The sequence below is a fragment of the Larsenimonas rhizosphaerae genome, assembly GCF_023700005.1.
Lineage (GTDB): Bacteria > Pseudomonadota > Gammaproteobacteria > Pseudomonadales > Halomonadaceae > Larsenimonas > Larsenimonas rhizosphaerae.
In genome coordinates this window covers 1,000,052-1,114,795 of sequence record NZ_JAMLJK010000001.1, presented here as the reverse complement: position 1 = coordinate 1,114,795, position 114,744 = coordinate 1,000,052, and the positions used below count along the sequence as shown (strand labels likewise).

At 57.7% G+C, this 114,744-nt stretch carries 101 protein-coding genes, 10 tRNA genes and 1 pseudogene (2 of these 112 only partly in view); 45 read left to right on the top strand and 67 right to left on the bottom strand.

The window, feature by feature from the left end:
- The 7 genes from NAT21_RS05045 to NAT21_RS05015 all read left to right on the top strand — a co-directional run.
- On the top strand, positions 1–81 hold the 3' portion of the coding sequence (locus NAT21_RS05045; RefSeq protein WP_250936202.1) for a tripartite tricarboxylate transporter TctB family protein. It extends 396 nt beyond the left edge of the window; only the last 81 of its 477 coding nucleotides appear in the window; its start codon lies beyond the left edge, outside the window; it ends in the stop codon at positions 79–81.
- Between the two features lie 48 nt (positions 82–129).
- Entirely contained in the window at positions 130–1,635 is a 1,506-nt protein-coding gene (locus NAT21_RS05040; RefSeq protein ID WP_250936200.1) for a tripartite tricarboxylate transporter permease, read from the top strand.
- Positions 1,632–2,444: an amidohydrolase family protein gene (locus tag NAT21_RS05035; protein WP_250936198.1), complete on the top strand. Its 813-nt coding sequence runs from the start codon at positions 1,632–1,634 to the stop codon at positions 2,442–2,444. The genes NAT21_RS05040 and NAT21_RS05035 overlap by 4 nt, the downstream gene beginning before the upstream one ends.
- 429 nt (positions 2,445–2,873) lie before the next feature.
- Positions 2,874–3,860 carry a TRAP transporter substrate-binding protein DctP gene (gene dctP, locus NAT21_RS05030; protein WP_250936196.1) on the top strand — a complete coding sequence of 329 codons (987 nt, stop codon included), beginning with the start codon at positions 2,874–2,876 and terminating at the stop codon, positions 3,858–3,860.
- Between the two features lie 14 nt (positions 3,861–3,874).
- On the top strand, positions 3,875–4,399 hold the full coding sequence (locus NAT21_RS05025; RefSeq protein WP_250936194.1) for a TRAP transporter small permease: 525 nt from the start codon (positions 3,875–3,877) through the stop codon (positions 4,397–4,399).
- Positions 4,399–5,694: a TRAP transporter large permease gene (locus NAT21_RS05020; RefSeq protein WP_250936192.1), complete on the top strand. Its 1,296-nt coding sequence runs from the start codon at positions 4,399–4,401 to the stop codon at positions 5,692–5,694. The genes NAT21_RS05025 and NAT21_RS05020 overlap by 1 nt, the downstream gene beginning before the upstream one ends.
- A 3-nt stretch (positions 5,695–5,697) precedes the next feature.
- Positions 5,698–6,633: an SMP-30/gluconolactonase/LRE family protein gene (locus tag NAT21_RS05015; protein WP_250936190.1), complete on the top strand. Its 936-nt coding sequence runs from the start codon at positions 5,698–5,700 to the stop codon at positions 6,631–6,633.
- 92 nt (positions 6,634–6,725) lie between these two features.
- Here NAT21_RS05015 and NAT21_RS05010 read toward each other — a convergent pair whose 3' ends face one another.
- Together NAT21_RS05010 and NAT21_RS05005 are read right to left on the bottom strand one after the other, a co-directional pair.
- Positions 6,726–7,805 carry an ATP-binding protein gene (locus tag NAT21_RS05010; RefSeq protein ID WP_250936188.1) on the bottom strand — a complete coding sequence of 360 codons (1,080 nt, stop codon included), beginning with the start codon at positions 7,803–7,805 and terminating at the stop codon, positions 6,726–6,728.
- Entirely contained in the window at positions 7,802–8,527 is a 726-nt protein-coding gene (locus tag NAT21_RS05005) for a response regulator (protein WP_250936186.1), read from the bottom strand. Before NAT21_RS05005 ends, NAT21_RS05010 begins: the two co-directional genes overlap by 4 nt.
- A 155-nt stretch (positions 8,528–8,682) precedes the next feature.
- Here NAT21_RS05005 and NAT21_RS05000 point away from each other — a divergent pair, with 155 nt between their 5' ends.
- From NAT21_RS05000 to NAT21_RS04985, 4 genes are all read left to right on the top strand, one after another.
- On the top strand, positions 8,683–9,843 hold the full coding sequence (locus tag NAT21_RS05000) for an efflux RND transporter periplasmic adaptor subunit (protein ID WP_250936184.1): 1,161 nt from the start codon (positions 8,683–8,685) through the stop codon (positions 9,841–9,843).
- 16 nt (positions 9,844–9,859) lie between these two features.
- On the top strand, positions 9,860–12,985 hold the full coding sequence (locus NAT21_RS04995; protein ID WP_250936182.1) for a multidrug efflux RND transporter permease subunit: 3,126 nt from the start codon (positions 9,860–9,862) through the stop codon (positions 12,983–12,985).
- Positions 12,986–13,030: 45 nt separating this feature from the next.
- Complete coding sequence (locus tag NAT21_RS04990) at positions 13,031–14,539, top strand: MFS transporter (RefSeq protein WP_250936180.1); 1,509 nt, start codon at positions 13,031–13,033, stop codon at positions 14,537–14,539.
- A 625-nt stretch (positions 14,540–15,164) separates the two neighbouring features.
- Positions 15,165–15,902: a hypothetical protein gene (locus tag NAT21_RS04985; protein ID WP_250936177.1), complete on the top strand. Its 738-nt coding sequence runs from the start codon at positions 15,165–15,167 to the stop codon at positions 15,900–15,902.
- 55 nt (positions 15,903–15,957) lie between these two features.
- Here the strand turns inward: NAT21_RS04985 and NAT21_RS04980 are convergent.
- Positions 15,958–16,030: transfer RNA gene (locus NAT21_RS04980), tRNA-Thr, on the bottom strand.
- A gap of 148 nt (positions 16,031–16,178) precedes the next feature.
- Here NAT21_RS04980 and NAT21_RS04975 point away from each other — a divergent pair.
- A pseudogene (locus NAT21_RS04975) lies at positions 16,179–16,700 on the top strand (helicase-related protein); the annotation flags it as partial.
- A 65-nt stretch (positions 16,701–16,765) separates the two neighbouring features.
- On the opposite strand, the gene NAT21_RS04970 reads toward NAT21_RS04975, so the two are convergent.
- From NAT21_RS04970 to NAT21_RS04960, 3 genes are all read right to left on the bottom strand, one after another.
- The gene (locus NAT21_RS04970) at positions 16,766–18,058 is read right to left on the bottom strand and encodes an McrC family protein (RefSeq protein WP_250936176.1); all 1,293 of its coding nucleotides are present in this window, start codon (positions 18,056–18,058) and stop codon (positions 16,766–16,768) included.
- Complete coding sequence (locus NAT21_RS04965; RefSeq protein ID WP_250936175.1) at positions 18,055–19,911, bottom strand: McrB family protein; 1,857 nt, start codon at positions 19,909–19,911, stop codon at positions 18,055–18,057. Before NAT21_RS04965 ends, NAT21_RS04970 begins: the two co-directional genes overlap by 4 nt.
- Before the next feature lie 541 nt (positions 19,912–20,452).
- Positions 20,453–20,529 (bottom strand) — tRNA-Ile (locus NAT21_RS04960).
- Positions 20,530–20,605: 76 nt separating this feature from the next.
- Between NAT21_RS04960 and NAT21_RS04955 the strand changes: the two genes are divergently transcribed.
- Positions 20,606–21,187 carry a hypothetical protein gene (locus NAT21_RS04955; RefSeq protein ID WP_250936174.1) on the top strand — a complete coding sequence of 194 codons (582 nt, stop codon included), beginning with the start codon at positions 20,606–20,608 and terminating at the stop codon, positions 21,185–21,187.
- Between the two features lie 88 nt (positions 21,188–21,275).
- Here NAT21_RS04955 and dkgB read toward each other — a convergent pair whose 3' ends face one another.
- Positions 21,276–22,076, bottom strand: a complete 801-nt coding sequence (dkgB, locus tag NAT21_RS04950; protein WP_250936173.1) for a 2,5-didehydrogluconate reductase DkgB — start codon at positions 22,074–22,076, stop codon at positions 21,276–21,278.
- A 180-nt stretch (positions 22,077–22,256) separates the two neighbouring features.
- On the opposite strand from dkgB, the gene lpxO reads away from it, so the two are divergent.
- The 7 genes from lpxO to NAT21_RS04915 all read left to right on the top strand — a co-directional run bounded on the left by lpxO (position 22,257) and on the right by NAT21_RS04915 (position 29,477).
- The gene (gene lpxO, locus NAT21_RS04945) at positions 22,257–23,150 is read left to right on the top strand and encodes a lipid A hydroxylase LpxO (protein ID WP_250936172.1); all 894 of its coding nucleotides are present in this window, start codon (positions 22,257–22,259) and stop codon (positions 23,148–23,150) included.
- Positions 23,151–23,885 (top strand): 4'-phosphopantetheinyl transferase family protein, encoded by a 735-nt coding sequence (locus tag NAT21_RS04940; protein WP_250936171.1) that lies wholly within the window; start codon positions 23,151–23,153, stop codon positions 23,883–23,885.
- 123 nt (positions 23,886–24,008) lie between these two features.
- Complete coding sequence (locus tag NAT21_RS04935) at positions 24,009–24,725, top strand: methylamine utilization protein (RefSeq protein WP_250936170.1); 717 nt, start codon at positions 24,009–24,011, stop codon at positions 24,723–24,725.
- On the top strand, positions 24,722–27,115 hold the full coding sequence (locus NAT21_RS04930; RefSeq protein WP_250936169.1) for a bifunctional diguanylate cyclase/phosphodiesterase: 2,394 nt from the start codon (positions 24,722–24,724) through the stop codon (positions 27,113–27,115). The genes NAT21_RS04935 and NAT21_RS04930 overlap by 4 nt, the downstream gene beginning before the upstream one ends.
- Positions 27,115–27,975 (top strand): DUF3034 family protein, encoded by an 861-nt coding sequence (locus tag NAT21_RS04925; protein ID WP_250936168.1) that lies wholly within the window; start codon positions 27,115–27,117, stop codon positions 27,973–27,975. Before NAT21_RS04930 ends, NAT21_RS04925 begins: the two co-directional genes overlap by 1 nt.
- A gap of 26 nt (positions 27,976–28,001) precedes the next feature.
- Positions 28,002–28,469, top strand: a complete 468-nt coding sequence (locus NAT21_RS04920; RefSeq protein ID WP_250936166.1) for a group I truncated hemoglobin — start codon at positions 28,002–28,004, stop codon at positions 28,467–28,469.
- 123 nt (positions 28,470–28,592) lie between these two features.
- Positions 28,593–29,477 carry an AEC family transporter gene (locus tag NAT21_RS04915; protein ID WP_250936164.1) on the top strand — a complete coding sequence of 295 codons (885 nt, stop codon included), beginning with the start codon at positions 28,593–28,595 and terminating at the stop codon, positions 29,475–29,477.
- Between the two features lie 65 nt (positions 29,478–29,542).
- Here NAT21_RS04915 and NAT21_RS04910 read toward each other — a convergent pair whose 3' ends face one another.
- On the bottom strand, positions 29,543–29,923 hold the full coding sequence (locus NAT21_RS04910; protein WP_250936162.1) for a DUF4168 domain-containing protein: 381 nt from the start codon (positions 29,921–29,923) through the stop codon (positions 29,543–29,545).
- Between the two features lie 239 nt (positions 29,924–30,162).
- Between NAT21_RS04910 and NAT21_RS04905 the strand changes: the two genes are divergently transcribed.
- On the top strand, positions 30,163–30,774 hold the full coding sequence (locus NAT21_RS04905; RefSeq protein WP_250936160.1) for a transglutaminase-like cysteine peptidase: 612 nt from the start codon (positions 30,163–30,165) through the stop codon (positions 30,772–30,774).
- A 40-nt stretch (positions 30,775–30,814) separates the two neighbouring features.
- Here the strand turns inward: NAT21_RS04905 and NAT21_RS04900 are convergent, their stop codons facing one another.
- From NAT21_RS04900 to NAT21_RS04885, 4 genes are all read right to left on the bottom strand, one after another.
- Complete coding sequence (locus tag NAT21_RS04900) at positions 30,815–31,414, bottom strand: HNH endonuclease (RefSeq protein WP_250936158.1); 600 nt, start codon at positions 31,412–31,414, stop codon at positions 30,815–30,817.
- 99 nt (positions 31,415–31,513) lie between these two features.
- A complete protein-coding gene (gene mtgA / locus NAT21_RS04895) occupies positions 31,514–32,230 on the bottom strand; it encodes a monofunctional biosynthetic peptidoglycan transglycosylase (protein WP_250936155.1) in 717 nt (238 codons plus the stop codon).
- Between the two features lie 125 nt (positions 32,231–32,355).
- Positions 32,356–33,201, bottom strand: a complete 846-nt coding sequence (fghA, locus tag NAT21_RS04890) for an S-formylglutathione hydrolase (RefSeq protein ID WP_284732660.1) — start codon at positions 33,199–33,201, stop codon at positions 32,356–32,358.
- Positions 33,202–33,262: 61 nt separating this feature from the next.
- Positions 33,263–34,372, bottom strand: a complete 1,110-nt coding sequence (locus NAT21_RS04885) for an S-(hydroxymethyl)glutathione dehydrogenase/class III alcohol dehydrogenase (RefSeq protein WP_250936152.1) — start codon at positions 34,370–34,372, stop codon at positions 33,263–33,265.
- A gap of 165 nt (positions 34,373–34,537) precedes the next feature.
- On the opposite strand from NAT21_RS04885, the gene NAT21_RS04880 reads away from it, so the two are divergent.
- Complete coding sequence (locus tag NAT21_RS04880; RefSeq protein WP_250936150.1) at positions 34,538–35,449, top strand: LysR family transcriptional regulator; 912 nt, start codon at positions 34,538–34,540, stop codon at positions 35,447–35,449.
- Here the strand turns inward: NAT21_RS04880 and NAT21_RS04875 are convergent.
- The 4 genes from NAT21_RS04875 to rpsU form a co-directional block, all read right to left on the bottom strand.
- A complete protein-coding gene (locus tag NAT21_RS04875) occupies positions 35,446–36,201 on the bottom strand; it encodes a Crp/Fnr family transcriptional regulator (RefSeq protein WP_250936148.1) in 756 nt (251 codons plus the stop codon). The two genes, NAT21_RS04880 and NAT21_RS04875, sit on opposite strands and share 4 nt — an antisense overlap.
- Positions 36,202–36,571: 370 nt before the next feature.
- Positions 36,572–38,443, bottom strand: a complete 1,872-nt coding sequence (gene rpoD, locus NAT21_RS04870; protein WP_250936146.1) for an RNA polymerase sigma factor RpoD — start codon at positions 38,441–38,443, stop codon at positions 36,572–36,574.
- Between the two features lie 184 nt (positions 38,444–38,627).
- The gene (gene dnaG, locus NAT21_RS04865; protein ID WP_250936143.1) at positions 38,628–40,466 is read right to left on the bottom strand and encodes a DNA primase; all 1,839 of its coding nucleotides are present in this window, start codon (positions 40,464–40,466) and stop codon (positions 38,628–38,630) included.
- A gap of 183 nt (positions 40,467–40,649) precedes the next feature.
- Entirely contained in the window at positions 40,650–40,865 is a 216-nt protein-coding gene (gene rpsU / locus NAT21_RS04860; protein ID WP_250936141.1) for a 30S ribosomal protein S21, read from the bottom strand.
- A gap of 230 nt (positions 40,866–41,095) precedes the next feature.
- Between rpsU and tsaD the strand changes: the two genes are divergently transcribed.
- From tsaD to folK, 3 genes are read left to right on the top strand one after another with little or no spacing between them, the layout of a single operon-like run.
- Entirely contained in the window at positions 41,096–42,139 is a 1,044-nt protein-coding gene (gene tsaD / locus NAT21_RS04855) for a tRNA (adenosine(37)-N6)-threonylcarbamoyltransferase complex transferase subunit TsaD (protein WP_250936139.1), read from the top strand.
- Between the two features lies 1 nt (position 42,140).
- Entirely contained in the window at positions 42,141–42,506 is a 366-nt protein-coding gene (gene folB, locus NAT21_RS04850; RefSeq protein ID WP_250936136.1) for a dihydroneopterin aldolase, read from the top strand.
- Positions 42,503–43,039 carry a 2-amino-4-hydroxy-6-hydroxymethyldihydropteridine diphosphokinase gene (gene folK / locus NAT21_RS04845; protein WP_250936134.1) on the top strand — a complete coding sequence of 179 codons (537 nt, stop codon included), beginning with the start codon at positions 42,503–42,505 and terminating at the stop codon, positions 43,037–43,039. The genes folB and folK overlap by 4 nt, the downstream gene beginning before the upstream one ends.
- On the opposite strand, the gene NAT21_RS04840 is transcribed toward folK, so the two are convergent.
- Genes NAT21_RS04840 through NAT21_RS04805 form a run of 8 tightly spaced genes read right to left on the bottom strand, consistent with a single transcriptional unit; the run spans position 43,034 to position 51,354 of the window.
- The gene (locus NAT21_RS04840; RefSeq protein WP_284732659.1) at positions 43,034–44,179 is read right to left on the bottom strand and encodes a tRNA nucleotidyltransferase/poly(A) polymerase-related protein; all 1,146 of its coding nucleotides are present in this window, start codon (positions 44,177–44,179) and stop codon (positions 43,034–43,036) included. The two genes, folK and NAT21_RS04840, sit on opposite strands and share 6 nt — an antisense overlap.
- On the bottom strand, positions 44,176–44,499 hold the full coding sequence (gene glpE / locus NAT21_RS04835; RefSeq protein ID WP_250936132.1) for a thiosulfate sulfurtransferase GlpE: 324 nt from the start codon (positions 44,497–44,499) through the stop codon (positions 44,176–44,178). Before glpE ends, NAT21_RS04840 begins: the two co-directional genes overlap by 4 nt.
- Before the next feature lie 25 nt (positions 44,500–44,524).
- Positions 44,525–45,340 (bottom strand): symmetrical bis(5'-nucleosyl)-tetraphosphatase, encoded by an 816-nt coding sequence (locus NAT21_RS04830; RefSeq protein WP_250936130.1) that lies wholly within the window; start codon positions 45,338–45,340, stop codon positions 44,525–44,527.
- Positions 45,341–45,362: 22 nt separating this feature from the next.
- The gene (gene apaG, locus NAT21_RS04825) at positions 45,363–45,746 is read right to left on the bottom strand and encodes a Co2+/Mg2+ efflux protein ApaG (RefSeq protein ID WP_250936128.1); all 384 of its coding nucleotides are present in this window, start codon (positions 45,744–45,746) and stop codon (positions 45,363–45,365) included.
- On the bottom strand, positions 45,743–46,546 hold the full coding sequence (rsmA, locus tag NAT21_RS04820) for a 16S rRNA (adenine(1518)-N(6)/adenine(1519)-N(6))-dimethyltransferase RsmA (RefSeq protein WP_250936127.1): 804 nt from the start codon (positions 46,544–46,546) through the stop codon (positions 45,743–45,745). The genes apaG and rsmA overlap by 4 nt, the downstream gene beginning before the upstream one ends.
- A gap of 9 nt (positions 46,547–46,555) precedes the next feature.
- Entirely contained in the window at positions 46,556–47,566 is a 1,011-nt protein-coding gene (gene pdxA / locus NAT21_RS04815) for a 4-hydroxythreonine-4-phosphate dehydrogenase PdxA (RefSeq protein WP_250936126.1), read from the bottom strand.
- 7 nt (positions 47,567–47,573) lie between these two features.
- On the bottom strand, positions 47,574–48,872 hold the full coding sequence (locus NAT21_RS04810; RefSeq protein WP_250936125.1) for a peptidylprolyl isomerase: 1,299 nt from the start codon (positions 48,870–48,872) through the stop codon (positions 47,574–47,576).
- 58 nt (positions 48,873–48,930) lie between these two features.
- Positions 48,931–51,354, bottom strand: a complete 2,424-nt coding sequence (locus NAT21_RS04805; protein ID WP_250936124.1) for an LPS-assembly protein LptD — start codon at positions 51,352–51,354, stop codon at positions 48,931–48,933.
- 135 nt (positions 51,355–51,489) lie between these two features.
- Between NAT21_RS04805 and NAT21_RS04800 the strand changes: the two genes are divergently transcribed.
- From NAT21_RS04800 to speD, 4 genes are all read left to right on the top strand, one after another.
- Positions 51,490–52,497, top strand: coding sequence for an aminoglycoside phosphotransferase family protein (locus NAT21_RS04800; RefSeq protein ID WP_250936123.1), 1,008 nt, complete (start codon positions 51,490–51,492; stop codon positions 52,495–52,497).
- The gene (gene murU, locus NAT21_RS04795) at positions 52,494–53,153 is read left to right on the top strand and encodes an N-acetylmuramate alpha-1-phosphate uridylyltransferase MurU (protein WP_250936122.1); all 660 of its coding nucleotides are present in this window, start codon (positions 52,494–52,496) and stop codon (positions 53,151–53,153) included. The genes NAT21_RS04800 and murU overlap by 4 nt, the downstream gene beginning before the upstream one ends.
- An 86-nt stretch (positions 53,154–53,239) precedes the next feature.
- Complete coding sequence (locus NAT21_RS04790) at positions 53,240–53,662, top strand: OsmC family protein (RefSeq protein ID WP_250936121.1); 423 nt, start codon at positions 53,240–53,242, stop codon at positions 53,660–53,662.
- A 127-nt stretch (positions 53,663–53,789) separates the two neighbouring features.
- Entirely contained in the window at positions 53,790–54,587 is a 798-nt protein-coding gene (gene speD / locus NAT21_RS04785; RefSeq protein WP_250936119.1) for an adenosylmethionine decarboxylase, read from the top strand.
- 56 nt (positions 54,588–54,643) lie between these two features.
- On the opposite strand, the gene NAT21_RS04780 is transcribed toward speD, so the two are convergent.
- The 4 genes from NAT21_RS04780 to purD form a co-directional block, all read right to left on the bottom strand.
- Positions 54,644–55,279 carry a demethoxyubiquinone hydroxylase family protein gene (locus NAT21_RS04780; RefSeq protein ID WP_250936117.1) on the bottom strand — a complete coding sequence of 212 codons (636 nt, stop codon included), beginning with the start codon at positions 55,277–55,279 and terminating at the stop codon, positions 54,644–54,646.
- Between the two features lie 161 nt (positions 55,280–55,440).
- The gene (locus NAT21_RS04775) at positions 55,441–55,782 is read right to left on the bottom strand and encodes a histidine triad nucleotide-binding protein (protein ID WP_250936115.1); all 342 of its coding nucleotides are present in this window, start codon (positions 55,780–55,782) and stop codon (positions 55,441–55,443) included.
- 31 nt (positions 55,783–55,813) lie between these two features.
- A complete protein-coding gene (locus NAT21_RS04770; RefSeq protein ID WP_250936113.1) occupies positions 55,814–56,686 on the bottom strand; it encodes a phosphoribulokinase in 873 nt (290 codons plus the stop codon).
- A gap of 102 nt (positions 56,687–56,788) precedes the next feature.
- On the bottom strand, positions 56,789–58,081 hold the full coding sequence (purD, locus tag NAT21_RS04765; protein ID WP_250936111.1) for a phosphoribosylamine--glycine ligase: 1,293 nt from the start codon (positions 58,079–58,081) through the stop codon (positions 56,789–56,791).
- Positions 58,082–58,206: 125 nt separating this feature from the next.
- On the opposite strand from purD, the gene NAT21_RS04760 reads away from it, so the two are divergent.
- On the top strand, positions 58,207–58,935 hold the full coding sequence (locus NAT21_RS04760; RefSeq protein ID WP_250936109.1) for a 16S rRNA (uracil(1498)-N(3))-methyltransferase: 729 nt from the start codon (positions 58,207–58,209) through the stop codon (positions 58,933–58,935).
- A gap of 6 nt (positions 58,936–58,941) precedes the next feature.
- Here the strand turns inward: NAT21_RS04760 and NAT21_RS04755 are convergent, their stop codons facing one another.
- Positions 58,942–59,418 carry an OsmC family protein gene (locus NAT21_RS04755; protein ID WP_250936106.1) on the bottom strand — a complete coding sequence of 159 codons (477 nt, stop codon included), beginning with the start codon at positions 59,416–59,418 and terminating at the stop codon, positions 58,942–58,944.
- Positions 59,419–59,669: 251 nt separating this feature from the next.
- On the opposite strand from NAT21_RS04755, the gene NAT21_RS04750 reads away from it, so the two are divergent.
- From NAT21_RS04750 to NAT21_RS04720, 7 genes are all read left to right on the top strand, one after another.
- Positions 59,670–59,831, top strand: coding sequence for a hypothetical protein (locus NAT21_RS04750; protein WP_250936104.1), 162 nt, complete (start codon positions 59,670–59,672; stop codon positions 59,829–59,831).
- Between the two features lie 108 nt (positions 59,832–59,939).
- Positions 59,940–62,732, top strand: coding sequence for a monovalent cation/H+ antiporter subunit A (locus NAT21_RS04745; RefSeq protein WP_250936103.1), 2,793 nt, complete (start codon positions 59,940–59,942; stop codon positions 62,730–62,732).
- Complete coding sequence (locus tag NAT21_RS04740; RefSeq protein WP_250936102.1) at positions 62,732–63,079, top strand: Na+/H+ antiporter subunit C; 348 nt, start codon at positions 62,732–62,734, stop codon at positions 63,077–63,079. The genes NAT21_RS04745 and NAT21_RS04740 overlap by 1 nt, the downstream gene beginning before the upstream one ends.
- Positions 63,079–64,620, top strand: coding sequence for a monovalent cation/H+ antiporter subunit D (locus NAT21_RS04735; RefSeq protein ID WP_250936101.1), 1,542 nt, complete (start codon positions 63,079–63,081; stop codon positions 64,618–64,620). The genes NAT21_RS04740 and NAT21_RS04735 overlap by 1 nt, the downstream gene beginning before the upstream one ends.
- Entirely contained in the window at positions 64,617–65,114 is a 498-nt protein-coding gene (locus NAT21_RS04730; protein WP_250936100.1) for a Na+/H+ antiporter subunit E, read from the top strand. The genes NAT21_RS04735 and NAT21_RS04730 overlap by 4 nt, the downstream gene beginning before the upstream one ends.
- Positions 65,108–65,377, top strand: coding sequence for a K+/H+ antiporter subunit F (locus tag NAT21_RS04725; protein ID WP_250936099.1), 270 nt, complete (start codon positions 65,108–65,110; stop codon positions 65,375–65,377). The genes NAT21_RS04730 and NAT21_RS04725 overlap by 7 nt, the downstream gene beginning before the upstream one ends.
- Positions 65,378–65,386: 9 nt before the next feature.
- Positions 65,387–65,752 (top strand): Na+/H+ antiporter subunit G, encoded by a 366-nt coding sequence (locus NAT21_RS04720; protein WP_250936098.1) that lies wholly within the window; start codon positions 65,387–65,389, stop codon positions 65,750–65,752.
- A 48-nt stretch (positions 65,753–65,800) separates the two neighbouring features.
- Here NAT21_RS04720 and hemH read toward each other — a convergent pair whose 3' ends face one another.
- The 12 genes from hemH to rnr all read right to left on the bottom strand — a co-directional run bounded on the left by hemH (position 65,801) and on the right by rnr (position 79,680).
- Positions 65,801–66,790, bottom strand: a complete 990-nt coding sequence (gene hemH, locus NAT21_RS04715; protein ID WP_250936097.1) for a ferrochelatase — start codon at positions 66,788–66,790, stop codon at positions 65,801–65,803.
- A 177-nt stretch (positions 66,791–66,967) separates the two neighbouring features.
- The gene (locus tag NAT21_RS04710) at positions 66,968–67,270 is read right to left on the bottom strand and encodes a DUF6482 family protein (RefSeq protein ID WP_250936095.1); all 303 of its coding nucleotides are present in this window, start codon (positions 67,268–67,270) and stop codon (positions 66,968–66,970) included.
- A gap of 112 nt (positions 67,271–67,382) precedes the next feature.
- Entirely contained in the window at positions 67,383–68,303 is a 921-nt protein-coding gene (locus NAT21_RS04705) for a hypothetical protein (protein ID WP_250936093.1), read from the bottom strand.
- Positions 68,304–68,314: 11 nt separating this feature from the next.
- The gene (locus tag NAT21_RS04700) at positions 68,315–72,241 is read right to left on the bottom strand and encodes an amino acid adenylation domain-containing protein (protein ID WP_250936091.1); all 3,927 of its coding nucleotides are present in this window, start codon (positions 72,239–72,241) and stop codon (positions 68,315–68,317) included.
- A gap of 124 nt (positions 72,242–72,365) precedes the next feature.
- The gene (locus tag NAT21_RS04695) at positions 72,366–72,659 is read right to left on the bottom strand and encodes a hypothetical protein (protein WP_250936089.1); all 294 of its coding nucleotides are present in this window, start codon (positions 72,657–72,659) and stop codon (positions 72,366–72,368) included.
- Positions 72,660–72,731: 72 nt separating this feature from the next.
- Complete coding sequence (gene dnaB / locus NAT21_RS04690) at positions 72,732–74,117, bottom strand: replicative DNA helicase (protein WP_250936087.1); 1,386 nt, start codon at positions 74,115–74,117, stop codon at positions 72,732–72,734.
- Positions 74,118–74,251: 134 nt separating this feature from the next.
- On the bottom strand, positions 74,252–74,698 hold the full coding sequence (gene rplI, locus NAT21_RS04685) for a 50S ribosomal protein L9 (protein WP_250936085.1): 447 nt from the start codon (positions 74,696–74,698) through the stop codon (positions 74,252–74,254).
- Between the two features lie 13 nt (positions 74,699–74,711).
- Positions 74,712–75,563, bottom strand: a complete 852-nt coding sequence (locus NAT21_RS04680; protein ID WP_250936083.1) for a hypothetical protein — start codon at positions 75,561–75,563, stop codon at positions 74,712–74,714.
- A 12-nt stretch (positions 75,564–75,575) separates the two neighbouring features.
- Complete coding sequence (gene rpsR, locus NAT21_RS04675) at positions 75,576–75,803, bottom strand: 30S ribosomal protein S18 (protein WP_250936082.1); 228 nt, start codon at positions 75,801–75,803, stop codon at positions 75,576–75,578.
- Between the two features lie 29 nt (positions 75,804–75,832).
- Entirely contained in the window at positions 75,833–76,261 is a 429-nt protein-coding gene (gene rpsF / locus NAT21_RS04670; protein WP_250936081.1) for a 30S ribosomal protein S6, read from the bottom strand.
- Between the two features lie 144 nt (positions 76,262–76,405).
- The gene (rlmB, locus tag NAT21_RS04665; protein WP_434084388.1) at positions 76,406–77,215 is read right to left on the bottom strand and encodes a 23S rRNA (guanosine(2251)-2'-O)-methyltransferase RlmB; all 810 of its coding nucleotides are present in this window, start codon (positions 77,213–77,215) and stop codon (positions 76,406–76,408) included.
- Positions 77,212–79,680, bottom strand: a complete 2,469-nt coding sequence (gene rnr / locus NAT21_RS04660) for a ribonuclease R (RefSeq protein ID WP_250936080.1) — start codon at positions 79,678–79,680, stop codon at positions 77,212–77,214. The genes rlmB and rnr overlap by 4 nt, the downstream gene beginning before the upstream one ends.
- Positions 79,681–79,857: 177 nt before the next feature.
- Here rnr and NAT21_RS04655 point away from each other — a divergent pair.
- The 3 genes from NAT21_RS04655 (at position 79,858) to NAT21_RS04645 (ending at position 80,242) form a co-directional block, all read left to right on the top strand.
- Positions 79,858–79,944: transfer RNA gene (locus NAT21_RS04655), tRNA-Leu, on the top strand.
- Positions 79,945–80,013: 69 nt separating this feature from the next.
- A tRNA-Leu gene (locus tag NAT21_RS04650) sits at positions 80,014–80,100 on the top strand.
- Between the two features lie 55 nt (positions 80,101–80,155).
- Positions 80,156–80,242: transfer RNA gene (locus tag NAT21_RS04645), tRNA-Leu, on the top strand.
- A gap of 213 nt (positions 80,243–80,455) precedes the next feature.
- Here the strand turns inward: NAT21_RS04645 and NAT21_RS04640 are convergent.
- From NAT21_RS04640 to NAT21_RS04620, 5 genes are all read right to left on the bottom strand, one after another.
- Entirely contained in the window at positions 80,456–81,289 is an 834-nt protein-coding gene (locus NAT21_RS04640; RefSeq protein WP_250936079.1) for a DNA/RNA non-specific endonuclease, read from the bottom strand.
- A 158-nt stretch (positions 81,290–81,447) separates the two neighbouring features.
- Entirely contained in the window at positions 81,448–83,010 is a 1,563-nt protein-coding gene (locus tag NAT21_RS04635; protein WP_434084387.1) for a SpoVR family protein, read from the bottom strand.
- A 9-nt stretch (positions 83,011–83,019) separates the two neighbouring features.
- Positions 83,020–84,306, bottom strand: a complete 1,287-nt coding sequence (locus tag NAT21_RS04630; protein WP_250936078.1) for a YeaH/YhbH family protein — start codon at positions 84,304–84,306, stop codon at positions 83,020–83,022.
- An 89-nt stretch (positions 84,307–84,395) separates the two neighbouring features.
- On the bottom strand, positions 84,396–86,318 hold the full coding sequence (locus tag NAT21_RS04625; protein WP_250936077.1) for a PrkA family serine protein kinase: 1,923 nt from the start codon (positions 86,316–86,318) through the stop codon (positions 84,396–84,398).
- 210 nt (positions 86,319–86,528) lie between these two features.
- Positions 86,529–87,614: a threonine aldolase family protein gene (locus NAT21_RS04620; RefSeq protein ID WP_250936075.1), complete on the bottom strand. Its 1,086-nt coding sequence runs from the start codon at positions 87,612–87,614 to the stop codon at positions 86,529–86,531.
- 94 nt (positions 87,615–87,708) lie between these two features.
- Between NAT21_RS04620 and NAT21_RS04615 the strand changes: the two genes are divergently transcribed.
- Positions 87,709–88,602: an alpha/beta fold hydrolase gene (locus NAT21_RS04615; protein ID WP_250936073.1), complete on the top strand. Its 894-nt coding sequence runs from the start codon at positions 87,709–87,711 to the stop codon at positions 88,600–88,602.
- Positions 88,603–88,767: 165 nt separating this feature from the next.
- Here NAT21_RS04615 and NAT21_RS04610 read toward each other — a convergent pair.
- The 6 genes from NAT21_RS04610 to ttcA all read right to left on the bottom strand — a co-directional run bounded on the left by NAT21_RS04610 (position 88,768) and on the right by ttcA (position 90,307).
- Positions 88,768–88,844, bottom strand: a tRNA-Asp gene (locus NAT21_RS04610).
- Between the two features lie 21 nt (positions 88,845–88,865).
- Positions 88,866–88,941: transfer RNA gene (locus NAT21_RS04605), tRNA-Val, on the bottom strand.
- A 26-nt stretch (positions 88,942–88,967) separates the two neighbouring features.
- A tRNA-Asp gene (locus NAT21_RS04600) sits at positions 88,968–89,044 on the bottom strand.
- 29 nt (positions 89,045–89,073) lie between these two features.
- Positions 89,074–89,150: transfer RNA gene (locus tag NAT21_RS04595), tRNA-Asp, on the bottom strand.
- Between the two features lie 30 nt (positions 89,151–89,180).
- Positions 89,181–89,256: transfer RNA gene (locus NAT21_RS04590), tRNA-Val, on the bottom strand.
- Positions 89,257–89,353: 97 nt separating this feature from the next.
- Entirely contained in the window at positions 89,354–90,307 is a 954-nt protein-coding gene (gene ttcA, locus NAT21_RS04585; RefSeq protein ID WP_284732658.1) for a tRNA 2-thiocytidine(32) synthetase TtcA, read from the bottom strand.
- A gap of 195 nt (positions 90,308–90,502) precedes the next feature.
- Here ttcA and NAT21_RS04580 point away from each other — a divergent pair, with 195 nt between their 5' ends.
- On the top strand, positions 90,503–94,441 hold the full coding sequence (locus NAT21_RS04580) for a hybrid sensor histidine kinase/response regulator (RefSeq protein WP_250936070.1): 3,939 nt from the start codon (positions 90,503–90,505) through the stop codon (positions 94,439–94,441).
- Between the two features lie 84 nt (positions 94,442–94,525).
- Here the strand turns inward: NAT21_RS04580 and NAT21_RS04575 are convergent, their stop codons facing one another.
- The 3 genes from NAT21_RS04575 to NAT21_RS04565 all read right to left on the bottom strand — a co-directional run bounded on the left by NAT21_RS04575 (position 94,526) and on the right by NAT21_RS04565 (position 98,114).
- A complete protein-coding gene (locus tag NAT21_RS04575) occupies positions 94,526–95,197 on the bottom strand; it encodes a response regulator (protein WP_250936068.1) in 672 nt (223 codons plus the stop codon).
- A gap of 300 nt (positions 95,198–95,497) precedes the next feature.
- Complete coding sequence (gene acs, locus NAT21_RS04570) at positions 95,498–97,447, bottom strand: acetate--CoA ligase (protein WP_250936066.1); 1,950 nt, start codon at positions 97,445–97,447, stop codon at positions 95,498–95,500.
- Between the two features lie 118 nt (positions 97,448–97,565).
- Positions 97,566–98,114 carry a SprT family zinc-dependent metalloprotease gene (locus NAT21_RS04565; RefSeq protein ID WP_250936063.1) on the bottom strand — a complete coding sequence of 183 codons (549 nt, stop codon included), beginning with the start codon at positions 98,112–98,114 and terminating at the stop codon, positions 97,566–97,568.
- Between the two features lie 66 nt (positions 98,115–98,180).
- On the opposite strand from NAT21_RS04565, the gene NAT21_RS04560 reads away from it, so the two are divergent.
- Positions 98,181–98,849 carry a YecA/YgfB family protein gene (locus NAT21_RS04560; protein ID WP_250936061.1) on the top strand — a complete coding sequence of 223 codons (669 nt, stop codon included), beginning with the start codon at positions 98,181–98,183 and terminating at the stop codon, positions 98,847–98,849.
- 6 nt (positions 98,850–98,855) lie between these two features.
- On the opposite strand, the gene NAT21_RS04555 is transcribed toward NAT21_RS04560, so the two are convergent.
- Positions 98,856–99,983, bottom strand: a complete 1,128-nt coding sequence (locus tag NAT21_RS04555; RefSeq protein WP_250936058.1) for a phospholipase D-like domain-containing protein — start codon at positions 99,981–99,983, stop codon at positions 98,856–98,858.
- 98 nt (positions 99,984–100,081) lie between these two features.
- Between NAT21_RS04555 and plsB the strand changes: the two genes are divergently transcribed.
- Positions 100,082–102,523 (top strand): glycerol-3-phosphate 1-O-acyltransferase PlsB, encoded by a 2,442-nt coding sequence (plsB, locus tag NAT21_RS04550; RefSeq protein WP_250936056.1) that lies wholly within the window; start codon positions 100,082–100,084, stop codon positions 102,521–102,523.
- Here plsB and NAT21_RS04545 read toward each other — a convergent pair.
- From NAT21_RS04545 to ampD, 7 genes are all read right to left on the bottom strand, one after another.
- Positions 102,508–103,221: a class I SAM-dependent methyltransferase gene (locus NAT21_RS04545; RefSeq protein ID WP_284732716.1), complete on the bottom strand. Its 714-nt coding sequence runs from the start codon at positions 103,219–103,221 to the stop codon at positions 102,508–102,510. The genes plsB and NAT21_RS04545 overlap by 16 nt on opposite strands.
- 62 nt (positions 103,222–103,283) lie before the next feature.
- On the bottom strand, positions 103,284–104,081 hold the full coding sequence (locus NAT21_RS04540) for an undecaprenyl-diphosphate phosphatase (RefSeq protein WP_250936054.1): 798 nt from the start codon (positions 104,079–104,081) through the stop codon (positions 103,284–103,286).
- A gap of 20 nt (positions 104,082–104,101) precedes the next feature.
- Positions 104,102–104,794, bottom strand: a complete 693-nt coding sequence (gene tsaB / locus NAT21_RS04535) for a tRNA (adenosine(37)-N6)-threonylcarbamoyltransferase complex dimerization subunit type 1 TsaB (RefSeq protein WP_250936052.1) — start codon at positions 104,792–104,794, stop codon at positions 104,102–104,104.
- Between the two features lie 157 nt (positions 104,795–104,951).
- Positions 104,952–105,608, bottom strand: a complete 657-nt coding sequence (gene adk, locus NAT21_RS04530; protein ID WP_250936050.1) for an adenylate kinase — start codon at positions 105,606–105,608, stop codon at positions 104,952–104,954.
- Between the two features lie 265 nt (positions 105,609–105,873).
- Entirely contained in the window at positions 105,874–107,946 is a 2,073-nt protein-coding gene (aceF, locus tag NAT21_RS04525; protein ID WP_250936048.1) for a dihydrolipoyllysine-residue acetyltransferase, read from the bottom strand.
- 66 nt (positions 107,947–108,012) lie between these two features.
- Positions 108,013–110,691, bottom strand: coding sequence for a pyruvate dehydrogenase (acetyl-transferring), homodimeric type (gene aceE / locus NAT21_RS04520; RefSeq protein ID WP_250936046.1), 2,679 nt, complete (start codon positions 110,689–110,691; stop codon positions 108,013–108,015).
- 358 nt (positions 110,692–111,049) lie between these two features.
- Positions 111,050–111,607, bottom strand: a complete 558-nt coding sequence (gene ampD, locus NAT21_RS04515) for a 1,6-anhydro-N-acetylmuramyl-L-alanine amidase AmpD (RefSeq protein WP_250936044.1) — start codon at positions 111,605–111,607, stop codon at positions 111,050–111,052.
- A gap of 120 nt (positions 111,608–111,727) precedes the next feature.
- Between ampD and nadC the strand changes: the two genes are divergently transcribed.
- A complete protein-coding gene (nadC, locus tag NAT21_RS04510) occupies positions 111,728–112,582 on the top strand; it encodes a carboxylating nicotinate-nucleotide diphosphorylase (protein ID WP_250936042.1) in 855 nt (284 codons plus the stop codon).
- A gap of 19 nt (positions 112,583–112,601) precedes the next feature.
- On the opposite strand, the gene rhtB is transcribed toward nadC, so the two are convergent.
- From rhtB to mtnC, 4 genes are all read right to left on the bottom strand, one after another.
- Positions 112,602–113,225, bottom strand: a complete 624-nt coding sequence (gene rhtB, locus NAT21_RS04505; protein WP_250936040.1) for a homoserine/homoserine lactone efflux protein — start codon at positions 113,223–113,225, stop codon at positions 112,602–112,604.
- A 65-nt stretch (positions 113,226–113,290) separates the two neighbouring features.
- Complete coding sequence (locus NAT21_RS04500; RefSeq protein WP_250936038.1) at positions 113,291–113,779, bottom strand: hypothetical protein; 489 nt, start codon at positions 113,777–113,779, stop codon at positions 113,291–113,293.
- 12 nt (positions 113,780–113,791) lie between these two features.
- Positions 113,792–114,280: a GNAT family N-acetyltransferase gene (locus NAT21_RS04495; RefSeq protein ID WP_284732715.1), complete on the bottom strand. Its 489-nt coding sequence runs from the start codon at positions 114,278–114,280 to the stop codon at positions 113,792–113,794.
- Positions 114,273–114,744, bottom strand: the 3' portion of a protein-coding gene (mtnC, locus tag NAT21_RS04490) for an acireductone synthase (protein WP_250936034.1). It continues 215 nt past the right edge of the window; the window shows 472 of its 687 coding nt (coding positions 216–687); its start codon lies off the right edge, out of view; the stop codon is at positions 114,273–114,275. Before mtnC ends, NAT21_RS04495 begins: the two co-directional genes overlap by 8 nt.

The following is a 114,744-nucleotide window of genomic DNA, read 5'->3' as shown; positions in this document are numbered from 1 at the left end:
TTCAATGTGGCCTTGCCGCTGATCGTCACCATCGCCATTTTCTGGGCTGGACGACATCTTCTCAACCTGCCCCTGCCCTGAGCCTGTCACCACGTTTTCGCGTCCGAGATTTCCCAGGAGATACTTCACATGCTTCTTGATGCCTTCCATGCCCTGCTCGATGTCTGGGTGCTGATTGCCGCCCTGGTGGGGGTGGCCGTCGGCATTGTCATCGGCGCAATTCCCGGTCTGGGCCCGACACTGGCCATTGCCCTGCTGATCCCGGTGACCTTTACCATGTCCCCCATTCCCTCTCTTATCCTGCTTCTGGGGGTGTATCAGGGGGCGATCTTTGGTGGATCGATTTCCGCCATCCTGCTCAACGTTCCCGGCACGCCGTCTTCGGCAGCCACGGCGCTGGATGGCCATCCCATGGCACGGCAGGGCCGTGCCGGGGAAGCACTGCGCATCGCGCTCTATGCCAGTGTGTTCGGCAACATTTTCAGCTGTCTGGTGCTGATCGTGCTGGCCCAGCCGCTGGCCTCGCTGGCGCTCGATTTCGGCCCTGCACAGATGGCGGCGTTGATGACGTTTGCGCTGATCATCATCGTGCTGTTCGGGGGGGGATCGATTCTTGATGCTGCCCTGATGGCACTGATCGGCGTCGCCGCCGGCATTATCGGACTCGATCCCATCGAGGGGCTGCCGCGCTTCACCTTTGGCAGCTTTGCGGCCGAAGACGGCCTGGCGCTGATTCCGGTGCTGATCGGCCTGTTCGCGATGTCCGAAGTACTGCTGCAGGCCTTTGCCGGCAAGCAGAAGACGGCACCGGACACGGACATCGGCCCGGTCTCGGGCAGTGGCACCTCGAATCGCCCGGTCGGGTGGCTGACCCTGTGGAAGATGCGCGCCACGCTAATGGTGTCCTCCATCATCGGCACCCTGGTGGGTATCCTGCCGGGGATCGGCTCAACGGTGCCCGCCTTCGTCAGCTACAACCTGGCCCGCTCCCGTTCACGCGATCCGGCCCGCTTCGGCAAGGGAGAACCGGAGGGCGTGGCCGCCCCGGAGGCCGCCAACAATGCGGTAACCGGTGGCGCGCTGGTGCCCATGCTCTCACTCGGCATTCCCGGCGACGCCGTTACCGCCGTCATCCTGGGAGCGTTCATGCTGCAGGGGCTGACGCCGGGGCCGTTCCTCTTCCAGCAGCACGGTGTTGAGGTCTATGCGATCTTCGAGGCACTGATACTGCTGTCCATTCCCTGTGTGGTGTTCGGGCTGGCCATGTTTCGTGGCGCCGTTCACATCATTAAAATCCGCCCTCGCCATCTGTTCCCGGTCATTGCGATTCTGGCGATATTTGGTGCCTATTCGGTCAACAACAGTCTTTTCGATGTCGCCGTGATGCTGGGTGCCGGGGGGATTGGCTTCGTGCTGCGGCGAGCCGGTTTTCCGCTGCCGCCCCTGCTGATCGGGCTGATCCTCGGGCCACCGCTTGAGCAGAGCCTGCGCCAGGCGCTGCTGACCAGTGCCGGAAGCGCTGATATCTTCCTGCAGTCACCGATCGCCATGGGACTGTTGGCCGTCACGCTGCTGTGCGTTCTGGGTGTAATCATCAGGCGCTATCGCCATACGCACCAGGGAGATGCATCATGACACACACCTCAATGTCGCCCGCCTGTGACTGCCATATCCACGTCTTCGACCGTGACCGCGAGTACACCAAGGCGACCTACCAGCCCCCTCGCAAGGACATCGGCCATTTCATGGAGGAAGCCGCGGTCTCGGACATCCGGCGCGCCGTGCTGATACAGGCTTCCATCGATGGCACCGACAACCACTATCTGCTCGAGACGCTTCGTCAGGCGCGGCTCCCCACCTCGCCGCTTGAGTTGCGTGGCGTGGTCATGATCGATGAGCACACCTCAGGGCTCGAGGCGATGCGCGAAGCTGGCGTACGTGGCATCCGCATTCAGGACCGCACCCGGCTGGGCCAGCACGACCTGGCGCGCCTGCCGGAGCTTGCTGCTCGCGCCGCAGCACTGGACTGGCATGTCGAACTCAATACGGAACCCGAGCGCTACGACGTTTTGGCGGCACTGTTACCGACGCTCCCGGAAGGGCAAACAATCGTCCTGGATCATTTCGGGCACGTGACCCCCGGCCATTCCGATGAACTGACCCGCCTTTGCCGCCTGCTCGACACCGGGCGCGTCTGGATCAAACTTGCCCCCACCCGTGTCAGCCAGCACCCGGGGCGCTATGACGACCTCATCGAGCTGACTCGGCACCTGGCCGAGCGCTACCGCGAGTGTTGCCTCTGGGGAAGTGACTGGCCCCATGTCATGACGCCGTCGCCGATCCCCGGCTCCCTCGACATGATCGAGTTTCTCGAGCGCGCCCTGTCCTCGCCACAGCGCCAGGCCTGTCTGAGAGACAATCCTGAACGGCTTTATCGGTTCTGACCCCTCCCCCTGACCCTGCCTTTCACACCAGCCATCACGATCGACCTCATTGTCCATGAGGTCGATCATTCTGCGGGATTCGCTGATTCAGCTTTTATACATACTGACGTATATCACTCCGATTATTTAATTATTGCCCTCTTTTATTATTTATCGTTAAAGGCGACCAAGGTCTCATCGACAAAACATTTATTTCAAAGATCAGGCATAAAGTTTTCCTGCATATTCAATGCAGAAAAACACGCTTTAGCAATTCCTCGTTTTCATGTTCACTCAACACCCAAAAGCGTGCGGTGTTTATTCACGATTTACCCATGAATATAAATACCCCCTTTTGACAAGGGGTGATGTAAATCACTCCCCTGTTTCAAAAGGCACAAATATCATTTTAATAAAAACGAGCCATCACCCTTGAGAGAGGACGTCCCGATGAAAAAAATCAAGAATACCCTGCTATCCGGATTGGTTGTTCTAAGCACATCAATGGCCGGTAATGTCATGGCCGATAACTGGACGGGGTATACCTATTCCTCCGTGTCCACGACCGCTGCCGTTCAGGGCATGAAACGAATTGCCGACCGGGTCGAGAAGGAAACGGACGATGACCTGTCGATCACGCTTCACCTGGGCAAGACACTGCAAATCTCCTCCAGCGATATCACCCAGGCCACCGGCGATGGCATTGTCGACTTCGCCGCGGACCTGTTCTTTTCGGGCAACGTCCCCATCGCGCGCATTCTCAACCTGCCCCTTTTGATCAACAACGATGAAGAGTGGAACAAGGCCTACGCGGTGATGGAACCGTATCTCAAGAAAGGGTTCGCGGATCAGGGCGTGACCTATCTGGGCAGCTATCGCTACCCGCAGCAGGTCATCTTTACCACCTTCAAAATGGACTCACTGGACGACCTCAAGGATCACAAGGTGCGCGTCACCTCGCCTGAACAGGGTGAATTCGTCGAGGCCTTCGGTGGTTCACCGATCACGCTCTCAGGCTCGGAAGTACCGACGGCGCTGGAGCGTGGCGTCATTGATGGCGTACTGACAGCCAGTGCGGGCGGTGCCAAGAACTGGCACGAATTCCTGCCCTACAACTACCGTCTGCCGGTCAACTACGCCAACAGTGCCATTATCGCCAATACCTCTGCGTATGAAGGCCTCAAGAACAGCACGCGCCAGACACTCGATCGTATCGTGAGTGAGGAAACAGCCCAGATCACTCAGGACTTCCTCGTCGATGAGAAGACACAGGAACAGAAACAGGCAGACGCCGGCATGACGATTGTCGATGCCGACCCGGCTGACATCAAACGCGCCCAGGAAAAGATGGCGCCGTGGTGGCGCGAGTGGGCCAAACAGGCGGGACCGGAGCATGAAAAAGCGCTAGAGGCGGTTCTGAACGCCCTTGGCAAGTAATTCCGGAGCCCTTCATGAGTGATACATCCCCCCATCAGGTCAACGAGCCGGCATCTGCCGGCTCCCTGTTCGACATGATCGCCGCCGGCGTGCGGTTTATCGCGGGACTGGCACTGGTGGTACTGGTATTGATCGTCAGCGCCGAAATCGTCTCGCGCTTTTTCTTCAACCATTCACTGCGCGTCGTCGAAGAGCTGGCAGGGTACCTCGTCGTGGGCCTGACCCTGTTCGGCGCCAGCCTGGCCGTTCGGAAAAACAGTCTGTTTCAGGTCGGTTTCATCTTTGATGCCCTGCCTCAGGCTCTTAAAAAGAGCCTGAACCTGCTTTATATGGCCCTGTCGCTTGCCGTCTGCGGCGTGCTGATCTGGTACACCCTGCAACTGGTTCTGAGCTCCTGGTCACGCGGCAATGTCGCGCCGACATTTTTGATGACGCCGTTATGGATGCCTCAGCTACTGATTCCGCTGGGACTGACCTTTACCGCGATCTTCATCATCGAGCGCGCGATCATCACCCTGCGTCATGGAGGAACTGATTGATGGATGCCCTGATCGCCTTTGGCGTATTACTGGTGTTGATTGTTGGCGGGCTGTGGGTTCAATTCGCCGTCGGCGCGGCAGCGCTGGCCTACCTGTGGCTGATCAAGGGCGTCGCTGGCTGGAAGGCTCTCGGGCTGGTCAGCTGGGGAGCCGCCAACAGCTTCACGCTGGCTGCGATTCCGCTGTTCATTCTGATGGCGGAGATCCTGCTGGCCAGCGGGCTCAGTGCGCGACTCTATAACGGTATCGCCCCCTTCATGCGCCGCCTGCCAGGCGGGTTGCTGCATACCAACATCGTGGGTAGCGGCGTATTTGCCGCCGTCGCCGGCGGCAGTGCGCCAACCGCGGCGGCGATGTCGACCGTGGCATTGCCGGCCCTGTCGGCACGCGGCTATGACCGCCGATTCGTGGCAGGCTCACTGGCGGCCGGCGGCACACTGGGCATTTTGATACCGCCGTCGATCACCATGATCATCTACGCCACCTTTACCGAAACCTCCATCGCCCAGCTGTTCGCCGCCGGTCTGGTGCCCGGTATTCTGCTCGGTGCCTGCTACAGCCTCTTCATCATCGCGCGTGCGCTGGCGAAACCTTCGCTGGTTCCCAAAGATACCCAGCAACGCACGTTTACCGATTACCTGCGCGCCGCCGCGGACGTGCTGCCCTTTACGATCCTGATCGTGTTCATTCTGGGCAGCATCTACGCCGGCATCGCCACCCCGACCGAGGCGGGTGCGCTGGGCGTGGTCGGTGCCGTGGCCATCTCGGCACTGTATCGCCGACTCAATATCACAATGCTCAAGTCGGCACTGTCGCGCACGCTGACCATGAGCGGCAACGTGCTGTTCATCGTGTTCATTTCGATGCTGTTTGCCTACGCCACGGCGCTGTCCGGCGTCGGCGAAGCACTGGTCGACCGCGTTGCCGAGGCAGGTCTGTCGCAGTTTTCGCTGCTTCTGATTCTCGTGGTGGTGTTTGCCATTCTTGGCTGCTTCATGGAAGGCCTTGGCATGATCGCGATCATCGTCCCGGTCATTTTCCCGACCCTGATGGCAATGGGCGTCGATCCGGTCTGGTTTGGCGTGTTCGTGGTCATCCTGGTCGAGCTGGGCCAGCTGACCCCGCCGCTCGGCGTCATCCTGTTCGTGGTGGCCAGCTCCGATGCGGAAACCAGAGTCGAAGACGTGGTCATGGGCGTGCTGCCCTTCTTCGCCATCATTCTGGCGTTTCTCGTGCTGCTCATTGCGATGCCCGACATCGCGCTGTGGCTTCCCCAACTGACTTCCGGAGGTTGACCCGTGGCCTTTCCCCATCCAGACCCGACCCTGATCGAGGCCGAGGTCTTCACGACCCTGCCGGAGGCGCTGCGGCGCCCCGGTACGCCTTCTGACTGGGCAACCAAGAATCGCCGAGGCGCGGCTGTCGACAGCTTCATCGAGGGCCCCTCCTTTGATCTGGACGGGCATCTATGGTTCGTCGACATTCCCTTCGGCCGGATACTTCGCGCCTCACCACAAGGCGACGTTGAACAGATCGCCGAATACGACGGTCAGCCCAACGGCCTCAAGATCGATGCGAAGGGCCGCATCTTCATCGCCGATTTCAAGAACGGCATCCTGCAACTCGATCCGGCAACCGGCAGCATCAGTACGGTGCTGGGCGATGCCGACTCGGAAGGCTTCAAGGGCTGTAATGACCTGCATATCGGCCCGGACGGCGCGATCTATTTCACCGACCAGGGACAGACCGGGCTTCATGACCCCAGTGGGCGTGTCTACCGCTGGACACCCGACGATGGCCGGCTCGAGTGTTTGATCGACCGTGTGCCGAGCCCCAACGGGCTGGTGCTCGATACCAGTGGCCATACGCTCTACGTCGCGGTAACGCGTGCCAACGCGGTATGGCGGCTGCCGCTGTCGCCCAGTCAGCGGGTGGTGAAGGCCGGGCTTTTCCTGCAGTTTTCCGGTGGCCGTGCTGGACCGGATGGTCTGGCACTGACACAGGATAACGGCGTTGTGGTCTGCCAGACCGGCATGGGGCTGGTGTGGGTACATGACGCGCTTGGCGTACCCATCGCGGTGGTCAAGTCACCCAGGGGGCTGGGAACCACCAACTGCGCCTTCGGCGGGCCGGAAAACCGCACGTTATACATCACCGAATCGGATTCCGGCACTATCCTGCGCGCCGAACTGCCCGTCGCCGGTCATCCCATGGCTTCCGGCTGGGGGCGCTGAGGGTATTGGCACATGGAGGGTGGGACTGCCGTTTGCCAGAGCACCCCACGCTCCACCTTTCGTTAAACGAAACGATCGGTAGAGCCGCTGACTCATGCCTGTGAGTCGAAGGAGGCAAGCGGCAAGGTAATGGCAAACGCGCTGCCCCCTCTCGCAGAAGGCTGCCAGGTCGCCTTGCCACCATGTGCCGTTGCAATGGCCCTGACTACAGCAAGCCCCAGCCCACTCCCCCCGCTCTTGCGTGAACGGGAGGGGTCGCCACGACGAAAGGCCTCGAATAGATCCTGGACCTGCGTCATGTCGATGCCGGGGCCGGCATCCTCGACGGCCATATGGCAATGATCACCCGAGCGATAGAGGCGCACGTGTAGCTCGCCCGGCTCGGCATGCTGCAGTGTATTTTCCAGTAATGCCATCAGTGCCTGACGCATCCTTACCGGGTCACACGTCACCTTCAGGCCCGCCTCGAAGTCACGGCGCAAATGAAATCCCCTTGCCGCCAGCGGCTCAGCGAAGGCCTGCAGAACACTGCCAATCTCCCGAGCCAGATCTACTTCGACCGGTTGCAACTCCAGGTGACCGCTGTCATTGAGGCTCAATACTCGCAGATCCTCGATCAGCCGATTGAGACCCTCCACTTGTCGCAGCAGGCCATCGAACAGCTCGGTACTGGGTGTAAATACCCCTTCTGACAGGCCCTGCAGGCGACCACGCAGGATGGTGACTGGCGTGCGCAGCTCATGGGCGATGGCCGCATTCCAGAACTCGCGTTCCCGAGTCATGCTCTGCAGCCGTTCAGCCATGGTATTGAAATCGCGTACCAGCTGCGCTGTTTCGCCCATGGAGCGCTCGTCCATGTGAGCCCGAGCCGTCAGCCTGCCCTGAGCCACTTCACGCAGGCTGTATGCTACCGAGTTCAGCGGGGTAAGCAGGCGTCGCGATAAACGGATGGCCACGAATACTGCCATGCCAAGTGCCGCCAGCGCGGTGCAGACGATCCATGCCAGCTCGACCCGGGACGGTATCCAGCTATTGGAAATACTTCCCGGCAGATAGGTTGTGGCGACGGCATAGAACACGTAGGAGCCAAACACGGAGATGAATATGATGCCCAGCGCCATCACAGCCAGGGACTGGATAATCTGACGACGCAGCCCCGCCGCACGCTTCATGAGTCGCTGCCGAAACGGTAACCCACGCCCCACACGCTGGCCGGAATGCCATGAATGCCAAGGGCATCGAGTTTCCTGCGCAGTTTGCTGACGTGACTGTCCACCGTGCGCTCCTGCGTATCCCCCTCGGGAAGGCACTGCACAAGCAGCTCTGCGCGACTGAACACCCGCCTGGGGGCACGCATCAGACAGGCGAGCAACCTGAACTCCGTCAGGGTCAGATCCAGCATCTGCTGACTGTCACCATCGCGAATACTGGCCTCGTGGCTTTCCAGATCAATCTGGAACAGGCCGACGCGCAGTATTCGAGAGGCGGATGAATCACTCATCAGGGTACGCCGCAGCACGGCTTGAACCCGCGCTACCACTTCGGCCGGATTGAAGGGCTTGACCACGTAGTCATCCGCGCCCAGCCGCAACCCCATCAGCTTGTCGATGTCCTGATCGAGCGCAGTCAGCATGATCACGGGGGTATCGCCGCGGGAACGGATTTCACTGAGTACCTTCCAGCCATCAATACGCGGCATCTGTACATCAAGCAGCAGCAGATCCGGCTTGAGCGACTGATGCATGGCCAGCACAGCCTCACCATCGGCGGCGTGCCGGGTACGCAGCCCGCTGCGTTGTAGATAGGCCCTGAGAATATCGGCGATTTCCTCTTCGTCCTCGGCGATCAGTATCAGTGCCGAAGCAGGAGGCGCATGGCTGATGCGTTCGGACATGGGCAGGCTCGATAAAGGGGGTGTTCAACTTTATCGCACCCTCCATCCTTTCTCCATAAAGCCTCGAATCATTCGCAATGTCCGCCCGCCACACTGCACTGCGATCATTCGGTTATCGCCCAAGGCGATGACCCCTCACGTGAGATGAGAGTGGCATGTGCATCAAACAACATCTGTGGAGCATTCTGCTTGCAGGGCTTGCCGTGCCGTGGCTGGCAGGGTGCGATTCTTCGCCAGACAATACCGGAAGCGACACGTTATCCCCCTTTCCGGTATCGGTGATGACACTGGAGGCCACCGGGCTTTCAGTCACCCAGGACCTTCCCGGACGAGTATCGGCAGTGCGTACTGCCGAGGTGCGCGCTCAGGTTACCGGTATCGTGCAGCAGCGCCTGTTCGAGGAAGGCAGCCATATCGAGGAAGGCAGGACGCTGTTCCAGATCAATCCCGCCACCTTCAAGGCCGAGGTTGATATTGCCGCTGCCGCGTTACAGCGAACCAGAGCCACCCTGGCCCAGACGCAGGTCAAGGCGGGCCGAATGGATGCGCTGAGGCGTACCGACGCGGTCAGCCGCCAGACATACGACGATGCGGCCTCTCTGCGCGACCAGGCCGCCGCCGATGTAGCTCAGGCCAGAGCAACGCTGGCGCGACGCAGGCTCGACCTGCAGTTCGCCAGTGTCGAGGCGCCCATTAGCGGTCGCATCGACCAGACCCTGGTCAACGAGGGGGCGCTGGTATCGCCCACCGATGCCACGCCTTTAGCCCGCATTCAGCAGATCGATCAGGTATACGTCGACGTGCGCCAATCGGCCTCACGGCTGGACACTCTACGCCAGCAGGCCGGCTCGGCATCCCCGGTGCTCGACGTGGAGATCCTTGGCAGCAACGGCACGCCTCTGGACATGCACGGGCGCATGCTGTTTTCCGGCATTCAGGTCGACACCGGTACCGGTGACGTGCTGCTGCGTGTGCTGGTGGACAATCCGCAGCATCGTCTGCTGCCCGGCCTGTACGTACAGGCGCGGGTTCCCCGGGCGCACTACCCCGCGGCGCTGAGCGTGCCGCAGCAGGCGGTGACCCGCACAGCGGGCCAGGCCAGCGTGTGGGTGGTGGATGCTCAGAAGAAGGTACACCCGGTGCCCGTCGAACTCGGTGAACTGGTCGAACGCCGTTATCGGGTGGTGTCCGGCCTCAGCGCCGGGCAACAGGTGGTGATCGAAGGGATCGAGCGTTTGAGCCCTGATGCCCGAGTCGCCACACGTCCGTGGCAGCCCGCCGCCAGCGATGAACCGCTCAGCGCCGTCGCGCGCTGAGTTCGGAGACAATCTCATGCCGCAGTTTTTCATCAACCGCCCGGTCTTTGCGTGGGTCATTGCACTGTTCATCGTGCTGGTCGGCGTCATCGCCATTCCGAAGCTGCCCATCGCCCGCTATCCGTCGGTGGCGCCGCCCTCGGTAACCCTCTACGCCACCTATCCGGGGGCCACCCCGCAGACCCTCAATGACTCGGTGGTAAGCCTGATCGAGCGCGAGCTTTCCGGGGTGAAGAACCTGCTGTATTTCGAATCCTCGGTGGATACCTCGGGCACCGCGCAGATCACCGCCACCTTCAAGCCGGGCACCGATGCCGAACTGGCCCAGGTGGACGTGCAGAACCGCATCAAGGCGGTCGAGCCGCGTCTGCCCCAGGCCGTGCGGCAGAACGGCCTGCAGGTGGAGTCTGCCGCCTCGGGTTTTCTGATGATGGTGGGCATGACCTCCCCCACCGGACAGTTTGATGAGATCGAGCTGAATGACTATTTCGCTCGTAACATCGTTCAGGAATTGCGTCGTATCGAGGGTGTCGGGCGTATACAGATGTTCGGTGCCGAACAGGCCATGCGGGTCTGGGTCGATCCGAACAAGCTGACCGCCTATGGGCTCACCATGAATGACCTGGCCCAGGCCATCGAACAGCAGAACGCTCAGATCGCCCCCGGCCGGGTCGGAGACGAGCCCACCGTGCCGGGCCAGCGCCTGACCATCCCGCTGACCGTGCAGGGACAACTGAGCACGCCGGCGCAATTCGCCGCCATCGTGCTACGGGCCGAGACCGACGGCGCCAGGGTGGTGCTGGGCGACGTGGCGCGGATCGAGCTGGGCGCCCAGTCCTACGCCTTTTCCAATCGGGAGAACGGCGTGGCGGCCACCAGTGCCGCGATCCAGCTCTCTCCCGGAGCCAATGCAGTGCGCACCGCGTCAAGCGTACGGGCGCGGCTGGCCGAACTGGCGCCGAGCCTGCCGACAGGCATGACCTACTCGGTGCCGTTCGACACCGCGCCCTTCGTCAAGGTCTCCATCGAGAAGGTGATCTACACCCTGTTCGAGGCCATGGCGCTGGTGTTTCTGGTGATGCTGCTGTTCCTGCAGAACCTGCGCTACACGCTGATTCCCGCCATCGTCGCGCCCATCGCCCTGCTCGGCACCTTCGCGGTGATGCTGCTGGCAGGCTTCTCGATCAACACACTGACCATGTTCGGCATGGTGCTGGCCATCGGCATCATCGTCGATGATGCCATCGTGGTGGTGGAAAACGTCGAGCGGTTGATGGTGACGCAAGGGCTGTCGCCGAAAGCCGCGACCCTGCAGGCAATGCGGGAAATCACCGGAGCGATCATCGGCATCACCCTGGTGCTGACCGCCGTGTTCATCCCCATGGCCTTCGGCAGCGGCTCGGTAGGGGTAATCTACCAGCAGTTCACCCTGTCGATGGCGGTGTCGATCCTGTTCTCGGCCTTCCTCGCGCTGAGTCTGACGCCCGCGCTGTGCGCCACGCTGCTGCGTCCGGTAAGCGCGGATCACCATGCCAGACGCGGCGTCTTCGGCGCCTTCAACCGTGGCTTTGAGCACCTCACGGCACGTTATGGGGCGCGGGTGATGCGCCTGGTCGGGCGCAGTGGGCGGATGATGCTGGTGTTTGCCGTGCTATGCGCGGTATTGGTCGTCGGCGCCCGACAGCTCCCCTCCTCCTTCCTGCCCGAGGAGGACCAGGGCTACTTCATGACCTCCATCCAGTTGCCCACCGGCGCCACCAGCGAACGCACGCTGGACATGGTCAAGCGTTTCGAGACGCATGTGGCCTCGCGCCCGGCGCTGGACGCCAATCTGGTGGTGCTGGGCTTCAGCTTTGCCGGTTCCGGCCCCAACGCGGCCATGGCCTTCACCATGCTCAAGGACTGGGACCAGCGCCAAGGTGCCACCGCCGCCGAAGAAGCGGCGCTGGCGCAGCAGGCCATGGCGGACAATGTCGAAGGCACGGTGATGAGCCTGATGCCGCCGGCCATCGACGAGCTGGGCACCTCCTCCGGCTTCACCCTGTTCCTGCAGGATCGCGCCAACCGGGGCGAGGACGCACTGCTGGCCGCCCAGGCACAACTGCTGGCACTGGCATCAAAGAGCAAGGTGGTCAGCGATGTCTACCCCGATGGCCTGCCCCCCGGCGAGAGCATCCGTCTGGAGATCGACCGGCAGAAGGCCGAGGCCATGGGTCTCTCCTTCGGTGTTGTCAGCAACACCCTGTCGGCGGCCATGGGCTCGCTGTACGTCAACGACTTTCCCAATGCCGGGCGCATGCAGCAGGTCATCCTGCAGGCCGACGCCACGGCGCGCATGCAGCTGGACGACGTGCTCGGCCTGCGCGTGCGCAATGCCAGTGGCGGCATGGTGGCGCTGCGCGAGGTGGTGACGCCGGTGTGGGGCGAGTCGCCGCAACAGATGATGCGTTTCCAGGGCTATTCCGCCGTGCGTATTACCGGCGGGGCGGCGGCGGGTGTTTCCAGCGGTGCGGCGATGGCCGAAATGGAGCACCTCGCGGCGCAGCTGCCGCAGGGTTTCGCCGTGGCCTGGACCGGACAGTCACTGCAGGAGCGCCAGTCAGCGGCGCAGGCGCCGCGGCTGATGCTGCTCTCGGCACTGGTGGTATTTCTGGTGCTGGCCGCGCTTTACGAGAGCTGGTCGATCCCGCTGTCGGTCATGCTGGTGGTGCCGCTTGGCCTGCTTGGCGCCGTCGCCGCGGTGATGCTGCGCGGCATGCCCAATGACGTGTTTTTCAAGGTAGGAATGATTACCCTCATCGGCCTGTCGGCGAAAAACGCCATTCTGATCATCGAGTTTGCCCGGCAGCTGCACGCTGAAGGGCGACCGCTGATCGACGCGGCGGTGACCGCGGCGCGCCTGCGCCTGCGGCCAATCCTGATGACCTCGCTGGCCTTCACCCTCGGCGTGGTGCCGCTGATGCTGGCCTCCGGTGCCAGCGCCGAGACCCAGCACGCCATCGGCACCGGTGTGTTCGGCGGCATGATCAGCGGTACGTTATTGGCGATATTCTTTGTGCCGGCTTTCTTCGTCTTCGTGATCGGGGTGCAGCAGCGCCTGGTGGCATGGCGCGCTCGCCGCAATGAACGTCGTCGACCCTAGGCACGGCAACATGTGCCCCCCGATACCGGCCAGGAGCTGATGTCCATGTTTTTCGTTATTCCGCGTCGCTGGCTGATGCTACTCGCCGTCATGCTGGCCTTTTTGCCGGTGGTCATCGACATGACCATCCTGCACATCGCCGTGCCATCACTGACCTTGGCGCTGAGTGCCTCCGCCAACGAGGTACTGTGGATCATCGACATTTACCCCCTGTTGATGGCGGGACTGCTGGTCCCCATGGGAACACTCGCCGATCGCATCGGTCATCGGCGGCTTCTGCTGACGGGGCTGGGCATCTTCGGGACTGCGTCGCTACTGGCCGCCCTTGCACCGACCCCCGCCCTGCTGATCGCCGCCCGCGCGCTGCTCGCGCTGGGGGGCTCGATGATCATGCCGTGCGTGCTGGGCATCATTCGGCGCACCTTCGAAGACGAAAGGGAGCGCGCCATGGCGCTGGGGCTCTGGGGCGCGACAGGGGCGGCCGGCGCCGCGCTGGGGCCGCTCATCGGCGGTGCCCTGCTGGAGCATTTCTGGTGGGGGTCGGCCTTTCTGATCAACGTGCCGATCATGCTGGTCGTCATGCCGCTGGTCTATCTTTTGCTGCCACGCACCGAGGAGACGACATCGGGTCAATGGGCGCCCTGGCAGGCGGTACTGCTGATCGCCGGCATGCTCTCGCTGGTCTACGGCATCAAGGCGGCTTTCGGCGCGACACAGCCGCTGTACATGGCGATATCAGTGGCGCTGTCCGGCCTTGTCCTGCTGCTGGCCTTCGTGCGTTTGCAGTTACGCGCCCCGCAGCCCCTGCTCGATCTCTCCCTTTTTTCGCGCCCGGCCATACTGGCCGGCATCATCATGGCCGTGGTCGCGAGTGGCGCACTGGCCGGCGTCGAGCTGACGCTGGCCCAGGAGCTGCAATACGTCATGGACAAAACGCCCCTGCAGGCCGGCATTTTCATGATCCCGATCATGGCCGCGGCAGCGCTGGGCGGCCCGGTCGCCGGCCACCTCTCCCATCTGTGCGGCCTGCACGCGGTCGCCAGCCTGTCACTGGTGATTGCCGCCGCCGCGCTGGCAGGCCTGGCCCTGTCCGATTTCCATCACCCCGGGCTGACGGTGCCGCTGCTGCTGGCGCTTCTCGGGCTGACCCTCAGCATCGGCCTGACGGCCTCGTCCATCGCCATCATGAGTTCGGTAGACGCCAGCAAGGGCGGCGCGGCGGGTTCGATGGAAGCCACGGCCTACGAACTCGGCAGCGGTCTGGGCATCACGCTGTTCGGTGTGTTTCTGTCCAGCGTGTACAGCCATACCATTGTCCTGGCGCTCGACATGACGCCCTCCCAGGCCAGACACGCCGCACGCTCCATCGGTGATACCCATGTGGTCGCGCGTGACCTCGCCGAGCCTCAGGCCAGGGCGCTGATCGAAGCAGGCAAGGCGGCCTTTTCATCCAGCCATTCCATCCTGCTGATGACGGCGGCGGCACTGCTTGCAGCACTTTCCATAGTGGTGGTCTATCTGCTCAGAGAATATTCAACACATCAGGAACACTGACCCGTGCAAGGCGCACCAAAGGCCCGGAACAATGCCGCGCCAAAAGCGGCAGCAGCTCCCGTTCAGGGTTTTCGGGCTGGAGGACTAAAGAAAGTAAACCTCAGCAGGAAAGCCACCAGCAATGCCCTGGTGCGCCTCCGTGGCCATCATGAGGAGCTGACCCACCCCTGCAGATCGTCAGAAAGGAGCTGGTGATCGTCTCCGGCTGGCTGTCCGATCGGGTCGTAAACGATCAATTCTGTACTTGCTGGCGAACGCCCTCGACCGAGGCGTGAACGTTCATATTGCCCACGGCGCGAGCGACCGCGACGGGCAGCACCGGCTGTCGGATACAGCTCTTTAAAGGCCCATCAGAAAACGTGGTGATCCAACTGGCCACGGCGTGCAGGCGTGATGGGGCGAGACATACGGGCGTGAATAGCGCGGTTGGTGAGGTGGCGCAAGGATGGGCTGAATAAACAGTCGTGCGCCGTTCCATGCCAGGTATGGCCGCTGATTAAAAATTGTTCGCCACGCATTCACGGAAGCGGCATCCATATAAAATTTATTCAGCTTCATTCATTCTAAAAAACTAATGGGGTATGGTTGGCCTGACTTCAACACAAACCAAAGTGAACGGCCAAGAATGAATACCGAGAGCAGCGCTCAACAAAAAAACTCAAGACTCCCTTCTAAACTTATAACTGCAATGGGCGCTGTGCTCAGTGCCTGCTGGGCTATTATCACATATATGTTTCCCGACCCTTCCACCCTGAACTGGGGGTTTATCAGCTGGGAAGGGTTTATCTATTTTTGCGCTGCTTTTTTCCTTATGAGCGCCTTTTTTATAGCTTTCATCACTCGCAAGATGCCTCGCCTTGTGAAAAGCACTGTTGGCATTATTCTCGCTCTATCGCTTGCACTTTCCTTTTTTGTTCTTGGCAAGGAATATGCAAAACCTTCCATGGGCTTTGCAAAACAGGACATTATTGAAAACAACACGCCAATGTTTACTGGCGCCCGAGTGGAAATGATCGATGCGTTACGCGTCCGTCTGGTCAACTGTAATATCATCGCGCAGACACCATCCTGCACGCTTGAGCTCACCAGTACCAATGGCGATAGAAAGATAGGATTCAGCTCTCACACTACTTTTTTCGAGCCTAATGGCGGGTCACTTGATCTCGAAAAAATATTTATTGGCAATAAGGAAAGCCGCAGAACTTACGGCATTGAACTTGCCAAGGGGCTTCCCACACAGGTTACTCTTGTTTTTCAGTCAACTCAGAACGACATCGATCACATCCCATCAGTTAAACTGGTAATGCAAGGTCTTGAAAACCGAAACCAGGTGATCAAGTTCAATGATTTAAAGTCTGGCTAATTACTCATCAAAAAAAGCCCGGCGCATATGCGCCGGGCCTTTAAAATCCTGCGGATACCGGTAAGTGGACTCGAACCACCGATCTACGCATTACGAATGCCTTGCTCTGCCAGCTGAGCTATACCGGCGAACCCGGAAATTATTTCAGCCAGTCCTTTTTGCCTTGCCTACTCCCTGTGGCAGAGTAGCGATTCCTTCACTGCTTGAGCGCCTCATGCCCCCTGTGATCGCCACTTTGCTCTTTATGCTCACGGCGCTGGCAAAAGTCGTCTTTATTGCCATGGCGAAAGCAGTCATGCCAACCGCGCAGACCTCAAGCAACGAGTAGCCGAGCGTAAAATCCGACTGATGGTGGCCACCGATGCCGCCTGTGAAGGGCTTAACCTTCAGACTCCAGGCACACTCATCAACGTTGACCCGCTGTGGAACCCAACCAAGCTTGATCAGCGTATCGATCGCATCAAGCGATACGGCCAGAGCCGTGATCGTGTTGATATGCTTAACCTGGTCAATCAGGAAACCGTTGATGAAAAGGTTTATGAGCGTCTCTCGGAGCGCATGCGCGACAAGTTCGACCTTTTTGGTTCACTGCCGGACAACATCAAAGACGAATTGATCGATCAGATCGAGGAACTGGGTGAGCTGATGGATCAGTACATTGAAGCGCAAAAGAAAGAAACCGGTTTCGATATTCGCTACAACGCCACGCTTCGACCCGATGACAAGGACTGGCGAGATTGCTCTAGTGTATTGTCTCAGCGAGATTTCGAAACCATCATGCAGAAGGGATGGGCTTGAAAAACAGTCACTCAGTTAATGGTTATTTCGAACGAGACAGTCGGCAGCTGCGCAAGAATTGTTTCTCAATGCGGAAACTGCCTACGGTTCGATACAGGCAGCCCTGCTGTCTCAGCACCAATCAGGCAATTCCGTTCCAGATCAAAGGGCAACACCCACAGTTTCATTTGTGGTGAAAACTCAAACACTTCAAGCGGTTCGTTAAATACCGTGTGGGCAGGATAGATCAGCACTACGTCACCCTGTCCTTTCAGGTATTTGTGGCCATAGGCAAAAAGCTGATAGAAATCGGCTTGGGAAAGGCCATAGTTTCGATTCCGAGACTCAGCATTTAGACGTTTCCACTTCGTATCCAGCACCCAGCAGCGGTTGCCCTGGCTTAATAGAAGATCAGGACGCAACTGGAAGAAATTTCCTCCTTCATGCCGGCAGAGCCAGGCACTGGCTGCCTGCATTTTCAATCGAGTATCGGATGATTTTGTCCGCTCCAGATAACGAGCGACGTACTGTTCGAACAACTGCTCCATGGGGAAAAGAAGGCTCATGCCGTACTGCTGTCCGGCAACTGCGATCGGCATGGTCTGGTCGAGCATGAGCTGGCACCACGGGCGCACTGCCTGGTAATGTGCCATCAGGCGATCGGTACGCCATGCTCTAAAGTCCTGCCGCGGGTCATGGCTGGCCGGCACTTCGGAAAGCATACCTCGCAACTCATGGGCCAGCCGCCAGCTACTGCTTACCTGAGTCGATTTGCATACCCGTTCCAGTGCGAGTTTGAGCAGGCGATTTTCCGGCCGGTTCGGCCCAAAGAGGTCGTGACGTATCCGGAAATGATGCTGTTTCCCAGGTGGCTGTCGCATCTGTCCCACCACATCAAGCTGGCCACGTAGAAACGGTTGCTCCTCTTCGACACGTCGGTAATCAAAACGCACTCCCCGTTTGACGACATGCTCCAGTGCTTCAAGAAACTGTCGCATGACCCATTCAGAAAGAGGCGCATCAAACAGCTCAAGCGCAGCAGTGCCTACTTCACGCGTTGGCAGGTCAAGCGCTGCCTGAATCATCCGTCGCAAAAGCCGACGGCCTTGTGCAATGTCATCCGTGGATTCAAAGTGCTTTGGCAGGATTTCAAGACAGGTACCGCACGGCGCTTCCAGTACGCCGACATAGTTGTCGAGCCGTAGCCAGCGTCGACCCTCTACCTGAATCAGACTGGCACCGCCCCGCCCGAAGGACTCATTAAGCTGGCAAAGCCAGTCAAACACCGTGACCGAGACATGGGCACGATCCAGACCGGGATTATCTATTGGCTCTGTTGTCAGCCGGGCATATTCCCTTACCGTGATCCGTGTTGTCACGTTACATCAGCCTCAGAAACAGGATCCTGCCCGGTCGCTATCCCCGCACCATGAATAATGCTGGCGTAAGCTGTAAGACGCTCGAACGCGTCGTCATTTAGGCGCCAGGGCAGGTGGTGTGCCGGCAGACTCACTGACTCACCGAATAGCCCGTGCACATTCTGACGAGGTTGATACACAAAGCGGTCTGCGGCCTTCTTGCGGTGATCATTCAACACCCATTGAATGCGTTGCCAGTCTTCAAAAAAATATTCCTGCAGCAGAGGCAATATCTGATGACGAAAGATCAGTGCCAGTCGCGAAAGCTCAGGCTCTTTCTCCAGTGGCATAAAATACGCATGGCCCAGACAGTGCTCCCGATCCAGCAGCACTTCGATTCGCTGATTCAGAATACGGAGCAGTTCACCGATGTTGATACCTCCTACGACGACCTGATCCAGAAGCTCCGGACGCGGCGGCATTTCACGGAACACAAAGCGGCGCCGTAAAGCGATATCCAGCCCCGCCAGTGAGCGGTCAGCAGTATTCATGGTGCCGATCAGGTAGACGTTACCGGGTACGCTAAAGTGCTCTTTTGAGTAAGGCAAAATGACTGAAAGCGCCTCGTTGGCTTCCGCACGCTTGCCTCCTTCAATCAGAGAAATCAGCTCGCCAAATATGCGCGAGACGTTACCGCGGTTGATCTCATCAATAATCAGGACAAATTTTTCCCGCTTGGCCGGATCAGCTGATGGGGCTTGGTAAGGCGGTAGCCCACACTCTTCCTCCAAATATAGAAGCACACCCTTGACGTAAGACGCGTTATAGATATCACCTTTGTCGCCTGTTTCGTAATACTGACGAACCAGCTTTAAATTGGCACGATGCCCCTTTCCAGTTGACTGAGAGCTTTGAGGAAAAGCCTTTAATGTTTCTCCCCCAAAATAGGTGGCGTCAAAGGGGTTGCCCTGAATAGTCTGCATTTTTAGCTGCCCATCATTTGCGGCGGCTTTTTCCTGTAAACGTTTTAACGCTTGATCAAAAGGGTCGTTCGTTTCGGAACGTCCAGAGCTGGCGCGGTCACATAGCCTTTTAAACAAGCCGGGCTCGACATCATATTGAAGCTGCCCTTCTACTTGGGTAGCACGCAGACCTTCGACAAAATCCTCGTAGCTAAAGCTTTGATGAAAGGTCACAAAAGATACCTGTCCCCGCTCTGCCAATTCGTCAAAGCGTAATTTTAGCGCCGCTCGATCACCTTGATGTGCTTCCAGATAGTCGGCATCCAGAATTTCAAGCGCGGCGTTGACAGTGCCATGAGTTTTTCCAGTACCGGGAGGCCCGAAAAGAATTTGATTGAGAGACAAGTGACGATCAGACATTGCAGGAAATTCCTTATAGCGACAATAATCTGCTGGCCAGCGCCCTGAGCGTCCCACCTGCTGCTCATTCCGAAAAGCTGCCGCAAACTCTTCGCTTTCAAAGCGAGTTACCAATGCCTCGTCCAGCGGCTGCCAGCTTTCATCAGCTTCCGAGACGCGTTTGTTCAGCTTTATCAGAAGCTGATCATCCCGCGCATCAACATTTGCCAGTACGGACGCTGTCCCATTCTCCAGATCGTTATTCCGCCCGACACGAACGGGACCTTCGTGAGCCGACTTCACGGTCCACCAGTCCCACCCCTGATGGTGAGTTGCACTGACCAGTCGATCAAACAAGTACTGCTGCGCCTCATCCCGAAGAGCACTCTTCAAACGCGACACGCCCTCAAAAGAGCGCCATAGCTCATCGAAATCGTCCGATAGGGGCATCTTTTCCTCCATGACAAAATATTGCCGTCCCTGAAGCTCACCATGATCATGACTGGCGGCCATGTTTGGCAGGCTCTACTACAAACCCAGATATTTAAGCATTGGCCCAGCTCAAGCTGGCCAAGCTCGGGCACTTAACTGACGAAACAAGATCAAAGCGGGTGTAACATGCCTCTGACAATAGGAGTAATTATTCAATTAGCAAATTCATCGATATCGTTTTAAACCTGCCAAGGAACTTTCCGTAGCTTTGTAGCCCTGACAGCAACTTGAGATACGAGGGCACCTACAGCTTATATGCTTTAAACAGTAAGTGATCCCATAGGGAGCGATACTAGAGAGGAAGCTGAGCCGCCAGCACGAATGGCATTACTCGGCGGATCCGACAACTATTCAAAAACCACACAGAACTGCCGAGAAGATGCCAGAAATGCAAAGAGCGGTATTCACGGCTTGGCCATGGCAATCACTGCACCGAAAGAGGTGTTGAGGGAACCCGAACTACTGGGGAGAAATCAAAATAGAAACGTTTTTCGCCATGCTTCCCAAATATAGAAAGCGTATTTCAGGACAAACAGGATTGGCTGTAACGTATTTATTTTATTGGTGGGCCCAGCAGGACTCGAACCTGCGACCAAGGGATTATGAGTCCCCTGCTCTAACCAACTGAGCTATAGGCCCTTCAGAAAGGATGCGTATCATAACCAATCGTTGTCTGAGAGACTACCCTTCAGGAACATCAATATCCGGAGTTTTTATGTACATCAAATCATTGGGTTGTGGTCTGCTGCTGTTATTGGCGGGCCAGGCGCAGGCTGCGTGGCAATTTGTTCCCGAGGATAGCCAGGCAACGGCAAGGATAACGGATATCACCGATCAGGGAAGCCAGGTGCATACACATCGTCTGTCGAATCTTGAAGGCAGCATCAGTGACAGTGGCGAGCTGGTTATTCCCATTACCCTTAAACAACTGGATGTGGTTCAGAACCTGGGGACCTTGCCGCCCTGGCTTTCCGATATTGGTAAAAAGCGGCTTGCCACGGTGGCAACTCAGGTCGATACCGCATGGCTGAACTCGCTGAACATCGGGCAATCGGCACAGCACACCATTGCCCTGTCACAGGAAGATCAGCGCTATACCCAAACTGATCATGTGGCGCTGACAATCACTCGCACAGGCGCCAACAGGTTTCATGTTCAAACCACGTCACCGGTGCCAATCGATACACAGGCCGTGATGCAGGAACCAAATGCGCAGACAGTGGTGAGCCTGCTGGGGTACCGCAAGCTGGGCGATACCGTTCCCCTGTCACTGGATGCGACGCTGGTTCAGCAATAAACCTGGCGCCTCATTGCGGTAGCAGGACATGAAAAAACGCCCCGGCCATGCAGAATGGCCGGGGCGTTTTGTATCAGGCTACTGGTGTTCACTCATCCCAGGCCGGGGCGAAATCCGGGCTGGCAATGCGCTCGGCGCGGTCAAGCTCGTCGATCCGGGTCATGTCATCAGCTGTCAGCGAGATCCTGATCGCGTCCAGGTTGCTCTTCTGGTGCTTCGGATTAGTCGATGACGGAATCACGGCGATATCGCGCTGGGAAACCCAGGCCAGGGCAATGTCAGCCGGTGTGGCATCATGTTTCTCGGCAATATCCTTCAGGGTGTCATCATCCATGACCTTGCCAACTGCCAATGGCATGTAAGCCGTTACCTTGATGCCCTTCTCCTCACAGAAATCTGCAACCTTTCTATTGGCAAGAAACGGATGTACTTCAATCTGATTGGTAATGACATTTCTGCCGCCGGGCAGGGTCAACATTTTCTCAAGATGTGCCACGGTGAAATTGGATACACCGATATGACGTGTCAGGCCATCTTCCCGTGCCTGATCAAGCTCGCCGATGTAGCTTTCCATCGGCACCTCATCATTGGGTGATGGCCAGTGAATCAGCACCAGATCAAGATAATCCAGCCCGAGCTTTTCAAGGCTTTCCTTGATCGATGCGGTCACTTCACCTTCGCTCAACCGGTCGTGCCATACCTTGGTGGTCACGAACAGCTTTTCACGCGGAATATCGGAATCCTTCAGGGCGCGGCCCACGGCTGCTTCGTTGTCATAGAAGGCTGCCGTGTCGATATGCCGATAGCCTACCTCGAGTGCGGAACGCACGGCGTTGTAGGCATCTTCATCCTTCATGCGGAACGTGCCAAATCCAATGGCTGGAATCATGTGATCAGCTCCTTGATCGTATTCATGTGCACTACAGCCTAGGCGTCCTGCGCCACATTTCAAGCCATTAGTTTGCTAACATACCATGTCATCCATGGAATGGCCGGGGCTGGCATGCGACAATCCGCTTGCCATCCGGCGTCATTACCCTGTTCAACCGAGGCCAATTCAGGAATTTTCATGATCAAGTGGACGATCGTGACGCTCATCGTCGCCAGTATTCTTTACGTACATTTTCGTGGCCGGGTTCGCCACAAGCCATTTCGCCAGTTATCGGATCATTCATCGTTCATGGCGCCGATCAATGCCTTCATGTACCTGTTTTCCCGGGTGCCTGATCAACCCTACCATCGGCTTGAGACCTTTCCCGAGCTGGCTGCGCTGACCGCCGAGTGGGAAGTCATCCGTGATGAAGCAGAGCAGCTCGAACATCACATCAAGGGCTCGTCACAAAAGGATGATGCCGGCTTCAATTCGTTTTTCCGACGGGGCTGGAAGCGGTTTTATCTCAAGTGGTACGGCGAGAGCCATGCATCGGCCAGAGAGCTATGCCCTCGCACCACCGAGATTCTCTCGAATATCCCGGGCGTCAAGGCGGCCATGTTTGCCGAGCTGCCTGCCGGCAGTAAATTGATGAAACACCGCGATCCGTATGCCGGATCACTGCGCTACCATCTGGGCCTTCGCACGCCCAATGATGATCGCTGCCTGATCAATGTCGACGGTCAAACCTATAGCTGGCGCGATGGCGAAGCCGTGATGTTTGATGAAACCTTCATCCATCATGCCGAGAATAAAAGCGATCAGAACCGCCTGATCCTGTTCTGCGACATCGAGCGGCCAATGAAGTACCGCTGGGCAGCAGCAGTCAACCGCTGGTTCAGCCGCCATGTAATGGCCGCGGCGGCCGCGCCCAACGACGACTCCGATGCCACCGGTGGCATCAACCGTGCCTTCAAGTACGTCTACAAGGTGCGCGAACAGGGCAAAAAACTCAAAAAGCGCAACAAGACCCTCTATTACATCGTCAAATGGGCACTGTTTGGTGGTGTCATTATCTGGATTTTGTTCTGAATGCACCTGCCTGATGCCCTCCTGTCACTACCGGAGCCTTCGTTGCTGCCTTCGGCTCTCGCGGATCAGGGCATCTGGGTTACGTGCCGGTTTGATCCGTCTCGGCTGGAAGCAACTTCCTTTGATGATGCCGGTATTACATTGCCCGAGCGTTTGAAACGCGCCGCCCCCAAGCGGCAGACGGAATACCTGGCTGGACGCTGTTGCGTGCGCGAGGCCCTCAGGGCGCTGGGACATTCACCCGCCACGCCCTTTCGGCTGGATAATGCAGAGGACCGGCGGCCCTTGTGGCCACAAGGGGTGGTGGGCACACTGACTCACAGCCCTGATCTCGCCGGTGCCTGGCTGGCACCGGCTGATCAGTGGCAGGCGCTGGGGATGGATGCCGAACATATCATCCCCGCTCCCCGTGCGGCGCGGCTGCAATCGGCCATTCTGACCGCTTCGGAACAGACGTTGCTTGCCGGGCTGGATGCCGAGGCCTTTGCCCACGCCCTGACCCTGGTATTTTCCGTCAAGGAAAGCCTTTACAAGGCACTTTACCCCCTGACGGGCACCCCCTTTTACTTCATGGATGCTCGACTGGTCTCACAGGATGCGAAAGCACGTACCCTGACGCTTGAGCTGCTCAAACCGCTCTCCCGACAGTGGCCGGCAGGCCGCCGTCTCATCTGCCACTGGCAGCCCTGTCACCACCAGATTATTACCTTTGCCGCAATACCCGCCGGGCAGTAACGCCACGGGCACACCCCGCCTGCAGGAACATAAAGAAACGCCTCTCGACGCCGATTAAAACGCTACCGCTCTGGCTGCGTTACTGCGCGTGCCATATTTTTAATGCCCGTTTCGAGAATGTTCATGACATTGACGCCGGCCGTTCGCTTCACTGGATACTGGATCGCTGCCCTGCTGATCCTGATGGCTTTCCGGCCGGTGAATGCCCATGCGTCGGAGCTCGAACTGCGCGTTACCGACCGTGCCAGCGGTCACCCTCTGCAGGAGGTGGTGGTGACCCTGATGCCCGAGTCTCCCGTTGCCCGCCAGCAGGGCGTTCCGACTACTTATGTCATGAGTCAGAAACAGCAACAGTTCGTGCCTCAGGTGCTGGTTATTGCACGTGGCGACAAGGTCAACTTCCCCAATCGTGACACTATTCGCCACCACGTGTACTCCTTCGCCCGAGGCAACAGCTTTGAATTGAAACTGTATCTGGACGAACCTCGTCCGCCGGTTACCTTTGAACACACAGGCCTGGTGACCGTCGGCTGCAACATCCATGATCAGATGCGAGGCTACATTGTTGTAACGGATGCCCCCTGGTTTGCCATGACCGACAGGGAGGGCAGGATCACCCTGTCGGACCTTCCCGAAGGGAAATACACCCTGACGCTCTGGCATGAACAACTGGCTGCCAACAAGCAGACCAGTCAGTCGATGCCCATGGTCGTACAAGGCGCCCGCCAGCATGAAGATATAGCCCTGACACTGGCATCCACCGCGCCCGCCCTGCCCGAGCCTTCAGCGCTCCAGCAGCGGTTCAACCGTGCCTTTGATCAGGCAGGCGAATCAAGGTGAGCTTTCGCAGCCGGCTGACGCTGACCATTCTGGTCCTGCTGATGGTATCGCAGGTGGCCATTCTGGCAGCTGTACTCAATGGCAGTCATCGAGATATCCAGCGCCAGATCAGCGATCACATGGATATTGCCGTGCGCGTCATGGAGCAGACCATCAATCAGCATCGGCAACAAATGCTTGATAGTGCCGAGGTGCTGATTTCGGATTACGGGTTCCGCTCTGCCGTGGCAAGCCAGGACAACCCCACGATTGAAAGCGCCCTGAACAACTACGCCGCACGGATCGGCGCAGATCTGATGACGCTGAACGGCCTGGATGGCCGGCTTCTGGTCAGTACCCGCCCTGAGTTGACGACTCGTGGCGTCTTCCCGTTCACGTCACTATGGCGCAAGGCGCACTACGACGATCGCGGCTCGACCGTCACCATTATCGGCGGCATGCCGTATGTGATCATTTTACTGCCGGTCAAGGCCCCGGATACCATCGGCTGGGTCAGCATGGGCTTTGCCTTTGATACTCCCCTGCTGTCTCGCATCAAAACCATTACCGAACTGGATATATCCCTGCTGGGAGGCACACCGGCAGCCCTGCCACCACTGGTATCGACGCTGTCCCCCGAACAGCAGAAAAGCCTGGACCTCGACCACACGCCCTCATCCAGCCTTGTATCGCTGTTCAGCATCGGCAATGCCCGGCCGGTCAACCGCCAGATCATCCTGGGAGATAGCCCTGATGGCCATCTGACGGCCGTTCTGAGCCACCCGACGAGTTCACTGATGGCACCCTATCTCGCCATGCGCATGCGCTTGATCGTGATCTTCTTCGTCACCCTTGTCAGCGCCACCATGCTGTCACTGCTGACCGCCAATACCGTGGGCCAACCCATCAAGCGGCTGACAGACGTCGCTCGTCGTATCGGAGACGGGGAGCGCATCAAGGCCAGGCCACCTGCCAATGACAAGAGCGACCTGGGGGTGCTTGCCAGCACCCTGCACATGATGCAGGACAAGCTCTCGATGCGAGAAGCCCAGCTGCTGCATCAGTCACGCCAGGACCTGTTGACGGGCCTCCCCAACCGTCAATCCGCCGAGGCTCGCCTCGCCACTCTGACGGAAAAGGGCATGCCCTTTACGTTGAACCGGTTATGCATCAATGAATTCAAGCGCATCAACGATACCTTCGGCCACGTTAACGGGGATCGGGTTCTGATCGAAATCGGCACCCGCCTGCGACAGGCTGTCGGCGATCAGGGGTTTGCCTATCGGATCGGAGGCGATGAATACCTGGTGTTGTATCCAGGCTATAACCATGACACCACCGACCTGCGCCATTTGCATGACGCTCTGGCCAGCCAGCCGGTACTGCAGGATATTTCCCCCATCAACGTCAGTATTTCCATGGGCCAGGTCCACTACCCGACCCACGGGCCGGATGCCGAGGTACTGCTGCGGCGGGCAGATATTGCGCTCAATGATGCCAAGCACAGCGGCAGCCATCTTAAAAGCTATAGCACCGGCATGGATGAGCAGCACCTGCGACGACTGGCCATTCTTCAGGACCTGCGAACGGCCCTGCTCAATGATCGCCTTTATATGGTGTATCAGCCCAAGATAGATCTTCGCAGTGGCAAGGCAACGCATCTGGAAGCGCTGGTGCGGTGGGAGCATGACACCCTTGGTTTTATCCCCCCGGACGAGTTCATTACCCTGGCCGAACATTCCGGCAATATCGCCATGCTGACCGATTGGGTACTTCATCAGGTCGCCGCACAGATTGCTCGCTGGAACGAGCAGCATCATGTGTTTTGCGTCTCGGTCAACCTATCCGCTCAGGACTTGACCGATCATCAGCTTCCCGCGCGCATCGCTGCCATCCTTGCCGAACACGCCCTGTCTTCCCGGCAACTGGTGCTCGAAATCACCGAGAGCGCCTTGATGGAAGACCCCGTCGAGGCCCGCCGCATACTGGAAGAATTGCGCCGACAGGGACTGCATATTTCCATTGATGACTTTGGTACCGGTTACTCCTCCCTGTCACAGCTCAGGCACATGCCGATAGATGAGCTCAAGATCGACAAGTCCTTCATCCTGAAGCTCGACTCGCAGTTCGAAGACGTCATGATCGTGCGATCGATCATCGATCTGGGCCACAACCTGGGGCTGTCGGTAACCGCAGAAGGGGTCGAAAACCTGCAGAGCCTTGCGATGCTTGAGGCCATGAATTGCGATGTGGCCCAGGGGTTTCTGTTTGCTCGCCCCCTCAAGGCTCAGGAATTGCTTTTCTGGTTCCAGGCCTTTTCATCCAAGTCGTTTTCAGACGAGCAGATTCGGCGCCGCAAGGAGGTAGTCACGCCGCCGATCCCGGTCACCTACCAACGCAGGGAAACATGATGCGCAGCGTACGCGAGAAGTACTCATGTGTTTTGATGTTGCTGGCGCTGGCGCTGCTGCTGGCAGCACTCCCCGCTCGGGCCGGCAGCCGGCTGACGGCCACAGGGGGGGCAGGCAGCATCGAAGGCAGTGCAGGGGGAGGATTGATTCCCTGGGCGGTGCTGACCGGCACCGCCAGCGATACCGAAACGGGGGCGGGTGTCGGCATGAGCCACGCCTGGCTGGATGATTATCAGCTTCATACGCTGAGCGCCGCTGTCACGATCAACAACCGACTGGAGCTGAGCGTTGCGCGACAGATCCTGTCGCTCGATACGCTGGGCCTTGACTCGCTGCAGCTCGATATTTTCGGCCTCAAGGCACGGCTGTGGGGGGACCTGGTGTACAGTCGTTCCGGCCAGTTCAGCGCCGGCGTACAGTACAAGACACTGGAAGATGATGCACTGCCCCTCGCGCTTGGCGCTCGGCAGGGTCATGGCGTTGATGCCTACCTCAGCCACTCGAAACTCTGGCTGGGAGCTGCCGCCGGTTATAACCTGTTGAGTAGTGTCTCCCTTCGCGCCACCCGCGCCAATCAACTCGGTCTACTGGGCTTCGGCGGCCCAAAGAACGAGGCATATCATGCCGTTTGGGAAGGCGCGTTGGCATTGATGCCAAATGCACACTGGGCCCTTGGCATGGAATACCGTCAGAAGCCGGATCAGCTCAATGGTCTGCCAGAGGATGATGCCAAGGATCTTTTCGTGGCCTGGTTTCCTCAAAAACATGTTACCGCCACGCTGGCCTGGCTCGACATGGGTCGCATTGCCGGTCTTGATCGCCAGCAAGGCGTCTATGCGGCACTACAACTCGCCTTTTGACCTGACAGAGATGACGGAGGCTGCCCATGCTGCGAACGACGCCCCTGCTTATGGTGCTGATACTTGCCCTGATTACAGGGTGTGCCAGCACCTCTCACGAACCGCCAGCACCAGGCCTTGCGATCACGCCCGCGGCGGATGACACGCTTTACAGGGCGCTCGGTCAGAGAGAGGGCATCCAGTCACTGATTCGATCGTTCCTCTATGTGATTGCCGATGACCCGCGCATCGTTGACCAGTTTGCCGAGGCGCCCATCGACAGGCTGGAAGAGAAGCTCAATGAAATGGTATGCGTCATTGCAGGTGGCCCGTGTCACTATAGCGGGGACAGCATGCGGCGGGTTCATCGTGGAAAGCACATCAGTAATGCCGACTTCAACGCACTGGTGGAAGACCTTATCAAGGCCATGGACAGGGAGGGGATTCCCTTCACGGTTCAAAATACCCTGCTTGCAAGGCTGGCAGTCTTTCACGGGGATATTGTTCATCGCTAAAAGGTGAATTAATACCTGCATCAGGCCTGAAAAACATCCTCGCTTGTGTCACCCTAAAGTCTATATCGACCGGCCTGTTCATCCACATCACGCCGGTTTCTAAAGTCGCGACAGGATGACAGCATGTTTGCTCAGCTACTTGCGGTAATGGCGCCGGTCTTTGCCGGTGCAGGGGTCGGTTTTTTCTGGGTCCGACTCGGCCAGCCCTATCCCACGGGCTTTATCACCAAGCTCGTGCTGAATGTTGGCACCCCCTGCCTGATCATCAGCTCGCTGGCCTCCACACATGTCGATCCTGACGCCTTTTATCGCATGGCCGGTGCCACGATCATCATGCTGGGCGCACTCACCGTGGTGGCGTTGATCATCAGTCGGGTATTTTCGATCGCCTGGCAGGTCATTCTGCCCCCGACCCTGTTTCCCAATACCGGGAATATGGGGCTGCCGGTCATGATGTATGCCTTCAAGGATACCAACGGGTTTCCGCTGGCCATTGCCATTTTCGTGGTTGTATCGCTGGCACAATTCATCGTCGGTGGATTTACCGCCAGCCGGCATCCCCTGAAGAGCTTGGCCAGAATGCCGACAATCTATGCCATCATCATCGCCCTGCTGCTGATGGCCTTTGAGATCACCCTGCCACTGTGGCTCAGGAACAGCATCGACCTGCTGGCCGGTTTTACCATTCCAATGATGCTGATAACCCTTGGCGTATCACTGGCCAGCATTCGAGCCAGCAACCTGAAAAACGCCATGCTTTTTTCAATTGCACGGGTAATCATCGCGGGCAGCCTGGCGGCCGGCGTAGGCTACATGCTCGATTTGCCGATGGTCGCACGCTATATCCTGATTGCCATGATGTGCATGCCGGTGGCCGTTTATAACTATCTGTTTGCTCAAAAGTCAGGGCGCTCGCCGGAATTTGTGGCAAGTCTGGTACTGTGCTCAACCCTGCTGTCCTTTATCTATATGCCGCTTTTACTGGGCTTTTTCATGCACCGGATGTAAAGGCGACATCACCAGAACCAAAAAAACCGCCCGAAGGCGGTTTTTTTACATCAGGATATTTCAGATTACTGCGCCATTTTCTGCACTTTCTGCATCAATTGCGGATCATTCTGAACGGCCTGACCGATCTGGTTGAACTGCTCAACTTTCAGGTCATTGCTTTTAACGGCCTGAACCATTTCGGTATTGGCCTTCTGACGAACCTGCTGCTGAGCATCCTGCCCCTTGGCGTCCTGCAGCTGTTGCGTATATTTCTGTGAAATACCGGCAATCTGCTTGGAAGCAGAGGCAAAGTTCTCAAGCTGCTGATCCGTAAAGTCAGCGTGCTTTGCAGCAGTAGAGGCCTGCGCGTCGGAACCGGAAGTGGAATCAGCAGCGAATGCCGGAGCAGCTACCGCGCCGGAAGCCAGCAGAGTCGCGGTCAAAAATGCCGTGGTACGTTTCATAAATTCTCCAATCGCTGTCATTGATGTAGTACTAGGACGACAGAATAGGCGATGAGTTCCAGCCATGGCTGTTACTGATTGCAAAAGATCGTAAGTACTACCGCCTGATAAATATGGTGCTGCCAGGACAGTGTTTCAACCAGCAATGGTATAAACGGCTGAATTTCTGCGGTTATCAGATCATCATAATTTAACCAGCCGGGTACACTTTGATATCTGCCTTCACAGGAGATGTGCTCATGAAACGGTCCTCAGGCTGGCTGGTCGGTGTCCTGTTGCTTGCAAGCCCGGTACTCCATGCCGATATCAGGCTGACCTACTGGGATAACGTGACCCACGAGGCTGTAACCACCACGGATGCCGCGCTGATTGCCCGGGCTCGTGCCCTGCCCATCAAGGCTCGGTTGATGCTGATCAATCGAGTCGTCAATCAGGCTGCACGTCAGATGCCGGACAAGGTGGATGAATGGCGCGGCCTTGACGCGTTGATCAAGGCTGGTGAAGGGGACTGCGAGGATTTTGCTCTGGCCAAATACCAGTTGTTACGGCGCAGTGGCGTAGAGGATCGCCATCTAAGGCTGCTGGCGGCAAAGGACCAGTGGAGTCCGACCTACCACATGGTATTGCGCTATCAGGATGGCACTCTTCCCTCTCCCCTGATTCTGGATAACCTGACGTTGATGATGCTGCCGATGAGTCGGCGAGACGACCTTGATCCGCTCTACAGCTTCAATGCCACAACGGCCGAACGATGGAAGAACGGCAAGGCACAGACCATTCACCTGTCTACCGGTATTCGGCTTGATGGCACCTTGCTGGCCGAACGAGCCGCGCGACTGATGACGTATTGATAACGTGCCACGCTGCGCATTCATGCCTGTGCCACTGGGTTCAGGCCACCAGTGCGTCACTAAGATAGTCCCTCAATCGGGCATTCCTGAACTGATGCTTCAGGTACCAGAGCTGGCGAGAAGTCATGGTGCTGGGCCGAGTCATGTACAGCACTTCAGCCATGGTAGGAATAAACGGCTTGAGCAATAGCGCCATCCCCGCCTCTTCAGGCGTCATGTCGGCCTTCAGCGCATTGCAGCCGTGGCAGGCTGCCACCGCGTTGAGCATTGTCAGCGCGCCACCACGTGAGCGAGGATAAATGTGATCAATGGTCAGGGCTTGCCGGCTTAGACCACACCCGCAATATGCGCACCGCAACCCTTCTCGATACTTGCACAACACCCGGTTGAATCCGGTGTGTTCGAAGGCCAGAAATGCTCCGGCAGGTGGGGCCACGCCGATTACCTCGGGAATGTCGACATAGGACCGGCAGCCCGTCAGGGAGTTTGTTCCTCCATGAAGCCGGTACCGGTTGTCGCCATCGGTCCAGACGACAGCACCCTCTTCCTGGCGTGTCATCAACAGGGTAGCTTCTTCAAGGGTCAGCCAGTCGATCGGGACGCCCGAGGCGTGTAAACGAAGAATCATGGGATAACGCATATCCACCTCCTTCACTGACAACAGCGACGCATACTTCTTTTTACCACGCGGCCGTGACGGCTGCATGACGTTTTGCGCCCTGATCCCCCGGACATGCTCCTATTCGTCAAGACGCTCCAGATAGAGGGTGCCACCCAGCTGGTTCATTTGCTGCCGGATCCAGCGTGCCCGACCCTGCACTCGAGCCGAGGGCGATACCGGGCTCCAGTCGCGCGGGGCCGGCAGTACAGCCGCAAGGCGGGATGCCTGTACTACTGTAAGTCGCGCAGCGGACTGCCCGAAGTAGTGTCGTGATGCGGCTTCAAGTCCAAATACTCCCGTATCCCACTCGGCCACATTGAGATATACCTCAAGAATACGCTCCTTGGGCCAGACCACTTCGATCAGTGCGGTAAACCAGACTTCCAGCCCCTTTCTCAACCAGCTGCGCTCGGTCCACAGGAAAACGTTACGGGCCGTCTGCTGGCTGATGGTACTGGCGCCACGAAGAGGGTCTCCGGATAGCCAGGCATCGATGGACTTGCGGATCTGCCGGGTATCAAATCCGTGATGGAAGGGAAAACGCTGGTCTTCAGAGGCAATGACGGCAAGCTTTGCGTTGGCCGACAATTCGTTATAGGGCGCCCACTCATACTGAAGGTCAAAGGGTTCGTGACTGATCCAGGCGCTGACCTGGCGCTCGGCCATGACCATCGACAGGGGAAGCGGAACAAACCGAAACAGAATAACAGCAGCTATCGACAGGGCCATGAAGCCCAGTAGTAGCCTGACGCACCATTTCACGACAAGCGCGATGGCAACCTTGATCCCTGACATAGGTACCTGACTCGTTGTTTTATCGTGTCAGGAGTATATCAACCAGCCACCCCTGGCGCAGGGCCGGAGTGGCTGTAACGGGCATCCGCAACAATGAAGGCGCTTGATACGCCCACACCGGCACGTTATGCGTTCAGGTGCTGTGCATGATAATCAAGATGCACATTGATGTAGGTCGCGATGAAGAAGTAACTGTGGTCGTAGCCTTCTCGACGATTCAGGGTCAGGGGATGATTCTGTTCCTGACACACGCGTTCAAGCTGATCAATATTGAGTTGTGACTCAAGGAACTGATCTGCCTCGCCCTGCTCGACCAGCAGCGGCTGACGGGCGTCATCGCGCTTGATCAGCTCGCAGGTATCGTACTCGGCCCATGCCTGACGATCATCCCCCAGATAAGCCTGAAAGGCCTTTTCACCCCAGGGGCAATTTACCGGATTGGCAACAGGTGAAAATGCCGATACCGAAGCGTAGCGGCCAGGTTCGCGCAGGGCGCAGACCAGCGCGCCATGACCACCCATGGAATGGCCACTGATGGCTTCCCTATCGTTGACATTGAACTCCTGCCGTACCAGTTCCGGCAGTTCCCGGGTCACGTAGTCATACATCCGGTAATGCGACGCCCAGGGGGCCTGAGTTGCATTGAGATAAAACCCCGCGCCGGTGCCCAGATCGTAGGACTCGTCTTCTCCGGGGACATCAACCCCGCGCGGGCTGGTATCGGGGCACACAATGACCAGACCCAGCTCGGCCGCCTGGCGCTGCGCGCCTGCCTTTTGCACGAAATTCTGATCAGTGCAGGTCAGACCTGAAAGCCACCACAACACCGGTTTGGGGGTTTGATCATGCTCGGGCGGCAGAAAGATCGAAAAGGTCATGTCACAGCCAAGCACCTGCGAATGATGGCGATAGCGGCGCTGATAGCCGTCAAAGCAGCGTACTTCTTCAATGCATTCCAGTGTTTCGGACATTTATCGTGCACTCCCTGGTAACAAAAACGGGGCCAGCGGCCCCGTCGGATGGATCACGTGCTCAGAAGTTCAGCACGGTACGAATGGACTCTCCATCATGAAGCAGTCGGAAGGCTTCGTTGATGTCTTCAAACTTCATGGTATGGGTAACAAAGTCATCGATATTGATATCACCCTGCATATAGCGCTCGACATAGCCCGGCAACTCGGTACGCCCCTTGACGCCACCAAAGGCAGAGCCCTTCCAGACCCGCCCGGTTACCAGCTGGAAGGGACGCGTGGAAATTTCCTCGCCGGCACCAGCCACGCCAATGATGATCGATTCACCCCAGCCCTTGTGGCAGCACTCGAGAGCCTGGCGCATGACGTTGACGCTGCCGATGCACTCGAAGGAGTAGTCAACACCGCCGTCGGTCATGTCCACCACGACTTCCTGGAACGGCCGGTCGTAATCGCTCGGATTCAGGCAATCCGTCGCACCGAGTTGACGAGCGAACTCGAACTTGTCCGGATTGAGGTCGATGGCAATGATGCGGGATGCACGGGCCATCTGGGCCCCCTGAATCACCGACAGACCGATGGCCCCCAGACCAAATACCGCCACGGTAGAGCCCGGCTCGACCTTGGCAGTATTCATGACAGCCCCAATACCGGTAGTCACACCACAGCCCAGCAGACAGACCTTGTCCAGTGGCGCCTTGTTGCTGATCTTGGCCAGTGACACCTCCGGCACGACCGTGTACTCGGAGAAGGTGGAGGTGCCCATATAGTGATGGAGTTTCTTGCCATCAATGGAAAACCGTGACGTGCCATCCGGCATGACGCCCTTGCCCTGCGTTGCACGTACTGCACTGCACAGGTTGGTCTTGCCGGACAGGCAGAACTTGCACTTCCCGCACTCGGCCGTATAAAGCGGAATGACATGATCGCCAGGAGAAAGCGATGTGACTCCCGGGCCGACTTCCTCAACAACACCACCGCCCTCATGGCCAAGAATCGATGGGAAAAGCCCTTCCGGGTCCTTGCCTGACAATGTGTAAGCGTCAGTATGGCAGACCCCGGTGGCGACGATACGCACCAGTACCTCACCCTGCTTCGGACCTTCAACATCAATTTCCGCGATTTCCAGAGGCTTGCCGGCCTCCCAGGCAATGGCCGCGCGTGATTTCATGTAAACACTCCCGATAAAACATCAATTGGATACTGCAGTTAAGTGCCGAAACAAGGCAATACGGCAATAATACCGAGTGTAGGCAAATATGATCGCCGACAGAAGAGAACAGACGTCATAATAGTATTGCCATTCAGCAACAATGACAGGATAACTGCTGTAACCATGCAACACTGGGATCGTATTGAAGCCTTTATTGCCGTTGTCAGAACCGGCCGGTTTTCTTCAGCAGCACTCGCCCTCAAGGTATCGGTTTCTCACGTCAGTCGGTTGGTCGCCGGGCTGGAGCAACAGCTTGGGACACAGCTTCTCTATCGCACGACCAGAACACTGCTGCTGACCGACGCCGGGCGTATTTACTTTGAGCGGTGCCAGCCACTGATCAGCGAGCTTGAGGAAGCAACCCATGCCGTACAGTCGCTGGCGGAATCTCCTCATGGCCTGCTTCGCGTCACGGCAGCAACCAATTATGGTGAACGCTTCATTGCACCGCTGGTGAATGACTTCATGACATTGCATCCCCAACTGGAAGTGGACTTCCACCTCACCAATCGACGGATCAACCTACTGGAGGAAGGAGTGGATCTGGCCATCCGGCTGGGAACGCTTGCGGACTCCAGCCTGATGGCCAGACGCATTGCCAGCCGGCAGGAATACGTAGTGGCAAGCCCTGACTACCTGGCCCGCGAAGGTGTGCCGGAAACGCTGGACGCACTACGCCACCATCACTGCCTGGCCGGCTCTCGAAGAAGCTGGGTCTTTCAGGAAAACGGCCGCCGCCGTGAAGTGCGAATCGATGGGCGCTGGCGAGTAAACTCCGGGCTGGCACTACTGGATGCAGCCCGCAAGGGGCTCGGACTGGCTCAGCTACCGGACTATTACGTGATGGACGATTTACACCAGAACAGTCTGGTGAGTGTACTGAAGAGATACCGGCATCCGGATACCGGCGTATGGGCAGTGTACCCGGGGCATCAGCACACATCGCCCAAGATCAGGCACTTCATCGATTTTCTGGTGGGTGCACTGCCGGCACCGCTGCCCGATCAAAGAATGCCGGACAGCGATGGGCATTAGGCGCCCGGCAGGTCGGCCTCCGGAAGAACGCTTTGCAGACTTTCTTCCAGATATCCTTCGGAGAACCCGGCAACACTTTCCAGCCGCTTCTCATCCAGGATCGTTATCCGGTTTCGGTCACGAATCAGCAGGTTTTCTTCGCGCAGTTCTGTAAAGGTTCTACTTACATGCACCGAACTGAGACCCAGCGCGTCTGCAAATATCTGCTGAGACAGGGGCAGCTCGAAACTCAAGCCCAGATCAGGATCGATACGCTTAAGTCGGCAGTACAGCTCGAATACCATGTGAGCAGTTTTTTCGAACGCATTACGCCGACCGAGATTTACCAGCCGCTCGGTCAACATCATCTGTTGACGCCCGGAAATGGAGAAAAAGATCGAAGTAAGGCGTGTAGAGCGCTCGAATATATCGACAATATTGCGATGCGGAAACCGGCAGACGACGCCATCGGTCAGCATTACGACGCCACTGAGCCGACGTGTAAAGGCAAATTCACGCAGCCCGATCACATCTCCCGGCAAGAACACATCCAGCACCTGGCGGGAACCATCATCAATATTGCGATAGGAATAGGCCCAGCCGGCGCTGATGGTGCACAGCTCTCCAGCCAGATCGCCTTCTTCCCACAGCACCTCATGTGCCGACAATGAGACCGGGCCCTTTTCCAGCGACATGAGGAGCTCTTTTTCATCCGCTCCAAGCTGACTGTAATGACAAAAGTGACGAACAATACAGCTGTCTTTCTCACTCATGCTGTTTTCCCCGGATATTGGACTTTTACCTATCCATGACCCTTTGGACAGTCATGGCGCGTTTGAATGTACATCCAGGCTCGGCACGGGCCATCATGCTGGAAAATTGCACGGTTACTATTTTCAACGGAGACCGCCAAAAGGTTTTATAACATAGGTTATTAGAATCTAAATAATAAGGGGATTCATACACATAAACACGCTCCCCGGTGAACCTTGCACAAGAAAGACATCATTTTATAACCCTCGGAGCACTACACCTTACACACTGGCGCACACTAAACAGGAAAGCCATCAGCGATCATGGCGTGCCGTGATACATACCTAAAAAAAGCGCCCCGAGGGCGCTTTCCTGTCTTTCTCACCACGATCACTCGTCAACAAATGAGCGCAGCGATTCGCTTCTGGAAGGATGGCGCAACTTGCGCAGCGCCTTGGCTTCGATCTGACGAATCCGCTCACGGGTAACATCAAACTGCTTGCCCACTTCTTCGAGGGTATGATCGGTATTCATGTCAATGCCGAAGCGCATCCGCAGCACCTTGGCCTCACGTGCAGTCAACCCACCCAGCACGTTGCGAGTCGCCTCGATCAACCCTTCACCGGTTGCGGAATCGATCGGCAACACCATGGTGCCGTCTTCGATAAAGTCACCCAGGTGTGAATCATCATCATCGCCAATGGGCGTCTCCATGGAGATCGGTTCCTTGGCAATCTTCAGCACCTTGCGCACCTTGTCTTCCGGCATTTCAAGGCGTTCACCGAGTTCTTCAGGAGTCGGCTCACGCCCCATCTCCTGAAGCATCTGACGAGAAACACGGTTGAGCTTGTTGATCGTTTCGATCATGTGCACAGGAATACGGATGGTTCTGGCCTGGTCAGCGATGGAGCGCGTGATCGCCTGACGAATCCACCAGGTCGCATAGGTCGAGAACTTGTACCCGCGACGGTATTCGAACTTGTCGACGGCCTTCATCAGACCAATATTGCCTTCCTGGATCAGGTCGAGGAACTGCAGGCCACGGTTGGTGTATTTCTTGGCAATGGAAATAACCAGGCGAAGGTTGGCCTCAACCATTTCCTTCTTGGCACGACGGGCCTTGGCCTCACCGATCGACAGCTTGCGATTGACTTCCTTCAGGCCGGCTACATTCAGATCGACCAGCTCTTCTTCAAAGGCAATCTTGCGCTGGGCACGCAGAATATCAACGCGGTGACCTTCCAGCGAATCCCGGTACCTGGGATGCTTTTCAATGAAAAGATCCAGCCACTCGAGGTTGGCTTCATTGTTCGGGAACGAGGCAATAAAGCTCTTACGCGGAATCTTGGAGCGCTTGACACACAGACGCATGATGGAGCGCTCTTGGCGACGAACCTGATCCACGCTCAAGCGGACCTGGCCAACCAGACGCTCGAAGTGCTTCGGCACCAGCTTGATCGGTGAAAACAGTTCGGCAAGACGTGCCTGTTCCTTCTGAACTTCCCTGGAAGCACGCCCCTTTGAGGCAATCAGTGCCTTGGTCTTGTCGTTCTGCTCGCGAATCTGCTCGAAACGGACACGCGCAAGCTCCGGGTCGGGGCCGCCTTCGCTGGCGTTATCATCCTCGTCCTCGTCGCCTTCAGCATCGTCTTCGTCCTCGTCGTCCTTGTCGGCCTCGCCTTCGGCCTTCTCGGGCGGAACATACTCTTCGATTTCTTCCACTTCGGCAGCGCCCGGCGTCCCTTCATCCGGGTCAATGAACCCGCTGAAAAGATCCGACAACCGACCAGGCATTTCCTCGTCCTGAGTGGCGTCGTATGCATCGAGAATGGAATCTACCGCACCCGGCAGATACGCAAGCGATCCCATGACCTCACGGGTACCTTCCTCGATCCGCTTGGCTATTTCGATTTCGCCTTCGCGGGTCAGAAGTTCCACCGAACCCATTTCACGCATGTACATGCGTACCGGGTCGGTCGTACGGCCGACATCGCCCTCGACAGCAGCCAGAGCGGCGACCGCTTCCTCGGCAGCAGACTCGTCGGTAGACGAGTCGGACATCATCAATGTATCTTCATCAGGCGCTTCTTCAACGACCTTGATACCCATGTCGTTAATCATGCTGATGATGTCTTCTACCTGCTCGGGATCTGCGATATCCTCGGGCAGATGGTCGTTGACCTCAGCGTAGGTAAGATAGCCCTGCTCCTTACCCTGTGCGATCAACTCCTTCAGACGCGACTGCTGTGTATTTCCAGCCATAGAAACCTATCTCGACGAAGAAGAATGGTGTACCTGAAACTCAAAATGAAGTAGCGCGGCAACGAACGGACCATTATAGCGGAGCGGGTCGTTTGCGCCAGCTTCATATTGACTGGTGTTCCGGGTATGCTATTTTGTAGCGTTTAGCCATATACCCCCTAGATGAGGGGGCATCCTGTAATTTTCAACCCTTCCCCTGCGACAACTGTTGCGCCAGTTGCCACATTCTGACGGCGTCATCCCGGGAAAGTTTCTCACCCTGTTTTTCTCGAGCGACCAGCGCCTCGTACTCACTGTGCGGAGAACTGCTTTCACGGCGGCGTTCAAAATGCGCCACGATCTGGCGAAGCTCTTCACTGCGATATTCCGGCGGCAAAAGAAGATCCCGACGAGACAGCAGCTTCCGCAACTGCTCCCCCTCTTCACTGCCATGGAAATGCCCCATGATGACCTGCGCCGAACGATACCCACCGGCGCGAATCAATCGAATGACCCGAGACAGCAACTGCCCCGATGCCGTTTCCGGGCACCAGTCCACCGATTCAGGCAACTCGTTCACGCTTTCCGGCGCATGAAGCAGCAGCAAAAGGGCCTGATCGCACCGATCCAGAAGCCCTGCTCGTGAAGACGACGTTGAACGTGATCGCGCTTCTTCCTGAGCCGGTGCATTCCGATTATTTCCTGTATCGGCCGAAGGCGTGGAATTCTTGTCCAGCAGCAGCGCCGTGATGCGGCTGCGTTCCATGCCACTGCGCTCGGCAAGCGCCTCGATCATCAAGGACCTGAGCACTCCATCGGGCAGATCACGTACATGCGCCAGCACCTTGCTGACAAAGCGCTCTCGCGACTCGATCTGTTTTAGATCAAGCCCCTCGGCAGCCTGTTCGAACAGAAACTCCGACAGCGGGCTGGCACAGACCACACGCTCTTCGAAACGCTCTGCACCCTCGGCACGAATCAGCGAGTCGGGATCCTCCCCTTCGGGAAGAAACAGAAAACGTGCCTGGCGACCGTCCAGCATGTGAGGCAACACGGTGGAAAGAGCCCGAACAGCCGCCTGCCGCCCAGCCTTGTCACCGTCAAAGCAAAACACGATTTCGCTGACCAGCCGAAACAACCGTTGCAAGTGTTCCGGTGTTGTTGATGTACCCAGCGTGGCCACTGCGTTGTTTACGCCAAACTGGGCCAGCGCCACCACATCCATGTAGCCTTCAACAATCAACAGACGCTCGGCTCGCGGATCCATTTTCCGGGACTCGAACAGGCCGTAAAGCTCTCGCCCCTTGTGAAAGACAGGCGTTTCAGGCGAGTTCAGGTACTTGGGTCTGGCATCACCCAGCACACGACCACCAAACCCCAGAGTGCGCCCCTTCCAGTCCCGGATCGGAAACATGACCCGATCCCGGAAACGGTCATAGGTGCGCCCGGTCCCTTCCTTTTCCACCAGCAGGCCATATTCCACCTGCTGATCCTCGGCCACATTACGCTGAGCCAGCGTATGCTTCAGGCCATCCCAGCTGTCCGGGGCAAAACCGATGCCGTAACGTCGAATGACTTCATCGGAAAGTCCACGACGTGCCAGGTACTCCCGTGCCGCCGAAGCGTCCTGTTGCGTCAGTTGATAGCGGTAATAACGCGCAGCAATTTCAAGAACGTGCTCGCTCTCTTCCTGTTGACGTTTCTTCTCACGGGCCTTTTCCTGCGCCACGGGGTTGTCATCATCCTCACGCTGAACATCCAGACCGAATCTGGCCGCCAGCTGCTCGATAGCCTCCGGAAACCGCAGCCCGTCATATTCCATCAAAAAGCGCACGGCATTACCGTGAGCGCCACAACCAAAGCAGTGATAAAACTGCTTGTCGGGGCTAACGGTAAAGGACGGTGACTTTTCATCATGAAACGGACAGAGCCCCTGGAAGTTGCGCCCCGCCTTCTTGAGTACAACACGCTCATTCACAAGCTCGACAACATCGGCTCGCGCCAACAGGTCGTCAATAAACCGTTGTGAAATCTGTCCTGCCATCGGAAGGCCACTGCGTCAACGTCAACTGAAAGAGGAGTCATGCAGGCATCCATTATGCCGGCAGCCCGGAAGGGGTCACTGTGCCAAGACAGCTTTTATCCTGTACAAAGCAAACGGCCGCCAGAGGCGGCCGTTTGTAATCCTTCTAAAGCTGCTCGATTGCTCAAGCAACCCAGGTACGGATCAATACAACCGTTCGAAACGCTTGCGCTCACGCTGAACCTTCTTGGCGTGACGTTTTACTGCAGCAGCAGCCTTGCGCTTACGAACAGCCGTCGGCTTTTCGTAGTGCTCACGGCGACGTACTTCAGACAGAACACCACCTTTTTCGCAGGAGCGTTTGAAGCGACGGAGTGCGACGTCGAACGGTTCGTTATCGCGTACTTTTACAGAAGGCATTAAGCGATCACCACCTTGGATTAAGTAGATCGGTTATGAACGTGCTCAATGCCCGACAGTCATGAAGGCCTCCCGACATGCGGGCTGCCTATGCCTGCCCAGGGACATATCAAGCACAGCTTACTCAAGAGGACCGGTATTATAGAGATCGTCAAGCATTATTGCAATTGGCCTGACAGCGCTTTTCCAACCGATTACACTGAGCGCCCCGACAAGAATAGAGTTTTTCCATGCGCGTACTTGGCATCGAGTCTTCCTGCGACGAAACCGGCGTTGCGCTTTATGACACTGAATCCGGCCTGCTGGCAGATGCCCTCTTCAGCCAGATCGACATGCACGCCGCCTACGGTGGTGTCGTTCCCGAACTGGCATCACGAGACCATGTGCGCAGACTCCTTCCACTGATACAGCAGGTGCTCGATGACGCCGGCATGCACCGCACCGACTTGGATGCCATTGCCTATACCGCCGGCCCCGGGCTCGTCGGCGCCCTGATGGTGGGAGCCTCGACGGCGCACGGCATGGCACGGGCGCTGAACATTCCCGTACTGGGCGTTCATCACATGGAAGGCCACCTTCTGGCCCCGATGCTTGAAGACAACCCTCCCGCCTTTCCCTTTGTGGCGCTGCTGGTATCCGGCGGACACACACAGCTGGTGCAGGTTGAAGGTATCGGACAGTACACTCTGATGGGTGAATCGGTGGATGATGCCGCCGGCGAAGCCTTTGACAAGGTGGCGAAGATGCTGGACCTGCCATATCCGGGCGGCCCGTCAGTATCGGCACTGGCTGCCAGCGGCGCTCCCGGACGCTTTCGCTTCCCCAGACCCATGACAGACCGACCCGGTCTCGATTTCAGCTTCTCCGGACTGAAAACACATACCATGACCACGCTCAAGGCCCTGGTGCGTGACAACGCTCTGGACGAACAGGCGCGCGCGGATGTAGCCCGCGCCTTTGAAGAAGCCGTGGTGGATACACTGGCCATCAAATGTCGTCGAGCACTCAAGGCGACCGGATACCGACGCCTGGTGGTGGCCGGCGGGGTCAGTGCCAACAAGCGGCTGCGTGACTCACTGGGCAATGCCCTGCACGCGCTGAGCGCTGAGGTATTTTACCCCCACCCGCGCTTTTGCACGGACAACGGGGCCATGATTGCCTTGGCAGGCGCACTGCGCCTGAGCCAGGGTGAGCATGACACCGGCACCATGCACACCACGCCACGCTGGCCATTGGACACACTGCAGGCACCACGGGCTCACGAGGATAGTTGAAATGGATATCATCCTGATTGATGGCCTGGCCATTGATACCACCATCGGTGTCTACGACTGGGAGAAGCGTATTCAGCAGCGACTGATTCTTGACCTTGAACTGGGCTGGGATATTCGGCCCGCAGCGGCAGACGATGACCTGAATCAGACATTGAATTACGCTGCGATCAGCGAACGCCTGATCGAGTTTGGCAACAGCCACCGCCTTGAGTTGATCGAGACCTTCGCTGAGCGCGTTGCCACGCTTCTCCAGGAAGAATTCAGCATTCCATGGCTTCGCCTGACCCTGCACAAGCCTGGCGCTGTTCCCGAGGCCCGCTCGGTAGGAGTGCGTATCGAACGGGGCCAACGGAATGCACTGCCATGACTGAAGTACTTCTTGGCATCGGCAGCAACCTGAATCCTGCCCACCATCTTCGCCTGGCCCTGGACGCGCTGAACGCAAGGTTCGGGCCCATCGCTACCTCACGAGTATTTGAAAGCCAGCCGGTCGGCTTCGACAGCACCAACCTCTTTTACAACATGGTGGTTGCCATCAGCACACCGCTGCCTCCGGAGATACTTGCAGAGCAGCTGAAGGCGATGGAGTATCAGCTGGGGCGGCCCGAAAATGCCCGTAAATTTGCGTCGCGCGTCATTGACATCGATGTATTGACCCATGGGGAATCGGTGCTTCAGAAGGACGGACTGGTATTGCCCCGCAACGACATTACCCGGTATGCCTTCGTACTGAAGCCTCTGGCCGAGCTACGACCACATACCCCTCACCCGGCGCTGGGTACCACGTACCAGGCACTCTGGCAGCAGTTTTCTACTGCTACGCCACAGCCCCTGACACCGATTCACTTTGAGTGGCAGGGCCGCTGCATTTCCTCACCGGATGCCGAGCATTCGCTATGACGATAACCCAAGCCGCGCCCTGATGGCTTCGGCACGCGCCTGTGCAAGTGCCTCCCCCATGGCCGGGCCCTTGAAGCCCTGCTGTACCAGCGCCTGAGGCGAAACGCTTCGGGCAGCCTCAAGCGCCTCGCCAAGCATCGCTACGTCAGCAGACCGGGACACTTCACACTCCAGCATGGCAATGGCCTGTCGGGCCCGCTCTTCCTTTCGCCAGGCATCAATACCATTGAGCCAGTCAAGCCAGCCGGACGTGGACGTCGGCCATGACGCCATCACGCGTCGCGTTCTGGCCAGCACCAATGAAAGCTGCATGAATCGTTTCGGGACCTTGAGGCGCTGATTGATCGCAACGATCTCGTCTTCAGCATGGAACTGCCACAGCGCTGCCCACCGTTCCTCCTCCAGCACATGGCTCGGCAAGACGGCAAGCCCCTTATCAAACCGGGAAGTTGTCGCCGTTTCGCCAAACAGGGGGGCCAGCGCGCCACACTCCGCCAGTACCTCAAAAAACACGACCGGCGCCACTTCGCCCAGCGCCTTTTCGGTTTCCTGCCAGACGCGCTCGGCCACCAGATGCCCCACCTCGCCGTCACGGACCATCTGCAGCAGCAACTGGCGAGTACTCTCGTCAATCTCGAATGAAAACGGAGCATATCGCGCCATGAAGCGAGCAAGCCTCACCACACGCAAGGGATCTTCCACAAACGCGTCACTGACATGCCGAAAACGACGATGGTGACAATCATGAACACCCGAGAAAGGATCCACCAGAGTGCCATCCGGCGCTCGGGCAATGGCATTGACAGTCAGGTCACGCCGAGACAGATCCTCTTCAAGCGTAACCTCCGGTGAGGCATTGACGGTAAACCCGCCATAACCATGTCCGGTCTTGCGCTCGGTACGTGCCAGCGCATATTCCTCATGGGATACCGGATGAAGAAATACAGGAAAGTCCCGCCCTACCGGACGAAATCCGCGTGAAAGCATCTCGTCCACTGTCGCCCCTACCACGACCCAATCCTGATCAAACACGGGCCGCCCCAGAAGCGCATCACGCACTGCCCCACCGACCAGGTAAACGTCCAGGCCTGCAACGACCTCATCGGCCCCGCCGGTCACCTTATCCTGCCAGCCACTCATGATGCGGCAGTACGCTCGGGGTACTGATGGCGCCACTGCTCAAAACCACCATCCAGACTGTACACTTCACTGAACCCCTGACCGACCAGCCACTGGGCGGCCTGCTGGCTCGAATGCCCGTGATAACAGACAACGACCACGGTCGCATCTGCCGGAGTATCAGCCACGAACCCGGCGACCGTACTGTTATCGAGGCGATGACTGCCTGGAATATGCCCGGCAGCAAAGCTGTCAGGATCACGGATATCCACGATGGCAGGCTCGGTCTGCTCGGCAAGCCACTGTGAGAGTGTCTCACCGGAAAGATGTGAAAAGGCCATGACAGGCTCCTTGCATTGAATGGAATTACTGACGACTGGGTACGGTGGTCAGCGTTGCATCAGGCAGTGTCAGAGCGGTCAGGCGGCCTTTCCAGACACAGCCTGTATCCAGCGCCCAGCCCGAAATACGCGACGCAGGCATCGCACCTTCAAGAGCAGCCCAGTGCCCGAAGGCCAATGATGGGCCATCATGCACACGCGGATACTGAAACCATGGGGCAAAGCCTTCAGGTGCACTGTCGAGCCCCTCCTTTGCCTTGAAATCGAGTGTTTCATCGTCATCGATGAACCGCATCCGGGTCATGACGTTGACAATGGCACGAAGACGATCACTGCCTGTCAATGCATCATCAAACCGGGCCGGCTCATTGCCATACATGCAGGACAGGAACGACTCGACCTGATCCCCACCCAGCACCGCTTCGACTTCCCTTGCCAGCCCGGCGGCCTTTTCGACCGACCAAGAAGGCAGTAGTCCGGCATGCACCATGGCCACGTCATGCGTCTCACTGACACGCATCAACGGCTGACGGCGCAGCCACTCGATCAGTTCATGTCGGTCAGGTGCGTCCAGGATGGCCTGCAGGGTATCCCCTCGCTTCAACCGGCCATGACCATAGGCCACGGCCAGCAGATGAAGATCATGATTCCCCAGGATGATCCCGACATGATCGCGCCGCGCATGAACTTCGCGCAGGCACTCAAGGGACTCGGGGCCCCGATTGACGATATCTCCGGCCACCCAGAAGGTATCCTGCTCCGGGTCAAATGACAGCGCCTTCATGAGGTCCGTAAACTCACGATGGCACCCTTGAAGATCGCCCGCGATATGCAGTTTCATACGGATCCTTCAGCCTGGTGAATCAGTGAACACTATTGGGGGGTGACAGGCGAAACGGCGGGATGGACACCTCGAACTCGACACCGCCGTCTCCCGAGAAGGTATAGCTCCCCTCCATGACGCCGACCTCGCAATCCATGACCGCCCGACTGCGATAACTGAAGTATCCCCGCCCGGCAATCAACGGTTTTTCACCCACCACACCTTCGCCCCGTACTTCCTGCACCTGACCACTGCCCTGGGTAATGCGCCAGTAGCGTCTCAGCAACTGGACTTCCTGTTCCCCATGATTGTGGATCTCGACGTCATAGTTGAAGACAAAGCTGCCTTCCTTGAGATCAGAGTCTTCGGCGACGTACTCCGGGCTGACCCTGACATCAATTACCGCTGCCGGGTCATCAATCATGGCGCAGTCTCGCTCAGGGCATTGGCCAACCGAACGTACTCTTCAAGCGACAGGGTTTCAGGGCGGCGCGTCGGGTTGATCGACAGCGCTTCCATCTGCTCGGCACTGATGATGGTCTTAAGATTATTGCGCAGGGTCTTGCGCCGTTGTGAGAAGGCCTGCTTGACCACACTGGCAAAAACGGTCATGTCATGCGCCTGATGTGGCCTTGTGGCGTACGGTGTGAGCCGAACAATGGCCGAATCCACCTTTGGCCGGGGCACAAAGGCTTCCGGCGGCACGTCAAACAGATGATCGACCCGACAGAAATACTGCGCCATGATCGACAGACGCCCCCACTGGCCCGAATCCGGCTGCGATGCGAGCCGCGCGACGACTTCCTTTTGAAGCATGAAATGCATGTCGCGCACGATATCGTTGACCTCCAGCAGCTTGAAAATCAGCGGCGTGGAAATGTTGTAGGGCAAGTTGCCTACCACTCTAAGCTGCTCACCCGGTGAGACCAGCGAGCGAAAATCAAAGGCCAGCGCATCAGCCTGATGAATACGAAATTCCGGATAGTTGAAAAACTGGGTTCTGAGCCCGGGCACCAGGTCACGATCAAGCTCGATAACGTCCAGAGCCTGAGCGCCATCCAGCAATCCCTGAGTAATGGCACCCTGCCCAGGGCCGATTTCCACCAATCGATCACCCTCAACAGGGTGAATGGCGCGCACCAGGCGATCAATGATGCCGGTGTCGCGCAGAAAATTCTGCCCAAAGCGTTTGCGTGCCCGATGGGGCGTGGGAGCATGGGTCATAAGACGAACTTACTTTCCTTGAGTGGCCGCACGGGCCATGACGAGAGCCTGGTCGATTGCCACATCCAGACTACCTCGTTCGGCCCGGCCGCTGCCGGCCAGATCGAGTGCGGTTCCGTGGTCCACGGAGGTCCTGATGATGGGCAATCCCAGAGTAATATTGGCAGCGCGACCAAAGCCGGCATATTTCAGTACCGGTAACCCCTGGTCGTGATACATGGCAACCATGGCGTCACTGTCACGCAGATGATGTGGGGTAAACGCCGTGTCTGCCGGCAACGGGCCGCTGAGCACCATGCCTTCTTCACGAAGCAGCGTCAGCGCGGGGGCTATGATGTCATCATCCTCGCGCCCCAGATGCCCTCCTTCCCCGGCATGCGGATTAAGACCACAGACCCCGATACGTGGTGCTGACACCCCGAAGTAACGCACCAGATCCCGGTGAAGAATACGAAGCGTCGAAGTGATCTTGTCCGCCGTTACCGCCGCTGGCACGTCTGAAAGCGGCATATGTGTCGTCACCAGCGCAACGCGCAGATTTTCGGTAGCCAGCATCATGACGACATCATCAACGCCACAGGCATCACGCAGGTACTCCGTATGACCTGTAAACCGGGGGTAACCCGCATCGATGATCACTCCCTTGTGCAGCGGAGCCGTCACAATGGCTGACGCCTCGCCGGCCAGGCAGGCACGAATGCCTTCATCCAGGCAAGCCAGTACGTACCCGGCATTGCGGCGATCCAGCTGACCGGCTACCACCGGTGCTGACAGTGGCACGGAGCGCACCGGCAGCACACCGGGAGCAGGCGTAATACTCTGCCCCGGCACCACCTCGATGATTTCCAGTTGCACCCCCAGCATGCGAGCCCGGTCGCGAAACAAGGCAGGGTCCCCCACGACAGCAAAAGGGGGCAACGACACCATGCGTTCGGGCTGGCAGACCAGATCAATGACCAGATCCGGCCCGATCCCCGCCGGTTCACCGGCGGTAATCAACAGAGGACGTAATGCGGTCATGGATACCTCACTGCACTGCGGTATCGTTCAACCGATTATCGACATAGGCCGAGGCACGAATTTCCTGCAGCCAGCTGTCCAGTTCCTCATTGACCTTACGCTCGAAGAGCTTCTGACGGATCTGCTCACGCTGACTGTCCTCGGTGACATCGCGCTGGCGGCGCCCTTCCACTTCGATGACATGCCAGCCGAACCGTGACTTCACCGGCTCGGAAATCTGTCCCTGCGGCAGGCTTTCCAGTGCCTTTGCAAAGGCGGGCACCACATCCGACGGGTTGGTCCAACCCAGTTCACCGCCATTGAGTGCCGTGCCCTTGTCATCACTATACTGACGAGCCAGCGCACCGAAATCGGCGCCCTGCTTCAGCTCACGGGATACCTTCTCCGCAAGCGCCTGAGCCTGGGCATCGCTGCGATTCGGGTTCGGGCTTATAAGAATATGGCGGGCATCAACCTGCGAAATCAGCTGCTGCTGTCCACCCTTTTTCTCGACCAGCTCCACCAGATGAAACCCGCTGGAGCTTCGGATCGGTGCACTGACGTCGCCGGCACTCATGCCAGGCACGACATCAGCAAAAATGGTGGGAAGTTCATTGCGCGGCCGCCATCCCAGATCACCTCCTTCAAGGGTCGGATCACTGCTCACTCTCGCGGCCACCTGAGCAAAGCTTTGCTGCCCGCTGCGAATCTTCTGCCTCAGCGCGTCGGCCTTCTCGCGGGCGGCATTCACCTGCGCGCTGGTCGGATTTTCCGGCAGTGTGACCAGGATATGAGCCAGATGATAACTGGCCTGGTCCTGGGCCCCCATCTTGTCCAGGTACTGATCAACCTCACGCTCGGGAATCGTTACCCGGCTGGCAACCTGTTGCTTTTGCAGCATGGAAACCAGCAGTTCCCGACGCACCTGGTCACGCACGGTATCAAAGGATACGCCCTGTTTTTTGAGCATGGCCTGGAACTGATCCAGGGTCATGTTGTTGCCCTTGGCCACCTGACGCAACGCCTGACTCAACTGGTCATCATCCACTGACATGTTGGCCTTTTTGGCCATCTGCAGCTGAATGTCTTCCAGAATCATTCGATCCAGCACCTGCTGACGCAGGGCATCACCACCGGGGGCCTGCACATTACGCGTGGACAGCTGCTTCTTGACCTGCTCAATGCGGCGGTCAAGATCGCTCTGCATGATGGCGTCCTGATTTACTACGGCCACGATTCGGTCCAGAGGCTGGCTGGCAGCGTAGCCCAGCGGGCTGAGGCCCATGAGAAGGGCAAGCCCGGCGGGGGCCAGAAACGTCTTGCGCATGATGTTACTCTCTTGAACAGTCTGTCATCGGTGCGCCCCGACGGGGCGCACCGGACGATTAAAACGTGCCTGGCTGGTACCCAGGAACAGCTTCGGAGAAATACGGATCCGGGTCCTGCCCGATACCGCCCAGTCCCTTGAAGATAAACCGCAGGAAGATACCGCGCTTGGTTTCATCATCCACGATGGTGTTGGCACTATCATCATCATCGATCCACTCGCGCCAGGCGACTTCGACGCCATAGCAGCAGTCGTTGAACTGTACACCTGCCAGCTTTTCAAGGGCACGACTGTTGGTTTCATCGTACAGGTAGCGACCAATCAGCGAGACACCGGCCGTTGCCTTCCAGGCAAACGAGAGATCATATTCGTTACGGTTGTATCCCAGACGGTCCTTGCTGTCTCCGGCGGGATCAAACCCCTGAACCTCCCAGCGATACCCCAGGTTGACGATACTGCCGCCCGGGTCACGGTAACGAAGGTACGTCGAGTTCTGCTCGGTACGGCCACGCTCGGTGTCGTAAAGCATCGCGTAACGCGCGCTCCAGCGCCGGGTCAGCTGCCAGTCAACCTGGGCAACCGCTGGTGAGTACTCCCGGTGGTCGTTGTAATAATACTGACTGTTGGGATCATCGTAATTCTTGCTGGGGTCGTTGTCGTTGACTTCACGATCATCGAAATAGCGGCTCTGACCCAGCGACAGCTTCAGCCGTTCACGACCAGTGGCATCTTCCAGAAAGCGGGAGCTGACCCCATAGGAGAGCTTGTTGACATCACCGATCCGATCACTGCCGGTAAAGCGATAGGGAGACCACAACCGATTCCAGGAATAGGACTGGGGGTTGGTATCGAATACCGGCATGTCATCCTGGTCGCGCTCGGGCACGTAGGCATAATAAAGCCGGGGTTCGAGCGTCTGACGCCAGCGGGAATCAAAGGCAGAAAAGTCGCGTTCGAAGATCAGACCGGAGTCCACGGAAAGTACCGGCGCCGCGACAGAGGGTGATTCGTCGCGCCCGTCGAGGCTTGCTTCATTACGATTGCCGTAATCGAGATCGTACTGGCTGTACCACAGCTCGGCGCGTGGCTCGAAAAAGCCCCAGCTGTTATCGCCCCGATAACCGACGGCCGGTGCAAAATGAATCCGTGAGCCGGTGGCCGATTCACGCAGCGGCACATCGTTACGATCAATGTCGCGCCAGAAATACGTGGCAGTACTGTTCCATTCTTCGTAAGTGCCCGAAGATTGATCCCACCGCGCCTGAGCCAGCAGTGCCGGAAGCTCATAAAACGGCTTGTCATCGTCGGCCAGCGGGTAGTCCATTTTCTGGAAACCACGCGCACGGCCCTGCAGATGCCAGACATCCCCCTGGTAGTCCAGACGGGCCAGACGCTCGAGATAATCGGTATCGATCTCATCAAAGCTCTGGCCAAAATCATCAAAGTAGTCGCCATCACTGGCAGCACCATATTTCAGATCATACCGGGTACGCTCTGAAAAACGGCCGCTGTGGGTATAGTTGATATACCAGCGGTCCTGATCCTTGTGACTGTCATCGCCGCCGGGGTTGTCTCCCCCTTCATCACTGCCAAGATATGCTCCGGCAATCGCACCCTTGTCCGTACCGAACAGATAACGAAACTCACCACCAAGCATGGCACCACGGTTCTGGATATAGCGCGGCGTCAGGGTCGCGTCATAGTTGGGTGCCAGATTGAGGTAAATCGGCTGACTGTAGTCAAGACCGTCAGAGCTTCCGTAGCTGATCAATGGCCACAGCGCGCCGGTATGGCGACGATCATCGAGGGGGAAGCTCAACCAGGGCCAGTAGAAGACCGGAATATCCTCGATCTCAAGCCGCGCGTTGGTGGCCGTGCCATACCCGTTTTCACGATCCAGCACGACATTGCTGCCGATCAGTCGCCAGAGGCTGCTTTGTGGATCACAGGTCGTGAAACTGGCCTCGCGCAGCTGATAGCGGCCATCCTTGAGGCGCGCCAGTGACTGGGCATCCCCGCGGGAATGCTGGCTGTGAAAGACATAGTGCGCACTGTCAACCTGCGCCGCATCGCTGTTCAGGGCGATATCCGCGCTGTCACCTCGCACCAGTGCACCGTTGGCACGCCAGGCCAGGGGACCGGACACGTGAGCATTCGTACGGTCCTGGTTGACGGACACCTGCGGTGCCTCCACCTGTTGATTACCACGGCGCAACACCACATCGCCATTGAGAATGGTCTCACCGCTGCTGCCGTAACCGGCGCTGTCCGAACTGCTGCGCACCTGTGACGGGGTCTGCCCGGCACCAATACGGTACGCAGGCATGACATAGCGCCCACGACACAGGGCATCCGCAGGGCGATCTTCACCCCAGGGTTGCCAGTCAAGTTGATCGGCCGATAGCGTCGCAGGCGGCGCTGCATGAGCCGTGCCGGCCAGCACGCCGGTCAGTGCGGCGGTCCAGAAGGTACGCTGCCCCATGTTATTCGTCATCCTTGCCTGATAAGGAACGGGGTTCATCCCCATGTACTTGCATCAAAAAATCGGTAAGGTACACACCGTCATGCCCTGACCGCCCCTTGAACTCAGGGCCGTTATTTTCAGGAAACAGGTACCATGTCAGAACGTCTTGCCCTCATGAAACACTGGCTCGCCGAGCAGTATCGACTCAGCGACAGCGACATGGCGCTCGAGGTCATCGCAGATGATGCCAGTTTCAGGCGTTATTTTCGCCTCGAATTGCCGGATCACTCGACCCGGATCATCATGGATGCGCCCCCGGAACATGAAGACAGCACTTCCTTTGTCACCATCGACAGGCTGTGGCATGCGGCCGACCTGCCGGTCCCGGGCATAGAAGCCTGTTCGCTTGAACAGGGATTCATGGTGCTCGAAGACCTTGGCAACACCATGCTACGACAAGCACTCGAGGATGAACACCGTATCGAGCCGTTGATCGAGCAGGCCATCGCCCTGTCGGTCCGTGTTGCAGCCCAGCCGGCCGAGGCCCTGCCTGACTACGATGCAACGCGACTGGGCAGTGAGCTGGATCTGTTTCCAGAATGGTGCCTGCCCTGGCTGGGCCTTGACCTGCCGCCTGGCTGGGTGAAGTTCAGAAATGCCCTGGTCGAACGCCTGCTGGATCAGCCACGTGTCACCACCCATCGTGACTATACACCGCAAAACATCATGGTTCAGGGAGACAGGCTCAGACTGATCGACTTTCAGGGGGCCTGGCATGGGCCGTTGAGCTTTGACATGACCTGCCTGCTTCGTGACCGGCATCAGCCGTGGCCCGCCGAGGACAGACATCGCTGGCTAATGCAGTACCACGCGCGTGCGATCAGCAGTGGATTGATACCGGAAAGTCATTCCCGGTCCCGCTTTCTGGCAAATTTTGAAGATACCAGCGCGCAGCGTAGCATCAAGGTTCTCGGCGGGTTCTGTCGCACGGCATTTCGTGACCACAAGCCTCGTTACCTGGCGTATATGCCCTGCTTCCTCGCGCATACCCGCGAGGCGCTTTGCGCCCTGGGAGAAACCACCCTGCTTGACTGGTTTACCGACACCTTCACCCCTCGCCTTGACCGGGCCCTGAATACATCCACCGAGAACACACCATGAAAGCCATGATTCTGGCAGCGGGACTGGGGACACGGATGCGCCCACTGACCGACACCTGCCCGAAACCCCTGTTGCCCGCGGGCGGCAAGCCCCTGCTGGTGCACCACCTGGAACGGCTGCGCGACAGCGGCATCACCGACATTGTCATCAATGTAAGCTACCGTCGCGCACAGGTGATGGATGCACTCGGCGATGGCAGCGCTCTGGGCGTCAGCATTACCTGGAGTGAAGAGGAGACGCCGCTTGAAACCGCAGGCGGCATTCGGCATGCCCTGCCACTGCTGGGCGACGCGCCATTCTGGTTGATCAATGGGGATGTCTGGTGTGATGCCGACCTGACACCAAGACATCTTGCCGATCAGGCACTGGGGCATTTACTGATGGTGGATAACCCACCCCATCATCCCGACGGGGATTTCAGATTGAAGGAGGGGCAGCTCGACGCTACCGGTACGCCGCGACTGACCTATTCGGGCCTGGCCATACTGGACCCCGCCCTGTTCCATACCCTGCCGGACAATACTCCGGCCAGACTGGCCCCGTTACTGGTTATTGCCATGGAACAGCACCGAGTGACCGGCGAGCATTTTACCGGGCAATGGGTCGATGTCGGCACACCGGAGCGCCTCCATGCGCTGGATGCACAGCTGAGCTGATTACAGTACCATTCAGCGCCATGAGTGCTCGACGAGCCTGCGCTCCCGTCAGTGCGCACCAACCGCAAGCAAAGGAAATACACAGCATGAAAGCGACGGTAAAATGGACCGATGGACGCCAGTTCGTCGCCGAATCAGGCAGCGGCCACAGCGTTGTCATGGACGGCAATCCGGATAATGGCGGGCGCAACACCGGCGCCAGACCGATGGAACTCCTGTTGATGGGCATGGGCGGCTGTACTGCCTATGACGTGATCAATATCCTTGAGAAATCCCGCCAGCAGGTCACCGACTGCGTCGCAGAGCTGAGCGCAGAGCGCGCCGATGCCACGCCGGCCGTATTCACCCAGATTCATGTCCACTTCGTGGTTACCGGCCGCAACCTCAAGGAATCCCAGGTCAAACGGGCAACGGAACTGTCTGCCACCAAATACTGCAGCGCTTCGCTCATGCTCGCGGCAGGTGGCGTCGAGATCACCCATGACTACGAAATTCTTGAGGCGCCCTGATTGTCAGACTGCCAAAAGACAGGTGCAACCCCTCCCGGGGATGTGCATAATACGCGCCTTTCGATGACGGGTTCGACGCTTGCTCGTCGGGCATTCACCACCGCTGACAGCTGCAGGAGGCTCGGAATTGACCGACAAGCTCCGACTCCACGGGTTTAATAACCTGACAAGCTCCTTGAGCTTTAACATCTACGACATCTGCTATGCCAAGACCGAAGAGCAGCGTGAAGGGTACATCGACTATATCGACGAACTTTACAATGCCGAGCGTCTGACACAGATTCTCAAGGATGTAACCAATATCATCGGGGCACACGTCCTTAATATCTCACGCCAGGACTACGAACCTCATGGGGCCAGCGTTACCATTCTCATCGCTGAACATGAGCTTGATGGACCGCTGAGCGAAAGCGTGTCAACACCGGGCCCGGGGCCACTGCCTGAAACCGTGGTTGGCCACCTGGACAAGAGCCATGTCACGGTGCATACCTACCCGGAATCCCATCCGGACAACGGTATCAGCACGTTCAGACTTGATATCGATGTCTCGACCTGCGGCATGATTTCACCCCTCAAGGCACTGAACTACCTGATCCACAGCTTTGACTCGGACATGGTCACGGCCGATTACCGGGTACGCGGTTTTACGCGTGATGTCGATGGCCGCAAGCTGTTCATCGATCACGATATTACCTCGATCCAGGATTACATTTCCGAAGATACCAAAAAGGCCTATCAGACCATCGACGTCAACGTGTATCAGGAAAACATGTTCCACACCAAGATGCTGCTGAAGGACTTTGATCTCGACAACTACCTTTTCGGCACATCTCGCCGAGAGCTGTCCTTTGAAGAAGCCGACGATATCGAACGGCGTCTGCGTCGAGAAATGCTGGAAATCTTTTATTCCCGCAATATGGACTGACAGTCAGCATACTGTCTCTGAACGCCGCACGCTGCGGCGTTTTTCATGACCGGCTGTCAGACCCTTCGTGCAGCAAAAGCCACGGACCTCACCAGCACCCCCAGCCCCCACCGCGCAGGCGATGCCCAGGCCCGTGCACCGCCTTCCAGCATCTGACGGCCATGATGGGCATCGTCCCCCTGCATGGCCTGAAAAATGGCGCGAGACCGGCGATCATCCTCAGGCAACTCACGAATCACATGCTCCGACTGCCTGCGCGTGGCTTCGGTAGCAGCATGCACAAACCCGAGCCCGGCGGCCTCATCCAGCCGACTGCTCGCCGCCGACAGCGACATGGCACTGATGTAAAGGATGGGATCCAGCAGACTGGTTCGCCCCCCCAGTTCAGCCAGCCGCTGACGACACCACCCAAGCTGGTCCCATTGCTCCCCCGCCACCTGAAGCACATTCTGTTGCACGCGGGTTTGACGGGCCGCCAGCGCCTGCCCCTGATACAGGGCCTGCAAGCACAGGGCCTGAGTGTAGTGACCTCGCACCCAGGACGACGAGATTCTGCGTGTGCCAGGAGCCATCGCCCCATCGCTGGCTTCATGCGCCGGCGAGGAACGAAGCGGCTGAACCGCCTGGGGAGACAGCACCCGCAGCAGCGAGTCAAACTGACTGATCATGCAGTCGGTACGGGTCATTTTCATCAGAAACTCCTGAATCAAGCCAAGGGCACTCTTCGAGCTTAGGTGCTCCACGGGTGCATAGCCACTTTCAGGACATTTAGCGAGTCACCTTTAATTACTTTCTTACGCATAAAAAAAGCGCCTGACGGCGCTTCTCGATAGATAATTTACAGGTCCGGCTGTCAACCTGCAGGCCAGGTAAAATGACGCCCCCCCATCAGATGCAGATGGATGTGATAGACCGTCTGCCCACCGTACTCATTACAGTTCATGACAACGCGATATCCCTCGTCGGCAAAGCCCTTTTCACGGGCCAGACGAGCTGCCGTCACATGCAGCCTGCCCACCAGCTCGGCATCATCCTCTGTCAGATCATTCAGGGTGGCAATCGGGCGCTTGGGAATGATCAGCATGTGATACGGCGCCTGGGGGCTGATGTCATTAAAGGCCAGCACGTGCTCATCTTCAAAGACGATATCGGCCGGGATATCACGGTTAATGATTTGCGTAAAGATCGTACTCATGGCACTTGTCCTTCTATGGGGAAGACATCACTCAGCGAAATCGACGCCTGGAGAGCAGTGCTTCCACTCTGGGTGTAATGATCAACTCGATGGCCAATGGCATCATGGAGCCAGGTACGACCAGCGTATGCGGGCGCGTCATGAAGGAATCCCTGATCATGGACAGCAGATAGGGAAAATCTGCGCCGTGCCGGTCGCGAAATCGGATAACGACAAAGGACTCACCATCACTTGGAATATCCTGAAGCTCGAAGGGATTGGACGTATCCACTGTCGGCACACGCTGAAAATTGATATGAGTTCGAGAAAACTGTGGAATCACATACCGCACATAATCCTGCATACGCCCAAGAATGGTATCCACCACCGCCTCATGTGAATGCCCACGCATATTGGTATCGCGGTTTATTTTCTGAATCCACTCAAGATTCATGGTGGGTGCCACACCTACCAGCAGATCCACATGACGTGCCACATCGAATTCGGAAGTCACCAGCCCGCCGTGAAGGCCCTCATAGAAAAGCAGATCCGTTCCCTCCGGGATCGGCTGCCATTCGGTGAAGGTCCCCACCTGATAGCCCGCTTCCAGCATGCGCTTGTCTTCGGCATGAATATAATGACGAAACGTACCGGTACCGCGCTCGCCGTATTCCTGAAACAGGTCTTCAAGACGATCAAGCAGGTTGGCCTCGACGGCAAAGTGGGATAACTCGGATTTGCGCTCCGGCTCTTCCTTGAAGATGCGCCGCAGATCTTCCCGGGTATAACGGTGAAAGGCATCCCCATCAATCACGGCAGGATGTATGGATTCACGAGCAAACATGCGTTCAAACGCACGGCGTACCGTCGTGGTGCCCGCACCGGACGAACCGGTTACCGACACGATCGGGTATTCACGAGACATGTCCTGCTCCTCCCCCTGACCTGTCGCCCCTCCATGGAAGCCGCGACAGGCGCTTGAACCCGAATGCCCCGGTGAGGCGGCGCCTCATCGGGGCATCATCAGTCAGTGCCCGGTCTGGCGGCGAATCGCTCGATAGCCGATATCGCGCCGAAATACAGCGCCCTCAAAGGATATGGTATCCACTGCCGCGTAAACACGCTCACAGGCCGAGCTTACATCCTCGCCCAGACCGGTCACGCACAGTACACGCCCGCCACTGGTGACAACGCGGCCCTGCTCACTCTCCGCGGTACCGGCATGAAATACCCTGCAACCATCACGTTCAGCCGCCAGAGTGTTATCAATGGTATCGCCCTTGCGGTACTCACCAGGATATCCCTGCGCCGCCATGACCACACCCACTGCAACGCGCTCGTCCCACTGGCAGTGCTGCTGATCCAGACGCCCTTCGACACCGGCCTGGCACAGCGCCACCAGATCGCTCTGAAGACGCATCATGATCGGCTGGGTTTCCGGGTCGCCAAAGCGACAGTTGTATTCAATGACCTTCGGTGCCCCATCGGCATCAATCATCAGCCCGGCATACAGAAAGCCAGTATAGGCATTGCCTTCCTGCGCCATGCCTTCAACCGTCGGCATGATGATCTCGGCCATGACGCGATCAAAAACGGCCGTTGTCACCACCGGTGCCGGAGAATAAGCGCCCATCCCACCGGTATTGGGACCTTCATCTCCCTCACCGATGCGCTTGTGATCCTGACTTGTCGCCATGGGCAGCACATGCTCGCCGTCGACCATGACGATGAAGCTGGCCTCCTCACCGTCTAGATACTCCTCGATGACCACGCGCGCACCGGCATCACCAAAGGCATTGCCTGCCAGCATGTCCCTGACCGCGGCCTGCGCCTGGTCATCGGTCATGGCAACCACTACGCCCTTGCCGGCGGCCAGACCATCGGCCTTGATAACGATAGGTGCCGGATGCTGCTCAAGATAGGCCAACGCCTTGTCGATGTCGGTGAAGTTGGCATATTCGGCCGTGGGGATACGATGGCGCGCCAGAAAGTCCTTGGTAAAGGCCTTGGAGCCTTCCAGCTGGGCGGCTGCCTGAGTCGGACCGAAAATGGCCAGCCCGGAAGCGCGAAAACGGTCCACCACCCCCGCCACCAGAGGTGCTTCAGGCCCCACGATGGTCAGCCCCACCTCTTCCTGCTGCGCCAGGGCCAGCAGGCCTTCAATATCCGTTGCAGCCACCGCCACATTACGAAGCCCGTCCTCGCGAGCCGTGCCGGCATTGCCGGGAGCAACCAGCACGTCGCTGACCTGACTGGACTGTGCAGCCTTCCAGGCCAGCGCATGCTCACGTCCACCACCGCCGATAATCAGAACCTTCATCAATGACTCGTCTCGTTGTCGGTTAAAACAGGAAGTGCGTCGATTATCTCAGAAAAAAAGCGCGCTGTACGCATTCGACCTTCGTGCCAGCTCGGGTATCATGGCTCGCGTTTAAAGGAGCCCTCATGAACCTGTTGTTATTGCCCGCCGAAAGCCTTGACGGCCAGCGGCTTCGCGTTACCGATACGCGTCGCCTGGCTCACCTGAGAGATGTCCATCGCCTTGTCCCGGGACAGAGCCTGACCGTCGGCGTGGAAAATGGCCTGATGGGGCGTGCCCGCCTGGTGTCACTGACGCCGGAGTTGGCGGATTTCGAGCTTGAGCATCTGACGCAAAAAGCGCCGCCGCCCCTGCCCATCCATGTTGTTCTCGCCCTGCCACGACCGCGCATGCTGGCCAGAAGCCTCGAAAACATGGCAGCCCTGGGCGTGAAGCACATCACACTGCTGCATACTCGACGTGTGGAAAAAAGTTACTGGCAAAGCCCGGAACTCGACCCACTTAAAATCCGCCACCACATGGTACTGGGCCTTGAACAGGCGCGTGACACTACCATGCCTAAGGTACACCTGGCCCAGCGCTTCAAACCCTTTGTTGAAGACGAGCTGCCGGGCCTGATGACAGGCCGCGAAGGCCTTGTCGCCCATCCGGGCGAGATGCAATCCTGCCCACCGCCTCGCGCGCTCGATGCTCCACCGTTACTGCTGGCCATTGGCCCGGAAGGTGGATTCATCGAGTACGAAATGGATGCCCTGAAAGCCGCAGGCCTTAAGGGCATTCACATGGGTGAACGCATCCTGCGTGTCGAAACGGCCGTGGTCGCCCTGCTGTCACGGCTTTTCAAGCCCATCTGATATCAATCATTCCACGCCGTGAACAAATTCCGGCGAAATCACAATATCGACATTGACCGACTGGGCAATGAAACAGTACTGGTGAGCACGATCATGCAGTGCCCGAGCCGTGTCTACAGAAGACTCGGACGTGATCGTGATCACCGGGCGCAGCTCGATACGCGTAAAGCGTCCGCCGTGACCGGACGCCAGCTTGAGCGTCCCGCGCGGCTGATCCACGTAATCCGTAACCACCACACCTTCGTCGGCGCACAGGTGGAGGTACCACAGCATATGACACTCACTGAGCGAAGCCACAAACAGCTCTTCCGGATGATGCAGGGCCGGATCACCCATGAATGCCGGGTCGGCACTGGCCTGAATCCGTGGCTTGCCCTCGCTCAGAATGTCGTGGGCACGTGAATAGGACCGGTAACTGGTCGTGCCTGCTTCATTCTGACCGGTCCAGCGAACAGTCAGCGTATAGTCGTGCGTCAGTCCCATGGGAATTCCTTGATCTGATGAGTCAGTACCCCGGGCTACACCCCTTTCCCGGGCACTCCAAGCTTAAGCCAATATCAACAGGATTCCGACTCTCGCACGTCGATGACTGGCGAGCAATCTGGGTGCGTGATACATTCCCTTTACGACCGCAGACTCTATGCCTTTTTTTATAACACTTTCAACGGGCTACAGAGACCGATGTATTGGCAGGCGGGTAACCGTGCCAACATCGGGATGAAGGAGATAACGTCATGACCGCTCAGGGGCACCCCAAACCATCGCGGCCGGATCGCAACGCTTCAGGCTGTACATCGCGTCAAATGACCACGATCATGCGTGCAGGAAAGGCCCCGCGCTGGATGTTTTCACCTCGCGCTGTCCGTCGTCCGTTCCTGACCGACCCGCCCGTCTGATGCCTTTGCCATGACAATGATCATGGCCCACGGGCACGTCTCCTGCCCTGCATTGACACCAGGCGACGTCAACCATATTCAGTCCGCTACTGAAAAGAGCATGTCTTCATGACCCTGCTATTGATTGTGCTGCTGCCCCTTGTCGGCAGTCTCGTACCCATTGCGAGCGCTCGCAGCGGACGGACCACGTGCGCCTGGCTGACAGCGATCCTTCCCGCCATTGCCCTGGGCATTGCGGCCTGGTACACGCCGGCAGTATTTGGCGGTCAGCTGCCGCAGGTGAGTCTTGACTGGGTGCCTGCGCTGGGCCTGGATATCGCGTTCAGACTTGATGGGTTATCCCTGCTGTTTGTCTATCTGGTGCTGGGTATCGGCCTGCTGATCATCCTTTACGCCAGATACTATCTGTCCGAAAAGGACTCGATGAGCCGCTTTTACGCTTATCTCATGCTGTTCATGACCGCCATGCTCGGGATCGTCACGGCCGACAACCTGCTGCTGATGTGGTTTTTCTGGGAGCTGACCAGCCTGTCATCGTTCCTGCTGATTGGTTACTGGTCGCATCTTTCGGAAGCCCGCAAGGGGGCACGCATGGCGCTGACCGTCACCGGAGCGGGGGGGCTGTGCCTGCTGGCAGGTATTTTGCTGATGGGTCATGTGGTTGGCTCCTACAGCCTGACCACCGTGCTTGAACATCGCGAACTGATTCAGCAAAGCAGCCTTTATCAGCCGATTCTGCTGCTGTTTTTGCTTGGAGCCTTTACCAAGTCAGCCCAGTTTCCGTTCCAGTTCTGGCTGCCGCATGCGATGGCAGCCCCGACACCGGTATCGGCCTATCTGCATTCCGCCACCATGGTCAAGGCTGGCGTTTTCCTGCTGGCGCGCATGTATCCTGTTTTGTCCGGCACGGATGAATGGTTCTATATCGTCACTCTGACCGGGCTGGCCACCTTGCTTTACGGAGCCTTCTTTGCGCTGATCAAACAGGATCTTAAAGGGGTGCTGGCATTTTCGACCATCAGCCACCTTGGCCTGATTACCCTGCTGTTTGGCTTCAACTCCAAGCTGGCTGCCGTGGCGGGTGTGTTTCACATCATCAACCACGCCACGTTCAAGGCTTCACTGTTCATGGCAGCTGGTATTGTCGATCACGAATGCGGCACCCGGGACATACGAAAGCTCAATGGCCTGTGGCGATACATGCCCTACACGACCGTACTGGCCGCCGTCGCTTCCGCTTCCATGGCCGGCGTCCCCCTGCTTAACGGCTTCCTGTCCAAGGAGATGTTTCTGGCCCAGAGTCTTGAGGCACAGATGCTGGGCGGGCTGTCATGGATGATTCCGGCACTGGCCACACTGGGCAGTGTGCTCTCGGTAGCCTATTCGCTGCGTTTCATACACGATGTATTTTTCAATGGCGAGCCACGGGATCTGCCCAAGACCCCACACGAGCCTCCTCGCTATATGCGCCTGCCGATCGAAATCCTGATCCTGCTGTGCATCATGGTGGGCATTCTGCCCGGCATCATGGTCGAGCCCATCCTGCGGGCAGCTACTGCCGCCGTGGTACCTGGTCAGGCGCCGGAGATACACCTTGCCCTCTGGCATGGCTTCAACCTGCCGCTGATGATGAGCGCCATTGCGCTGAGCGCCGGGGTGCTGGTGTATCTGCTGCGCAATCACATTTACCGGTTTCACCGGCAATTTCGCGCCGTCAACGCCCGCCAGTCCTTCGAATTTTCGGTACAGCGTGTCGTGCGTTCCGCGCAGTGGGGGCTGGATCGGTTTGAAAACGGCTCGCTGCAGCGGTACATGTTCCTGCTGCTGCTGAGCGCGGTGATAGTGGCTGCCTTTGGCCTGATGGACGTGCCTTCCATGGCGGGCCTGAAATCACTGCAGCCGCTTGACCCGGTCGTCGTCACCGGAGCAGGCATTCTGTGTCTGGCCGGTCTCGGTACGGTCATGCTGCATCGTCGGCGCCTGTTGTCACTGCTGTTTCTCTCGGTCGTGGGCATGTTTGTTTCCCTGACCTTTGCACGCTTCTCGGCCCCTGACCTCGCTCTGACACAGTTGGCCGTGGAAGTAGTCACGATCATTCTGTTGATGCTCGCACTGTTCTTCCTGCCGCAGAAGACGCCCAAGGAGTCCAGTGGACGGCGCGTGTCTCGGGACATTCTGTTGTCGATGATCTTTGGCGGGGTAATTGCCAGCCTCAACTACGCCGTACTGACACGCCCTCTGCAAAGCATCTCGACCTACTTCATCGAGAACAGTGTTCCCGGCGGCGGCGGCCATAATATCGTCAACGTCATTCTGGTGGATTTCCGTGGCTTCGATACTCTCGGCGAAATCACCGTACTGGGTATTGCCGGTATCGCCATCTACAAGCTGCTGAACCGGCTTCGCCTGTTCATGCCATCAAGCGACATGGAAGGTCGACCCTGGTCACCGGACCGCTATCCCGTCATTCTGTCATCTGTCTCCCAGACCCTGCTGCCACTGGCGCTGCTGGTCTCGGTCTTCATCTTCCTGCGGGGGCATAACCTGCCAGGCGGCGGGTTCATTGCCGGACTGGTGGCCGCCGTGGTCATCATTCTGGTGTACATGTCTCGTGGCGTGGAATGGACCCAGCGGCGCATGTCGTTCAATTACCAGCCCATTGCTGTCACCGGCGTGGCCATTGCCGCACTGACAGGTCTTGGCAGCTGGGTCTTCAACAAGCCGTTTCTGACCTCGAGCTTCGGTCATTTTGACATCCCCCTGATCGGCGATATCGAACTGGCCACGGCCATGATGTTTGATCTGGGCGTTTACCTGACCGTCGTCGGCTCGACGCTGATGATCCTTGCCAACCTGGGCAAGGTGACGACCCCTCACCGCCCGTCGAAGGAGAAACAGTAATGGAAGCCCTTTATGCGACGGTGACCGGCATTCTGACTGCCTGTGGCATTTACCTGACCCTTCGCGGCAGGACCTTTCCGGTGGTGGTGGGCCTGACGCTACTGTCATATGCCGTCAACCTGTTCCTCTTCTCGATGGGCGGCATCACCACCGGCCATACCACCATCGTGGACAGCGGCCAGCCCTATGCCGACCCGCTGCCCCAGGCACTGGTACTTACTGCCATCGTGATCGGCTTTGCCATGACGGCGTTCGTGGTGATTCTGGCCATGCGTACTCGGGGTGATCTGGGCAGTGACAGCGTAGACGGACAGCGCACGGATGAACCCCGGGAGGAGCGCAAGTAATGGATCATCTTCTTGTCCTTCCCATCGTACTGCCGCTGGTGGCGGGTCTGGCCACCCTGATTCGGCGCGAAGTCGGCACGCGTTACAAGCGCTCCATGAGCGTGGGTGCCACGGCACTGCTTGTCGTTGTCGCCGCACTGCTTGTCTACATGGCCAGCGATGGCACCATCCGCTATTACGCCCTGGGGGGCTGGCAACCGCCGTTCGGCATTATCATGGTTCTGGATCGCCTGTCCGCCATGATGGTGCTTCTGACCTCCGTACTGGCGTTGTTTTGCTGTATTTATGCCTGTGCCGGTCAGGACGAGGAAGGTTCCAACTTTCACGGCCTGTTTCAACTGCAGCTGATGGGTATCAATGGCGCCTTCATGACCGGCGACCTGTTCAATCTTTTCGTGTTTTTCGAGGTACTGCTGATCGCTTCCTATGCCCTGTTAATGCATGGTGGCGGCAAGGCACGCACTCAGTCAGGCCTCCATTATGTGGCATTGAATCTGGCCGGCTCATCGCTGTTTCTGATCGCACTGGGTGTGTTGTACGGCACGCTGGGCACCCTGAACATGGCAGATATGGCATCTCGCATTGCAGGCCTTGGTACCGACCGGACCGGTCTGGTCAAGTCGGCAGGACTGCTGTTGCTGACCGTGTTTACACTGAAGTCAGCCATGCTGCCCCTGTATTTCTGGCTGCCACGGGCCTACGCTGCCGCACCGGCCGCCGTGGCAGCCCTCTTCGCCATCATGACCAAGGTGGGCATTTATGCCATCATCCGCGTCTTTTCGCTGCTGTTCGGTGACCGCTCAGCATCACTGGCAGACATGGCCGCGCCGTGGCTCTGGTGGGGCGGGCTCGCCACCCTGGCCCTGGCAGCCATAGGTTGCCTGTCGGCTCGGGACATGCGCACTCTGGTCAGCTACCTGATTCTGGTGTCGGTCGGCACGCTGCTGACTGCCGTCAGCCTGCCAGGAAATGACAGCATGGCGGCCCTGCTGTATTACATGATTCAGACGACACTGGTGACCGGTGGACTGTTTCTGCTGGCTGATATCATTGATGATCAGCGCGGCAAGGCCGGCGCCCGCATCGTCAAAAGCCGACCTCTTAGGCAGTCTTCACTGCTGGGTGGCCTGTTCCTTGTCGGCATGGCCGGCGTTGCCGGGCTGCCGCCCTTCTCCGGTGCCATCGGCAAGGCCCTGATTCTTCAAAGTGCTGAAGGGTCTGATCGCCTCTGGCTATGGCCGATTCTGCTGATTGGCGGGTTATGTACGATTGTTGCTGCCTCACGGGCGGGCTCGACCTTTTTCTGGCGCTCGCATGAAGGCGAGCCCAGTGGCCCGCTCATGGGCAAGCGCCGTGGCCTGGCAACGCTGGCGCTGATCGGTGCGGCACCGCTGCTATCCATCCTTGCCGGCCCCCTGACGCATTATACGCAGTCAACAGCACAGCAGCTTGGCAATCCGTCTCGTTATCTGGACGCTATCCTGACACCGACGCCCATCAATCAGGCCATGCCGACACCTGCCGGGGAGGTCTCACCGTGATTCCATCCACCAGATTAGTGCCTACCCCGTACCTGACCCTGCTGCTGATCATGGTATGGCTGATGCTTCAGAACTCCATCAGCCTGGGCAATATCTTGATGGGGATCGTCCTCGGGATAGCCCTGCCACGGCTGACGGCCTCTTTCTGGGACAAACAGCCGGATATCAAACGCCCTTTCCTGCTGGTCAAGTACATCCTGACTTTGCTGCTGGATATCATCATTGCCAATTATGAAGTGTCCCGGCTGGTGCTGTCCTTTCGACACAAACCCAAACCGGCCTTCGTGGTATACCCGCTGTCGATCACGGACAACTTCGCCATCACTGTTCTGACCAGCACAATTTCACTGACACCCGGCACGATTTCGGCTCACCTTCGCCCTCATGAAGGCACGGTACTGATTCACGCGCTGGATGTTGACGACACCGAAGCGCTGATCACGGAAATTCATGAGCGTTACGAGAAGCCGCTCAAGGAGATCTTTGGATGCTGACCAACGCCATTGCCATCAGTGCCCTCTTGTTCATGCTGGCCATTGCCCTGAATTTCTATCGCCTGATCATCGGGCCGAGTATTCCGGACAGGCTGGCCGCGCTGGATACGATGTACGTCAATGCCATTGGCGCGATCATTCTGTTCGGCATGTGGCTCAATACCACTCTGTACTTCGAGGCGGCCCTGCTTATTGCCATGCTGGGCTTCATCAGCACCGTGGCCGTCTGCAAATATCTGCTTCGCGGCGACATCATCGAATAGGAGGGCAGAATGGATCTTCGGTTTGCACTGGAAGTGGCCGTATCAGCCCTGATGATTGCCGGTGGCATCTTCGCCGTGATCGGCGCAATGGGCATGGTGCGGTTCAGGGATTTTTACATGCGCCTGCATGGGCCAACCAAAAGCACTACGCTGGGCGTTGGCTGTGTATTGCTCGCATCGATGAGCTTTTTCTGGTTGAAAAACGGCCATCCAAGCCTGCAGGACATGTTGATTACGCTGTTTTTGTTTATTACCACACCGGTCAGCGCCCACCTGCTGACCATGAGCGGTTTGCATCATAAACTGCCCAGCGCCCCGGAAACCAAGGGTCAGCCGTATGAGCTTGATGATGAGGATGACATCGCCAGAAACTGACGTGATGTAAGCAGTTCAGCGCCTGGCGCTGAACTGCATCAGGGCAGACTACCACCCCTGGGTATGCTGGTTGACCAGTGATTCCAGCAGATCGATATGATCATCACGATCGTTCAGTGCCGGAATGTAGTGATACTCTCCCCCACCGGACTCCTTGAAGTACTCCCTGTTTTCCTCACTGATTTCTTCAAGGGTCTCAAGGCAGTCTGCCGAGAATGCAGGACACATTACATCGACATGCTCGCGCCCCTCCTTGCCCCAGGCCTTGAGCGTGACATCGGTATAGGGCTTCAGCCACTCTTCGCGCCCGAAGCGGGACTGATAGGTATGACTCCACTGCGTACTCGATAGACCCAGCTCCTCGGCCACCAGCTCGCTGGTTCTTTCGCAATGCGTCGGGTACGGGTCACCCTGGGTCGCGTAGCGCTTCGGAATGCCATGATAGGACAGCATCAGATGCCCCTGCTTGCCAAGTGCCTGCCAGTGCTCGCGCACGGTATTTGCCAGCGCCTTGATATACAGAGGGTGATCGTGAAAATCGCGGATCATCCGAAGTTCCGGCAGGTGCGGGCAGGGTTTCAATGCATCCGCCAGCCGGTCAAAGACCGCGGCGGTGGTCGAGCGTGAAAACTGTGGGTACATGGGTAATACCAGAATACGGCCGACTCCGCTCTTGCGGAGCTTGAGCCCGGCTTCTTCCATGCTTGGGCTGCCGTATGTCATCGCCAGCTCTACCGGAATGGGCTGCCCCATGGACGCTTCAAGCCGGGCCGCCAGTGCGCGCTGCTGCTTGCGGCTGTATGACATGAGCGGCGAGCCTTCATCCGTCCAGATCGAGGCATAGGCTTCAGCCACCTTCCTGGGGCGAGTACGCAGGATAAAACCATTGAGAATGGCCCACCAGACGGGGCGTGAGACGTCGATCACCCGTGGATCCCACAGAAACTCCCCCAGGTACTTGCGTACAGCTTCTGGTGTAGGGGCTTCAGGGGTCCCCAGATTAACCATTAACACGCCAAACGGTGCGCTGTTACTCATTCAATCACTCCCAGATTCTTGATAATCATATTCTATCAACAGGCGCGGGTGGCGGCTCATCAAAAACGCCTATCCAGTGGATTGGCCCGAAAATGACATACGCCTGTGAGAATAAACCATGGGAGTGCAGGGATAAAACAGGGCCTGTCACGAGAGCCGGTCCCGTGATCAGGCCACCTAGAAGACGAGGGGGATGTGCGAGGACAGCGGACTGGAATACATGGCCTGACGACCAACGACTTCATCATGCGGCACGGTCTGCACCAGATAGGCACGATGAACGCCGACATGGCGAAGCACATTGTATACCGCGTCCAGCGAGCGGAAGAGTTGCGGCTTGCCGCGGTTCTTCAACAGACTGCTTTCGCCCTGAGCCTGCTGCAGCTCTACCTGGTACAGCTGACCGGCCATGTGGCGCACGACGCGAACCTCGGGGTTGTCATGATATCGAACGGCCTGCCTGAACTGATGTAGTTCCATGGAAATGCTCCTGACAATGAAGGGTGACACCTATAGAGTGTGTCATCAGCCTAAGACAGTTTAGTGACAGGCAATGCCTTGAACAGGCACCGATTTATACCCCTTTACCCACTCATTCGCACCGCAGTTGCTCATGCATTTCACGAGTCAGCAACGCGTTCAATTGCGCCTGACGTGCCGGGCTTCGGCGCGCCAGGCGAGCTCTGGTACGTGCCAGCCAGCCGGCATCCGATAACCGCTCGACAGGAACCGCTACCCGGCGAGACACCGGCCCCGGATACCAAAGCATATCAACATGTGCCGACAGCATGGACTCGCCCTCTGAGCGGCGACTGAACCGGTACCATGGCAGACCGCCAACCTCCTTATTCCCGGCAAGGTCCAGCACCTGATCATGATCAGACGTAAACCATTGATCTACCGAAAAGGCCTCGGAATCCATGGCAGGCCATATGGCTGTCAACTCATCGGCCAGCCAGTGGCCCAGCGACGCCGAGTCACCGATGCCAGGCGGCCCCTTCTGCAAGTGCATGGCTCCGAAAATCAACAACGCTGTCTCGCCCTGCGCCATGACGTGACGGCGTACCGTATCAGCATAGTGAGCATCACGCCGCGCCATGGCCGACTGCCAGGTTGCTTCAGTAGCCGATGACCAGTCAAAGGGCGCCTCGGCCGCAAGAACACGCCAGCGCGCTCCGGGAGACAGTGTCAGGTTTACATCACGCACATGCGCCAGAAACTGCTGGTATACCAGTGGCGACCACAGCATGCCGTGAAGAGTGTCTTCGGATACCAGGCTCAGACGCGTGGCATCCAGCTCTCCACCGGCAATGTAATCATCAAGCATGGCCTGGTGGCGCTGACTGCCAAACTCGATGACCAGCGTTCGAGTACAGGCCTGGATTACCGGTGAGGCGATCAATGAAAACAACCGAGCCATGACTTCGGGGCACCAGTGCACCTCTCCTGCCCCGACCAGAGGAGTCCGGGCAAAGCCCCGTGCCACGGCGCTTTCCAGCGTCAGTACCGTCATGCTGCCTCTGCTCAAGTGTGCGCCAGTTCAACGTCGGCCCCACGCCGGGCCTTCCAGCGCTCCATTTCGCGCGCAATACGTCTGGAAACGGGATCGCTGATCATGCCCGGATGATCACACGGCAGGGAAAGGTTCACCAGTTCACCCGTGACGTAGGGCTGCCAGCCCCGGCGGTCAAGCCAGGCTTCATCCCGAGGTGCTGCCGCAGTGAAAAACAATACATCTCCCTCGAAGACATGGTGGGTGGAGTCACGCACCAGCCGGCTATTGTTGATTACCACATCCACCATGGCATCCAGTACCCGCGCCGACAGACTGCCCAGGGCATGCCCTTCCTGGCGCAGCATGGCAATTACCTCATTACGCCCGACCCCGGCTTCCGGCAAAGGCATGCCAGCAATGCGCAGTAGCGCGGTCAGGGCATCCTGCTCACCGGGGGGAGCAAGGTGGCGCCACTGATCGCCTGGATAGGCATCCAGCATGGCCAGCATATGCACGTCCTCCCCATCGGCCTGCAACTGACAGGCCAGAGTATGTGCCAGCATGCCGCCAACCGACCATCCAGCCAGGTAATAGGGCCCTTCGGGCTGATGGTATTTCAATTCGGCCATATAATCCCGGGCCATGCTTTCCATCGTGGCGGGCAGTACTTCCGAGGCATCGGCAAGACCACGCGCCTGAAGGGCATGTATCGGCCCGAACGTCGTCAGTGACCTTGCCAGCGCGGTATAGCACCATCCCAGCCCGCCGGCAGGATGACATAGAAACAGCGGGGTACCGGTGGGCTTGTTACTGAGCGTCAGCACGACCGAGAGACCATCCTGCTCCGAGGCGGCCGACAGGGTACACAGCCCGGCCACCGTCGGTGCTTCAAACAGCGTGGCAATGGATATATCACGCCCCATGCGTTCTCGCATCAGGCCCGACAGGCTGACGGCCGTCAGGGAGTGCCCCCCAAGATCAAAGAAATTGTCATCAATGCCGACCTTCTCGCAATCCAGAACCTCCGCGAACAGCTCGCAAAGAAGCCTTTCCTCTTCAGTGCGAGGTGCCCGGTAATGCTCCGCCCCGGAAAACGTTGGCATGGGCAGTGCTCGACGGTCCAGCTTGCCATTATCCGTCAGCGGCAGCGCTGTCAGAATGCAGAAATGCTGAGGCACCATATAACTCGGCAACTCCAGCGCCAGGCTGCCTCGAAGTGACTGCAAGGCAAGGTCGGCGTGAGGTTCCGGCACGACATATCCTACCAGTACCGGATCACCATGACTGGTTACCACCGTCACCGCGGACTGCTGGACGCCCTCGACCCTGTTCAATGCCGCACTGATCTCATCAAGTTCGATACGCTGCCCGCGCAACTTGACCTGTCCGTCGAGCCGGCCGAGATATTCTATGGCACCTTCATCATTCCAGCGTGCCAGATCGCCTGTGGCATAGAGACGCCCTCCCTCGCCGCCCAGAGGATGCGTGATAAAACGGGCCAGCGTGAGATCCTCCCGGTACAGGTATCCGCGTGCCAGATTCATGCCGCCGATATAAAGCTCACCCGTCGCACCAATCGGTACCTGAGCACGCTGTTCATCAAGAACATGCAGTGTAGTGTTCCAGATGGGGCGGCCGATCGGCAGGCTGGCGCGCTGATCATCACGGTCACACTGCCAGCTGGAAACGTCGATGGCCGCTTCTGTTGGTCCATAAAGATTGTGAAGCTCAACCTGTGGCAGCGCCTCGTGCAGCTGCACCTGACTTGATGTCATCAGCGCCTCGCCACTACAGAAGACGCGACGCAATGTCGTGCAATCAGCGACCGGTGCCTGGTCAAGAAAAGCCTGCAGCATGGAAGGTACAAAGTGCAGGGTAGTAATTTTCCGGGACTGAATCGTCTCGGCCAGATACCAGGGGTCCTTGTGCCCTCCCGGACGTGCCATGACCAGCGTGGCACCGGCCAGCAAGGGCCAGAAGAATTCCCAGACCGACACATCAAATCCGGCAGGCGTCTTCTGAAGTACCCGGTCGGTAGCATCCAGCGGATAGGTGGCCTGCATCCACAGCAGCCGATTCACGATCGCCTGGTGCTCTATCATCACCCCCTTGGGCTTGCCGGTAGAGCCGGAGGTAAACAGCACATAGGAAAGCGCTGTTGGCTCTCGCACGGAGGCATCCGGATTGTCGAGCTGCATTCGGGTCAGCGTCTCCTGCCCCTCATCACTGTCGAGCATGATGACAGTAACGTCCGTATCCGGTAACAGACTCCGCTCGGATGTAACACTGATGATCAACGATGGCCGGGCCTGTTCGATCATATAGGCAAGGCGCGCCACCGGGTAATCACTTGATAATGGCATGAACGCCGCCCCCAGCTTCTGGGTCGCCAGCAGCGCTACCTCAAGGTATATCGAGCGAGGTACCGCGATACCGACAATATCACCGGGCTGCACCCCGGATGCCGTCAGCCAGTGTGCCAGCTGATTGGCCTGCTCATTGAGCATTCGATAATCACATGCCCCGGCATCATCCACCAGCGCAATACTTTCCGGCGTGAGTCGTGCCTGACGCTCGAATAACGTGGCCAGATCCGTCGTCTCGACAGGGTGTTCGGTCGTATTCCAGCGCGAAAGCTCGGCACGCTCCTCGGAAAGCAACAGTGGCAGCGTGAATAACGGCGTCTCCGGGTGGCAACAGAAGGTATCAACCCAGGCCAGAAGTCGCTTCAGATGGCGCCTCAGGGTAACCGTGGTATAGCGATTCGGGTTGGCTTCAACGGCCAGTTTGGCCTGCCCGGCTATTCCATCCCAGTGCAGATAAAAGGAAATATCGTGCTCAGGTCCCGCGACGAGATGATCAATACTGGCGTCGCAGTCCGGCCAATCGGGAGATGAAAATGGCATGACATTGACCTGAGGGCCAAACAGGGAGCGCGCGCCCGGTCGGCGCTCAAGGTCTCGCTGCAGGGCTTCATGGCGGTATCGCTGATGGCGACGCAGCCCGGACAGCTCACCACGGGCACGCTCTGCCCACTGGGTTGGTGTATGCTCGGGGCCGAGAGGCAGCCGCAGCGGCAGCACATTGACCTGGGTGGTGGGCACTCGAAGTGAAGCCCCCTGCATTCGGCCCATCATGGGAAACCCGAGCGTAATGTCCCGCAAGCGGGTAAAGCGACTGACATATGCCCCGACGGCAGCCACGAAGGCCTCTGCCGGATGCAGCCTGCGTTCGTGCGACCACCGGGTCAGTACGTCGATCACGGCACTATCCAGCCGGATTTCACGCCGAAGGGAGCGCGCAGCGGCCATGGCGGTGCTATCGGTCAGGCTGACGGGGTCAGGATCATCGCTGAATCGTTCAGTCCAGTATGCCCGGTCTACCGTGAACGCAGTACTGTCCTGATAGACCATCTCCTCATCTACCATGGAAGTCACTGGCGCAAACCATGCCTCCGGGGAAGGCTGGCCGGACAATGCTGCACAATACAACTCGCAGGCACGACGCTGCAGCAAGCTATACGCATAGGCATCGGCCGCCAGATGATGGATGGCCATGAACCAGTCCACACGTTCCGCCGAGACTTCAAGCAGCGCGAAGCGATACAACACGCCAGTAGTCGGATCAATGCCCCGCGCCAGTACCGCATCCTTCCAGCGTTGGGCCGCTGCTGCCGGATCAATCTCCTGTTGTAAATCCACCCTCTCGACACAGGGGACATGATCAGGTACCCACGACTGACGAAGCCCTTCCCGGGTCAGTTCAACGCGCGCTGTCAATGAGGGAGCCTCGCTGATCATCCGACAGATGCTGTCCCTCAATCGTGCCACGTCCACATGACCGGTCAGGCGTACACATTGGGCGGTCGTATATGTCGTGAGCGACCCGCTCATTTGTTGAGCGTACCAGATGCCGGCCTGGGCACTACTCAAGGGACAGGAAAACGACGAGGACATCACACGACTCCATTCGATAATCATCAGAAAACAAAATGATAATCGTTATCATGTGCAATACAAGTACCGAGTGATATTCAGACCAAAAAAAAGCGCTGCCAATGCAGCGCCCTGTGTATTTTCATCATTCTCGATTAAACGTTGCCGGGTCGATGGCGACCCCGAGCGAACGCCGCTCGATCCAGCGTCCGGCCTTGGTCTCCTTGTAACGGAAGACAACGTAATCTCCTTCCTTGACCGCAAGCTCGGTATCCTCCACCTGATGGCTGTAGGTTTCACCGTTGACCGTCAGGGTGTAACGGTAAAGGTCGGGCATGCCGAGCCATTCCTTGAAGGGGCCCTCACGCTCCAGGTGCTCAAGCGTACCTCGGGCCTCAGGTTTGGGTTGGCGCGGACCGCGCCCTCTAAAACCAGCCATGTTGTCTCCTCATCTGTGCCAGGCCGCGCATTATATCAGCCCGGCGGATTGTCTAAAGGCAGAGGTGCCAGCCTATTCCGCAAAGTCACCATAACTGCCGGGGGCCAGATCCTCGAACCGGGTATACTTGCCTATAAAGGCCATATGCACCGTCCCGATCGGGCCATTACGCTGCTTGCCGATAATCAGCTCGGCAAGCCCCTTGTTGTCCGGATTGTCCTTGTTGTAAACCTCATCACGGTAGACAAAGGCAATGACATCGGCATCCTGCTCGATCGCGCCGGACTCACGCAGATCCGACATGACCGGCCGCTTGTTGGGGCGCTGCTCCAGAGAGCGGTTAAGCTGTGACAGTGCCACCACAGGGCACTGAAACTCCTTGGCCAGCCCCTTGAGCGAGCGGGAAATTTCAGAAATTTCGGCCGTCCGGTTTTCAGACAACCCTGGCACCTGCATCAACTGCAGGTAATCGATCATGATCAGACCGATGCCGTCGGCTTCACGGGCCAGCCGCCTCACCCTGGCCCGCATCTCGTTGGGTGACAGCGCAGGCGTGTCATCAACATACAACTGCTTGTCCTTCAGCAGATTGACCGCCGAAGTCAGCCTGGGCCAGTCTTCGTCTTCAAGCTGTCCAGTCCGCACGCGGGTCTGATCGATACGACCCAGCGATGACACCATGCGCAGCATCAGCTGATCCGCCGGCATTTCCATGGAGAAGACAGCGACGGCCTTGTCACCGCTGACAACCGCATGCTCGACCAGGTTCATGGCAAAGGTGGTTTTACCCATGGAAGGCCGCCCGGCCACGATCACCAGATCCGAGGGCTGCAGACCGGAGGTCATCTCGTCCAGATCGCGAAACCCGGTTGAAATGCCCGTCATCGTCCCCTTGAGGCTGAACAGCTCATCTATCCGGTCCACCGCACGGGTCAGCAGCTGGCTCATGCCGATCGGCCCACCGAACTTGGGCCGGGATTCGGCGATCTGGAACACCAGCCGCTCGGCTTCATTCACCAGTTCATCGGCGGTCTTGCCCTGCGGATTGAACGCTCCTTCTGCGATCTGGTTGGCAGATTGAATCAGCTTGCGAAGCGTTGCACGCTCGCGAACGATATCGGCATAGGCTCTGATATTGCTGGCCGACGGCGTATTACGTGCCAGCTCGGCCAGATAGGACAGGCCACCTACCTTGCTCAGCTGATCATGGGATTCAAGCGATTCGGACAGGGTGATTGCGTCCAGAGGCCGACTTTCCTCGGCCAGTCGCGTCATTGCATTGAAGATAAAGCGATGCTCGAAACGATAGAAGTCATCGGCAATCAGCAATTCGGAAACCGTATCCCAGGCACTGTTATCCAGCATTAACCCGCCCAGTACGGACTGTTCGGCTTCAAGCGAATTGGGGGGCACCTTGATGCCGGAGGTTTCCTGATCAGTCATTGCGGTATCGTTCATGGCCATTGTCTATCACGGAAGGAAAAACCAGAGGGCAGCATATCAAATGCGGAGCGCCCCGCGGGGACGCCCGCCTGCCGGACATAAAAAAAGGCACGGCGTAAACGCCGTGCCCCTTTCATGCTGCAGGCTGCTTATTCAGCAACCACAACCACACGAATGCTGGCAGTGACTTCAGAGTGAAGCTGAAGATCAATGTCATATTCGCCAGTCTGACGCAGCGGACCTTCAGGCATGCGAACTTCGCTCTTGGCGACGTCGATACCGGATTGAACCAGTGCTTCAGCTAGGTCACGCGGGCCGATTGAACCGAACAGCTTGCCTTCTTCGCCAGCCTTGGCGACCAGGGACAGTTCGATTTCAGACAGCTGTTCGGCACGTGCTTCAGCGGTGGACTGACGCTCGGACGCTTCGCGCTCGAGTTCGGCACGACGCGCTTCGAACATGGTGACGTTATCGCTGGTTGCCGGTACGGCCAGGCCATAAGGAACCAGGTAGTTGCGGCCATAGCCGGCTTTGACGGTGACCTTGTCACCCAGTCCGCCGAGCTTGCCCAGCTTGTCGAGCAGAATAACTTCCATCTCGTAGACCTCTTTAATGTTGACTGCGGGCCAGGCGGCTTCTGATATTAAGCACACTATCGGCCAGGGCCAGCAGTATCACAATCACAATAGCGGGCCAGGCGGTCAGTAACAGGGCATAAAACCCCACCAGCCATAGCCCACTCATCCCTTTCAATCCAATGATGCCGTGCATGAGGGCAATACCGGCAATCAGCAGCGGAATCCATGTCACCAGCACCAGCGCCGGAAAGCCGATCAAAAAGCCGACCACGCTGACAGCCAGCAATAGCCCGAGCTGTGCAGGGCTCAGTCTGAACCCGTGGAATTCCTCACGAAGCCCGCCCGGGTTGTAAAGCCCGGCCTGCCAGCCACGGGCCAGCGCAAGACAGGCAATGGAGGCAAGCATCACGACCATGCCGATGACTGACCCCATGACCATGCCCGACAGCTGCTCGACAGAGACACCCTGACGAGCATAATGATCCAGCATGTTGCCAAGCTCGGCCGAGTTATGGCGAAGCTCGGTCATGATCGCTGCAGCGTTGGGAGGAACAAAGACCCCCAGTTTGATCAGCACCCCGGTAACGACACTGGCACTGATCAGGGTATCTCCCCAGGCCGAACGCGAGCGCAGGATCACCGCCATCAGGGTAGTCAGAAGCAGGGTCGACAGCGGAACCGCGTCCCCCTGCGTCCACCACCAGCCCAGCGGCAGCGCAGCGCCGATCAATACCGGCAATGCCGCTACCAGCCCTCGACGCAGGGTCACCAGTGCGCAAATGGCCGCACCAAGCCAGAACAACCAAGGCATCAGCCCGGCTGCAAAGGCTACGAGTGTCGCGTTAAGCGGCCCCCGCATGACCCAGCGTGCAAATGAAACCATTGGAAACGAAACTTACAGGTGACGATCGGTGTACGGCAACAGCGCCAGATAACGAGAGCGCTTGATCGCAGTAGCCAGCTGACGCTGATAACGCGCACGCGTACCAGTGATGCGGCTCGGAACGATCTTGCCTGTTTCGGTGATGTAGGACTTCAGTGTGTCGAGGTCTTTATAATCAATGTACTTTATGCCTTCGGCAGTAAAGCGGCAGAACTTGCGGCGACGGAAAAAACGTGCCATGTCATGAATCTCCAGAGGTGATGAATCGATCAGTTGGCGGCGGTTTCAGTCTTTTCTTCGGACTGATCGGCGTCGGCGTCGGAATCGGAGTCAGCGTTGTCACGCGGACGGTCGTCACGACGACGTGCACCCTTGTCGTCAGCAGACTTCATCATCGGGGACGCTTCAGTCACGGCTTCCTTGCAGCGAACGACCATGTTGCGGATGATCGCATCGTTGAAACGGAAGATATTCTCGATCTCGGCAAGCGTCTCATTGGTGCACTCGATGTTCATCAGAACATAGTGCGCCTTGTGGATCTTGTTGATCGGATAGGCCAGGTGCCGACGGCCCCAGTCCTCGAGGCGATGCACGGTGCCACCATTTTCGGTCACGAGGCTGGTGTAGCGCTCGATCATGGCGGGGACCTGCTCGCTCTGATCCGGATGGACCATAAACACGATTTCGTAATGACGCATGATGTCTCCTTTCGGTTTGACAGCTTTTTGGCGGCCCTTCGTGTGGCCGTGAAAAGCAAGGAGTTAACGGAAGGCCTGCAAAAAAGAGGGACTCTGGCTTTGCAAAGCCGGACAAGTGTAAAGACACTGCCCGGCGCTTGCAAGTCAGGAAACGGAGATGCCCTGCTGGCGCACGGCTTCAAACAGGCAGATGCCGGTCGCCACCGAGACATTCAGACTGGAGACGCTGCCCAGCATCGGCAGCTTGACCAGGTGGTCGCAGGCCTCTCTGGTCAACCGGCGCATGCCGCGCCCTTCCGAGCCCATGACCAATGCCACCTGCGCATTGAAGTCCGCATCAAAGATGCTCTTATCGGCATCACCGGAAGTACCGATGATCCAGACGCCCAGTGATTTCATTTTAGCCAGGGTTCTGGAAAGGTTGACCACCTGATAGACCGGCATGACCTCAGCGGCGCCGCAGGCCACCTTGCGCACCACGCCGTTCAGTGGTGCCGACTTGTCGCGCGGCAGAATAACACCACGTACACCGGCAGCATCGGCACTTCGCAGACAGGCGCCCAGGTTATGGGGATCGGTAACGCCATCAAGTACCAGCCAGAGCCCCTGGTTACCGGCCTGCTCTACTTCCCAGTAAAGACGGGATTCGCCCTCGGAGGCCAGTGGCGGACAAAAGGCCACTACGCCCTGATGAGAAGCCCCGCCGGCCAACCGGTCCAGCTCCTGACGCGGCTGAAACTCGATCGGCACACCCCGCTCCTGGAGCGTGTCAACCAGACCGGCAAGGCGACGCTCTGCCTCACCTTCCTGCAGCCATACCTTTTCAGGAAGCTGGTTTGCCAGAAGTGCCTGAACGGCATGAAGTCCGAACACAGGGTCCAGCCCTTCAGGCTGGTGCCCGGTGCTGCGGGATGGTTTCTTGCCCTTATAGGGTTTGGATGGCTTCTGCTTCACGACCGGGGAGCATCCTTTTTACTGCGCTTTCGCTCGGAGGCAACAGAAGAAGCACCGGCTTCACTCTTGCCACTCTGTTGTTTCTTGCGACGCTCACGCTCCTTCTTGCCGGGGCGGGACTTTCGCTTCTTGCCGGTATCGGCCTTCTTGTCAGCAGCAGACACCGGTGCCTCCGCAACAGCCTCTCTGGACTTCTTGCGGCTACGGCGCCTGGAGGTCGGCTCGGCCACGGCCAGCTCGAAATCCAGCTTGCGCTCATCAAGGTCCACACGCGCCACACGCACAACCACGCCATCACCCAGACGATACGTCAGGCCACTGCGCTCGCCCTTCAATTGATAACGGGCTTCTTCGTAGTTGTAGTAGTCGGAAGGCAGTGACGAAATATGCACAAGCCCTTCAACAAAGTGCTCATCCAGTCGAACAAACAGACCAAACTGGGTCACGGAGGCGATAGTGCCATTGAAGACATCTCCCACCTTGTCTGACATGAACTCGCACTTGAGCCAGTCCTGTACGTCACGAGTTGCCTCATCTGCGCGGCGCTCGGTCATGGAGCAGTGCTCACCCAGTTCGACCATCTGCTCGAAATCGTACGGACACCAGGTTTCCAGCGGCTGAACAGGCGTCCCTTCAACCCGCTCGACGTGACTGCTTTCCTGGCCACTGCGAATCACACCGCGAATCCCGCGGTGTACCAGCAGATCCGGATAGCGACGAATCGGTGAGGTGAAGTGAGCATAGGCCTTGTAGGCCAGACCAAAGTGCCCTTCGTTGTGCGGGGTGTAGGTGGCCTGATTCATGGTACGTAACATGATGGTCTGGATGATGTCTTCATCCGGACGATCCTGTATCAGTTGCCGTAACTGCTGAAAATCGCCGGGCGTCGGTTTTTCGCCGCCTTCAAGCGTGAGACCAAGCTCGCCCAGGAAGGTACGGAATGTCTGCAGACGCTCGGTTTTCGGACTGCTGTGAACGCGGTAAAGAGCAGACAGCTTGTGCTTGTCAAGGAACCGGGCCGTTGCCACGTTGGCGGCCAGCATGCACTCCTCGATCAGCTTGTGCGCCTCGTTACGCTCGCGCGGCACGATGCGGTCAATCTTGCGGTCATCATTGAAAACGATCTGGGTTTCCGTCGTTTCAAAATCGATGGCGCCTCGCTGACTGCGGGCCTCACGGAGCGTTTTATAAAGCTCATGCAGTTGTTCAAGCGGCTTGACCAGCGATGCATGAGTCTTGCGAAGGGCCTTCCCGTCCTCGCTGTCCGGCGCCTCCAGCATCGCGCTGACCTGGGTATAGGTCAGACGGGCATGGGAGCGCATTACGCCCTCGTAGAACTTGTAGCGGCTGATCTCACCCTGTTTCGAGATATTCATCTCACAGACCATGCACAACCGGTCGACATTCGGGTTGAGCGAGCATAGCCCATTGGACAGCACTTCCGGCAGCATCGGGATGACCTGTCCCGGGAAATACACGGAGTTGCCACGCTGATAGGCTTCCTGATCCAGCGCCGACCCGACAGGGACATAGTGGGAGACGTCAGCAATGGCGACGACCAGTTTCAGTCCGCCGGATTTGGTCTTCCAGGCATAGACCGCATCATCAAAATCCTTGGCATCTTCGCCGTCGATGGTGACAAGAGGCCAGTCACGCAGATCGACACGATTGGCCTTGTCACTGTCGAGTACCTGATCGGTCAGGCCGGCAATCTGCTCATGCACTTCCGGCGGGAAGACAGCCGGAAGGTCATGCTCGCGAATGGAGATATCGATCTCAAGCCCCGGGTCCATACGTTCGCCCATGACCTCGATCACCTCGCCTTCGGGCTTGACCCGTACGGCAGGATGTTGGGTCAGGCGAACCTCGACAATCTGGCCATCCCTTGCGCCGTTTTCGGCACCGGCCGGGATGATGATGTCCTGACTGATACGGGAGTTTTCCGGCACCAGCACGCCCAGGTCTGCCCCACGCACACGATAGACACCTACCAGCGTCTGGGTATTGTGAGTCAATACGGCCATGATGGTGGCTTCGGCACGCCCGCGACGATCGCGACCGCTGATGCGAGCACGAACCAGGTCGCCATGGAATACACGCTGCATCTGGCGCGGTGGGATGACCAGATCCGGTTTTTCACCGTCATCACGAACCAGAAAGCCAATACCGTCCCGATGACCGATGATGCGGCCCTCAACGATTTCTTCCGGCGGAATGGCCGTGAAGGAATTGTCACGCTGCTTCTTGAGCTGACCATCCCTGTCCATTGCAATCAGACGGCGGCGCACGGCTTCACGCTGATCTTCATCGTCCAGCCCCAGCATATCGCTCATGCTGTCGGCCGAGATGGGTTTTTCATGCTGCGTCACGCGCTGCAAAAGGTATTCCCGGCTGGGAACCGGTTTATCATAATTTTGTGCTTCGCGTTCTGCGTGCGGATCGTCGGATAACGTCCAGTGTGTCATTAATGGTTTCCTTGTTGGAAAGATAAAACGGAGCAGAGAACGCGGCGAAAAGAGGATGTGATATTTGACATACCGCCAGTATAGCCGCCCTGAACAGCCGACCCAAGCACCATTTATATTCAAGAGACCAAAAGGGGCTTGCGTGATGCAAAAAAATCCGTATGATACGCCGCAATTGCCCGGATGGCGGAATTGGTAGACGCGCTAGCTTCAGGTGCTAGTGACCGCATGGTCGTGGAGGTTCAAGTCCTCTTCCGGGCACCATCTTTATATTGCATTGCATGTAAAGAGACATCACGGAATTCATTTTTGATGCGTTCGAAAATGCGCAAGGCCCGGGTGGCGGAATTGGTAGACGCGCTAGCTTCAGGTGCTAGTGACCGCATGGTCGTGGAGGTTCAAGTCCTCTCCCGGGCACCATTTGCAAGAATTCTGGATAGTAAGCAAGGCTCGTGTAGAGCAGATAGCTGGAAAGGCCCGGATGGCGGAATTGGTAGACGCGCTAGCTTCAGGTGCTAGTGACCGCATGGTCGTGGAGGTTCAAGTCCTCTTCCGGGCACCATTTAAAGACTCCCCCCCCCAGAATTTCTTCTGAACAATCTTTTCTGACTTTTCTGAATCAACAGTCTCACTGTAATCCCTGTTTTCAAAGCAGTATTCCTGCCCCAGCAGACACCTCTTTACAAACCAACGTAATCTTATCTGTATCATGCCTCCACGAGCACGCCGCACAGATCCGGTACTCGGCCACTGCACAGCGCACATGCCGGGATGATCAATAACGAGAAGGCGTTCTCGCGACACTATCCAGGTGCCAGGGCCCAGGATTGACACTCCCTTCCAGCGGCACTTCGATGGCGTCCGGCAAATCACTGAAGAAGTCCAGACCGGTACGACGCTCCACTTCATCAATCGATACAACAAAGCGGTCCAGAGGCTCATTTCCCTTGACAGTCTGAGGCAGAATAAAGGCCAGCGCCTTTGGTGGATTACCTACCGAGCCCGGCACAATCAAAATCTTGTAAAATGCATCGGGCACCTCGATCAGCGACGCCATTCGTGTAATACGACTGTCGAAAATCGGGCCGGTCGTGACCCATACCGTGCCAAACCGGCGTACAAAATGATCGATCACCACCTCTTCCAGTCGTTGCCACGCCTTGCGATTAAGATCAGGGCGCTGAGGCGATACATTCGTCATCAAAAAGGTATCCAGCTGGGCCTGGCGCCCATGCACCACTGACATCGCATAGTTCGGTGCCATATGCCCCCGGTCATACCCGGAACGGGTATAGTCGTCGCTATCGATTGGCCATAGTGATCGCCAGTCACTGCGAAACCCCCTTGGACGCGGGTCGCTGTCAGGATTTTTAACCCTGTGCAGCCGATAAGTCACCCACAATGGATTGCCTCGCAGGTCTGACCAGCCCACCAGATAGCCATGATTGGTCAATGGCCGATTAAGCGTATGCCAGTCGTACCACACCTGAGCGTGCGGCATGCCTTCCCAGCTCAAGGCATCCCAACGATCACGCGCCTGAAAGAACCATAACCCTCCCAGCACCAGCGCAAAGACAATCCCAATACCACCCATCCGAAACAACTGCATGATTAGTCTGGCCACACCCACTACCTCACCGTGAAATCACCGCGGATTCTAGGGAGTCGGCGCACAAATGCCAACGCGCAAATGCACTCCTGGTGCACGCAGACTGTATGCCAATAAAAAAAGGCAGCCCATGCTGCCCTGAAAAAGCTGCGTCATGATCAGGACGACCCGGCCTCTTCTGCCAGCGGCCACTGATAACGGTGCACCACCTCATCGTCCTCCATGGAATCAAGCTTGACGGTAAAGCCCCACAGCTGATGAAGATAGCGAAGCACCGGGTACACCGAATGATCCAGTGGGCGACGCTTGTGCACCTGATGACGAAGGGTCAGCGACCGATCCCCACGCACATCCGCCTGCCAGACCTGAATATTCGGCTCACGCTGGCTTAATGAGTACTGGGCAGACAGTGCCTCTCTTACCCGGCGATAGCCGCGATCATCATGAATGGCCGCCACCTCGATCATTTCGTCCTGATCATCATCCAGAATGGCAAACAGCTTCAGCTCACGAATGACCCTGGGGGACAGAAACTGCTGTACAAAGGACTCGTCCTTGAAATTGGCCATGGCAAAATGAAAGGTATCCAGCCAGTCACTGCCGGCCATTTCCGGAAACCAGTAGCGATCCTCATCGGTCGGCGCTTCACAGATCCGCTTGATGTCGGTAAACATTGCAAACCCCAGCGCATAGGGATTGATGCCGTTGTAATAAGGACTGTCAAATGCCGGCTGCGCCACCACCGAAGTATGGGACTGAAGAAACTCGAGGATGATGCCCTCGCCGATCAGACCATCATCGTAGAGCCGATTCATGATGGTGTAGTGCCAAAAGGTTGCCCAGCCTTCATTCATGACCTGAGTCTGGCGCTGCGGATAGAAGTACTGTGCCATCTTGCGCACGATACGCACCACCTCACGCTGCCAGGGGGCCAGCAGCGGCGCATTCTTCTCGATGAAGTACAGCAGGTTTTCCTGAGGCTCCGATGGAAACTGAAACTCTCCCTCAGGTGACAGCGAACCGCCCTCACCCACTGGACAATGGCTCTCTCCGTGCGCCGAATGAGGGATGGTGGTCCACAGCGCATTAACCTGCGCCTGAAGATAGGTTTCCCGCTCTTCCTGACGCTTGATTTCATCTCCGGCAGAGATGGGCGATGGCCGCTTGTACCGGTCCACACCATGGTTCTGCAGGGCATGACAGGCATCCAGCAGTTGCTCTACGGCGTCCACACCATACTTTTCCTCGCACTGACTGACGTAGCGCCTGGCAAAGACCAGGTAATCCACGATGGCCGTGGCATCGGTCCAGGTACGAAACAGGTAATTGCCCTTGAAAAAGGAATTGTGCCCATAACAGGCATGCGCCATGACCAGAATCTGCATCATGAGCGTATTTTCTTCCATCAGGTAGGCAATGCAGGGATTGGAATTGATGACCAGCTCATATGCCAGCCCCATCCGCCCCCGGCGATAGGCCTGCTCCACGGACAGAAACTGTTTGCCGAAGGACCAGTGGTGATACCCCACCGGCATACCGACGCTGGCATAGGCGTCCATCATTTGCTCAGAGGTAATGACCTCGATCTGATTGGGGTAGGTATCCAGGCGGTATTCCGCGGCAATGCGGGCGATGGCCTGCTCAAAATGGTTCAGCGTGTCAAAGGTCCAGTCGGACCCCATTCCCTCAACATCCCGACGATCGGCAGTGGACTCGACCATGGCTCCTCCCTAGACCGCTTCGCGATGACGAAACAGCTCTCTGAAAACGGAATAGATATCTCCGGCCTCGACGATCTGCTCCATCGCAAATCGGCCAGGAAAGGCGTCTTCAACCTTTTTATATTCGTCCCATAGCGCCTGATGGGCATGCGGAGTGATCTCTACATAGGCAAAGTACTGAAGTCGCTGCATCAGTCTGTCAGTCAGCAGCTGACGACAGGTGGTCGAATCATCATCCCAGTTATCACCATCACTGGCCTGTGCCACATAAAGGTTCCACTGGCCTGGCGGATAACGTGCCTCGATCACTTCATCCAGCAGATTGAGGGCACTGGACACAATCGTGCCGCCGGTCTCGCGCGAGTAGAAGAACTCCTGCTCATCGACCTCCTTCGCCGCCGTGTGGTGACGGATGAACACCAGCTCGATCCGCTCATAGTTTCGCTCCAGAAACAGATACAACAGCAGAAAAAATCGCTTGGCAATGTCCTTGTGCGCCTGCGTCATCGACCCGGAGACATCCATGACACAAAACATGACCGCCTTGTTGGACGGCATCGGCTGGTTGGCCATGTTGTTGTAACGCAGGTCGTAGGTGTCGATATAAGGCACCCCGGCGATACGCTTTTCCAGTCGCTGAATCTCCTCCTCAAGCTCGGCGATGCGCGCCGGATTCCTGAGCACCGGATCCTTCTCGCGCTCCAGCTCCAGTAACGCTTCTGCTTCCTTCAAGGCACGCTTGAGCGGGGCACGCATGGCAATACGTCGTGCATAGGCCTCGCGCATGGACCGCACCACGTTCATGCGCGCCGGAATACCGTCTCGCGAGATACCCGCCCGCACGGGGCGCACTTCATCAATATCCACCAGCTGCTTGCGCTCCAGATGAGGCAACTCCAGCCCATCGAAGACAAAATCGAGAAATTCCTCCTGCGTCAGGGTAAAGGCAAATTCGTCGACGCCGTCTCCCTGATTGGAGGCCGCCCCCTCACCACTGCCATCACCACCGCTACCACCCCCGCTCGGACGCCGAATCCGGTCCCCCTCGGTGAACTCGCGATTTCCCGGACTTACAACCGTATTCTCTCCACCGCGACCGTGGCGAAATACCGGCTCGGAAATATCCCGGTCCGGAATGGTGATCTTTTCGCCGCGCTTCATATCGGTAATCGAGCGCTGATTGACGGAGTCCTCTACCGCACGCTTGATATGCTTGCGATAGCGTTGAAGAAACCGCTGTCGGTTGATTGCACTCTTGTGACGCCCATTGGCACGGCGGTCGATAAAATAACTCATGGCCACTCCCTGACAGCCAGCTCATGGCTGCTGATAGTGCTGCCACTGCGAAGTGGCAGCAGTCAGGAACATCGGATCGCATCTCCGGATTACTGGGATTTACGCACCCGCAGATACCACTCGGACAACAGCCGTACCTGCTTCTCGGTATAACCTCGCGCCTGCATGCGATTCACGAAATCCTCATGCTTTCTGGCATCGGAAGACGATGCCTTGGCATTGAAGGAAATCACCGGCAACAGTTCCTCGGTATTGGCAAACATCTTGTGCTCGATGACCCCCTTGAGCTTTTCATATGACTGCCAGCTTGGGTTGTGGCCATTGTGCTGCGCCCGCGCACGCAGCACGAAATTGACCACTTCATGACGAAAATCCTTGGGATTGGAAATACCGGCCGGCTTCTCGATCTTCTCGAGCTCATCATTCAATGACTGGCGGTCAAACAGCTCCCCGGTTTCAGGATCACGATACTCCTGATCCTGAATCCAGAAATCGGCATAGGTGACATACCGATCAAAGATGTTCTGCCCATATTCACTGTAGGATTCCAGATAGGCAGTCTGGATTTCCTTGCCGATGAACTCGACATATCTCGGAGCCAGAAACTCCTTGATAAAGCGCAGATAACGATCATGAACGTCTCTGGGCAACTGCTCCTGCTCGATGCTCTGCTCCAGTACATACAACAGATGTACTGGATTGGCCGCCACTTCAGTGCTGTCAAAGTTGAAAACACGCGACAGAATCTTGAAGGCAAACCGGGTGGATAGACCGCTCATGCCCTCATCCACGCCAGCATTGTCCCGATACTCCTGAATCGACTTGGCCCTCGGGTCGGTATCCTTGAGATTTTCGCCATCATAGATGCGCATCTTGGAGTAGATACTGGAGTTTTCAGGCTCCTTCAAACGAGACAACACCGAAAACTGAGCCAGCATGCGAAGCGTATCCGGCGCACAGGGAGATTCATCCAGTGAAGAATGCTCCAGCAGTTTCTCGTAGATTTTCATTTCCTCGGATACGCGCAGAGAGTACGGCACCTTGACGATATACACCCGATCGAGAAATGCCTCGTTGTTGCGATTGTTTCTGAACTGCTGCCACTCGGATTCATTCGAGTGTGCCAGCAACACCCCATCAAAGGGGATGGCCCCCATCCCTTCGGTCGGGTTGTAATTGCCTTCCTGTGTGGCCGTCAGCAAGGGATGGAGCACCTTGAGGGGCGCCTTGAACATCTCGACAAATTCCATCAGCCCCTGATTGGCCTTGCACAATCCGCCAGAAAAACTGTAGGCATCCGGATCATCCTGGGAGTACATCTCGAGCTTGCGAATATCCACCTTGCCGACCAGCGCCGAGATATCCTGATTATTGTCATCCCCCGGCTCGGTTTTCGAAACGGCCACCTGATTCAGGCGAGACGGATAAAGCTTGACGACCCGGAACTTCGAAATATCCCCGCCATATTCCTTGAGCCTTTTCGCAGCCCAGGGTGACATGACCGAACGCATATAACGCTTTGGAATGCCGTACTCCTTCTCGAGCACCTCGCCGTCCTCCTCCGCCGAAAATAGCCCCAGCGGAGACTCATACACCGGCGAGTCCTTGACGGCATAAAAGGGAATCTGCTCGATCAGGGCCTTCAGACGCTCGGCCAGCGATGATTTGCCACCGCCCACCGGCCCCAGCAGGTAAAGCACCTGCTTGCGCTCCTCAAGCCCCTGAGCGGCATGGCGGAAATAGGACACCATCTGCTCGATGGCATCCTCCATGCCATAGAACTCCTCGAAGGCGGGATAGCGCCGAATGATCTTGTTGGAGAAGATTCGCGATAGCGCGGGATCCTTGGCAGTGTCGATCGTTCGAGGCTCACCGATGGCCTCAAGCATACGCTCGGAGGCCGATGCGTAGGCTTTCGGATCAGTACGGCACAACTCGAGATATTCCTGAAGACTCATCTCTTCCTGACGAGTCCGCTGATAACGGTGCTGGACATGATCGAAGATACTCATGGGGAGCCTCCTGGGGCGATGCCGGAAACGTGGCTTGCACTGGGAAAATGAATGGTCGAACTGACCATTGCGCCAGGTAATTGTTTTTATGAGCGTAGACTCAACTTAACGCCAAACCGGCGCACGGGAAGATGAAAAAGATTCAGCTTCCATGTGTCCCATAAAAAAAGCCCCGGCACACAAGGCCGGGGCGTTTGGATCAAGGGCGCGTCATACCCGTGTTTTCAAGGCGTTACGAATATCATCAATCAATCGATCCACAAGAGCTGCGGAAGTATTCCAGGAACAGACGAAACGAACACCGCCTTTTCCAATGAAGGTGTAAAAACTCCAGCCCTGCTCCCTGAGCCGCCCCTGCACCTCGTCAGGCAGCTCAATAAAGACCGCATTCGCCTGCACGGGGAACATCAGATCGACGCCGGAGAGCCCTTTCACCCCCTCGGCCAGTCGAGTCGCCATGGCATTGGCGTGGGCGGCATTGGAAAGCCATACATCATTTTCAAGCAGACCAAGCCAGGGGGCCGAGATGTAGCGCATCTTGGACGCCAGCTGACCTGCCTGCTTGCAGCGATAAGCAAAATCCTCGGAAAGTCGATGATCGAAAAACAGGATCGCCTCTCCCAGGGCCAGGCCATTCTTGGTGCCGGAAAAACACAGTACGTCCACACCGGACTGCCAGGTCAACTCTGCCGGAGTCACGCCAAGGGACGCACAGGCATTGGCAAAACGCGCGCCATCCATATGAATGCGAAGATCGAATTCTCGAGCCACTTCCCGTATTGCCCGGAGCTCATTCAGCGAATAGACCGTTCCTACTTCGGTGGATTGCGTCAGGGAAATGACACGCGGGCGCGGGTAGTGAATATCGTTGCGTCGCGTCACAACTTCACGGATCCCCTCGGGCGTCAACTTGCCGTTGATGCCTGGCACGCTCAACAGCTTGGAGCCATTGGAAAAGAATTCGGGACCACCACACTCATCGGTTTCGATGTGGGCCAGCTCATGACAGATTACACTGTGATATGACTGACACAGGGCCGCCAGAGACAGGGAATTGGCCGCTGTTCCGTTGAATGCAAAAAACACATCGCAATCCGTATCGAACAGGGTTCGAAACTGGTCTGCGGCACGATGAGTCCACTCATCATTGCCATAGGCCAGATCATCCTGCTCGTTGGCCTTCAGGAACCAGGCGAGCGCTTCAGGACAAATTCCCGAAGTATTATCACTGGCAAGAAAACGCGGCTCGGGCATCTTTTGAATGCTCTCTACCGACCGGGTGACAGACGTCGACATGGTATGTCCTTCGCAGTAAGAGGGATGCAACAATGGCCCTTGTGTCAGACCAATTGCCTTATCACATCGCATTCACGGGAAAGACTCAAGCACCATGATCAGCCAGCACATTCTCACGATGCCGGAAGGCACGCTTCACCTGACCTGGCATCATGCAAGGCACGTTCAGGCGCGTGGCGCCCTGCTGATGTGGCCTGACATGCGTAGTCTTGGCCACCTCTTCGAGGAAGTGGACCAGGGCGCTCCCGGACTCGCTCCCTGGCTGGCCGAACAGGGATTTGACGTTGCCGTCATGGATCAGCGTGGTCAGGGGCACAGCACGCCTCACTCATCACGGCGCAATACCCTGACCCTCAGCCGCATCATTACCGAGGATATTCCGGCGGCCCTGGAGGGCTGGTCAAGGCTGAGCTCTCGCAAGAAGACACATGTGCTCGCACATGGCTGGGGGGGCGTGCTGACAGCCTCCTGCATGGCACGCTTTCCCGAACTGCGAAAATGCGTCCTGAGTCAGATATTTCTGGGCAGCCGCCGCACAATCACCACCGACACCACTGAAAGCCGTCACATGCTGACCCGGCAATGGGGTCCCAGTGCCCGGTTCAGACGGATGTTAAAAGGCTACATGCCCGCCGGATACCCCAACTCGATCGATGAAGCGTTGCCTGCTCTCCAGCACCAACAGCATTACGCATGGATACGCCGCACCGACTGGCTGGATGATGATGGCTTTGACTATCGACGCGCTCTGATCAGAGGCGGAATGCCGCCCACCCTGCACGTCGCGGGGGAGGCAGAAAAGGCCAATGGCCACCCAGCAGATGTTGCCGGCTTTCGCGATGAGTGCGGACCACATCAGGGAGAATTTGCCATGCTGGGCCCCGGAAGCGGACTTGCCAGAGCCTATACAACCCGGGAAATGCTATTGCATCCAGATGCCCATCACGAGGTCTACCCGCGGATATTGCAGTGGCTTGATGAGGTATAAGTGAATACGCGTACAGTTGGAGCATCATCAGCCCGAGGGGCGCGACAGGGCCTTACATGACCACGGGGCAAATATAATGGATATCTTCGGCCAGAACAGCCGATAAGCAACAGGGATGATGAATATAAAGAATAAGTACGGGAGGGAGGTCATTCAAACTCGAAGTGGCGGACCGGACGGGACTCGAACCCGCGACCTCCGGCGTGACAGGCCGGCATTCTAACCAACTGAACTACCGGTCCGCATTCGAAAATGCTCTGAAGTGGTGGGTGGTACTGGGCTCGAACCAGTGACCCCCAGCTTGTAAGGCTGGTGCTCTTCCAACTGAGCTAACCACCCCGCTTCAGTTACTACAGTCACTGTTATGGCGGACCGGACGGGACTCGAACCCGCGACCTCCGGCGTGACAGGCCGGCATTCTAACCAACTGAACTACCGGTCCGCAACAGCGTCTTGCAATTCAATTTCAAGTGGCGGACCGGACGGGACTCGAACCCGCGACCTCCGGCGTGACAGGCCGGCATTCTAACCAACTGAACTACCGGTCCGCATTGAAATCTCATGACCTTCAAAAACATTGGTGGGTGGTACTGGGCTCGAACCAGTGACCCCCAGCTTGTAAGGCTGGTGCTCTTCCAACTGAGCTAACCACCCGCGGGTCATGTGGCGCTGCATTCTACAGCCTTTTTGAGGCGAGTCAATCACCTAGCGCCATCTTTTATAAAACTTTTTTCACCAGCCCCGTATACCGCTACTCGTCATCGGCCTCGGTCAGGCTGACCGTATCGATACGGTTGCGGGTCATCTCGGATTGACGTGCTTCAAGCCCCTGAAAATCGAACAGTGACCGGTCCGCCAACTGGCTTGGTGCCACATTGGTCACTGCCTTGAACATGGATTCGATTCGCCCGGGATGACGTCGCTTCCACTCCCCCAGCATTTCCTTGATATTCTGGCGCTGCAGGTTTTCCTGGGAGCCACACAGGTTGCAGGGAATGATCGGAAATGCCATCGCATCGGAATACTGCTGAATGTCAGCTTCACTGCAATAGGCCAGCGGACGAATCACCATGTTACGCCCGTCATCGGCCAGCAGCTTGGGAGGCATGGCCTTGAGCGAACCGCTGTAGAACATGTTGAGAAACAACGTTTCCAGAATGTCATCGCGATGATGCCCCAGAGCTACCTTGGTCGCCCCGATCTCTTCAGCGAAGCCATAAAGCGTCCCTCGCCGCAAACGCGAACACAGGGCACAGGTTGTCTTGCCCTCCGGCACCTTCTCCTTGACGATCGAATAGGTATCGCGCTCGACGATATGGTATTCGATGCCAAGCGTCTCCAGATACTCGGGCAATACATGCTCGGGAAAACCGGGCTGCTTCTGGTCCATATTGACCGCTACCAGCTCAAAGTTGACCGGCGCATTGCGCTGCAGATTCATCAGAATCGACAGCATCGTATAAGAGTCCTTGCCGCCGGAGAGACAGACCATGACGCGGTCACCTTCATTGATCATGCCGTAATCAATGATGGCGTTACCGGTCAACCGGCGCAGACGCTTTTGAAGCTTGTTGAATTCACGCTTTTTGCGCATGTCTTCCGATGATGCCTGTGCGCCCGAAGGCTCGGATACATCACTGGCTTGCGTCGGTGCAGTGGCATCAACAAACAGCGTACTGTCCGATGCCTTGTAGAAATCATTCATGGGAATCAGAGAATCGTCGGGGGAAAAGGCAGAAAGGGGGCGAAAGGCCCGGGAAAGCACACCATACTACCATCGGCTCAAAACGATGGCGAGACAGCACCGGCGTCCCCCTGCCCTGCATGAGGTGATCCGGCAAAGCCAGTGACATGAGCCTCAATACCTCTAGAATGAGCCTTCTGAACCAAGGAGGTAGGCATGTTCCAGGGGTGGTGGTTGATTGCAGCGTCGCTTTTATACATAGCCACGTTATTCGGCATTGCCTGGCGTGGGGATCGTCGGGCCAGGCTTCAGGGCGCTGCCAAGCGTCGGCCGATTGTCTATAGCCTGGCGCTGGCCGTGTATTGCACGTCCTGGACCTTTTACGGCAGTGTCGGCCAGGCCACGACCCAGGGCTGGTCCTATGCTAGTATCTTTATCGGGCCGATCCTGACCTTTTTGCTGTTCTGGCCCATTCTGGCCAAAATGATACGGGTGGCCAAACGGCAGAACGTTACCTCCATTGCCGATTTTATCGCCGCACGTTACGGCAAATCGCAGGAGCTGGCCGCGTTTGCCAGCATGGTGGTATTGATCGGCACGCTGCCTTATATCGCCCTTCAGCTCAAGGCCATGTCCTCGAGCCTGACCCTGCTGACCGACAATGCCGATATCACCCACTCCCCCCTGCTGGGCGACAGTGCCTTCTACATCGCCATTCTGATGGCCCTGTTTGCCATCCTGTTCGGCACTCGCCACACCGATGCTACCGAGCACCATGAAGGACTGATTCAGGCCATTGCCTTTGAATCGGTCGTCAAGCTGGCAGCCTTTTTAATACTGGGTGCGGTCATCACGTGGGGGGCCTTTGATGGCCTGGGAGATCTCTCCCACCGTGCCAGCACGTTCCTGCAGATCAAGGCCATCAACGAACAGGGCGTGACGCATGGTTTCTGGACTCAGACCCTGCTCGCGATGCTCGCGATGTTCTGTGTTCCACGACAGTTTCACGTCACTGTCGTTGAAAACACCCACCCGGATGACAGCCACCACGCACGCTGGATGTTTCCCCTTTACCTGGCGCTGGCCGGCTTTTTCGTACTCCCACTGGCCACCGCCGGTATTTCCATGCTGCCTGCCGGCGCGGACCCCGACAGCTTTGTGCTGTTACTGCCGATGGCACTGGGCAACGACACTCTGACCATGCTGACTTATATCGGTGGCTTTGCCGCCGCCAGCGGCATGGTGATCATGGCCAGCATCACCCTGGCCATCATGCTCTCCAATGAAGTACTGATTCCGGTACTGTTGAAGTTTCACTGGTTCGACACCCATCACGGCGATTACGCCAAATGGGTATTGCGTACCCGCCGATTGATCATTCTGCTCATTCTTGCCCTCGCATACGGTTTCTACCGAATCGTGGCCGAATTCAGCACGCTTTCAAGCGTAGGCATGCTGTCACTTTCCGCGCTGGCCCAGCTCGCACCGGCCCTGATCGGCGGTCTTTACTGGAAAAAGGGCAACCGTTATGGCGCATCGGTAGGGCTGGGAGCCGGCATCGCCATCTGGTCATATACTCTGCTGCTGCCAGCGCTGGCCCGTGCAAACCTGGTACCGGACGGTTTTCTGGAACAGGGCCCCTTCGGCCTGCGATTTCTGGCGCCCAATGATCTGTTCGGCCTCTCCGTTGGTGACCCGTTGACCCAGGGCGTCATGCTGTCGCTGGTAGTCAACCTGTTCTGTTATATCTTCTTCTCCCAGTCCACCAGCGAGCGCGTAGTGGATCGCATCCAGGCTTCGCAGTTCGTGGACAGCTCAGGGCACCCCTACGCCTCGGTCAACCGCCCCTGGCAGGGCACAACCACCATCGGGGATCTGAAAGCCCTGTGTAAGCGCTTTTTAAGCGATGATCAGGTCGATCGCACCTTCCGTGACTATCACCGCCGCCATCCCCCACTGAGCAACAATGATCGCGCCTCCATCGACATGATTCAGTTCAGCGAGCGCCTTCTTTCCTCGGCAATAGGCTCCTCATCGGCGCGTATCGTCGTCAACTCGGCGCTGTCCGGGCGTGAAATTGCCATCTCGGATGTCGTCTCCATTGTCGACGAGGCTTCGCAGGTTCTCGAGTTCAACCGTGCACTGCTCCAGGCCGCCATCGAAAACTTTCATCAGGGCGTGATGGTGGTCGATCATCGCATGCGACTGGTGGTGTGGAATCATCGCTATGTCGAGCTGTTTGCCTTTCCGGATAATCTGATACGAGTAGGCGCGCCCATTGATCAGGTCTTTCGCTACAACGCCGAACATAATGAATACGGGCCGGGTGACCCTGAAGAGCACGTCAAACTGCTGCTCGACAACATTCGCACCGGTCAGCCGCATCACTATCAGCGGTATCGCCAGGATGGAACAGTGCTTGACGTGCACGGCAACCCGATGGCCGGCGGAGGGTTTGTTTATACCTACCAGGACATTACCCAGCAAAAGCGCACCGAAGAAGCGCTGATTCGCTCCGAGAACAATATTCGGATCTATACCGATAACGTACCGGCGCTGATTGCCTACTTTGATCGGGATTGCCGCTTTCTGTTTGCCAATCATGCCTACGAAGAAGCCATGAACATCGAGCGAGCGACCATTATCGGTCGGCGCGCTGAAGACGTCATGACCGGTGCCGACTGGCGAGAGCGCGCGGCGTGGATGCTGCGTGCGCTGTCCGGGGAGCGTGTCGCCTATGAGCTGTCCATGCGTGACGACGAAGGCGGCACTCGCTACATGCTGGCCACCTACACACCTCATCATGGCGATCGCCACCGTGTTCTTGGCTTTTTTGCCCTGTATCAGGACATTACCGAACGCCGGCTGGCCGAAATTGCCTTGAAGGAAACCAACGAGCACCTGGAAGAACGCGTCAAGGAGCGCACACAGGCGCTGTCTCAGGTCAACGAAGCCCTGCGCCAGGAAAACAAGGTACGCTCCGAGGCTGAACGCGCCCTTCGACATGCCAAGCAGGTGGCCGAGGATGCCAATGCATCCAAGACCCGCTTTCTGGCTGCAGCCAGCCACGACCTTCTGCAGCCGCTGAATGCAGCCCGCCTGTTTACATCGGCACTGTCGCAGCAGTTCGAGGGGCAGACGGACCATCGGAATACCCTGACCCACATAGACAACTCGTTACAGGCCGCCGAGGAGCTGCTGAGCACCCTGCTGGATATCTCCAAGCTGGATGCCGGCGCGCTGACGCCAAGACGCCACCACTTCCCCCTCCAGGACATTCTCGCGCCTCTACAGGCGGAGTTCGACGTCATGGCGGCAGAGCGCGGCCTTGATCTGGATGTGGTACCCACTCGCACCATGGTCGACAGTGACCCTCAAATGCTGCGTCGTATTATCCAGAACTTCCTGTCAAACGCGTTGCGCTATACCCAGGAAGGCCGGGTTCTACTGGGCTGTCGGCGGCGACGTGACAGCCTGATCATTGAAGTCTGGGATACAGGTCCCGGTATACCCGAGTCCAAGCAGACAGAGATATTTCAGGAGTTTCGCCGACTGGATCAGAAGTCCCGCCATCGGGAAAGCGAAAAGGGACTGGGGCTGGGGCTGTCAATTGCAGATCGAATGGCTCGGGTACTGGATCACGCCATACGTGTACGGTCCTGGGTAGACAAGGGCACGGTATTTTCGGTGCAGGTTCCTCTTTTAAGGGGCCAAAACATTGAGCGTTATCGCGAAACCGAAGCGGCCAAGCCTAAACCGGCCAACAAGCTGGCAGGGGCACGTGTACTGTGCATTGATAATGAGACCATGACGCTCGAAGGCATGAAGGCCATTCTCGGTGGCTGGGGCATTGAAGTGTATACCGCCACCAGCATCGGTGGCGCCAAGTCGGTACTGCGCAACCTGGAAACCCCGCCGGATGCGATTCTGGCCGACTACCATCTGGATAATGAAATTACCGGTCTGATGGCACTGGACGCATTGGCGCGTGAGCTTTCCAGCGATGTCCCCGGCATTGTCATCACGGCAGATCGTACGGAAGAAGTCGCCGCCGAGGTCAAGGGAGCCGGCTGCCATCTGCTCAACAAGCCGGTCAAGCCGGCGGCACTGCGGGCCCTGCTCACCCGCTCACTGCAGGCCGGCCGCGCCGGCTGAATCAGGCTCGGCAGCTAAAAAAACCCGGTGGGAAGAGTAACTTCCCACCGGGTTTTTTTACTGGGCCCTGTAACTGCCATTTTTCTAGTTATGTCTGGATTCTACCCGCGGAGGTTCCACTTCCAGTTTCTGAGCAGCGATAACGGCCTGAGTCCGTGAATGGACGCCCAGCTTTCTCAGGATGGCCGTTACGTGCGCCTTGATGGTGGCCTCGGAAACATTGAGGTCGTAGGCAATCTGCTTGTTCAGCATGCCTTCGGTCAGCATGTTGAGCACGCGAAACTGCTGTGGTGTCAGCGATGCGATGGCCTCGGCAAACCGTGTTTCATCCTCGCTTGAGTCCCCCAGGGAAGATGCCATTTCGGGCGGCAGCCATACCTCACCTTCCAGGATCTCGCGGATGGCCTGTGCAATGACATCGAGGGAAGCCGACTTGGGTACGAATCCTGATGCACCATAATCAATCGAACGACGTACAACACTGACTTCCTCACTGCCTGAGATAACGGCCACGGGGATATCCGGCATCTGGCCACGCAACTGGATCAGGCCGGAAAAGCCATGTGCGCCCGGCATATGCAGGTCCAGCAGTATCAGATCGACATCGGGGTGACGGGTTACTGCTTCTACCGTCGCCTCCATGGTATCTGCTTCGACAATCTCGGCCTGGGACGCAACCTGGCGAAGTGCCTGCGTCAAGGCTGCCCGAAACAACGGGTGATCATCGGCAACAATAAATTTCTGGGCTAAAGCCATTCGTCCGTTCTCCTCAAAACCCTGTATGCCGCGAGTCTGGCTTTTCTTGTATATACCATCGGCTGCAGTAACCGTTTTTATACTGCTGGCAGGCCGGCTCGCGTTCTGCTGTTTATCAGATCGATGGGCCCATGACCAACTGGTAGTTGCCTCATGCCCTTATACACTAGTCGATACCCATCTTTGCCCATCCGTGCCATCCCTGTCCACCGAAGATGCCTGATTTTGCATACATCAGGCACAACCGGCACACAACAAAAAAGGCGCTCGGGAGAGCGCCTTATGCAGAAAACCGACCCGCTACTTGCTCTGGCGGTGCTCGATCAGGTCATCCACAACGCCGGGGTCAGCCAGCGTACTGGTATCTCCCAGACCATCCAGTTCGTCTGCTGCAATCTTGCGCAGGATACGACGCATGATCTTGCCCGACCGTGTCTTGGGCAGCCCCGGCGCCCACTGAATGACATCAGGCGTGGCAATGGGGCCAATATCCTTCCTGACCCATTTCACCAGTTCGGCTCGCAGCTCATCGGTCGGCTGAATGCCTTCATTCAGGGTGACATAAATATAAATCCCCTGCCCCTTCACCTCATGAGGAAAACCAACCACCGCTGCTTCGGCTACCGCCTCATGAGCGACCAGCGAGGATTCGATTTCAGCGGTTCCCATGCGATGACCGGATACGTTCAGGACATCGTCGATACGTCCGGTAATCCAGAAATACCCGTCTTCATCCCGTCGACACCCGTCACCTGTGAAATATACGTTATCGAAGGTAGAGAAATAGGTCTGCACAAACCGATCATGATTCTGCCAGATGGTGCGAGCCTGACCCGGCCAGCTGGCCTTGATGACCAGATTACCCTCGGCTTCACCACTGAGCTCCTGGCCTTCGTTGTCATAAAGAGCCGGCTGAATACCGAAGAAAGGACGCGTGGCAGAGCCTGGTTTCAGCTCGGTCGCCCCCGGCAGAGGGGTAATCATGATGCCACCGGTTTCTGTCTGCCACCAGGTATCCATGATCGGGCAGCGACTGTTACCGATGACCCGATAAAACCAGTTCCACGCCTCGGGATTGATCGGCTCACCTACCGAGCCCAGTACACGCAGGGATTCACGGGTGCTGGACGCCATGATGTCATCGCCCTGAGCCATCAGCGAACGCACCGCTGTCGGCGAGGTATACAGGATGGTCACACCATACTTGTCGATGACCTCACCAATCCGGCCGTGACTGGGATAACTGGGCACGCCTTCAAAAATGACCGAGGTAGCTCCATTGGCCATGGGTCCATACACGATGTAGGAGTGGCCGGTAATCCAGCCGACATCGGCGGCACACCAGTACACATCATCGTCATGCACATCGAAGATGTCCCGATGAGTCATGGCGGCATATAGCAGATATCCTCCGGTGGTATGCAATAACCCCTTGGGCGTTCCGGTCGACCCGGAGGTATAGAGGATGAACAGAGGGTCTTCCGCGTTCATGGGCTCAGGCGGGCACTCGCTTGACTGGGGATCCACCACATCGTGATACCAGCAGTCGCGGGGATTGACCGCCACGCTGCCTCCGGTGCGACGTACGACCAGTACATGCTCGACCACCTCGGTGCCGGGCCGGGTCAGTGCCTCATCAACGTTTTCCTTGAGCGGGATATTCTTGCCACCACGCAGGGACTCATCGGCAGTAATGACAACCCTGGAGCCGGAATCCACAATGCGGCCGGCCAGGGCATCGGGAGAGAACCCCCCAAAGACCACGGAATGAATGGCGCCAATACGCGCGCAGGCCAGCATTCCCATCAATGCCTCGGGAATCATCGGCATGTACAGGGTAACCGTATCTCCCTTGCCCACCCCGAGGGACTTGAGTCCGTTGGCAAAGCGACATACCTTCTCGTGCAGTTCGGCGAAGGTCAGGCTCAGATGGTCATCGGGATTATCGCCTTCCCAATAAATTGCCACCTTGTCGGCCTTGTCTTCAAGGTGCCGATCAATGCAGTTGTAGCAGGCATTCAGCTCGCCATCGGCAAACCAGCGAACCTGTACATCCGACGGTGTATAACGACTCTCGCTGCCGATCTCCGGCGCAGTAAACCAGGTCAACCGCGAACGGGCTTCTTCGAGCCAGAATGCATCGGCATCCTCCACGGATTGCGCATATCGGGAACGGTAGGTCTCCTCGTCAACCCAGGCGCGCGCACTGGCGTGCTCAGGCACTGGATAACGCGCTTCGTGTTCAGTCATTGACCCCACTCCCTGCTATTGTCATCGTTGTTCGCCTGACAGGCGGTACGTATGCTCAGCATAGACCGCCCATGGGCTGCCAACTCCATTAGACTTTCGTTGACCATTACCGGGACAGCTAGACCCGGCTGCCGGCAAATACCAGTGGCGACTGACACAGCCGGCAACGATACCTCCCACCGCGCTGGGTGTTCAGGTAGCGTCTTCTGGACAGGTAGTGGCTACTGCAGCGGCAGGTAAACCGATAAGGGGTCGGGCTGGCACGGGTGGTATCAAAATGGTGCGTTACCCGTGGCTCGCGAAGAAAGACATCCTGCATCATGCGTTTCCACTGACGACCATGAGGAGCCACTCGCTGCCCATCCTGTTCATGTACTGCATGCACGAACCAGTGCGCCATCTCATGCGGTACCACATCAAAAAGAAAAAGGGCCGGATTTTCCTTCAGCAGAACCCTGTTGAAACGTAACCCTCCCCGGCCGAAGTGAGCCTGCCCGGCGCTGCGGCCTCTCAAGTCAAGCCACCAGGGCGGACACGTCACACCGGGCCAGACACTCACTCCCTGTTGCCAACTGCGCGTCACACATTGTCCAAGCCAGCCGGCCAGTGCATCGGGGCTTGCCTGGGCAAGCGCCTGCTCATCCGGCAATTGCAGATAATCGCTCATCGGTTTTCCACGGTTCCGGTTATCAATGATAAAGTGCCCTTTTCACGTCACGAGAACGCCCCAACGATGAACGAGCAACCAGAGCAGCACCCGCTCATTGACGACCAGGACCTCGAGGCGCTGGACGCCTTTCTCGACGATGATGCCATGAGCGAGGAAGCCCTCGACATCTATGGCATCCATGGATTCATGGTCGCCCAGGCCATCGCCCTGACACCGGTCAGCGCTACGGTATGGATACCGACCGTCTTCGATGGCGAACCGGCCTTCTCGAGCGACGAGGAGCACACGCGCATTCTGGGCCTGTGTCAGTCCCTTCGTGACAATGCCATCGAACTGTTTGAACAGGGCGCGCTGCCCGAGTTGCCCTTCGATGATGAGTTCGAGGAAAGCCCTCGCATGCATCCGGTAGCAGACTGGTGCAGTGGCTTCATGGAAGGTGTATTCATTGATGAAGCCCAGTGGTTCGGCGCACTGGAAGAAGATGCCGCCCGCCTGCTGCTGCCTTTCATGGCCCTGTCCGGCCTGTTTGATGACGAGGACAGGGATCTGGCCGCCATGGGCGCCACACCGGCTGAGGCCAGTCAGTTGCTGAACCAGCTGCCCGAACTGGCGCTGGACCTTTATCTGCTGTATCGCACTCCGGTTGAAAAGGCCGCACCATCGGGCCCTGCAGGAAAACCGCCCGGCAAGACCCGGGGCAGAAAAGGCGGGCAAGCCCGAAAAAGGCGCTGAGCGCGTTTATTTCAGGCGCGTCATCATGGCATTGAGCTTGCCATAGATATACTCACGCACCTTTTGCCCGGTAGGACGCGCCTTCCACTGTTCAAAATCAATTTCCTTGCTTTGCTCGAAGTTGTGATTGAACAAATCGGCAATATCCGAGGCAAAGCCCGGGTGATCCACTTCCTGGTTGGCCTCCAGGTTCCACTGCAGGCTCCAGTGATCAAAGTTGCAGGAGCCTACGGTGCACCAGTCATCGCACATGCTGAACTTGGCATGACTGAACCTGGTCTGGTACTCGAAGATCCTGACCCCGGCACGCATCAGACGCGTATAAAAGCGCTGACCGGCGTAATATACCCCTGGATGATCGTGATTCTTGGCCGGCACCAGTACCCGAACATCCACGCCACGGCGCGCCGCACGCATCATTCGGCGTCGAAGGCTGGCCGTAGGTACAAAATAGGGCGTACAGATCCAGACCTGATTCTCGGCCCGTTCAATCTGTGTCTGAAGGGAACGGCGAATTTTCTGGAAACGGTATCCCTTGCCCCAGATGACACGCCCTTCCATTTCTCCGGCCGGCTTTCTGACCTCGTCGGCGGTCGCTCCCAGTTCATCTCTGGACACCATGTCCTTCCCGGGCCCGCGGGTCATGCGTGAATCCCAGACCTGACGATTCAGGGCAATCCAGTCGTTGACACATGCCCCCTCGACCCTGACGGCAATCTCGAACCAGGAATTCATGAACAGGTCGGTCATGCCGAAACCACCGACAAAGGCCATCCGACCATCGACAATGACAAGCTTTCGGTGGTCACGGGAGATAAACCGCCCCAGATGGCGCCAGGACAAGGGGTTGAACTCACGAAACTCGACGCCGGCCTCCTTGATGCGCTGGCGACTTTGCCTGGAAAGAGGCCACGATCCACAGGCGTCCACCAGTAACCAGACCCTGACCCCTCGTGACCTTGCCTGCTCAAGCGTACTGATGAAACGCTCGCCCAGCTCGCCATCCTCAACGGCATACAACTCGATGATCAGGGACGTCTGCGCCTCATCCATCGCCTTGAACAGTGCCGGCAAATAATTTTCTGCTCCCGGTAACAACGTTACCTGGTTATCTTCGCGCCATTGCACTCGCATGATCACTGCATCCTCTGTTATTCAGCCTTCCATGTTCCCTTATCAGGCATCGTGTTCACCCGCTATACTGCGCGCCTGATTCCCTGTCGAGGCCTGTCATGACCCTATCGCTTTCCGGGTTTTCCCGTATGACCAGCCTGTTATCGCGCTGGCTGCGCTTTCGTTCCATCGACCCGAGCTGGTCGGAACTGAACCTGCCCGAAACAGCGAACATTGTTCTGGTTCTTGATAATAACGCCTTGAGCGACCGGCTCGCACTGCATCTTCTTTGCAGAAAGGGGGCCATTGGTTCGGTTGACGCGTCCCCGGCTACCTCCGGGCACATGCCACGGCACGTGATGCTCCACCAGCTGAAGCGCTCCTTCTTGCGTTCACCTCAAAACAGGCCCTCTCCGCATTTTGAAGCCTTTCTGGAAAACATCGAACATCATCAGGGTGATGTGCCGGTCATGGTCGTTCCGGTGGCCTTTTTCTGGGGTCGACGCCCGGGACGTGAGGCGCGCGGACTCTGGGGGTTGATGACAGCGGATCACTGGCCGCTGAGTGGCAGGCTGCGCCGACTGACAACGCTGCTGTTCAACGGCCATCATATCGATGTTCGCTTCGGCACCCCCTATGACGTCAAGGCCCTGCTGAATGCCCCTGCCCCGAGCGCCTCTCACGCCAGACGCCGGGTCGTGCGCCTGCTGCGCCACCAGTTTCAGCAACTGCGTCAGCAGGTACTGGGCCCGGATCTTTCCCATCGTCGTACCCTGGTACGCAGCCTGCTGATGACGCCCTCGGTGCGCCAGGCCATCAGCGCGCAGGCCGAAGAAAGTGGTGCCGAGTTGCCTCACGTTGAAAAGCAGGCACAACGTTACGCGCGCGAGATCGCCTCGCATACATCGCCTCAGACCCTCTGGCTGCTTTACCAGTTGCTCGGACGGCTCTGGAATCGCCTTTACGATGGGGTCAAGGTACATGGTCTTTCCCGCGTGCGCGAACTGGCCGGCACTCATGAGCTGATCTACGTCCCCTGTCATCGCAGCCACATTGATTACCTGCTGCTGTCCTATGTCATGTACCACCATGGCCTGACCACGCCCCAGGTAGCAGCCGGACGCAATCTGAACATGCCGGTCATCGGCAGCATACTGCGCAAGGGGGGCGCGTTCTTCGTGCGTCGCAGCTTCAAGGGCAATGCCCTGTATGGCGCCGTATTCAACGAATACCTGCATCAGCTGATTCGCCGGGGCTACCCGGTGGAGTACTTCATCGAAGGGGGCCGCTCGCGCACCGGGCGCACCCTGCCGCCCCGGCTCGGCATGCTGGCGATGACGCTGGACTCGTTCCTGCGCAAGGACAGCAGTCGTCCGATGGCATTTGTGCCCATCTATATCGGTTACGAGAAGGTGCTGGAATCCGGTGCCTATCAGCGCGAACTCACGACCGGGCACAAGAAAAAGGAATCCCCCTTCGATGTGCTGAAAGTGTTCAAACGCCTGCGGGAGCCCTATGGCCAGGTACACGTCAATATTGGCGCACCATTACGGCTGGATGACTGGCTGAACCAGCATTTCCCCGACCCGGTACGTACCGACCACCACTGGCGTAAACAGGCGGTAGCGGCGCTGGGAGAGGATCTGGCCACTAGAATCAATGCCGCCGCCACTCTCAACGGCGTCAATCTCGTGGCACTGGCCCTGCTGGGCACGTCGCACATGGCCATTGAGGAAGATCTGCTTGCCCGGCAGCTCACCCTGCTGAATGCACTTCAGGCACATGCACCGGCGACACCGGAGATGCGCTGCGCAGAAGGCACTCCCTCCGAATGGATCAATCACGCCATTGATCTGGGCATGATTGCCCGATGCGATCAGACCCTCGGCCCGGTCATCGTGGTCGCCGAAGGGCGTGCCCCGCTACTGACCTGGTACCGCAACAACGTATTGCATCTATTTGCGCGGCCGGCGCTGCTGGCCTTTGCCTTTCGCCACCGCAGGCAACTCACGCTGGACGAGATAGATGACCTGGTAGGCACCATGTGGCCTGCACTGGATAACGAGTTCTTTCTGGAAGAAACAGATGACCGCGAGGAAAGCCAGACCCTGCTGCAGGCGATGACGGCTCTAGGGCTTTTAAAGGCTACTGACCGGGGGTGGGAGCGTGGCGCTACCGATGATAATGAGCAGCTTCACTGGCTGGGCGCCATGATTCTGCCGACCCTGGAACGTGGATTTCTTCTGGTTTCACTGCTGCTGCGTTCCCCTTCGGGCACCTACACCGCTCAGGCCCTTGAACAGCAGAGCCAGGCCCTGGCCGAACGCCTGACGCTGCTTCAGGGGCTCAATGCTCCGGAGTACTTTGACAAGCGCCTGTTCAGCGGCCTGCTGGACACACTGATCGAAGGCGAGTGGATCCACATGACTGACGATGACACCATTGTGGTCAGTAAGGCACTTGATGACGCCCTGCGACAGCGGAGGCGACTGTTTGACGCTCCGCTGCGCCGACGATTACATCATCTGCTGGCTCAGCCGGAAGCTCAGGAGAGCGACTGATGCACGTAGATATCATAGCGGCTGGTCTTGCCGACTACCTGATGTGATGGCGCTGGCCCCTCTATCGACGGCGCCTTGCGTGGCCGCTTGACGACAACGCGATGAGTGGCCACCTCAAGTGCAGCATGCAGCAGCTGTGAGGCGTCCTCGTCGGCTCCGGCCAGCGCCTGAAACAGTCGCATATCCTTTTTGACCAGGGCCGATTTTTCGCGATGAGGGAACATCGGATCAAGATGAACCACCTGAGGCGGCACACCGGTCTCGTCCACGACTTGTCCCAGCGCACTGACACTATCTGCCCAGCGAAGCGACAGACGCGAGGCAATTTCTGCGACCTCAGGATGAGCCCTTGCACGCTGTAGCCCATCATCCAGCACGGCGGCAATGGCAGCCACACGCTCGACCATCAGTACAGTGCATCCCAGGGAAGCCAGTACAAAGGCATCTCGGCCAAGACCCGCCGTGGCATCAATGATCGACGGCGTACGGCCCTGTTTCAGTCCGCACGCCCGGGCAATCAACTGCCCACGCCCACCACCGAAACGACGTCGATGCGCATTTTTGCCCTCGGCAAAATCAACACGCAGCGGATGACCGAAACGAGCCGCATCCCCGCCCAGCACCAACCCCTCGGGCAGCATATCAAGCCAGAGGGCCGCCGAATCGGCGGCCCCCTTTTCTTTCAGCTGATCAACCATCGGCAGCCGGTAGTGCTGACTCAGGGCCCTGCTGCCAGGGCCCCTGTCCACAACAGCGACTGTCACAGAAAGGCCACCAGAAGCACGGCGCCCAATATCAGACGATAGATAACAAACGGCAGCATGCCGATACGATCAAGCGCTGCCAGAAACAGCTTGATGCAGATCAGCGCGGACACGAAGGACAAACCGACGCCGGCCAGAATATCACCCCACAGCACGTCCGTTCCGGATTCCACCAGCTGCAGCCCCTTGAGCGACCCTGCAGCCACAATCAACGGAATGGACAGCAAAAAGGAGAACCTTGCCGCCGCCTGACGTGTAAAGCCCATCATCAGCGCAGCAGTAATGGTAATACCCGAGCGCGAAGTCCCCGGGATCAATGCCAGCGCCTGCGCTACACCAATCAGCAGGGCGTCACGAAGACCCAGACTTTGCATGTCACGCTCACGACGGCCACGCTTGTCTGCCCACCACAACAGCAGACCGAACAGGATCGTGGTCGCGGCAATCACCAGAGCAGAACGCGCGTAACTTTCGATGATGCCTTCAAGGAAGAAGCCGAAGAACAGCGCCGGCAAGGTGCCCAGCAGGACACACCAGCCCATGCGAGCTTCTTCGGAGGGGCGTCGCTTGAAGACCTGAGCAAACCAGCCCGACAGGATGGCAATGACATCGTGACGAAAGGCAATGATGACAGCCAGCAGGGTGCCGACATGTACGGCAACATCAAAGGCGAGCCCCTGGTCCGGCCAGCCAAACAACTGGGATGGAAGAATCAAGTGTGCCGATGATGAAATCGGCAGAAACTCGGAAAACCCCTGAATCAGGGACAAGACAATAACGTGCATCCACTCCATTGGAGATCCTTGAACGGTAATTACTGACGACGCGACGTTACCTGGTCGCGAAGATAAACAGGCACCGCCTCATGCGGCGCCATCATGTTCCCTGCTGCGAAGGCATCAGCGGCCAGACATGCCATATCACGGGCGTCAGGCTCCATTGTTGTATCCATACCCTCAAGGCCGACAAGGCACCCCTCGGGCATGCGTTCCTTCAATCCCCATCCACTGCCGGCGGCAAACCAGCCGGATGAAAACCCTGCCACAGGCTCAAGCAACTCAGGCGCAATCACCTGCTCACCTGCACAGGACTCAAGCCCGGGCAGACCTGTCTGCTTCACGCGGTAGGCCGCCACATAGATCTCGTTCATTCGCGCATCAAACGCCGGGATAACCTGCGTTGCGCCATGAATGCGAACAGCACCGGCGGCCAGCGTTTCAAGTGTCGACACGGGAATTACCGGCCGATCAAGCCCGAAGGCCAGCCCCTGAACGGTACCTGCGGCAATGCGAATACCGGTGAAGGATCCCGGCCCGCGCCCGTAGGCCAGCGCATCCAGGTGTGCCGGGGTAATGCCGGCTTCGGCAAGCAGCGCATCAACCATCGGCATGAGCCTGCGCGTATGCTCACGTGGTGCAATGACGTGATCACTGTACACCTGACCATCAAGCCAGAGGGCTACCGAGCAGGCCGAAGAAGACGCATCGAGCGCCAGCAGTATGGACATGACATGTTTCAGTTTGTTGAGGGATTCAGTCGCGAGGGAGGCCATTATAGGGAGACCGGCCGTGGACAAAAAGCATAACTGTCCCGACCAGGCCAAAAACATGTCTTCGGCCCAATAAAAAAGCCGGCATGGCCGGCTTTGATACTAAAAAAACGAATTACCCCTGAAGGGAGGCCAGCACTGCAGACTTGATCTCGTCGACACTACCGATACCTTCAACACGGTGGCAGGCCGGTGCAGATGCAGGCTCCTGCTCCGCCCAGTCACGGTAATAACGAACCAGCGGCTCGGTCTGCTCGTGATAGATACCCAGACGCGCACGTACGGTATCTTCCAGATCGTCATCACGCTGGATCAAGGCGTCGCCGGTATCATCATCCTGACCAGGCTGCTTCGGCGGATTGAAATCCACATGATACACACGGCCGGAAGCCGGATGGATACGGCGACCGGAAAGACGCTTGACGATCTCTTCGTCATTCACGGCAATTTCCAGCACGTGATCAAGGGCTACGCCGCTGTCCTTCAGGGCGTCGGCCTGAACGATGGTGCGCGGAAATCCATCAAACAAAAAGCCGTTGGCACAGTCGGACTGAGCGATACGTTCCTTGACCAGTGCAATGATCAGCTCATCGGATACCAGCTGGCCCGCATCCATGGTGGCCTTGACCTTCTGCCCCAGTTCGGACCCTTCACGGATCGCCGTGCGCAGCATATCGCCAGTGGAAATCTGCGGGATGTCAAAATGCTCGCAGATGAACTGTGCCTGTGTCCCCTTGCCCGCCCCCGGTGGGCCCAACAGGATCAAACGCATCGCTACCGCTCCTTCATTGTCATGCGCCTAGGCGCCGGGCACATTCTGCCCTTGTGTTGATAGTTATCCCTGCCAGGCACGATCAATGTCCTGAACCATGACATACTGGTTGACCATGGCAAACGAGCACCATAGCGGGCTGACCGGATCACCACAAGCCCTGACCGCACGGCATTATCAACCAGCACCTCATACCATAAAAAAAGCGGCCCATGACGGGCCGCCTTTCGTTACACCAGTATCTCTGCGTCAGAGGGTCACACCCCTAGAGCACCAGTCGACGAATGTCAGTCAGCAGCTGTGCCAGATACGCAGTAAACCGAGCCGCATCCGCACCATTGACGGCACGGTGATCATAGGACAGCGACAATGGCATCATCAGACGCGGCTGGAACGCACTGCCGTCCCATACCGGTTTCATCTGTGCCTTGGACACGCCCAGGATAGCCACTTCCGGTGCATTGACGATCGGCGTGAACGCCGTACCACCAATGGACCCAAGGCTTGAAATGGTAAAGCAGCCGCCCTTCATTTCATCGCTCTTGAGCTTGCCGGCCTGAGCCCGCTTGGCCAGATCAACGGATTCCTTCGCCAGCTCGATGATCGACTTGCGCTCGACATCCTTGATGACAGCCACCAGCAGGCCGTTGGGAGTATCTACTGCGATGCCGATGTTGATGTATTTCTTCCACACCACCGTTTCGCCGTCCGACTTCAGCGATACGTTGAACTGCGGATACATCTTGAGCGCGTGTGCTGCGGCCTTGATCATGAACGGCAGTGGCGTCAGTTTGGCACCCTGCTGCTCGGCCTCGGCCTTCATGCTCTTGCGGAAGGCTTCAAGGTCGGTAATATCCGCTTCATCGAACTGCGTCACATGAGGCACGTTCAACCAGCTGCGATGAAGATTGGTAGCACCAGCCTTCATCAGGCGGCCCATTTTCTTCTCTTCCACTTCACCGAACTGGCTGAAGTCGACGTCCGGCACCTGCGGGATACCAGCACCCCCAGTGGAAGCCGCAGGCGCAGCAGATGCGCCGCCCTTGCCACGCTCACTCATGGCCTTCTTGACGAAGGCATTGACGTCTTCCTTCAGCACCCGGTTTTTCGGGCCGGAGCCGGTCACTTCAGCCAGATTAACGCCCAGCTCACGCGCCAGCATACGAACTGCCGGGCCTGCATGTGCCGCTGGCGCTTCCTGGCGGCTGCCGCTGGCGATCTGGGCTTCCGGAGAAGGTGTTCCCGACGCAGTAGACTGCCTGAGCTTTTCACCTTCACTGGAGGAGGAGGGCTTCTTCTCGGCCGGCTTCTCTTTCTTCTGCTTCCCGGCCTTTTTCTCGCCGCTGGCAGTTTCGATGTAGCCGATCAGATCACCTTCGGAGACCGTATCCCCTTCCTTCACGGCAAGCTCGACAAGCCGACCCTTGAAGGGGCTCGGAATGTCCATGGACGCCTTGTCGGATTCCAGAGTGATCAAGCCGTCTTCCTTCTCGACCTCATCCCCCTCCGATACCGACACTTCAATGACTTCGACACCTTCACTGCCACCGATATCCGGCACGCGCACTTCCTTGCGCTCGCCGCCATCAGCCTCGTCGTCATCAGCCTCATCGTCATCGGAGTCATCGTCCGACTGTTCGTCAGCCGCGTTATCATCCGAAGATGGTGCCTGGTCAGCACTGGAAGCAGTGTCAGACTGCTCATCATCAGCGTCGTCGCTACCGATTTCCATCTGCCCAATCACGTCGCCTTCGGACACCGTATCACCTTCCTTGACGGACAGGGACACGATCTTGCCTTCGTAGGGGCTGGGGATATCCATGGAGGCCTTATCGGACTCCAGAGTAATCAGCGCATCTTCCCTGGCAACCTGATCGCCTTCGGATACGGAGACTTCGATGATTTCGACGCCATCACTGCCACCGATGTCCGGCACCTTGATGTCCACGGTCTTCTTGCCACCGCTGCTCTGACCGGAAGACGAAGTACTCTTGCTCTTGTCGTCGCTGTCAGCGCTATCGTCTGAAGAGGATTCATCTCCGGAGGACGCCTCGGCTTCGGCGTCATCTGACGTATCGTCTGCGTCGCCGCTATCGTCGCCATCCACCTCGATTTCGACAATCTGATCGCCCTGACTGACCTTATCGCCTTCGCTGACCAGTACCTTGACGATTTTCCCGGCCTTCGGCGAAGGGATATCCATCGAGGCCTTGTCGGACTCAAGTACGATCAGGGTGTCTTCCACATCCACCATGTCACCCGGGGCGACGGAGATTTCGATGATCTCGACATCAGTACTGTCCCCGATGTCCGGTACTTTTATAGTTTCACTACTCAAGGGTTGCGCTCCTTCAATACTGACCGCTCATGCCACGAGGCAGGCTGTGCCTGCCTCGTGCCCTGATCAACACGTTACCGGATAAGCCTTGCCCGGATCGATGCCGTACTTGTCCAACGCGTCCTTGACGACCTTGCGATCAATCTCGCCACGATCCGCCAACGCCTTGAGCGCCATGACCGCCACGAAATAGCGGTTGACCTCAAAGAAGTAACGCAGCTTTTCACGCGTATCGGAGCGACCATAGCCGTCGGTACCCAGCACATGGTAGTCGGTCGGTACCCAGGCACGAACCTGATCCGAGAACAACTTCATGTAATCGGTCGAGGCAATGGCCGGGCCTTCACGATCTTCCAGGCAGCGCGTGATCCAGGGTTTGCCTGGCTCGGCATCCGGGTTGATGAACGCATTGCGATCGATCTCGAGCGCTTCACGACGCAGCTCGTTAAAGCTGGTCACACTCCAGATGTCGGAAGCAATATCAAAATCATCAGCCAGCAGCTCGGCAGCCGCTTCCACTTCGCGAAGGATCGTACCGCTGCCCATCAGCTGGACACGGGCCTTCTTGCCCTTGTCACCTTCACGCAGCAGATACATCCCCTTGATGATGCCTTCTTCCGACCCTTCCGGCATTTCCGGGTGCGGATAGTTTTCGTTCATCACGGTCAGGTAGTAGAAGCAGTTTTCGTGCTCGTGGTACATCCGGTGCAGACCTTCGCGCACGATGACTGCAATCTCATGACCATAGGTCGGGTCGTAGCTTCTGCAGTTCGGAATGGTCGACGCCAGAATATGGCTGTGGCCATCCTGGTGCTGGAGCCCCTCGCCATTGAGCGTCGTACGCCCGGCCGTGCCACCCAGCAGGAAGCCGCGCGCCTGCATGTCGCCGGCGGCCCACGCAAGATCGCCGATGCGCTGGAAACCGAACATCGAGTAATAGATGTAGAACGGCAACAACGGCACATGGTGGTTGGCATAGGATGTGGCGGCTGCAATCCAGCTGGACATGGCACCGGCTTCGTTGATGCCCTCTTCCAGAATCTGTCCCGCCTTGTCTTCGCGGTAGAACATGATCTGACCGGCATCCATCGGCTCGTACTTCTGGCCTTCTGCCGTATAGATACCCAACTGACGGAACATGCCTTCCATACCGAAGGTACGTGCTTCATCAGGAACGATCGGCACAACCTGCTTGCCGAAGGTCTTGTCCTTCACCAGACCGTTGAGTACGCGCACAAAGCTCATGGTGGTCGATACTTCACGATCACCCGATCCCTTGAGCTGGCTTGCAAACATCTTGTCATCAAGGCCCGGGAACTCGATGGGCTCGAAATCATGCTTGCGTGCCGGCAGGTACCCACCCAGACGCTGACGCATCAGGTGCATGTATTTCATTTCAGGGCTGTCATCAGACGGCTTGAAATAAGGCATGCCCTTGTCGATATCCTCATCGGATACCGGGATGCCGAAGCGGTCGCGGAAGGTCTTGATCGCATCGACTTCCATCGACTTGATCTGGTGCGCCTCGTTGTCGGCCTCACCGCTGCCGCCACCCATGCCGTAACCCTTGACGGTATGCGCCAGAATAACGGTAGGCTTGCCATTGGCATTGTGGAACGCCTCATGGTAGGCCGCATAGACCTTGTACGGATCGTGACCACCACGGTTCAGGCGCCAGATATCCTCATCGGACAGGTCCTTGACCATGGCTTCGGTTTCCGGATATTTACCGAAGAAGTGCTCACGAGTGTACGCGCCACCCTGGGCCTTGTAGTTCTGGTATTCACCATCAACCACTTCGTCCATGCGCTTTTGAAGGATGCCCTTGGAATCCTTTTCAAACAGCGGATCCCAGAAGCGTCCCCATACCACCTTCAGCACGTTCCAGCCGGCACCACGGAAGATGCCTTCCAGCTCATCGATGATACGGGCATTACCGCGAACCGGGCCGTCCAGACGCTGCAGGTTGCAGTTGATCACGAACACCAGGTTGTCCAGCTTCTCGCGGCCAGCCAGTGAGATGGCACCCAGAGACTCCGGCTCGTCGCACTCACCGTCACCCAGGAATGCCCAGACCTTGCGGTCCTGCATGGGCTGCAGACCGCGCGCGTCAAGGTATTTCATGACGTGGGCCTGATAGATGGCCATGATCGGGCCAAGACCCATCGATACGGTCGGGAACTGCCAGTAATCCGGCATCAGCCAGGGATGCGGGTAGGACGACAGGCCATCTCCGTCAACTTCCTGGCGGAACTTGTCCATCTGTTCTTCGGAAAGACGCCCTTCAAGGTAGGAGCGCGCGTAGATACCCGGCGCACTATGGCCCTGGATATAAACCAGGTCACCCTTGAAATCGCCTTCCGGCGCACGGAAGAAATGGTTGAAACCAATATCATACAAGGTTGCACTGGACATGAAGCTGGCCAGGTGACCACCCAGTCCCTTGTGCTTCTTGTTGGTGCGGATGACCTGTGCCGCCATGTTCCAGCGGATCAGGGAGCGAATGCGACGCTCCATGAACAGGTCACCCGGCATACGCGCTTCGCGATGCACCGGAATGGTGTTGCGATGAGGCGTATTGACAGAGAAGGGAGGTTGCATGCCATCACGGCGCAAGCGGTCAGCCAGACGGCTCAGCAGATATTGGGCACGGGTCTCACCCTCGCGATCCAGTACCGATTCCAGGGACTCAAGCCATTCCGTGGTTTCGGTAGGATCGAGGTCTTCTCTTGCCTCCAGACTCATAGACGTCTCTCCGATGAAGAAGTAAGGTCGGTCGTCTTCCGATCAGGAAGACTGTGCGGTGTTCCAGTCAATCAGGGCGGGTGCAGTCTTTGGGTTAATGCTGCCTGCCGCGTGTCGTAATTCTGCAACGGATGGCTGTATAGGCCAGCCTTGTCGGGGAACGAAGATACCGCAAACTCGAGCGGCTGCCAATTAACACCCGTGAGGCACCGGGCCACCAACCGCAGGGCTGAGGGGCCATTTCAGAAGGGGCTGGCTGTTTTTTTAGTTATAAAAACCCATGTCATCAGCGTTTCTCGCCAATACCCACGGAAAACATGTCTTCTGACAAGGTAGTTTTCCCACGACAAATTACCAGTCAAACAGGTCCAGGGTTCGCCAAAAGAAGCTGTTTGAAATACTGCCAGTCGAAACTCGGGCCCGGGTCGGTCTTGCGCAGTGGTGCAATATGCTGATGCCCGATGAAACGGTCAGGGGTGATCACCGGATAACGCCCCATCAGCGCATGCGCCAGACGGACCAGAGAGACATACTGGTGCCGCGTAAAGGAACGTGCATCACCCTCAAGCTCCACCCCCACTGTAAAATCGTTAAGCCGCTGACGACCCTGCCAGCACGATACTCCGGCATGCCAGGCGCGTTGATTGAACCCAACGTACTGGATGATATATCCATCACGTCGAATCAGGCAGTGGGCAGAGACTCGCAGATGTGCAATCTGCTTGAAAAACGGATCGCGACGCGAATCCAGACGCCCCATGAACAGATCCGTAATATCGTCACTACCGAAGCGGCCCGGTGGCAGGCTGATGGAGTGTAGTACGACCGCCGATATTTCGCCGGCAGGTCGAGCGTCCTGATGAGGGGACCGACAGTGTCGGGCATCGGTAAGCCAGTGATTGTCCCGTATATCCATGTACGCCGTCTCTCCTCGCGGGGGCATGATGCATTATTCTATACTGCCTGTGATGACACTCGAAGCATGACACCTGCCAGCGCGCTGCCCGTCACCCCAACACTCATCAAGAGAGCCACCATGACATTTCAGGACGCCCTTGCCGAAGACATTCGCGCGACCGCCAGTCGAATGATTACCGAAGACATCGGTGCCGGAGACATCACTGCACAACTGATTCCCGCGGCGCAGTGGGCACGTGCACAGGTCATAAGCCGGGAAGATGCCATTCTGTGCGGCGTTCCCTGGGTTGAAGAGATTTATCGTCGCCTTGACCCAAGCGTTGTCCTGCACTGGGCATGCACCGATGGCGACAGCATCGCAGCCGACACCCCCTTTTTGACCCTGGAAGGGCCGGCCCGAGCCCTGATGACCGGTGAGCGCGCCGCCCTGAACCTTCTTCAGACCCTGTCCGGCACCGCAACAAGAACACGCCACTACGTAGACCTGGTAGCCGACACGTCGGTCTCCATTCTGGACACACGCAAGACACTGCCCGGCCTGCGGCTGGCACAGAAATATGCTGTCACCTGCGGCGGCGGCAACAATCATCGCATCGGCCTTTATGACGCATTCCTGATCAAGGAAAACCACATCAGTGCCTGTGGTGGCATCGAGGCCGCGATAAGAGAAGCACGCGATATTGCACGCGACCTCCCGGTTCAGGTCGAGGTAGAAACCCTGGAGGAGCTTGATCAGGCACTTGAAGCGGGAGCGGACATCATCATGCTGGACAACTTTTCACTGGATGACATGACCCTTGCCGTTACCCGCACAGCCGGTCGTGCCCAACTGGAAGCCTCGGGCAACGTTGATGACAATACCCTGTTGAAGATTGTGGCAACGGGCGTGGATCGCGTGTCAATCGGTGCCTTGACCAAGCACGTCCAGGCCATCGATCTGTCCATGCGCGTCAGTGACATCATCGCCCGCTGAATACGTCATGTTTGACCTCTCAGGCATGACGATAGGCTGCCAGCAGCCCTGCGGCACCAACAAACAAGCCGCCAAAGACACGATTGATGGCGCGCTGCTGGCGTGGTGTTTGCAGCCAGCGCGCTATCAGGGTCGATAGCGTGGCAAACCCGATCATGACGATGACATCTATTCCGATCATGGCCATTCCCATCGCCATGAACTGCGGGCCATGGGGCGCATCAGCCACGACAAACTGAGGCAGCAGCGCCACAAGAAAGATAGTGGCCTTGGGGTTGGTAGCATTGACCAGCGCGCTTTGCAGACATCGACGCCCTGCCGAGACCCTGATGTTCGCGGCGTCGGATCTGATGGCCACGGCGCGCTCTCGCCATTTACTCACGCCCAGATACACCAGGTACGCCACCCCTGCCCATTTGATAATGGAAAACGCCAGGGAGGAACCGGCCAAAAGAGACCCCAGCCCGATGCCCACCACCAGGATCTGAAAGGCCAGTCCGATCTGAAGGCCCAGAATCGAGGGCAGCGTCCGGCGAACACCATAGGTCATGCCATTGGACATTGTATTGATTGCACCTGCACCGGGCGTGATGCTGATCAACACACAGGCCAGCAAAAAGGCAGAAAACAGCGTCCAGCTCATATCAGTGCATCCCTGTTATCCGGTTCATCATGCCGGCATCATGTCGGCATGCTCATCATCTGCAATCAGTGGTTGACGCCCGCTATGCGCGCTCTCAGTGCGGCATTGAAACGCCGCCGCTCCGACACGGGTAGAAGCCCCGAAGGAATCATACGTTTGGTCGCCTTGCCGGAACGCCCCTTCAGGACGACACGGACCCCTACTGAACTTTCCCGCTCGATGGCCTCGATGCCCCGATAGGAAAGCTCTTCCAGCCGCGGCGCATAGAGCGGACCGCCGATAAAGTACACCGCATCATCCTCAAGGCGGAGAATCGGTGACAGGCGCCGTCGTCCCATCAGATTGCCACCAATCATCATGCCCCACAGAAAGATAAGTGCTGCCAGCGGTGATACCGGCCACCACTGATGCTGTTGATAGCAATACACCAGTAATGTAATACCGCCAGCCACTGAAAAGGCAAAGGCAATCCCCAGAAGGCGAGTGTTACTGCGTCGTTCGGTAAACAGCAGGGGCTCGGCCGTGGACGCACCGGCCTGAATATCAGTCATCATTAAAGCGAACCATTAGTGTGAGGGCAGCGCCAGCCGAAGCCGGATACGCTTAAGGTATTCACCACTGCGTTCGACCGTTTCTTCGCCCAGGGATTCCCAGCCATGGTGCAAAAGCCTGGGTGCCAGCGTCAGACTGGCCTCCATGCACAGTGCATCGAGTCCGGAACGTTCGGCTTCGTCAACCACCTGCCGGACAAGCCGGGAAGCGATTCCCTTGCCCTGCAGGGCAGGCCAGACATAGAGTGCCTCGACCCGCCCCTCATGACGATTCAATTCACAGAACCCGACACAGCGCCGGTCGATTTCTGCCACCACCGTGTAATAACGTACCTGACGCACCTGCCAGACCGATGCCTCCCTGGGCATCGCCGATGCCCAGGCCTCACGCTGCGCCAGACTGTAATGCCCGGATGCCCCCTCCATCACGGCATGATAAAAGACTTCTGCCTGATCGGCGGCATCTGTCATCACCGCCTCCCTCAGGCGCAATCGCTCAATCATTGCCATCAAGGCTTACCTCGTCAAAGCCTGACACGACCGGATGGGTTCCGGTCACCATGCCCTCACTGCGACACACCTGGCAGGTACGCAACCCGGCGTTTTGCGCCGCATCAAGCTCTTCCACCACATCTGATAAAAACAGCACGTCGCTTCCGTGCAACCCCAGCTCATCCAGAATGACGCGGTAACTCTCTGCATCACGCTTGCCGCCTACGGCAGTATCAAAATAACCACTGAACAGCGGGGTGAGATCCCCCTCATCGCTGTGCCCGAACATCAATTTCTGAGCATATACCGAGCCAGAGGAATAGATATACAGCGCGGCCCCTTGCTGCTTCCAGCGCTCAAGCTGCCTGACCACATCCGGATACAGGTGGCCAGTGAACTCTCCCTGCCGGTAACCGGTTTCCCAGATCATGCCCTGCAGGCTCTTGAGCGGCGTAGCCTTGCGATCCTCATCCATC

What these genes read in the sequence shown, in the direction of transcription:
- NAT21_RS04940 (WP_250936171.1), top strand. Translation starts at nt 23,151, where the DNA reads ATGCACCTGCCTGATGCCCTCCTGTCACTACCGGAGCCTTCGTTGCTG.
- NAT21_RS04995 (WP_250936182.1), top strand. Translation starts at nt 9,860, where the DNA reads ATGCCGCAGTTTTTCATCAACCGCCCGGTCTTTGCGTGGGTCATTGCA.
- plsB (WP_250936056.1), top strand. Translation starts at nt 100,082, where the DNA reads ATGACCCTATCGCTTTCCGGGTTTTCCCGTATGACCAGCCTGTTATCG.
- NAT21_RS04920 (WP_250936166.1), top strand. Translation starts at nt 28,002, where the DNA reads ATGCTGCGAACGACGCCCCTGCTTATGGTGCTGATACTTGCCCTGATT.
- NAT21_RS04680 (WP_250936083.1), bottom strand. Translation starts at nt 75,563, where the DNA reads ATGGTTTCATTTGCACGCTGGGTCATGCGGGGGCCGCTTAACGCGACA.
- NAT21_RS04755 (WP_250936106.1), bottom strand. Translation starts at nt 59,418, where the DNA reads ATGGGACTGACGCACGACTATACGCTGACTGTTCGCTGGACCGGTCAG.
- NAT21_RS04640 (WP_250936079.1), bottom strand. Translation starts at nt 81,289, where the DNA reads ATGCAGTTGTTTCGGATGGGTGGTATTGGGATTGTCTTTGCGCTGGTG.
- NAT21_RS04540 (WP_250936054.1), bottom strand. Translation starts at nt 104,081, where the DNA reads ATGGAGTGGATGCACGTTATTGTCTTGTCCCTGATTCAGGGGTTTTCC.
- NAT21_RS04555 (WP_250936058.1), bottom strand. Translation starts at nt 99,983, where the DNA reads ATGCGAGTGCAATGGCGCGAAGATAACCAGGTAACGTTGTTACCGGGA.
- NAT21_RS04780 (WP_250936117.1), bottom strand. Translation starts at nt 55,279, where the DNA reads ATGAAAATGACCCGTACCGACTGCATGATCAGTCAGTTTGACTCGCTG.
- NAT21_RS04955 (WP_250936174.1), top strand. Translation starts at nt 20,606, where the DNA reads ATGTACATCAAATCATTGGGTTGTGGTCTGCTGCTGTTATTGGCGGGC.
- mtgA (WP_250936155.1), bottom strand. Translation starts at nt 32,230, where the DNA reads ATGTCAGGGATCAAGGTTGCCATCGCGCTTGTCGTGAAATGGTGCGTC.
- NAT21_RS04985 (WP_250936177.1), top strand. Translation starts at nt 15,165, where the DNA reads ATGAATACCGAGAGCAGCGCTCAACAAAAAAACTCAAGACTCCCTTCT.
- tsaB (WP_250936052.1), bottom strand. Translation starts at nt 104,794, where the DNA reads ATGTCCATACTGCTGGCGCTCGATGCGTCTTCTTCGGCCTGCTCGGTA.
- NAT21_RS05010 (WP_250936188.1), bottom strand. Translation starts at nt 7,805, where the DNA reads ATGAAGCGTGCGGCGGGGCTGCGTCGTCAGATTATCCAGTCCCTGGCT.
- NAT21_RS05025 (WP_250936194.1), top strand. Translation starts at nt 3,875, where the DNA reads ATGAGTGATACATCCCCCCATCAGGTCAACGAGCCGGCATCTGCCGGC.
- NAT21_RS04545 (WP_284732716.1), bottom strand. Translation starts at nt 103,221, where the DNA reads ATGGTTGATCAGCTGAAAGAAAAGGGGGCCGCCGATTCGGCGGCCCTC.
- NAT21_RS04965 (WP_250936175.1), bottom strand. Translation starts at nt 19,911, where the DNA reads ATGGCCGCCAGTCATGATCATGGTGAGCTTCAGGGACGGCAATATTTT.
- NAT21_RS04915 (WP_250936164.1), top strand. Translation starts at nt 28,593, where the DNA reads ATGTTTGCTCAGCTACTTGCGGTAATGGCGCCGGTCTTTGCCGGTGCA.
- NAT21_RS04760 (WP_250936109.1), top strand. Translation starts at nt 58,207, where the DNA reads ATGAACCTGTTGTTATTGCCCGCCGAAAGCCTTGACGGCCAGCGGCTT.
- NAT21_RS04735 (WP_250936101.1), top strand. Translation starts at nt 63,079, where the DNA reads ATGGATCATCTTCTTGTCCTTCCCATCGTACTGCCGCTGGTGGCGGGT.
- NAT21_RS04620 (WP_250936075.1), bottom strand. Translation starts at nt 87,614, where the DNA reads ATGTCGACGTCTGTCACCCGGTCGGTAGAGAGCATTCAAAAGATGCCC.
- apaG (WP_250936128.1), bottom strand. Translation starts at nt 45,746, where the DNA reads ATGATTGATGACCCGGCAGCGGTAATTGATGTCAGGGTCAGCCCGGAG.
- NAT21_RS04580 (WP_250936070.1), top strand. Translation starts at nt 90,503, where the DNA reads ATGTTCCAGGGGTGGTGGTTGATTGCAGCGTCGCTTTTATACATAGCC.
- NAT21_RS05005 (WP_250936186.1), bottom strand. Translation starts at nt 8,527, where the DNA reads ATGTCCGAACGCATCAGCCATGCGCCTCCTGCTTCGGCACTGATACTG.
- NAT21_RS04880 (WP_250936150.1), top strand. Translation starts at nt 34,538, where the DNA reads ATGCAACACTGGGATCGTATTGAAGCCTTTATTGCCGTTGTCAGAACC.
- NAT21_RS04740 (WP_250936102.1), top strand. Translation starts at nt 62,732, where the DNA reads ATGGAAGCCCTTTATGCGACGGTGACCGGCATTCTGACTGCCTGTGGC.
- ttcA (WP_284732658.1), bottom strand. Translation starts at nt 90,307, where the DNA reads ATGAATGATTTCTACAAGGCATCGGACAGTACGCTGTTTGTTGATGCC.
- NAT21_RS04910 (WP_250936162.1), bottom strand. Translation starts at nt 29,923, where the DNA reads ATGAAACGTACCACGGCATTTTTGACCGCGACTCTGCTGGCTTCCGGC.
- rpoD (WP_250936146.1), bottom strand. Translation starts at nt 38,443, where the DNA reads ATGGCTGGAAATACACAGCAGTCGCGTCTGAAGGAGTTGATCGCACAG.
- NAT21_RS04695 (WP_250936089.1), bottom strand. Translation starts at nt 72,659, where the DNA reads ATGGCTGGTTTTAGAGGGCGCGGTCCGCGCCAACCCAAACCTGAGGCC.
- NAT21_RS04720 (WP_250936098.1), top strand. Translation starts at nt 65,387, where the DNA reads ATGGATCTTCGGTTTGCACTGGAAGTGGCCGTATCAGCCCTGATGATT.
- purD (WP_250936111.1), bottom strand. Translation starts at nt 58,081, where the DNA reads ATGAAGGTTCTGATTATCGGCGGTGGTGGACGTGAGCATGCGCTGGCC.
- NAT21_RS04900 (WP_250936158.1), bottom strand. Translation starts at nt 31,414, where the DNA reads ATGCGTTATCCCATGATTCTTCGTTTACACGCCTCGGGCGTCCCGATC.
- NAT21_RS04925 (WP_250936168.1), top strand. Translation starts at nt 27,115, where the DNA reads ATGCGCAGCGTACGCGAGAAGTACTCATGTGTTTTGATGTTGCTGGCG.
- rpsR (WP_250936082.1), bottom strand. Translation starts at nt 75,803, where the DNA reads ATGGCACGTTTTTTCCGTCGCCGCAAGTTCTGCCGCTTTACTGCCGAA.
- glpE (WP_250936132.1), bottom strand. Translation starts at nt 44,499, where the DNA reads ATGGCCTTTTCACATCTTTCCGGTGAGACACTCTCACAGTGGCTTGCC.
- NAT21_RS04800 (WP_250936123.1), top strand. Translation starts at nt 51,490, where the DNA reads ATGTCAGAACGTCTTGCCCTCATGAAACACTGGCTCGCCGAGCAGTAT.
- NAT21_RS04635 (WP_434084387.1), bottom strand. Translation starts at nt 83,010, where the DNA reads ATGGTCGAGTCCACTGCCGATCGTCGGGATGTTGAGGGAATGGGGTCC.
- NAT21_RS04725 (WP_250936099.1), top strand. Translation starts at nt 65,108, where the DNA reads ATGCTGACCAACGCCATTGCCATCAGTGCCCTCTTGTTCATGCTGGCC.
- NAT21_RS04805 (WP_250936124.1), bottom strand. Translation starts at nt 51,354, where the DNA reads ATGGGGCAGCGTACCTTCTGGACCGCCGCACTGACCGGCGTGCTGGCC.
- adk (WP_250936050.1), bottom strand. Translation starts at nt 105,608, where the DNA reads ATGCGTTTGATCCTGTTGGGCCCACCGGGGGCGGGCAAGGGGACACAG.
- rpsF (WP_250936081.1), bottom strand. Translation starts at nt 76,261, where the DNA reads ATGCGTCATTACGAAATCGTGTTTATGGTCCATCCGGATCAGAGCGAG.
- aceE (WP_250936046.1), bottom strand. Translation starts at nt 110,691, where the DNA reads ATGAGTCTGGAGGCAAGAGAAGACCTCGATCCTACCGAAACCACGGAA.
- folK (WP_250936134.1), top strand. Translation starts at nt 42,503, where the DNA reads ATGACTGAAGTACTTCTTGGCATCGGCAGCAACCTGAATCCTGCCCAC.
- rnr (WP_250936080.1), bottom strand. Translation starts at nt 79,680, where the DNA reads ATGACACACTGGACGTTATCCGACGATCCGCACGCAGAACGCGAAGCA.
- dnaG (WP_250936143.1), bottom strand. Translation starts at nt 40,466, where the DNA reads ATGGCAGGACAGATTTCACAACGGTTTATTGACGACCTGTTGGCGCGA.
- NAT21_RS04830 (WP_250936130.1), bottom strand. Translation starts at nt 45,340, where the DNA reads ATGAAACTGCATATCGCGGGCGATCTTCAAGGGTGCCATCGTGAGTTT.
- pdxA (WP_250936126.1), bottom strand. Translation starts at nt 47,566, where the DNA reads ATGACCGCATTACGTCCTCTGTTGATTACCGCCGGTGAACCGGCGGGG.
- hemH (WP_250936097.1), bottom strand. Translation starts at nt 66,790, where the DNA reads ATGAGTAACAGCGCACCGTTTGGCGTGTTAATGGTTAATCTGGGGACC.
- NAT21_RS04575 (WP_250936068.1), bottom strand. Translation starts at nt 95,197, where the DNA reads ATGGCTTTAGCCCAGAAATTTATTGTTGCCGATGATCACCCGTTGTTT.
- acs (WP_250936066.1), bottom strand. Translation starts at nt 97,447, where the DNA reads ATGACTGAACACGAAGCGCGTTATCCAGTGCCTGAGCACGCCAGTGCG.
- NAT21_RS04560 (WP_250936061.1), top strand. Translation starts at nt 98,181, where the DNA reads ATGAACGAGCAACCAGAGCAGCACCCGCTCATTGACGACCAGGACCTC.
- NAT21_RS05000 (WP_250936184.1), top strand. Translation starts at nt 8,683, where the DNA reads ATGTGCATCAAACAACATCTGTGGAGCATTCTGCTTGCAGGGCTTGCC.
- murU (WP_250936122.1), top strand. Translation starts at nt 52,494, where the DNA reads ATGAAAGCCATGATTCTGGCAGCGGGACTGGGGACACGGATGCGCCCA.
- dctP (WP_250936196.1), top strand. Translation starts at nt 2,874, where the DNA reads ATGAAAAAAATCAAGAATACCCTGCTATCCGGATTGGTTGTTCTAAGC.
- NAT21_RS04885 (WP_250936152.1), bottom strand. Translation starts at nt 34,372, where the DNA reads ATGAAATCACGCGCGGCCATTGCCTGGGAGGCCGGCAAGCCTCTGGAA.
- rsmA (WP_250936127.1), bottom strand. Translation starts at nt 46,546, where the DNA reads ATGACCCATGCTCCCACGCCCCATCGGGCACGCAAACGCTTTGGGCAG.
- NAT21_RS04495 (WP_284732715.1), bottom strand. Translation starts at nt 114,280, where the DNA reads ATGATTGAGCGATTGCGCCTGAGGGAGGCGGTGATGACAGATGCCGCC.
- tsaD (WP_250936139.1), top strand. Translation starts at nt 41,096, where the DNA reads ATGCGCGTACTTGGCATCGAGTCTTCCTGCGACGAAACCGGCGTTGCG.
- nadC (WP_250936042.1), top strand. Translation starts at nt 111,728, where the DNA reads ATGACATTTCAGGACGCCCTTGCCGAAGACATTCGCGCGACCGCCAGT.
- NAT21_RS04630 (WP_250936078.1), bottom strand. Translation starts at nt 84,306, where the DNA reads ATGAGTTATTTTATCGACCGCCGTGCCAATGGGCGTCACAAGAGTGCA.
- NAT21_RS04745 (WP_250936103.1), top strand. Translation starts at nt 59,940, where the DNA reads ATGACCCTGCTATTGATTGTGCTGCTGCCCCTTGTCGGCAGTCTCGTA.
- fghA (WP_284732660.1), bottom strand. Translation starts at nt 33,201, where the DNA reads ATGTCCGAAACACTGGAATGCATTGAAGAAGTACGCTGCTTTGACGGC.
- NAT21_RS05020 (WP_250936192.1), top strand. Translation starts at nt 4,399, where the DNA reads ATGGATGCCCTGATCGCCTTTGGCGTATTACTGGTGTTGATTGTTGGC.
- NAT21_RS04875 (WP_250936148.1), bottom strand. Translation starts at nt 36,201, where the DNA reads ATGAGTGAGAAAGACAGCTGTATTGTTCGTCACTTTTGTCATTACAGT.
- dkgB (WP_250936173.1), bottom strand. Translation starts at nt 22,076, where the DNA reads ATGATTCCAGCCATTGGATTTGGCACGTTCCGCATGAAGGATGAAGAT.
- NAT21_RS04565 (WP_250936063.1), bottom strand. Translation starts at nt 98,114, where the DNA reads ATGAGCGATTATCTGCAATTGCCGGATGAGCAGGCGCTTGCCCAGGCA.
- NAT21_RS04905 (WP_250936160.1), top strand. Translation starts at nt 30,163, where the DNA reads ATGAAACGGTCCTCAGGCTGGCTGGTCGGTGTCCTGTTGCTTGCAAGC.
- NAT21_RS05040 (WP_250936200.1), top strand. Translation starts at nt 130, where the DNA reads ATGCTTCTTGATGCCTTCCATGCCCTGCTCGATGTCTGGGTGCTGATT.
- rhtB (WP_250936040.1), bottom strand. Translation starts at nt 113,225, where the DNA reads ATGAGCTGGACGCTGTTTTCTGCCTTTTTGCTGGCCTGTGTGTTGATC.
- NAT21_RS04770 (WP_250936113.1), bottom strand. Translation starts at nt 56,686, where the DNA reads ATGTCTCGTGAATACCCGATCGTGTCGGTAACCGGTTCGTCCGGTGCG.
- folB (WP_250936136.1), top strand. Translation starts at nt 42,141, where the DNA reads ATGGATATCATCCTGATTGATGGCCTGGCCATTGATACCACCATCGGT.
- NAT21_RS04840 (WP_284732659.1), bottom strand. Translation starts at nt 44,179, where the DNA reads ATGAGTGGCTGGCAGGATAAGGTGACCGGCGGGGCCGATGAGGTCGTT.
- NAT21_RS04615 (WP_250936073.1), top strand. Translation starts at nt 87,709, where the DNA reads ATGATCAGCCAGCACATTCTCACGATGCCGGAAGGCACGCTTCACCTG.
- NAT21_RS04990 (WP_250936180.1), top strand. Translation starts at nt 13,031, where the DNA reads ATGTTTTTCGTTATTCCGCGTCGCTGGCTGATGCTACTCGCCGTCATG.
- NAT21_RS05035 (WP_250936198.1), top strand. Translation starts at nt 1,632, where the DNA reads ATGACACACACCTCAATGTCGCCCGCCTGTGACTGCCATATCCACGTC.
- NAT21_RS04710 (WP_250936095.1), bottom strand. Translation starts at nt 67,270, where the DNA reads ATGGAACTACATCAGTTCAGGCAGGCCGTTCGATATCATGACAACCCC.
- NAT21_RS04625 (WP_250936077.1), bottom strand. Translation starts at nt 86,318, where the DNA reads ATGAGTATCTTCGATCATGTCCAGCACCGTTATCAGCGGACTCGTCAG.
- NAT21_RS04810 (WP_250936125.1), bottom strand. Translation starts at nt 48,872, where the DNA reads ATGCGCAAGACGTTTCTGGCCCCCGCCGGGCTTGCCCTTCTCATGGGC.
- NAT21_RS04750 (WP_250936104.1), top strand. Translation starts at nt 59,670, where the DNA reads ATGACCGCTCAGGGGCACCCCAAACCATCGCGGCCGGATCGCAACGCT.
- NAT21_RS04935 (WP_250936170.1), top strand. Translation starts at nt 24,009, where the DNA reads ATGACATTGACGCCGGCCGTTCGCTTCACTGGATACTGGATCGCTGCC.
- rplI (WP_250936085.1), bottom strand. Translation starts at nt 74,698, where the DNA reads ATGGAAGTTATTCTGCTCGACAAGCTGGGCAAGCTCGGCGGACTGGGT.
- NAT21_RS04775 (WP_250936115.1), bottom strand. Translation starts at nt 55,782, where the DNA reads ATGAGTACGATCTTTACGCAAATCATTAACCGTGATATCCCGGCCGAT.
- rpsU (WP_250936141.1), bottom strand. Translation starts at nt 40,865, where the DNA reads ATGCCTTCTGTAAAAGTACGCGATAACGAACCGTTCGACGTCGCACTC.
- NAT21_RS04700 (WP_250936091.1), bottom strand. Translation starts at nt 72,241, where the DNA reads ATGTCCTCGTCGTTTTCCTGTCCCTTGAGTAGTGCCCAGGCCGGCATC.
- lpxO (WP_250936172.1), top strand. Translation starts at nt 22,257, where the DNA reads ATGATCAAGTGGACGATCGTGACGCTCATCGTCGCCAGTATTCTTTAC.
- NAT21_RS04500 (WP_250936038.1), bottom strand. Translation starts at nt 113,779, where the DNA reads ATGATGACTGATATTCAGGCCGGTGCGTCCACGGCCGAGCCCCTGCTG.
- dnaB (WP_250936087.1), bottom strand. Translation starts at nt 74,117, where the DNA reads ATGAACGATACCGCAATGACTGATCAGGAAACCTCCGGCATCAAGGTG.
- NAT21_RS04705 (WP_250936093.1), bottom strand. Translation starts at nt 68,303, where the DNA reads ATGACGGTACTGACGCTGGAAAGCGCCGTGGCACGGGGCTTTGCCCGG.
- NAT21_RS04790 (WP_250936121.1), top strand. Translation starts at nt 53,240, where the DNA reads ATGAAAGCGACGGTAAAATGGACCGATGGACGCCAGTTCGTCGCCGAA.
- ampD (WP_250936044.1), bottom strand. Translation starts at nt 111,607, where the DNA reads ATGGATATACGGGACAATCACTGGCTTACCGATGCCCGACACTGTCGG.